This window comes from Nocardia brasiliensis (assembly GCF_042691675.1).
Classification (GTDB): domain Bacteria; phylum Actinomycetota; class Actinomycetes; order Mycobacteriales; family Mycobacteriaceae; genus Nocardia; species Nocardia brasiliensis_D.
Genome location: NZ_CP170507.1, coordinates 3,982,839 through 4,095,788 on the forward strand (window position 1 = coordinate 3,982,839; position 112,950 = coordinate 4,095,788).

Here is a 112,950-nt window from a genome sequence, read left to right on the forward strand (position 1 = left end):
CCCTATTTCGTGACCGATGACCGCGCCGATCCCACCGTAGTTGACAGCCCGCGCCGCGTCTTTATCGAAATACGGCCGTTGCAGAATGCCGGCGGGAAAGACGATCTGGTTCAGCGACAGGTCGTATCCGGCGTTGACCGATTGCGGGGTGAGGTACCACTCGCCGCTGTCGACAGGGTTGCCGAGTTGGTCGACTCTGCGCCCGGTCTCGGCGATGTTGACCGACAACAGGGATTTGATCAACTCGCCCTTGGTCACGGTCACTTTCGAGTAATCCCGCCACCTTTCGGGATAACCAATCAGTGTCTCCATCTTCTCGAGCTTCGCGACCGCGGCCGCACGAGTGGACGGCGACATCCAGTCGCTGCGTTCGAAACGAATGCGACAGGCTGCCTTCAGGTCGGACACCAACTCACGAACCTCTGCCTTGGCTTCCGGCGGGAAATATGCTGCCACCCAATGCTTTCCGAGCAGTTCGCCCAGATTCTGGTTGAGGACTTCGATCGCCCACTTCCACCGTGGCGGTTGCTGCTGCTGTCCCTCGACCGTGGTGCCGAAGAAGTCGAAGTGACGGTCTGCGATGTCCTTCGGCAGATAAGGAGCGAACGTGCGCACTACGCTGACTCGCAGGTACTCACGCCAGAGGTCGATGGGTAACTCCTCCCACAGTCGACCGATCGCGGTAACAAACGACGGCTGCCTGACAATGACCGTGCCGAACGAATCGGGCTGATCCGAAATCGGGGCCAGCCAACCGTCCCAATCGAATCCCGGTGCGACGCTGCGCAATTGTTCCCAACTATATGGATTGTAGGTTTCTACGGGGTCCCCGGCCCGCGCGTTTTCCCAGTGCTGCGCCGCGATTCGGTTTTCCAGATCCGCGACGCGCGCGGCGCTGCCGACCGGGTCCTCGAGACCTGCGTCGCGGGCGACCCACTCCAGATACATCCGGTATCGGGCGCGGATGTCGGCATACCGTGGCTCCCGGTAGTACGACTCGTTCGGCAGCCCGAGGCCCGACTGAGCGATGAACGGTCGATAGCGGGTGGCATCCCTACTGTCTGTCCCCACCGCCAGTTCTATCAGGCCTACTGAGGCAACCCCATGCATCAGCCCACGCGAGGCGACCGCATGCAGTTGCCCCATCACCCGTGCCAAATCCGGTTTCGTTGCCGCGCCGTCGATATCGCCGAGCAACCCGGCGACAGGGGTGATACCCAACTCCTCGATCGTTTCGCGGTCGAGCAGATTGTGGTACATATCGCGGAGTTTCTGTCCATCCGCGCCGGAGGCGCCAGCACCGATTGATTCCAAGATCTCCTTCAGCTGCGGTTCGATACGCTCACCCGGCTCGTCCCAGGCTCCGAACGACGCCCGCTCGGGAGGCAGCTGATACTCACGTAACCAGCGGCCGTTCACGTGACGATACAGATCGTCCTGCGGCCGCACCGCCGGGTCTGCGCCCGACATATCCGGTCCCGTCGGCGCGAGGTGATCTGTCGAACAGCCAATGGCCGCAGCCGAAATCGCACCGAGCGCTATGAGGAACCGTCGCCGATCGAAGCGAACGAATGAGGTGCCATCTACCGAATCAGCGTATGCTTGTTGGACTTTCGATGAACCCATTTCGCGTCCCGACTGTTGAATGTCCCGCACTCGACCACAACGCTCGGCCAGCTTGTCATCGAGCACTGACACAGTCGCCGGGTGACGCGAGAACGTTCGCGATATAGGCCAGCACCGACGGTATGTCATTCTCGAAAATCAATGACAGACAACAAGGCCTGAGAGGTCAACCGTCGCCGACTCTACCGAAACCGACCCAGGCGGCCAACCCAACAATTCCTTGGGTTGCACACTTTGAACCACCACGGTCAGCACTTTTGGTGGATGAAGTATTCCTTCATGCGGGCGGGCACGCCGTCGCCTGCGGCCTTGGCCCAGCAGACGTTGTGGGGGAAGCTGATGTAGGTGGTCCAGCCGTCGGCGTCGCGGCGGATGATGCGCGCATTGTCGCCGGGCGCGTCCCACACGGCGTGCGCCCATTGACCGTCGCACTCGCTCACCTCGGCGTTCGTGTTGCGGAGGTGGTCGTAAAGGTCATTGCGTCGGTCGAGTTCGAGTACGACCGTCTGGACAGCGCACGGCGGTTGTGGGCCGGGTTCTGCGAAACGGAGTTCGCCGGTGCGTGGGTGGGCGGCGTATTTCAGAAACAGGCCTTGCATTCCGTTCGGGAACGGTGTCCGACCGGCGGGCGGGTTGTCCGTGCCAAAGGAGTAGCAGCCGAGCGGCACGGTGAGGGTGACCGATCCGTCCCGGTCGGTGACCACGTCGCGGCGTAGCACCTCGGTGGTCCCGGGTGGAAGCGTGTTCGTCGCAGGGTCGCACGGCTGCTGCAGGCGCAGACTGACCGGCACGTTCGGCACCGGGGCCCCGTTGAGAGTGCGGGTGCGAATCGTCGCGGTGCCCTGCGGCTGATCACCGGGCGGCGGTTGGTCGTTCGGCGGCTGATTGCCGAGCGGCGGCGGACTACCCGGCGGCGGTGTGCCGGGCTCGGAGTTCGGCGCGGGTACCGAGGTTGTCTCGCTCGGCGACGGCGTCTGCGTCAGTCGCTCGACACTCCCGCCACAGGCCGACCCCACCAGCCCGACAGCGGCGAGCACGAGCATCCTCTGCACAATCCCGGGACCGACCATTGCCCCCACCTCCCACTCCAGTGCTCAGATACTCGGCATATCTTCCTCGATCAGATCACTGTTACCGCCGAACCTTTCATGACCCCCGACGCGAATCGATTGACGTGAAAGAACTTTCAAGCGGATCTTCCGGTGAGAAAGCCGAGCCGGTGTCAATCGCGCCGCGCGGATTGTGCGTTCTCGACCGCGTCCTTGTCGGCGTCGTCGAGTTTGCGGGTGTCGCGCGGTGCGGCGAAGGGCTCTACGTGCTCGGGAAGCCCCTGCGCGATGGCTTTGCCGTGGTCGAGTTCGGCGTTGATTTCGGCTCCCAGCAGGAGCGCGATGTTGGTCAGCCACAACCACACCAGGAAGATCACGACGCCTGCGAGTGAGCCGTAGGTCTTGTCGTAGGAGGAGAAGTTGGCGACGTAGACGGCGAACAACACCGAGACGATCAGCCAGATGAGGACCGCGATGACACCGCCGGGGCTGATCCATTTCACGCCACCCTGTTTGGCGTTCGGGCTGGCCCAGAACAGGATGGCGAGCAGCACCGACACGAGGACGAACAGCACCGGCCACTTGACGATATTCCAGATCAATACCGCGGTTCCGCCGACACCGAGGAACTCGCCGATCTGCTGGGCGACCGGTCCGCTCGCCACCACGATGACCGCGCTGATCACCAGCAGGATCACCGCGAGGACGGTGACACCGAGCCGGATCGGGGTGGTCTTCCAGATCGGGCGCCCCTCGCCGATGCCGTAGATGACGTTGGAGGCCCGCATGAACGCCGCCACATAGCCCGAGGCCGACCACAGTGCGACGGCGAGACCCAATATCGCGCCGAGCCCGGCACTGCTCTTGTTGGACTGAGCTTGGCTGATGAGCGTGTGCACGAACTCAGCACTCGAACCCGGCGCGATCTGCCGCGCCTGATTCATCAGCTCATCAGCGGTGTTCTGCCCTAACAAACCGAGCAACGACACCAGCACGATGAGCCCGGGAACAATCGACAGCACCGCGTAATAGGTGAGCGCAGCGGCCAAATCGGTCAAGTTGTCGCGCTGGAACTGCTTGGCCGCGCGTTTGACCACCGCCAACAGTGAGGGTTTCGACAATTCGGCCGGACTGCTCGGCTCGTTCGGATCCAGGTCGGGCCGGGCCCCGGTAGCGGTCACCCCTTCACCCAGCCCACCGTCATCACGGGCAGCCGAGGGCTCATTGGTCTTGCCACCGTACCGGTTTGGGCCGTCGCGATCTGTGGCCATTTCGGTTCGCCTCGCTCAGGTGCGTTTCTCGGTCACATGTGCAGTAGCAGTTAGCCCCGCACTGATCACGTTGTGCCCGAAGCGATGGCACGCAAACATCTCACTCGGCCCGGTACTCGGCCCGCGCGCCCTCGGTGCCCGGCACTACGAGAAGAGCACCGGCTCCCTTGTCGTGCTCACGGAAAGCCTCGATCACCGCCTTGGTCTGCTCGGCCGACGCGTCCCCGGTCAGCACAACCACCGTCGAGAAGTTCTCCTCGATCTCGGTCGAAACCCACCCGGCATCCGGCCCAGCGCAGCTTCCATGTCCTTCTGCTCCGGGGTCTCGACGCCGCAACCGATCTCGCCACGCGGACGCGCCGCATGCATCGATATCGTCCGTGCGGGGCACCTAGGCGGATACCTTGTTGGTGGCCAACGGATCTGACGAGCCATGCGCAGGTCGCCGGACGCCCGCGCAGCCGTCGATAGTGACGTAAGAATGTATTGGTGGACCTTCTGCCCTGTGCGCACCTCGCCGCCGCGAGCGATTCGCGGGTTTGTATTCATCTCGTTGCAGAAGAACCGCCGGACTATGTCCGCTGGTTGACCGGTATCGGGGTCCGCTACGACTTGCTGTGTGCGCAATGCGCCAACACTCCGGACCCACAATCGCTGCTGATCGAGGCATGCGTCGGCTGTGTCGAGCGAGTTGAGGAGCGAAGGGACCCCCTCGGGTGGCGCGGACAGCCGGAGATCCGCTATCACGATGGTGACTTGTCGGGTGCGTGGACCTACGTCGACTGCGCCTACGTCCCGATGAACGACCGGTGCCTGGCCGCACTGCCCGATGGTTGGCTTGCCGCCACGGGTGCGGGGCTCGTCGCGATCACTGACGACGGTGATCGCGTCATCGCACCGACGCCGACCGTCGTCGAACCGACTGACGAAACGTCCAGGCGGGCACCCCGACCTGCGCTATACACCTCGGCCGACGGGCGTTTTGCCGCAATGGTCAACGACTACGGGCGCCAGGGAGCCGTGGTAGATCTCCGCACCGGCTCTGTTGTCCTCCGAGTTGACCGAGGCGACTATCACTGTGATTTGACGCCGTTTCCGTTCGCATTCCTCGGTTCCGGTCCGCACACGGTCGTGATTGCGGGCACCGATTGGAATCGACTGGATGCGTTCGAGCCGAAGACGGGGCAGTTGCTGACCGACCGCGATTTCGATTGGGATCACGAACAACCGGGGTCGATCCGGGATGCGAACTACTTCCACGGCGCCTTGCTGTCCAGCCCGTCAGGTCGGTGGTTACTCGATGATGGATGGGTATGGAGCCCATTCGGTGTGCCGCGCGTCATCGACGCAGCAGGCTGGTTGAACGGTGAGGTCTACACCGCCGAGGAACACGGCATCACGCTCAGCCAGCGGGGCTACGCATGGGACCAGCCCATGGCGTGGATCGATGACCACAGGGTCGCGATCCAGCGGATCGGTGTCGATGACGAAGCGATGATCGACGGTGTGGAACTCTTCGCTGTGCCGAGCGGTCAGCGCACGGGCATGTTCGCCGGTCCAACAGGTCGGATGTGGGCGTACAACCGCCTTCTCTACGTCAGCGCCGTCGAAGGGCTCGAGGTCTGGGATCCCGTCGCCGGTGCACGAATCGGGCTACTGAAGGACTTCCGACCGACAGCCCACAATCCGCATACCGGCGCTTTCGCCGAACCGGCCGATCGCCGACTCGACATATGGCGACCTACTGGATAAGCCGAACGTAGCGTTCGACCTTTGAACCCTGAATCCGTCTCACGTCAGTCGGGCTGGGACCGGACTTCGTCGATGAGTTCCACCCATCGTTTGGTCACTTGGCGCCGGCGCGCCGAATCGTCGTTGAGCATGGCTGCCAGGCCGAGGCCGCGCGCGGCGTCCAGGAATGCCTGCACGGTCGTGCGCACCTTGGCTTTGCTGCCGTCGAGTTCGAGCAGGTCGATCAAAGCCCAGAATCCCCGGGCGCCGACCTCCAACTCCATGGCGGCGATGCGGTTGCGCAGCGTGTCGTCGTTCGCGGCCGCGACGCAGAGTTGCAGCGCGGCCGCGAACAGCGGACCGACGTGCATCTCGACCACGGTTTGCACAATGCGGTGCGTGCGGTCCTCGGCCGCGGTGTGTTCGATCGCGGCGAGGGCTTCGATCTGCTCGATCCGCAAATCGAGAATGTGCTGCACCGACGCGGCGAACAGGCCGTTCTTGTCCTTGAAGTGATGTTGGACGGCACCGCGCGTCGCACCGGCGCGCTTGGCTACCTCGTCGACGCTGGCGTTGCGCCAGCCGCGCTCGGCGAGTACCTCGAGGGCGGCCTCGACGATGCGCCGGTGGGTGGCGGCCCCATCCACCCGCCCCGCACGCGCGGCACCAGCCCGGGTCGCGCTCATGACATTCTCCGCGACATCACATGTCGACGGTCAAGCGACTCTCGGCGCGGGAAACACACGGGAGAAAGTATCCCTGTTCCGTTTCGGTGGGACTCAGCGAGGTGGACCGATGCGTCACCTCGCCGTCGAGCACCCGGACCGCGCAGGAGCGGCAGAAGCCCTGCTGGCAGGAATACGTGGCGTCGGGTCGCGCGGTCAGGATCGCCGACAGGGCGGTCTGGTCGGCCGCGACGGTGACGACTTCGCCGGTGCGGGCGAAGTGGATCTCGAACTCGCGTCCGTCCACGACGGGCGCGGGAGCGAAACGCTCGTAATGGCATTCGATATCAGGCCGACTCGCCAGCGCGGCGCACAGGGTGTCGATCATCGGCGCGGGACCGCAGGTGTACACGGCGGGTTTGCCGGACAGGTCGCCGAGCAGGATCTCCGGTGTGGCGACGCCGCGTTCGTCATCGGTGTGCACGAGAACCCGTTCGCCGTAGCGTTCGAGCTCGTCGAGGAAGGCCAGCGAGGCGCGCGAGCGACCGCAGTAGACCATCGACCAGTCGATCCCCGCCCGCTCGAGAATGTCGAGCATGGGCAGGATCGGGGTGATGCCGATCCCGCCGACGATGAACCGTATCGCCGACAGCTGCTGTGCCCATCCGCCGATTGCCAGCGGAAAAGCGTTGCGCGGCAGGCCTATCCGCACGACCGCGCCGACGGTGAGAGCGCGATGGACCTCGGCGGACCCGCCGCGTCCGTCGGCCAGGTGGCGCACGGCGATGCGATAGGTGGCGCGATCGGCCGGGTTCCCGCACAGCGAGTACTGGCGCACCAGCCCGGACGGTAGCCGCAGGTCCACATGTGAGCCGGCGAACCACGCGGGCAGCTCGGATCCGTTGGCGGCTTGCACCGTGAGCGCGATAACGCTGCCGTCCGCGGTGACGCCGCGACGCTCGATCACTCTCGCCTCGATGAACTCCGGAAACGGTCCATCGTTCGGCACGGGCAAATGGGTGTACTTCTCCGCCCACATCACAGCGTCGCGGCCGAGCCGCAGCAGCCGCAGTAACGGATCACGCCGGAATCGACCGTGCAGGTGCGGTGGAACCTTCGACTCAACCGGCATGCCGGGCCTCGATCTTCGCGAGGTAGGCCAGCGCTTGGGCCATGGATCCGGTGTCGTCGGGGGTGTAACCGGGTTTGAGGTAGTCGACGATGGACCCCAGCACGGTCGGCAGTGTCGGCAGGATGCCGCGCCTGCCATCGCGGACGACCTCGTACAGGGCGCGCAGCCGGGAGTTCGTTGCGCTGGCGTCGTTCTTGATCAGGTACCAGATGAAGCGGCACGAGATCCAGACCGTCAGCGGCCCGACGACCAGCATGGTGCGTAGACGGCGCCGGTACCGCGGGTCGAAGTACATGGCGACGTCGTGGGCTACCGTGCGGTGTTCCATTTCCTCGGCGCCGTGCCAGCGGAACAGCGCGGTCATGCCGGGGTCGGCGTGGTATTCGTCCCAGGCGCAGTTGAGGACGAAGTGGCCGAGGAACGCGGTGAAGTTCTCGAACGCGGCGATCACCGCCAAGCGGTTGATCAGGTACTGCCGCACCTGTTTCGGGTTGTCGTAGTGTCGCGGCCCGAGCAGCTTGCCCAACAGGAATTCGGCCTGCGCCAGCGGCGGCGCGGGGTCGATGCCGTTGCGCTGGAAGAAGTCACCTAGCGATTCGTCGTGCGCGTTGGCGTGCACGGTCTCCTGCCCGATGAAGCCGAGTACGTCCTCGCGCAGCCGTGGGTCGCGGATCTGCGGCAACGCCTCTTTGAACGCGGTGATGAAGAAGCGCTCGACCTCGGGGAACAGCAGGTGATATGCGCTGATCGTGTGCGAAGCCACCGCGTGACCCGGAATCCAGTGCAGGGGAGTCGCACTGAGGTCGAACGAAACATCGCGCGCCTTCAGTTGCAGCGGTCCGACCTCGACGGAGTCCAGCGGTACCGGGCGCTTTCTCGCTCGTAGTCTCATGCTCGCTCTCCTTGATCGATGAACTCGGTGATGTGCCGGACGACTTCGTCCGGCCGCTCCAAATGTGTGAAATGCCCGGCCTTTTCGATCACTACCCGGCGGCTACCCGGTGGCAGGTAGTCCAGGGCCCTGGCGCCGGTTCGCGCGAGCCCGCAGGTATCGTCGGCGCCCTGGAGGTACAGCGTGGGATTCCGCATGGCCGCGAACGCGAGTCGCTGCTGTGCCGCGTGCGCGTTCGTGCGCCGATACAGCGGATTCCATACCGCCCGGTAGTACGAGAACGCCGCGCGGAGCCGACGACGGTCCGCGAGGGCCGTCAGTCCGTGCGCGCGATATTCGGCAACCTCGGAGCGTGGCGCCCACAGTCGCCATAGCAGCGCGATCAGGCGGTGCCCGATCAGGTCGGACAGCACCGGTGTCGATACCACCGGCATGTACCAGCTGCGGGGCAGTTGTCGGGCCAACAACGGCAGATTCGACACCAGCCGGTGTGGTTGATCGATCAGACCCCGGATTGCGGCCAGTGGCGGTATGGCGATGACCACCGCACGTCGGAACAGCTCCGGGTGACTGCTCGACGTCGCGCTGACGATCGCCCCGCCCCAGTCGTGGCCGATGAGCACAGCCGCCGAGTCCGCGCCGACCGCGTGGTAGACCGCTAGGACGTCGTCGACGAGGGAACCGATCGAGTAGTCGTCGTCGGCCGCCAGTGAGGTCGGTGCGTAGCCGCGGGTGAACGGTGCGACGGCATACCAGCCCCGGGCGGCGAGCGCGGGCCCGATGCGGTCCCAGGTCCATGCCGAATCCGGGAAGCCGTGAACCAGAATCGCCACCGGGTCGGCGGGATCGCCCCAGGCCAAAGCCGTGATGTCCACCGCCGGGGTGGCCAGGCGCACCAGATCAGGTTCGGGCACTAGCGGCTTCCTTAGCTCGAGGTATACGACGGATCGACGCGGGCAGCATTCGCTTGCCAGGTCGTCGACATGCATTAGTGCATGGGTTAAAGCATCATGTCAACCTGCTGTCTTGCGGTAAGACATGCAATCATGCATGGTTATATCCGGCACGCGAGACGAGAGGCGGCGATGAGCCACTACGACTTGATCATCAAAGACGGCATCTGGTTCGATGGGGCCGGAACGGCCCCGCGGATCAGTGATATCGCCGTGCGCGACGGGCAGGTCGTCGCCGCGGGCGCCGCCCTCGATCCGGCCGACGCGACGGAGGTCATCGACGCCAGCGGCCGCTGGGTAATGCCGGGCTTCATCGACATTCACACGCACTACGACGTGGAGATGTTGGTCGCACCGGCGCTCACCGAATCGGTGCGCCACGGCGTCACCACCGCGGTCATCGGAAACTGCTCGCTCACCACGATTCTGGCGTCCAACGCCGAATGCGCCGACATCTTCAGCCGCGTCGAGGCGGTGCCGCGGGCTGCGGTAATGGACGCACTCGACAGGCACCGAACCTGGTCCAGCCCGACCGAGTACGCCAAAACCGTCGACCAACTCAACCTCGGCTTGAATATCGCCGGGTTCCTGGGTCTTTCAGATCTGCGCATCCACGTCCTCGGCATGGAGCGGGCCGTCGACGCGAACTATCGACCGGCTGCCGCCGAAATCGGCCGCATGCGAGAACTTCTCAGTGAGGCGCTCGACGCAGGTTTCCTCGGTCTGTCCGCGACCACCAACTGGATCGACAAGCTCGATGGCGACCTCTACCGCTCCCGCTCGCTACCGTCCACCTTCGTCAAGCGCCGCGAATTCCGGGCGCTGAACGAGGTATTGCGCGCCCGCAAGCGAATTCTGCAGAGCACCCCGAACATTTCCTTCAATCCCAACCTGCCACAGTTCTTTCTCGCGTCCAGTGGCCGTTTCGGCCGTGCGCCGCTGAAGGTTTCACTACTGGCGGCTGCCGATTCCAAGGCTTACCCGCCCATCGTCTACTTCATGATGTATGGCGCGCCGATCATCAACTGGTTACTGCGCGGCAATTTCCGTTGGCAGCACGTGCCGGTGCCCTTCACTGTGTACGCAGACGGCATCGACCTCGTCGTGTTCGAGGAATTCGGTTCCGGCGCGGCAGCATTGGACATCAAGGATCAGGTCGAGCGCAACGAATTGCTGCGGTCCGAGGAATACCGCCGCTGGTTCCGACGCGACGTGGAGAACAAACTCTCCCCGAAGATCTGGCACCGCAACCTGTTCGACGCCGTCATCGTCGAATGCCCGGATCCGACGCTGATCGCCAAGAGCTTCGGCCAGGTCGGTACCGAGCGTGGCATCCATCCGGTCGACGCTTTCCTGGACCTCGTGGTGGAATACGGACGCAGCATCCGCTGGCGCACCACCATCGCCAATCACCGGCCCAAGTATCTGGACAAACTCGCCGCGAACAAGCACGTGCACATGGGATTCGGTGACGCGGGTGCCCATCTGCGCAATATGGCCTTTTACAACTATCACCTGCGACTGCTCGAGCGCGTCAAGTCCGCGCAAGGCGCTCGAAAGCCCTTCCTGTCGGTCGAGCACGCGGTGCGTCGGCTCACCGGGGAGCTGGCCGACTGGTTCGGACTCGACGCGGGTCACCTTCGGGTCGGCGACCGCGCCGACATCGTCATCGTCGATCCCGACCAGCTCGACCACGCCGTGCATGGCCTGGCCGAGCAGGCCGTACCCGAGTACGGCGGCCTCAGGCGGATGGTCAATCGCAACGACAAAGCGGTCACCGCAACCATCGTCAACGGCCGAGTGGTTTACCGCGACGGGCAGTTCGCGCCGGGGCTCGGCACCGACTGGGGACCCGGGCGATTCCTGCCCGCCGACACCCGCGTGCGTACTCCAGCTTCGGCTCGGTGATATCGGAGGTGGTGTTCCCGCTACCCGGATAGATTCGCCCGCCGGGGAAGCGTCGAACGATCGGCATCGAACTGGGCCACCTTCTGATCGTCACGACGTCTGCCTGATTCGTCGTGAACGCGGCCATTGGCCGCGCTGACCAGATCGGCTGGGGAAATCCCCCATTTGACTGGAAATCCCCATTTGAGCTGGCGGCAAGCGCCGCCGCCGCCGAGCTTTTCGGCGCTGGCAGGGGTTGGACGGTCTGAGATGCACTGCCGAACATGCGGTGCCGCAGCGACGGGTAGCGGCGCTCGTCGCCGACGAACAGGAAGGCCGCCTTCGGGGTGGAAGCAGTTCGATCACGTATAGTGGAGCGTCTACGGGATCTTTCCGAAACGGTTCGCTAGCAACAGCATTCGATCAATCGATGCATAGAAGCTGGGACGGCAGCGTTGGTGCCGGCCGTGGTTCGATGCCGTGACGTGGCCCTGATTGTTGGCTTGATTGTCAGTCGAGCCGACCAGGCGTGCTCGACACGTCACTGTCGCTATATCGAGTGGTGGGTGTTTGCGACCCGGTTGCTTCAGTGGAGACATCGTGAGATTCATCGGTCGGTTGCGGCTCGGTTACTCCGCGCTGGCGCTTCTGGTGGCAGTAGCGCTCGCAGTGCCGATGCTCGACTGTGTACTGACCGAGGAGATCTTTCCTTCGCATGCGGAAGTCGTCGCGGTTGCCGACCAGGCCGCCGCTCCGGTAATCGGTGACTCGTCCCATCAGCTCGATGACCAGGGGGGCCGCGAGTGCTGGGGCCATCTGGCGCACTGCTTGCCGAAACTGGTGGCACCGAGTGCGGACAGGACGCCGATCGTCCCGCAATTGCTCGTTGCCCTCGGGTTGATAGTCATTGGGGTTCTTGCTGTTTCGAGGTCCGGCCGCCCCGGGGTGTGCGCGCCTCTGCTGAGCGCGCAACCGGCCGTGAGTGGCCGGGGTATCGCAACGCGTCTGTGTGTCGCTAGGCGCTGATCGGTCAGCGCCAGGCCGCCGTCGTTTCGTTGGATCGGCCGGTGTCCGCTGCCCGCTCGCATCTTCCGCCGCCCCTGGGCGGCCTCGATAGAGAAAACGACAGCCATGGACAAGATCGTGCTGGAAAGGCAAGACGAGATAACAACCGCTGTGGTCTGCGCGCCGACGGCGGCGCGAGGTCCCCGGGACCTGGTGGGCAACACGCCGGTGCTGTGGGTCGGGGCCTCGCTGGCGCCGTCAGGCCGAGGTTTCTGGGCCAAGCTCGAAGGTTTCAACCCAGGTGGCATGAAGGACCGCCCGGCCCTCCATATGGTGCGCTGCGCGCGACAGCGTGGCGAACTCGCCCACGGCGCCCGAATAATCGAATCTAGCAGTGGCACTTTGGGTTTGGGATTGGCTCTGGCAGGAATGGTATATCGGCACCCGGTCACGGTGGTGACCGATCCGGGGATGGAGCCGTTCGTCGCACGCATGCTGACGGCCTACGGCGCTCGAGTCGAGCTGGTGAGCGAACCGCATCCGAGCGGCGGCTGGCAGCAGTCACGGCGTGACAGGGTGACTGAACTGCTCGAGGAGGAACCGGACGCCTGGTGCCCGGATCAGTACCACAACCCGGACAACGTCGACGGCTACGAAACACTGGCACTCGAATTGATACAGCAGTTGGGTCGCATCGATGTGCTGGTGTGCTCGGTCGGCACCGGCGGCCACTCGGCCGGGGCGGCGCGGGTGCTGCGCCGATTCAACCCCGAACTGCGGCTGGTCGGGGTCGACACCGTGGCGTCGACGATCTTCGGCCAGCCCGCGGGACCGCGGCTGATGCGAGGGCTCGGCTCGAGTATCTATCCGCGCAATGTCGACTACCCGGCGTTCAACGAAATCCATTGGGTCGCACCATCGGAGGCGGTGTGGGCCTGCCGCAGACTGGCCGCGGCACACCACGCCACAGGCGGTTGGAGCGTGGGTGCCGTCGCTGTCGTGGCGGGATGGCTGGCGCGCACGAGCGATCTCGGAACTCGCATCGTGGCGGTGTTTCCCGACGGGCCCGGCCGCTACTTCGACACGATCTACAACGACGCATTCTGTGCCCGGAACGGCTTGCTCGACGCCGACCCGCCGGTCGAACCGGACACGACCGCGCACCCGGCCGAACGGGTTGTGCGCCGCTGGACGCGCTGCACCCGCATTATCGACCCGTGCCGCCGAGCCGATCGTGACAGCAAGGACCGGGCGCCGTGCTGACCGCGTTCCGTGCCGCGCGCTCGCTCCCGCCCACCGTGCAGTTGCTGCTGGTCAATCAGTTCGGCGTATATCTCGGCTTTTATATGCTGATTCCGTTTCTCGCCACGCACCTGCGCGATAACCTGCACCTGGCCACGGGGGTTGTGGGTGCGATCATCGGCGTCCGCAGTCTCAGCCAGCAAGGCTTGACCCTGCTGGGCGGTTCGGGCGCCGACCGGATCGGCTGCCGGCCCTTGATCATTGCCGGATGCCTGCTCCGCGCAGTGGGTTTCGGAGCCTTCGCGGTGGTGGACAGCGCCGTCGGGTTGGTCCTTGCCGCGATGGTGACCGGGGTGGCGGGCGCGATGTTCAGTCCAGCGGCCCGTGCTTATCTCGCACACGAGTCCGGAGCCCAACGGCTGCAAGCTTTTTCCCTGTTGAATGTCGCGGGCGAATCCGGCACGCTGATCGGCCCGCTCATCGGCAGCCTGCTGCTCGTGGTCGACTTTCGTTTGGTGGCGACGGTGGCGGCGCTGGTGTTCGCCGTCTTGACCATCGCGCAGATCCTGACGCTACCGCCGCGTCCGGTAGCTCCAGCCGAGCAGTCGGTGCTGGCCGACTGGCGGGAGGTCATCGGCAATCGTCGATTCCTGCTCTATGTGTGCGCCACTTCTGCGATCTTCGTGCTGTACAACCAGCTCTACCTGACATTGCCCCTGGAGGCCGCTCGCACTTCGGGTTTCGCGGGGTCTGCCGCGCTGCTGTTCATCGCGTCCACCCTCGTAACCCTCGGCCTGCAGGTACGGATCACCGAATGGTGCCGACAACGATGGGCCTCGCCGATCTCCGTCGGGATAGGGCTGACGCTGTGCGGACTGGCATTCGTACCGACAGCCGTCGGTAGTACTGCGCAATCGGCGACCGGCACGACGGGGCTGTGGGAAGCCTTCCCCCCGATGCTGCCCACGATCGCGGCCACGGTCGTGCTGACGCTCGGCGTTGCGGTGGCACAGCCCGTGGCGCTGGATCTGACATCCGAGTTCGCCCGCCCCGCTCTGATCGGTACCTACCTGGGTGTGTTCGCGACTGCCTCCGGAGTGGCGGCGGTGGTCAGCAACACCGTTGTCGGTTACGCCGTCGACGTCGGCGCCCGGATGCACGTGCCCTGGCTGCCGTGGCTGCTGCTGATCGGTTACGGGATCGGGGCCGCCGCCCTGATCGCCGTGATGCGTGCTCGCTCTCTCTTCCCACCCATCGAACCAGGAAATACCCGACAACAGAGGACGCAACGATGAAGTACGACAACATCATTGATGTCATCGGAGGCACTCCGCTCGTTCGGCTCAACCGGCTCACCCGAGCATCTGAGGCGACCGTATGGGTCAAACTCGAATGTCTCAACCCCAGCGGTAGCGTCAAGGCACGCCCGGCCGCCGCCATGGTGCGCGAAGCCCTGCACGCCGGCGAACTCAGCACGGACGGCGCGATTGTCGAGGCTACGTCCGGAAACCTGGGCATCGCGCTGGCCATGATCGGTGCCGCACTCGGAATCCGTACCGAGATCATGGTCGACCCGCGCACCCCACCGTTCAGCGTTCGCAGCATCGCCGCGTACGGGGCGCAACCCAAGCTCGTCGATGTAAGTGACGAACATGGCAAATACCAAATCCCCAGGATTCGTGCCGCCGAAGAGATCGTTCGCAGTACGACGGGCGCGTATATGCCCAACCAGTGGAACAACCCGAACAACCCGGCCGCGCACAGCACCACGACGGCACAGGAGATCCTCGCCGACCTCGATGGCGATGTGCATGCCGTGGTCTGTACCACGAGCAGTTGCGGCCAGGTCACCGGAATCGGACGAGCGCTCAGACAAGCCGGAAGCCATTGCCTCACCGTGGCGGTGGATGGTCGAGGGTCCACCGCCATCGGCGGGCCGATGGGACAGCATCTGCTGATCGGCTTGGGCTCTGGATTCACCCCTGGCAACTTCGACCGCAGTGTGATCGATCATGCGTACTGGTGCGGGGACGCCGAAGCATTCAGCACCTGCCGACTGCTGGCGAGTACCGAAGGCCTGCTACTGGGCGGATCCTCCGGCGCGGCCGTCTTTATCGCCTTGCGCGTCGGACAGTTGCTGGGCCCCGGGCACAATGTGGTTGCCATCGCCCCCGATGGCGGGGACCGGTACCTGGAGACGATCTACAACGACGGGTGGATTTCCACCAACAACGTCGCGCTCGCGACAACGATCGACGACCTCCGCACCCGCCTCGCCGACTACGCCCCGTTCCCCGGCGATCAACTCGAACCATGGCGACATTACTCGGCGGCGACCAGCACGTCTGGTCAATAACACTGCGGCCGCGGCGGGTCCCTAACGCTTCGGTATAACGACCCCCCAGACGCTGATGCCCGCACCCACTGTCCGGTTCAGGTGCTCAGGCCGAGGAGTTCGGTGTTGCCGTGCTTGGACGCCTCCATCTCGATGGTGGTGCCGCGCCGGAAGGGGTCGCCTGCGCCGGTGGTGATCAGGTTGTACAGGCTGGTCGTAACGTAAGCGCCCCACGCGTTCGAGCACACCTCGTAGCACTCGCCGGATGGCCGCAAACCGACATGGGTGAACCGGATTTCGGTGCGGCCGTCGCGCTCGGTGAGGTCGAAGACGACGTCGGTGCGCTCCCATTCGGCGGTGTCCGCGACGAAGGACAGGTACGAGTCGGTGACGTGCCAGACCAGGCGTTCGCCAGGGATCGACTCGGTGGTGGTCATCGTGCAGCGGTGCACGTCGGGCACCTCGAAAAGGTAGCTGTCGCCCACTGTTCCGGTGCTGCCCTCGATGGTTTCCGACCACCAGCCGTGCACATTGTTGATCGCGGCGAAGGCCTCCTGCGGAGCGGCGTCGACGGTGATGGTCGCGGTGAAATCGTTTGTGCTCATTGACTTTTCCTGTCTAGCTGTCCAAGTGTTTGCGTAGTGCGTCGAGCGGGCCGTCCCAGTCCCGAGCCAGTGCGGCCAGGAACTGTTGCGCCACTTGCATAGGTGCGGAATCGAGGCGGTAGCGGATGCGCCGCCGTTCCCCTGGTTCGGCGATCACCAGGCCCGCATCCGATAGCAGGGCAAGGTGTTTGGCGATCGCCTGCCGGGTGATGGGCAGTCGATCGGAGAGGTCGGTCGCGGTGGCCGGGCCGCCGGCGGCGAGCGCGGCCAGGAGCGAGCGTCGGCTCGGGTCGGCGAGCGCGACGAAGACCCGTTCGGCGGTGGCTTCCAGCTCAGGCCGCATCGAGGTATTCGACCAGCTCGCCGAGCTCGCTGCGCCAGCCGTCGGTATTGCCGCCGAACGCGATCCGGTGCGCGTCGTCGGGGAGCTGGGCGAAACCGGCCTCGACGACGGTGAGGCGCGTGCCCGCGCCGACGGGTTCGAGGGTGAACTCGACATAGGTGCGGCGCGGGTCGTCCTCGGGCAGCCCGTTGATGTGCCAGGTGAACCCGAAGACGCTGGGCTCCTCTACCCGCTCCACTCGCATATCCGCGGTGTGCCCGCCGTCGAACTTCATTTGTGCCGCGCCGCCGGGACGCAGATCGATCGTCGCGGTGTTGCCGAACCAGGAACCGAGCCCCTCGGCGGTGGTGATCGCCGCCCAGACCTTGGCGGGCGGGTGCGCTAGTTCGACGGTCCGAACGATCTGATCGGGAAATCCCATCATCTTCTCCTTTATCGCAATCAGTTGGTTGCGATAAGGCTATTGCAACCTGTTGGTTGCGTCAAGGGGTGGCGTAATCGCTCGCCTGGAGCGATTTCGCGATGCGACAGGACAACGATGGCACGCTACAAAGGGCAGGCCCGTGCGCGTGGCTCTGTCCGCGAACTGTGACATCGTTTGTGTCGAGATAGGTTGGCGGGCAACAGATCAGGCCGGTCCCGGCCCAGCCGATGCCGCGATGATCGGCGGGAAATAGGTCTTGGCGAACCAGCGGGCGTGTTCGTCGGTGTCGATGGGTAGCGATTCGCTGGGCATCATCAGCATCGACGCGGTCACTCGGATGAACATCTCTGCCGCACGCAGCGCGCCTTCAAGGGAGAGCGAGTCGCCGGCGATCGCCATCGCGACGGTCGCGCGAACAGGTTCCATCGCCGCGAGATGGTCGGTCAGGAAGGAGACCAGGGTGTCCGGTTCGTATTGCTGCAGCGCCGCGACCAGGGGGTGGCGGCGGGACTCGCGGACACCGAGTACGAATGCCTCCACCGCCTTGTCGGCCGGAGTCGCCTGGGTGAGTACTCGACCGCTGATGGAGAGGAAGAACGCCACCACATCACGCACCACCACTTGGCGCACGATGTCGTCCTTGTCGCCGAGCCGTCGGTAGACGGTGGGGCGCGATACTTTGGCCCGGCGGGCGATGTCACCGACGGAGGTGCGCCGGAATCCATGCTCGATGAACTCGGCGCGAGCCGCATCCAACAGCCGGTTCTGTTCGGCGTCGGTCGTCGGCTGCAGCCCCGATCCGAAAAGGTGCTCGACGTCGATGCCTGGGTTGGTCATGTCTGCGAGATTATCGTCCAGTGCGGGACTGCTCGTGGGGGAGGCTCGCGGAACAGTGAGAGATTTTTGTTGCATCGCTCGCATCTGTCCGGCCGACAGGTGATACTCGGCCGATGACAAAGATGTCGCGATCGAGGTCGGGCCGTGCCGCGCAGCTCGGTGGTCTGGTCGGATCGGAAACGGTGAAATTCGCCGCGCATCGGACCGCCGATCTCGTCCGTCCCGATGCCAAGGCTGCCGAGGCCGAGCAGGCCCGCAACGCCATGCTGGCGGAGCGGTTGGTCGCTGTCCTCGGCAGTATGCGCGGTGTCTCGATGAAGCTCGGGCAGATGCTCTCGCTGATCGATCCCGGGTTCGTGCCGCCCGAACATCGCGAGTTCTTCCAATCGAGCATGGCGCGCCTGCAGGACCACGCCACCCCGGTGCCGTGGAGTCGAATGCGCACGCAGTTGGTGGCCGGGCTCGGTGCGGAACTGAGCACGGTGTTCGCCGAGTTCGACCAGGAGCCGGTGGCGGCGGCGTCGATCGGCCAGGTCTACAAGGCGCGCACGACCGATGGTCGGGCGGTGGCGGTCAAGGTGCAGTATCCGGGAATCGAAGCGGCGGTGCTGGCGGATCTGAAGAACCTGCGTACCATGCTGTCGGCGTTCAGGCTGCTGCGGCCGAAGTTGGACACGGCGTCGCTCGCCGACGAATTCGGGGTCAGGGTGCGGGAAGAGCTGGACTACCGGATCGAGGCCAGGCATACCCGGTTGCTGGCGGACGCTTATCGCGGCCATCCGTTCATTCGGATTCCCGATGTCCTGCAACCCTTGTCGAGTCAGCGTGTGATCGTGACCGAGTGGCTCGATGGACAGCCGCTGGGTTCGGCATACACCGCGCCGCAGACCGAGCGTGATCGGATCGCCGAGATCGTCTTTCGCTTCTACGGCGGTGCGCCATATCTGTTGCGCCACTACAGCGGTGACCCGCACCCGGGCAATGTGCTGCTGCTTGCCGACGGATCGGTGGGCTTCCTGGACTTCGGCCTGTGCAAGTCGGTCGACGCGGACACCGCGGAAGCCGAACTGGCCGCGCTGCGCGCGGGCATCACCGGTGATATCGCAAGGGTGGTGGAGTTGATGGAGATGCGGGGATTCGCAAGGGAATCCGATGTGTCGGCGGAGGCGGCCTACGGCGCCTTCATGCGGGTGTTCGGGTGGTATCTGTGCGACGAACGGGCGCGGATCACCCCGGATATCGCCAATGATTTGGCCGCGATGATCGGCTTCGGCAGCAGCAACTCCGGAGTCTCGTTGCGTCCGTACAACTTGCCTGCCGCGCACGCGCTGCGCGGCCGTGCCGAACTGCAGTTGGCGGCGATTCTCGGTCAGTTGCGTCCGTGCGTCAATCTGCACAGGATCGCCAGGGAGTGGATCTTCGACGCCGAGCCAGCGACGGAACTCGGTCGTGTCCAACGGGATTGGCATGAGCGTCACCGTGCCGGGATGGCGCCGTCCAGGCCGCCGACATCGGTGACCTGCCAGCCGGAGTTCCGGTCGACGGTGATGTGATAGGTGACGGTCGTGCGGGTGCCGGTAGGGGCTTGGGCGCTGGTCGAGTTGACGTCCAGGAAGACGTCGACCTGATAGATACCAGCGGATTCGGATTTCACCGCCGCGGCGATCGGTGTGGCGGTGGATGTCCAGCGCAGCGGCGTCAGTAGTTGTTGCAGGGCGGGCCCGGTACTGTCGAACTTGGTTGCCAGCGGTGCGGCGGTGCCGGTCTTGAGTTTGGTGAGCCAAGCCGGGAAGTTCTGATAGTCGATAGTGGCTGCGCCGACGGCATAGTCGGTGGCGACCTGCTCGGCATGGCGATTGTCGGCCGCAGCCGCGTCGCGGTGTCCGGCGCTGCGGTCGGCAGACCACCACAGCACGCCGAAGGTGGTCGTCGCCGCGATGAGTGCAACGACGACCAGCCCGCGCAGGGCTGTGCTCAGTGAGATCGATACGGTCGCGGTGCGTGGTGCTGGCATGGTGTGCTCCTTGACGGGCTATCGGACGGCGATCCGCAGGCGCGCTGCGCCGTCGCCGGTGCTGTTGAGGGCTTGGGTGATGAGCGCGCTGAGGTCGAGGCCGCGCAGGGAGCCGTTGGCGGTGGCGGCCAGCGGCGCGAGCATCGGGACGAACGGCTGTAATTCCGGGCCGATGCTGTCGAGGCGGCTGGAGAACTGATGAAGGAAGGGAACAAGGCCGGTGTCGGTCAGGTAGTCGTCGGGGAATCCGTTGCTGCGCATCAGCTTTTCGAGTGCGTCGACGACCTCGCGAACCTTGCCGCCGAAGCGTCCCCACTGTGGGCCGCCCGCCTCCAGCGAGGGGCCGAGCCATGCCATGTCGGCGCCGATCGTCTGCAGATCGATGAGCATCGTGCGCAGCTGTGGCAGCCTGGCGAGCAAGGTGGCCGCCAGCAAGTCGGTTGACCTTTTCAGTTGCGGCAGTGCGGCTTCGGTGCTGGACATGCCCTCGCTGAAGGTGTGCACCAGGTCCTGGACGAGTTGAGGATCGAGCTGGCCGAGGAGATCGGTTGCCGCAGTGGCCATGTCGGGGATCGAAAGGGGCAGTGCGACCTGGCGGGTGTCGATCCGCGCGCCGTCGGTGAGGTACGGCCCGCCGGTTCCGGTCGGAGCGAACTGTAGATAGGGTTCGCCCAGCGCGGACAGGTTCTCGATCCGCACCATGCTGCTGATCGGGATACGGTAGTTGTCGTCGACTTGCAGCGCGACGCGCACGGCGTGGTCGACGGTTTCGACGGCGGTGATTCGGCCAACCCGCACACCGGACAGTAATACCGGCGAGTTCGGTTGGAGCCCTCCGGAATTCGGCACGGTCAGGGTGGCGTGTGTGTGGTGCCGGAACCACTCCACCCGTACCACGCCGAAGGTGAGATAACTCGCGCCGAACACGAAGACGGCGGCGATCGCGCCGAGTGACACTATCGAACGCCACGTCATCGGACCGCTCCGACCATCCTCAGTACGGCGAGAACCGCCGCTATGCGTTCGTCCGGCGACAGCCTGCTCGCCGTCGGAACGGTCTGAATGTCAGCAATATTCACCTTCGGGCCCTGTTCTATGAATGGCAGGATGCGGTCCCGCAGCAGTGTCACGAGCCGGTTCAGATTCGAGGGGGCCGACACGTCGAGTGGGCGGCCGGTGAACATCAGCGGCAGCAGTGCTTCGGCCGCAACGTCGCCGGAGCGGGCCAGCGGCGTGAGCCAGGCGATCGCGCGGGCGAAATCGGCAATGGCGGGGAAGACGTCGAACAGGTGCACCAGGGCGGTGGTGGCGTCGGTGACCTGGCGGGCGCCGTCGGCGGAGAACAGTTCCGCGAGTTCGGCCGCGTTGCCGCGGATGGCGTCGATGTCGGCGTGGGCCGCGGCGGCGAATTCGTGAACCCGGTCCAGGTGTGTGGCGACGTCGGTGAGGTCGCCTGCCACAATGCCTGCCATCCGCGCGGTATCGCCAGGATCCTCGGGCAGTGCGGCGTTGATCTGGTTGACGATGTCCTGCATCCGGGAGATCGCGCCGCCGCGCACGAAGGTCGCCAGCCCCGCCATGGTGTCTTCGACCTGCATGGCGGGCCGGGTCTGCGCGATCGGGATGGTGCCGCCGTCCGCGAGGTTCGGGCCGATGCCGCTGGTGAGCGCGATGTAGATATCACCGAGAACCGTGTTCTGCCGGAGCTGGGCGGTGGTACCGGCGGGCAGCCGCGTGGACGTCGCGACATCAATGTCGGCGACGACATAGCCTGCAACGCCAGGAACCGGATCGACCAGGGTCAAGGCGGCGAGATTGCCGACTCGGACGCCGTCGGCGACGACATTGGCACGGGCTGGAAGGTTCAGCGCGTTCGCGAATTGAATGTGTATTCGATAGGTGGGTCCGGCAACAGTGCTGCCGGGCACGGGGATCGAGGACGGGTCGAAGCCGCAACCGCCGAGGGCGATCACTGCCGCCGCGACGGTGCCGAGTGCCGGGATCAGTCGGTATCGCGTGGTGCTCATCGTGCTCCTGCCGTGGCGATGAGTTGGGCCAGATTCAGCGACGAGACCGCGTCCGGGCCTGCACAGCGGCCGGGCGCGATCGCGTTCATCGCCGCACAGAGTTCGTCGGTAACCGGCTGCGGCAGTGTGATCGTCGGCGGCGCCCAAGTGAGCACGGGTTGTCCGTCCGGCCCTGCCGCGCGGACGAACGCATCGGTCAGCGCGGGGATGCGGGCGATGATCTGCTGAGCCGTCGCGGCGCGGCCTGCGAGAACGCGCACATACGGCACAGCCGCGTCGAGACCGCCGAGGATCGCGCCGCCGTACTGGCGGGTGATCTCGTTGGCCATGGGCAGGATCATCCGCAGGCTGTCGACCAATTCGGCGACGTGGGCGAAGATTTCATTGTTGATCTGCTCGAATACCCCGGGGAAGCGGGTGAGCACGTGCTGCAACTCGGCCCAGTTGGCGGAGATGCTGGCCGACAGTGAACTCAGCGCATCGATCAACTGACCGACCTGGGTGACGGCGGCGTCGGGGGAGCGCAGGACCGACCCGAGCTTCGTGATGATCTGGTCGGCCTGCCTGCCGGTTCCGGTGGTGGCTGTACGCAGTGCGGCGAGGGTTCGGCGGATCAGCTGCGGGTCGTCGGCCGTGCTGAGCTGACGGGCCAGATCGTTGGTGGCCTGCAGAGTTTCGGTGATGCTCTTCGGCGTCAGTGTGCGGGTAACGCACTGTATCGGATCCCAGCGGGCGGCGGTGGACTTGCCGGGCAGTACGGCCAGGTCCCGATCTGCGGCCAGGTTCGCCGATACCGTCGCCGCTGAAACATCGCCGTGCAGTGGGTACTTCGCGTCGATCTCGAAATCGACTCGGACCGTCGCATTCCCGGGCCGGACACTGACGACGGTGCCGACGACCACGCCGCGGACCCGCACGTGGCTGCCCGGATACAGGCCGATCGCGTCGGGCAGTTGCGCGCAGTAGCGCTGCGCGGGCGCGAGCGGGTCGGTGACGACCACATAGCCGACCATCGAAGCGAGGGCCGCGAAGAGCACCGCGATCGCCGACATGAAACCGCGAGAAGCGAACAGCCGGTGCATCTTCAGCACCCCTTACCCGGCAGTGGGAGGCAGAATATGGTGCCCGACTGGTCGAGGGTAACCCCGTTCTGCGCGGCGAGATCGACTGTTCGCGCGCTGAGATCGTCGATGGTGCCGAGCAATTCGTCCAGTCGCTCACCGAGCCGTTGCATTTCCGGCATGGCCTTGGCGAATTCGTCGACCAGCGGCTGGAGGGTGGTTCGGTAGGCGGGTTCGAGCGCCGCGATCCGGGATAGCAGCCGGATGGTCAGCGGCAGGGCGGTATTGATCTCATCGCGCTTGTCGATGAGGATCGTCTCCACCGCCCCGATACGGTTGACGAGACGGCCGATGGTGGATTTCGCGGCATCGACGGTGCCCAGGTATTCCTCGGCGGCCGATAGCGCCGCGGCCACGTCGCCACGCTGCTGATCGAGTAGATCGGCGATCGTGCGTATGGCGTCGCCGAGGCGCCGGATGACATCGGGATTGTCGGTGAGTGCCTGCTCGAGCGCGACGAAATTGCGGCGCAGGATCTCGCCGTTCGCCGCTCGCACCGGTCCGGCGGCATCCTGGAACACCTGCATCAAGCTGTACGGCAATCGCACCCGGTCAGCCGGGATCGTTTGCTGCCCAAGGGGTTTGTCCCCAGCCGGCAGCATGGCGAGATAGTGACCGCCGACGGCGGTGAGCATGCGCACCTCGAGGCTCGTATCCGCGCCGACGAACACCTCCCGTTCGATGCTGAACCGCATGCGAACCTGGTCGGCCAACAGCTCGATCGCGGTGACCGTGCCCACTGGAATGCCTGCCACCCTGACGTCGTCGCCGACCTGCACCGAGCCCGCCTCGACGAGCAGCGCGGTGTAGGTCGTCTTCCCGAACGGGACTACGTAAAGCACGCCACTGATCACCAATAGCGCTGCGACGAACAGTGCTCCGGCGATTCCCCAGCGCAGCTCGCGTCCTGGCGCGTCGCTGCCGGGAAGCCGGAATCGGGCGAACATCAGCGATGGCATACCGTGATCCTTTGTCCGGCAATAAGAATCGCCAGTGGGGCGGGCACCTGTGCAGTCCCGTTGCTGCAGAGGCTGGTAGCCGGGCCTGCCGCCGTGGCGTCGAGTGTTTGCAGCAGCGCGGGTAGCCGGGCCAGCACCTCGCGCGCGGTGTCCGGATCCGGTAGTGCGCTACGCAGCAGCCGGTCGAAGTCCGGGTTCTCGCCGGGGGTGAGCCCGAGGCGGGCCGCGAGGTTGTCGAGTGGTTCCAGCAGTGGCGGAATGGTTTCCGCGTAGTCGACGACGCCCTGCAGCTTCTGCTCCAGTGCGGTGAAGACATCGGCCAATCCGCCGATGATGGTGACCATGTGCGGGGAACGCCCTGACAGCACCTCCGACATCTCCCGCAGATTGCGGATCAGCGTGGAGATGACGGTCTGGCGATCGCTGACATAGCCGGCGAGCTGCTCCACCGCGTCGAGGGCCTGCCCGATACCGGAACCGTCGCCGTCGAGTACGGCGAGCATGCTTTCGGCGAAGTGGTTGACGGCCTCGGGGGAGACCTCGCTCAGCAACGGTTGCAGTCCGTTGAACAAGGCGGTGATGTCGAAGGACGGGATCGTGTGGTCGGTGCTGATCGTGGTTTCGGCAGCGAGCGCGGCACCGACCTGTGCGGGCTGGCGGACGTCGAGGTAGCGCTGACCGGCGAGGGTTTGATAGCGGATGGCCAGGGTGACGCCCTGGTACATCGGGTGCGCGCGCTGCACGGTGAACCGGACTTTCGCTGTCGCGCCGTCCAGTGTCAGTGATTCGACCTTGCCGACGTGGATGCCGTACATGCGCACGTCGTCGCCGGTGTGCAAACCGCTCGCGTCGGTGAACGCCGCGGTGTAGGTGTCCATCGCGCCGGACACCGGGCGCCGGATCACCTGCACGATCAATACCAGCAGTACCGCCATCACAGCCGCGAAAAGCACGGTACGCCAGGCGAATCGGAGAGTGGATTTCATCGGCCGCCCGTCCCGCCCAACAGCGGTACGGCCACTGCGGGCACATCACGGAGTGCCACTTCGATATTCAACACCGGTCCGTTCGGGGTATCGGTGAACGAGTCATCGATGCGTTCGAACAGCTGACGCAGCTCGGCGCCGGACCGCTGCGGGGTGGGCACAGTGGCGGCGATGGCATGCAGCAGTGGGGCAAGCAGATCCGCGTAGGCGCCGAGTTGGCGTTGCGCGGCGGCACCGGCGCCGGTGGCGGTCGGGACGATGTCGTCGGTGATCACGTCCACCGAGGAATCGAACAGTGCACGGTCGTCGCGCAGCACCGGGATATGGGAAATGTTGTCGAGCAGCGTGGCGCTGCCGTCGATCAGCGAGGCCAACCCCTGTAGCGCCGACGCGTATTGCCCGATGAGAAAGGACGGCGCGTGCTGCTGGGTATCGGCCAACGTGCGGGTCAGTGCCACGATCGTCTGGAGTAGCGGTGCGACCGCGTTCAACTCGGTGCTCATGCGGGCCAGCGATTCCGTGAGCTCCGGTGTGAGGATCTGACCGGAGGTCGTCGCGAGTTGTTCCAGCAGTCGGCTCATGGTCGCGTCGGTGACCCGGCCCGCACCGGACAGGTCGATGACGGCGCCGTCGCGTAACGGTCGGCCGCCTGCCTTGGGCCGCAACATGACCTCGCTGATGCCGAAGAGATTGCCTGGCGCATAGTCCATTCCGAGCGTGTCGGTGAGATCGCCTGCCGCGGCGGCGTCCACTGCCATCGTGAGCCGCACTCGCCCGGGTGCGGTGCTGTCGATCCGTTCGACGTGACCGACCGGAACACCGTCGAGCCCGACCGGTGAGCCACTGCTGATGCCTGCGCCGATCTGCGCGGTCAGCACCTGGATGCGGACCCGGCCGTCGGAGCGGGTGTGCTGAAGGCACAGTGTTCCCGCGGCGACAACGGCCGCGACAACGAGTGTGGCGATGCCGCGACGATAGGCGGTGCGGCGATCGGTGGCCGCGCCCGGCATTCCGTATCTCGGCATCAGCTCACCCCGTGAATCGGATCGATGAGTCGGGGCCCCACAGCAGGATGGTCAGCACCATGTCCAGCGCGATGATCGTGACGAAGCTGGCGCGCACCGCACGTCCGGCGGCGACGCCGACTCCCTCGGGGCCGCCTGCGGCGAAAAACCCTTGGTAGCAGTGGATCAGGATGATCGCGATGACGAAGACCAACACCTTGACGACAGCGCCGATCATGTCCCAGCCCGCGACGAACTGGAAGAAGTAGTGGTAGTAGACGCCGCTGGATTGGCCGTGCACGACGACCACGACCGTCGCGCAGCTCAGATAAGCCAAGATCAGCGCCACCAAAAAGGTAGGCACGATCGCTACCGCCCCGGCGAGCACCCGGGTGGTCACGACGAACGGAATCGACCGCAGCCCTAGGGATTCGATCGCATCGATCTCTTCCGAGATGCGCATCGCGCCGATTTCGGCGGTCATCCGGCAACCGGCCTGCGCGGCGAACCCGATGCCTGCCGCGATCGGTGCTAGTTCCCTGGTGTTGGCGAAGGAGGAGATGATCCCGGTCAGCGGGCCCATCCCCAGCAGGTCGAGGATCGAGAACGCTTCGATGCCGGTGCCGGCACCCATGACGATGCCGAGCACCATGAGCATCGGCACGGTGCCGCCGCCGACGATGATCGACCCCTTCCCCCACGTCATGTCGGTGATCAGCCGCACGGTCTCGGCACGATAGTGGCGCAGCGTGAAAGGGATCGAGCCGAACACCTGCCAGCCGAAATCCATGACGAAGCCCAGGCTTTCGACCGAGCGCGGGATCCTCGCACCGATGCGTAGAGTGCGATGCACCCACCGCATCGGGGCCGGCCGGTAACCGGACGCGGTCATGCCAGCCGCACCGGTAGGAACATGGCGACCAACTGGGTGATCACCAAGTCGACTACCGCGATGGACACCACCGACAAGACGACCGCGGCGTTGACGCCGTCGGCGACGCCGCGCGGACCGCCACGGGCCTCCAGCCCGCGCTGACAGGCGACGATTACCACGAGGAACCCGAAAAGCACCGACTTGCCCAACGACACCCACACGTCCGTCACCACGGCGAACGATCCGAAGGTGAGCCAGTAGCTGCCCGATGTCACGCCCTGCGCGGTGATCGCCACGATGTATCCGGCCGCGACGCCGACGAAGATGATCAGAATGTTCAGCAGTGGCGCCACCACGACCATGGCGACCATGCGGGGGATCACCAGTCGATGCACCGGGCTGATTCCCATCACCCGCAACGCGTCGATCTCGTCGCGGATGGTACGGGCGCCCAGGTCAGCGGCGATCGCCGACGCGCCTGCTCCGCCGAGTAGCAGCCCGGTTGCCATGGGCGCGCCTTGTTTGATCACGCCGAGTCCGCCGGCGGCGCCGATCAGCGAGTCCGCGCCGAGCTGATGGATCAAGTTGCCGACCTGTACCGAAACGATCACGCCGAACGGCACCGCCATCAGCACTGCGGGCACCGCGGTGACAGTGATCAGATACCAACTCTGCTGCCAGGTCTCCTGCCATTGGAAACGGCGGCGGGCCAGATCGGTACCCACCCCGCGGACCGACTCGACCGCCAGTTGCACGGAGCGGCCGTAGGTGCGCAGGCTCGCGACCATCGTGTCGGAGAAGTTCTTCCGGAGGACTCCGGCAGTGGATGTCCGCAGTGGTGCGGTCGATGCGGGTGGAACCATGCGTCTATCTCTTCTCGTCGTGCCCGACCAAGAGGGAATCGGCGGTAGCCGCGGGTTTCGAAGGAAGCTGGGCGTCAGCTAGAACAGTGAGACTGTAAGGCATATTTGTCCACCGTGTCTCCGGATTCATGAGATTGCTCGGCGGAGCGGTTGTCGCGTCTACCGGCTATGACATCACTTTTGTCTGGTCTAACCGGTTTGCCAAGGGGTCACGGGTGGGACTATTCCATTCTGCACCTTGACTCCCAGTGTTACAAATATATAGATTTGATTCACTGTCACGGACGGCGCTACGACGGATCGGCTCGATTCGATCAGCGCCGTCTGTCTCTCGAAAGGTCACCGATGAGGACGCTGCACGATCTCGGTCCATCTCCTGAGCACGCCCGCTACCAGCCCCTGCTGCCTGAGTTCTGGAAGAAGGTCGAGCAACAGGAGGCCGAGGCGCTCGAGCGCGGATACCCGATCAAGGGTGCGCTGGAATTCGGTAAAGCCTGGTTCGACGCCTGGGCCAGTCAGAGCGTGCACAAGTTGCGCGAATGCATGGCCCCTGACTGCGATTTCATCGACAGTACGACCTTCCAGAACATCCGCATCGGCCGCGAGGAGACCCTCGCCAACTGTGCTGCTTGCTTCGAAGCCTTCCCCGACATGGCGTTCTACCCGCAGGACGACAGTCTGCGGTCACTGCCGTATGGCGACTATTCGCACGGTCAACTGCGCATGGCGATTCCGTGGCGTGGCATCGCGCGCTGGACCGGGCCGATGCGGTTGCCCGGCACCGACATCGTGTTCCCGCCGACCGGGCGTTGCCTCAACTTCATCGGCGTGGACCGCTACCTGCTCACCGACGATTTCAAGATCACGCACATCGACACCGACTGGGACCTGCTCTATATGGGAGTCCAATTGTCCCCGTTGGGTATTCGGACGCCACGGCTCGGTTATCTGAAGGCCGCGGCGCTGGCGGCGCAGGCATTCGTGCCGCTGGTGCGCCGCATCGGCAGTGCCGGGATCGACGCTCATCGCTGTTTCGATGTGCCCCTGCCCAGTATCACCCGCCTCGATGATCGGCGCGGTGGGCGCACCGGCACGGAGGTCTTCGAATGACGGCCGACGAGCACGCCGGTGCTGTCCCGGCGCACGCCGCCCGCACGCAGGAAAACACCCTATTCCCAGGGGTTGTCGGCAAGCCTGCCGCAGTGCTGCGCCGCCGGCGCAGGCTGAGTACGCTCGGTCGATCCATCGACCCCGCGCTCCCCGGGCCGAAAGGGCGTCCGGTGCTCGGGGTGTTGCCTGAATTCCGCAGGGACCCTTTCGAATCCGTACGGGGTTGGGCGCGCGAGTACGGTGACATCTTCCATGTGCCGCTGCCGCTGTGGAACCTGGTCATGGTCAACCATCCCGATCTGATCAACGAGGTAATGAACAACCGCGAGGGCCTGTACAGCATGATCGGGCCCGGCGAGCGGCCGGTGGCGGCAACCATCGGTGCGGCGCTGCCGATGATGGAGGGGGACCGGTTCCGCAAGCGGCGCCGAATGCTGACACCGATGTTCGGGCGTAAACACTTGGCGCGCATCGCCGACACCATCGTCGACGAGTTCACCCGCCGCATCGAACGCTGGGATCGGTACGCCGACACCGGCGAGATCGTCGATCTGCAGCACGAAATCGCGCAGGTGACGCTGCCAGCGTTCCTGCGGGCCATGTACTCCACTCACCTGACCGACGATCAACTCACCCAGGTCGATGCGGACATCCGATTTCTGATGCGGACCGTCGCCGCAGGCGCCCTGTTGTCGAATCCACCGAACCCGCTACCGATCCCGGGCACCGAGAACCTTCCGATGGCGGCCTGGCGGATCACTCGCCTGGTGAATCGGCTCATCGACGAACGTGCGGCACGTCCGACCGAGGAGACAGATCTGCTCGGACTGTTGATCGATAGTCGCTACGAAGACGGCACCGCGCTCAGTCGTCGCGATCTGCGGGCTGAATTGATCGTGCTGATGGGCGGCGGCTACGAGACCGTGGTCGCTTCGCTGTCCCATACGCTCGCCCATCTGTGTATCAATCCGGAACCGGCACAACGGCTCTACGATGAGATCGACGAACTCGACGGCGCGGTGCCGACCTTGACCGATCTCGGCAGGCTCGCCTGGGCGAGGGCCTGCTTCGACGAGGGGCAGCGTCTCCAAGGGCACCCGATGAACCCGCGGCTGACCATGCGCGACGCCGAACTCGGCGGATTCCAGATCCCGCGTGGCACTTTGGTCGGCACTCCGGTGTACACCGTGCATCGCGACGAACGCTGGTGGCGGGACCCCGACAGCTACGACCCGACCCGGTTCACCGACGCATCACATTCGCGGCCGAACAATGCGTTCATTCCCTTCGGTGCCGGACCACATCACTGCATCGGTTCCGGCATGGCCTATATGAATGCCCAGTTCCTCCTCACCTTGATCTTCCAGCGCTACCGGTTGCAGACCCGACCCGGATGGCGGCCCCGGCATGCGTCCACGTTCTCTATCACCCTCGATGGCGGGCTGCCGGTACGGATCCAGCGCGTCCGCGGCGCGACATGAAATCGCCTATGTCGAGGGAGATACCACTATGAGTCCGACCCGGGTCGACGTCGATCAAGAGATCTGTCAGTCGGCAGGCTATTGCGTGCGTAGTGCGCCGCAGATCTTCGCCATGGGTGACGACGGCATCGTCGCGCTCCGCGACGGTGCGCGGTTGACGGCGGGACCGGTCGACGTGCCCGACGATCAGGCCGAGTTGGCTGATCGTGCGGCGTGGGATTGTCCAGCCGCAGCTATCAACCTCACATCGTCCTCATGATTTCAACCGACACCGTTGAGTGGATACGGCATTCGCTCTTCTGATGGGATCTCATGTTCAACGCCCTGTTCCCGGAGGTTTTCCTCGCGCCACCGATCGCCGAGGTCGCCCAGCACCGCCTGGTCCCGCTTGTCCTTTCGGCACTCTTCGCGATACTCGCGTTGGTCGTCGGCGTGATCTACACGCGGACGACGAGGAGTCCATTGTTCCTCTGGGCTGCTGTCTCGGGTCTCGCACTGTATCCGTTCTTCGTCGAACCGATCGGTGACCATTTCGTCGCAGTCTGGTACCCGGACAACCACTACGTCGCCGCGACGATGTTCGACCGGCCGATGCCCTGGTTCGTCGTACTGTTCTACGCCGCCGGCATTCCGGTCGTGACGGTCGCCGCCTATGAGATAGCACGGCGTGGACTGCCCGCTCGAATGTTGCTCGGCCTGGTCCTTGTGGTAACCGTGCTGGAACTACCGGCGGAAGTGCTCGGCAATCACTTCCACTGGATGGTCTACTACGGCAACCACGCCACCATTCTGAACCTGCCGATCTACTGCATTCCGCAGAACGCCGGCATGTTCGCCGTGGTCGCTTGGGTATTGGCCTGGCTGCTACCCCACGTTCGCGGCTGGCGCTGGATTGTCGTGCCGTTCGCGCTTGCCGCGACACTGCCGATCTTCGCGCTGGTGGCCACCTTCCCGGCGTACATCGCCATCGCCGTGGGTGCGGGCCCGCTCGCCGGTTGGGCCGCCGGAATTCTGGCGACTGTGCTCAATGCCGCTGTCGTAGTCGCCTGCATCTATTCACCTGCGCTGCAACGACTTCGGCAGGCCGCCGCCGTACGCGGCCAGCTCGCGCAGTCCGGGTGAAGTCGTGGATCGAACTCCCTGTCCGTCAACCGAAATGAGATCACAATGAACCAGCTACTGGCAGGCAACTGGACGCCGCCACCGGTAACCGAAGCCGGTCCGCTGGCCGCATGGCTGTTGCTGGGTGTGGCCGTCGCGTCGATCATCGGCAGCCTTGTCTACGCGGCTGGGCTCGCACTGCTGCGCGACAAGGAGAACTCGCAACTGTTCTGGCTCACCACCTTCGGCGCCCTGTTCGTCTTCTCCTTCTACGTCGAGCCGTGGATGGACGTCATCGGCGCCACCACCTACATGACGAACGTTTTCGACCCGGTCGTCACGATCGTCGACCGCCCGATCCCGTGGCACGTGGTTACCGCCTATGTCGGCGGCATCGGAGTAGCGACAATGGGCGCCTATCTACTCATCAAGAACGGCCGCCCGGCCCGGGACCTATTTGCTTGGGCCGCTTTCATTTCCATCACCGAGTGCGTCGGCGAGATGATCAGCTGCCACTACGGCGTGATGCTCTACTACGACAACAAGGCCCTCGTCTTCGGCGTCCCACTCCCGAGCCTGGTCCAAAACGGTGGCATGTTCGTCCTCATCGGCTGGGCCATGATCAACATCCTGCCGTCTCTGAACGGCTGGCAACGTGTCCTCGTCGTTCCCTTCATCGCCCCGATGGTCTATCTCGCCTACACCCTCCTGTGCACGCTCCCCAGCTACTACGCCATCCACAACAACGCCTCCCCATCCCTGTCCTGGGCCTTGGCAGTCATCTCCACCGCCCTCAACCTCGGAGCGGTCCTCGCCGCCGCCTATGCCCCGAGCGTGAAACGTCTACGGGACAAGACATCTCAGGCCGCCGCACAACACCCGACCCGACCACCTGTCGAGGTCCGCGCCTGATACGGCGAAACGGCACTCCGCTGGTCCAATAAGGCCCAATCTGGAGCGATGTTCTCTGGCGCAGTAGGTGTGCGTGTTGGTCGTCGTCTCTATGAGCTGTTCGAACTCGGTGCGGGTCGGCTCGTCGATATGGCGGTCGGGCCAGCGACGCACCAGATGTTTCCAGTAGGACATGTACCCGTTGCGGGTGGTGGTGTCGGCCGCCAGGAACACCCGGTCTCCGGCTTCGAGGCGTGCTGCGTGTCGCAGGCCAGCCGGAAGCCACGGGTGGCCGCGCCCGGAAACATGAACGCCCCGCACCCCGGCGCGGGGGATGACAACGATCCCGTTGCGGACCCGCCAGCACGGCCGATCGCCGTTCTTCCATCCGAGTGCGTCGACGACGAAGCGGTCGAGTCCCGACCGTTCAGATCGAGCGAGCGAACACCGAATACCGAGGTCAACCCGCCCGACTGGCGGGACACCAGGATCGGTGCCAGGGGACGGCCTGCCGGGCCGACACCGGCCGACCTTGCCAGTCCCGGCAGTGTCGACGGGACAATCGCAGCGATATCAGCCATGACCACCGTCGGCGCTCCGGGCGCAGCTACTCCGACGACGGCCCAACGACCGTCGCACAAACACCGTAAAGCACACGTATACCAGCAAACTCGCTGGAGTAAGGTGTTTGGATGCCCGAAGAAGCGCATCCCACTTCTGCGGTGCGTGTCGATCCGGTCGTCATGCCCGGCACCACCGCAACCGCAGGGGACTCCGCCCTCGACCTGCTGTCGTTGGCGAACCAGTTGTGTTTCGCCCTGTATTCGACGTCGCGCTCGATGACCGCGGCCTATCGGCCCTATCTCGAGGCGATGCAGATCACGTATCCGCAGTACCTCGCCCTGCTCGCGCTGTGGGAACGGCCCGGGATGACGATGAAGGAGCTGGGCGAGCAACTGCGCCTGGACTACGGCACCGTCTCGCCGCTGATCCAACGGCTGCAGGCGCACGGTTTCGTGGAAAGCGTACGCAGCGCGCACGACCGGCGCTCGGTGGAACTCCGCGCGACCTCAGCGGGCATCGCCCTGCAACGTCAGGCCAGGGAGATGATCGAGTCGGTGCTGGCCGCGGTCGGCTGCCCGATCGATGACCTGGTCGCCCTACGCGATCAGGTCAATGCTCTCGGCGAGCGCCTGGACGCGATCGCGGGCGAGCGGCGGGAACGTTAGGCGTCGAGCACCTTGATCTGTCGCTGCACCACCGGCGGCTCGGTCGACCACGGGAAGTTGATCCAGCGATCGGTGTGCTTCCAGACGTATTCGCAGTCCACCTCCGAGCGCGGCTTCTGATAGATCACCGCACAGCGCACCTCGGCGACATGGTGCTCGCAGAAGTCGCGCACCAGCTCGAGAGTGGCACCGGTATCGGCGACATCGTCGGCGACCAGGACGGTGGCGCCTGCCAGGTCCACCTTCTGCGGCACCGGCGGCAACATCACCGGCATGTCGAGGCGCTGGTCGATGCCGGTGTAGAACTCGACATTCATCACGTGCAGGTTCTTCACGTCCAGCGCGTAACCGAGCGCGCCCGCCACGAACAACCCGCCGCGCGCGATCGACAGGATCAGATCGGGCTCGAACCCGTCGTCCGCGATCGTGGTCGCCAACTCCCGACTCGCCGATCCGAACAACTCCCAGCTCAGCACTTCCCGATCCGCCATGGACCCTCTCTCCCTCGATTGCGACTGCGCACAGAGCATACGAGCAGCCGGCGCTGTGCCCGCCCTCACGTGCCATGTCGACGCTGCGCGGCGAGCTCGTGGCCCGGTGAGCGCATATTCCCACAGGGAGCGGAATTAAACCTGAATAACCCGTGGGCGCGATTCGCCGGGATCACATTTGGGAGAGTTTCTTTCCGGCTTTTCGGTGTGGCCGCGACACCCGGTGTGAAATCGAACAAAGCGCCGCGCCATTCCGCTACGGTCGCGCTATCGCCTGTTACCTCGAACCATTTCGGCCGCGTCGAACCGCACCGCAACGGTGCCTGCGCGTACCGCGGCCAATGGACCGAAACCGTACAGAATGGGGATTGTCATGCGCATCAATCCGGCCCGGATCGCCGCCCTCGCAATCATCTTCGTTTCGGCGGCGGCCGGTCTCACCCTCGCCTCGGTCGCCAACGCCGACGAGCCGTGGACCTACGTCTGTGACGACATCGAGGAGCCCGAGGAGGTCGGCGCGAAAGGCGCGGGAAACTGTCAAGCGCAAAATGGCGCTCCCGAAGCCGGGCCGATAAAACAGAAATTCAAGCTCCACCAGCGGGGTGTCGAACCGAAGCCCGGGATTGTCGCCGTCTGTGAAGGCGAGTCCGATGACGCCTTCGGTGCGGCGAACCTTCCGGAAAAAGTCGATGGATTCGGTTGCTACGTCTATGAAATGAGCTGAGAGCCGAGGTTGCTCAGCGTTTCCATGAGTCCTTGAAGCTCCGTATCGCACCAATTCCGGAAGCAGACAGATCGGGCCACGGCGGTCGGCGGAAAATCGCGAGCGTGAAGATCACCGCCGCCGCCAACCCGATGAACTCGCCGAACAACGCCAAGCGGTTGGTGTCGACCGCGGCCTCCCAGTGCACCTTGCCGTCGTGGATAACGAAGATCCCCAACGGCGACGCCGCGAACGGCCCACCCCCTGCCCGGGTGACCGTAATGACGGTGGACCCATCAGCCGTCTCGAACGGTTCACCGAAGACGCGCAAGCTGCCCACGTCCGGCCCGATCCGCCGCACACCGCTACCGATAGTCATACTCCCCGCTCCCTCTACCCGCCCACTGGCCTACACCGTACCGCCGAAGCTCATCGAACGGGACATGGTTGCGGCGAACCGCGAGTAGCGCCACGGTGATGTCCCGTTCGACGAGTTTCAGGGCCGGAGGCGGTGGCTGTCTCGGGGGAAGAGGGTTGCGCGGCGGATGTTGTCGGCTTCGATCAAGCGGGCGACCCAGCGTTCCAGGCCGATGGCGAAGCCGCCGTGCGGTGGCATGCCGTGGCGCATGGCCTCGAGGTAGGGGGCGTATTCGGCGGGGTCTTCGCCGCGGGACGCCAGCGCCGCGAGGTAGTCGGCGTGGTTGTGCAGGCGCTGGCCGCCGGTGACGAGTTCGAGGCCGCGGAAGAGGAGATCGAAGGAGTTCGTCCACTGCGGGTCGCTCGGTTGCGGGTGGGTATAGAAGGGACGCTTCGCCGCCGGATAGCCCTCTACCGCAAGGAAATCCGAGTCGAACCGCGACTTCGCCCACTCGCCGAGGAAGCGTTCGTGCTCGGGTGCGAGGTCGGGTTCGGTCGGTGCCGCGCCGACGAGTTCGAGGGCTTCCCGAAAGTGGATGACCGGGATCTGCTCCGGTATCGACGGCAGCTGCGCGCCCACGATTTCCACTGCGGCTCCGGCGTTTTCGCTGATCGTGTCGACCATCGCGGCGAGCGTGGCACGCAGTTGCGCGAGCACGTCGCGATGGTCGCGGATGAAGCCGAATTCGACGTCCAGGGACACGTATTCGGCAAGGTGCCGGGCGGTGTCGTGGGGTTCGGCCCGAAAGACCGGGCCGACTTCGTAGACCCGCTCGAAAACGCCGGTGAGGATCTGCTTGTACAGCTGCGGTGATTGGGCGAGATACGCGGTCGCGCCGAAGTAATCCAGCGGGAACACGTTCGCGCCGGATTCGGTGGACTGGCCGACGATCTTGGGCGTCGTGACTTCGGTGAATCCCGCGCCGTCCAGGTGACGACGGAAGCCGGTCAGCGAGGCGGCGGCGATCTGCCACACCGCCTGGCGGGTGGGGTGGCGCCAGGTGATCGCGGCATGGTCGAGTGCGGTGGGCAGGGTGACGCCGAGCGCAGGACGCCACAGTTCGATGGGTGGTGGCTCGGTCGGTGCGGTCAGCGGCTGCACCGTCGGATCGACGATCTCGACGCCGCCGGGTGCCTTTTCGCTGCCGATCGGCGTACCGGTCACGCGGACGACGGTTTCCTCCGGCAGCGCCGAAACCTGTTCGCGCACCACGGGATCGGTCACCACTACCTGAGCAAGACCGGATCTGTCGCGGACCACGACGAACGTGACGGTCGCGAGTTGTCTGCGCCGGTGTATCCATCCCTCGACGGTCACCGATCCGGTCCGCGCGCGAGTCGCCGGTAGGGCCGAACACAGTGTGCGTGACATCAGCTTCACCTCCTGGTTGCTATCCCCGGGAGGTGTGGGCGATCGGGTCTGTCGCGGTGCCACCACACCTTCGCAGCGCGATGCTCGCTGCCTCTACTGGTCGATTTCTCAGTCGGTGACCGGCCGACGCGGCTCGGAGTTCGTCACGCTCGTCATCGCCACGTTCTTTATCGTAGTTGGTTGAATCGACGACGCCAGCGATTAAAGTCGCGCGCCCTACGGCCGGCTTTCCGCCCCGTGCGCCGACGACATGGCGGTGACGAGTCCGTTCTCGTCGAACGCGATAGCGACCTCGATACCCGGACCCGCGAGGAAGAGTTTCGAACTGTCCTCGTTGAAGGTCGGGTTCAGCCCGCGCTGCATCCCGTAGCTGTGTATCGCGCGCTTGTGATCGGGCAGGCCGAGCCGAAAGACGCCATTCAGCACGTGTGTTGTCCGCGGCAGATCGGGGGCCGGCGGGACGAGGTCGGGGTGTTCGATCAACGCCGCGAGCCGGGTACCACCCCCGACATCGCAGCTGTACCAAGTCCAGCTGCCGGACACCGCTTTGGCCAGCTCGCCCATCAGCCAAGTGACCCGATCGGGCTCGGTCGGTGCGCCCGGCAAGTCGGCGAACGCGACCTCAGCCGAGTGCAATGCCGAAATCCCATGCCGCAGGCCGTAATCCCGGACAGACCGGGCCAACTCGGTGACTTCGGGCGGATACCAATCATTGTTCGCCCAACTCCACAGCCAACTCTGCGGCCCTGGCGCGGCCGTCCCGAGAACATGGAACCTCGTGCACGACATCGGATGGTCCCCGAAGAACTCGAACCGCGGCGGCTCATAACTCACCTGCCACCGATGCTCACCCAACACCGCGATACTGTGCTCCTGATGTTCGAAAGACATTAATGCCGCATCGTCGAGCAACTGTTCAACCGTGGGTGATTCGTCGTGCAGATAACCGTTCACAAGCCCTAATCCTGGTCGATCCGCACACCTCCCACACCCCCCTAGAAATAAGGTCCATTGAGTTCGTGGGGATCGGGTAGAGCCCCCGTCTCAGACCACGTCGTTCCAGAGATGCAATTCGTCGGCGCGAGGGTTGAGGACGAGCTGGGAGCGCGGGGTGTTGAAGGTCATTACCGGTCGGCTGCCGAGGTCGTATGGAGCCCAGCATGGGGTGCGGCCGTGGGCGAAATCGACCCAGATGTGGTGCATTTCGGACGCGAGGGTTTGCGGTGGCGTATCCGTACCGGTCATCATCGACGTTCCCTTGGCGGTGAGTGTGTCGAAGACGAAGGGGAGTTCGAGGGCGTGGCAAGCGCGTAGGTCCAGATGTTTTGTGGGCCATGCGAATTCGTAGAAGTGGGCGGTGCCGCCGGTCGCTTCGGCCAAGCGGGTGGCCGGGACGCGGAAAGCCCAGTCGGTGAGGATGGCCGCGAAGATGTCACCGGGGGTGGCAGCGGGGCGGTTCGCCGCATAGGTGTCGGCGATCCCTGGGTCGAGCCCGCGGGCGGTGAGCTGCTCGGTGAGTGCTTCCGCGGTGAGGGCGGTGGTGAGTCCGGCGGGGGCGGTGAAGAGGCGGAACTCGTCCGCGGTGCTGCCGATGATGAGGGGGATTTCCCGGGCTGCGCCTCCGGCGATGGCGTCTATCGGGCGCTGGGTGAGGGTGTGTCCGTCGATGCTGGGCATGAACGGCATGAGGCCGAGGGCCGCGGCGATGATCGATCTGCCCCAGCGGTCCGGATTCTGTTGAAGGATGAAGTCGCGCACCAGGTTACGTTCCGCATCGAGTAGCGCGGGAATGGTGGCGGTATCGGGACTTGTCTCGAGTCGACTCGCGAAATCAGCGGCGACCAGGCGTGCGTCTTCCAGGTTGCAGGCGACGGTTCCGCTGCCGCTCTGGATGATTGCACGCCGGAACAAATCCGTCGCCAAAGGTGAAGCCAGCAAGGCGGCGACGCTCATCGCGCCCGCGGATTCACCGAAGAGGGTGACCTGATCGGGGTCGCCGCCGAAAAACGCGATGTTCTCGCGGACCCAATGCAGGGCGGCGATCTGGTCGAGGAGCCCGCGGTTGGGCCGGGTGTCGTCCAGGGCCGCGAATCCGATGGCGCCGAAGCGGTAATTGATGCTCACCAGAACGACGCCGTCGCGCGCGAAGGCATGGCCGTCGTAGACCGAGACGGCATTGGAGCCGACGCGGTATGCGCCGCCGTGGATCCAGACCATGACCGGTAGGCCCGACGCGCCGGGGTCGGGGGTCCATACGTTCAGGTTGAGGAATTCCGGGCCGTCGATGATGGGGTTGTGCAGGATCGACCGCAACGGTTCCGGATACCCCAGCTGTGGTGCGGTCGGGCCGTATCGGGTCGCATCACGCTCATCGTCCCAGCTGGGAGCCGGACCGGGAGCTCGGAACAGTGCCGCACCCGACGGTGCGGCCGCATACGGGATTCCGAGGAAGGCGCCCACCGAACCGGTGACGGTGCCGCGGACCTTGCCCTGCGGTAGGGCCACTACTGACGCGTGCATCCCGGCTCCTCACCTCGCTGACGACCCCTTGAACGTCTCACACCCGGGTAGCTCACTAAGGTGAAATGGTGCGGATCTTTCTGGCCGGGGCGACCGGCGTCATCGGAACACGATTGGTGCCGCTACTGGTCGCGGCGGGCCACGAGGTTGCGGGGATGACCCGTTCGGCGAGCAAAGCGGAGCGGGTGCGCGCCGCGGGCGCCGAACCGGTGGTCTGCGACGTGTACGACCTGGACGCGCTGACCGCCGCCGTCGTGGCTTTCCGCCCCGACCTGGTGATGCACCAGCTCACCGACCTCCCCGACGATGCCGCCCTGCTTCCGGAGCTGGCGAGCGCGAACGCGCGCATCCGCACCGAGGGCACCCGCAATCTAGTCGCCGCGGCCCGCGCCGCCGGTGCGAAACGCTTTCTCGCCCAGAGCATCGCCTGGGAACCGGCGGGCGGGCGCGGTCAGGTCATCCGGGACCATGAAGCCGCCGTCCTCGACATCGACGGCGTGGTCGTCAAGTACGGCCAGTTCTACGGCCCGGGAACCTATTACGAAGACGAACTTCCGACGCATCCGCGCGTCCACGTCGACGACGCTGCGGCCCAAACGATTCCGCTGCTGGAGGCATCGAGCGGTGTCGTGATCCTCGCCGACACGGCGTAAGGAACTCCGCCGTGGCGCAGGATCAGCCCTGCGCCTCAGCGGTTTTGGCGAACACCTCGAGAATGGTGCTGTAGCCGCCACCCTGCTCGACGATGGTGTCGTGCACGGCCTGGCCCGCCACGAGCCGATCCAAATGGCGGTGCTCGAGGGTAACGCTGGTCTGCTCCGGTCCGTCAGCGGTGAAGCGGAACTCGATCTCACTGGCGTGGGCCGGGTCCGGGTCGAACTGCCAGTAGCCATTGATCTGCCAGGTCACCAGAATTCGGTTCGGCGGCTCCCACTCCAGCACCCGCCCCCAATCGCATTCACTGCCGTCGACACCGACCTCATACCAGCGCCCGCCGACCTGGGGTTCGAGAATCGCATCGGCCATCTCGGCTTGCCCGATGTGATAGGCGGACGGCCACCAGCTGCCGAAGGATCCGGTGAAGAACGCGAACGCCTTCTCCACCGACATCGCCACGGTCGCTTTGCCTTGCAGTATTGGCAGGGGAGTGGGTGTGCTCATGAATGCTGCTCCTGTTCGGGATCGGTCGCCGCCACGTCGGCGGCCTTCTGAAAAGCGGTCAACGCGTCATCCCAGATTCGCTGGAAATACGCTTGAATCGCGGCGACACCGTCTGGATTCAGTCGGTAGATGCGCCGCGTGCCTTGGGCTGTGGCCACTACCAGCCCACCGTCGCGCAGCACCCGAAGATGCTGCGAGACCGCTTGCCGAGTGATCGGCAGCCGCTCGGCCAGCTCACCTACCGAGCAGGGTTCGCGGGCCAGCAGCTCGAAGATCGCTTGACGGGTCGGATCACCGAGAATCGTCAGATCGACATCTCTGAAAGCAGCCACGTACGTAAGTGTGCACTTTCATAAGGTGTTGTGCAAGGGCAGGCGACGGGTTCCGAGCGCCGCCAGATCAGGCGCGCCACCCCGCTACCCTGGCGGCATGCCGATAATGGGGGCGTGAAGAGCGATGACGCACCGACGGGTGGCGAAGGTCCAAGCCTCGGTGCGGCCCAGCGTGCGCATTGGCAAACCACCTACGACGCTCATCCGGGCATGTACGGCGAGCAGCCGTCGGCGCCCGCGATCCAGGCCGCTGCGCTCTTCCGGGCGACCGGGGTCCAGGACGTGCTCGAACTGGGGGCAGGCCACGGCCGGGATGCCCTGCACTTCGCTCGGTGCGGATTCACCGTCCACGCAACCGATTTCAGTAGCGCGGGCCTGCGACAGCTGCGGGAACGGGCCGACGCCGAAGGCTTACCCGGCGTCACCACCGGGATCGTCGATGTCCGAGACCGGCTGCCGCTGTCCGACGAATCCGTCGACGCGGTGTACGCCCACATGCTGCTGTGCATGGCGCTGTCCACCGAGGAGATCTTCGCTCTGGTCGGCGAGATCCGTCGGGTACTGCGCCAGGGCGGCACCTTGTTCTACACCGTGCGGCACATCGGCGACGCACACTACGGCTCCGGAATCGACTGCGGCGACGACATTTTCGAACACGGTGGCTTCGCGGTGCACTTCTTTTCCCGGCGCCTGGTCGACCAGCTCGCAAACGGCTGGAACCTGCGGCAGGTGGATGATTTCGAAGAAGGCGAGCTCCCGCGACGGCTGTGGAGCGTCGTCCAAACACGCCGCTGATCCGGCCCGAATGGATCGGACCGGATCAGCGGTGACGGGTTCGCGGACAGTCGTTACTTGATGAGTCCGCCGTGGTACATCTGATCCTTTCCGCGCTGCGTGGCAGCAGACTTCGTCGTCGCGCGACTGGGCGGGTCAGCGCTGAAGGCGTAGGTCGCGACCGAGTAGGCGATCGCACCGGTGTTCACGGCCAACGCCCGGTCACTGATGTTGGCGATCGTGTCGCAGGGCGAGTGGTAGCAGGGGTCGTAGGCCTTGCCTGCCTCGCCGCCGAACATCTGCTGCTCCTCCGGCGTCTTGATGCCCTCCGCGCCGGTGAACAGGCCGCCGGCCGGGATGCCGACCGCGATGAACGGGCCGTAGTCCGAGCGGCCGTCGAACGGTGTCGGAACGTGTGGGATGCGCAGCATGTCGAAGTAGCGTGCGAAGTTCTTCTCGATCTCCGCCGAGCCCTCCGGCCCGCCCTCGCTGCCGTCATAGATCTTGAACGCGTAGTTCGGTGACCCGATCATGTCGAAGTTGAGGTAGAGCCTGAGCTTGTTGCGATCCGCCTCGGGCAGGTTCGCCACGTAGTGCTCCGAGCCGAGCAAGCCGAGTTCCTCGGCGCCCCACCAGGCGAACCGGACCTTGTTCTGCGGCTGGAACGCGGCCATCCGCAGCGCCACCTCGAGGAGTCCCGCGCTGCCGGAACCGTTGTCATTGATACCGGGGCCACTGACCACGGAGTCGAGGTGCGCCCCCGCCATCACGACCTTGTCCGCGTTGCCACGCTTGGTCTCGGCCAGCACGTTGTGGGTGGTACGCGTCGTGCTCTCGGTGTCGGTCTTCAGCCGGACGACCGTGTTCGCCGGGGAGGCGAGGTCCTCGCCGACGGCGAAGCTGGTGCCGACCACCGGCACGGTGACGCCGGGCCCGCCGAGCGTCCCGGTGAAGGTGTCGGTGCGACCGGGCTGTCCCTCATTGAAGATGATCACGCCGGAGGCCCCTGCGGCCTGGGCGTTTCGGGCCTTGTCGGCGAAGGGGCAGGTACCGCGCTGGATCAGGGCGATGTTGCCGGATTTGAAGCCCGCGAAGTCCTGGGCCTCACAGCCGGAAGTCGAGGACGGTTCCGGCGAGGGTGGCAGGACGAGATCGACGCCCTGGACCGTCGCCGTCGGATTGCCCGAGCCCGAATAAGTCAACGTGGCGAAGTCGCCGAGCTGACTGCCACCGGGCGGGGTCGGCCGGTACGTCTTGGGCTCGGGGGAGATTTGCTCCATGGCCGCCGTCGACCGCTCCTGGAAGAACGGAAAATCGAACTTCTGCAGCGTCACTTGGTAGCCCGCGCGGCGCAGCTTTTCGGCCACGTAGTCGCGCGAGGCGTCATAACCTGGCGTGCCCGCGGCGCGGTTGCCGCCGTTGGCGTTGGCGATGTTCTGGAATGCCTCCAGGTGCCGTTTGATGTTGGGTGCCTGGACCGACTCGGCCAGTTGTCGCTCGGGTGGTGCGCCAGGGTCGGCGTAGGCCGCCCCTGCCAGCCCGAGCGATAAAACAAGGGGCACAGCGGCGGTGGCGGCGATAACACGGCCGGTTCTGACGCGGCGGAAGATACGGGGCATGTCGGCTCCTCCAAAGGACGGAAAACTCCCGATCGTCGGAGGTTAAGCCGGTATATCGCATTGGGGAAACCCCAGTTGAACTACTGGGGAAGCGAATTCGCTACTGTCAGCCAACGAAATTCGGCTTAATCAACGCACCGTCCGGTGTCCACGGCGTCATCGGATTCGTAGGCACGCTCGATGCGCGGGAGAATCTCGGGCAGGCTCGCGGCGAATCCGACGCCGCTGCCACCTCGGTCGATTCCGAACACCAAGCCGAGCGCTCGGCCCTGCGTATCGACGACCGGACCGCCCGAATTGCCCTCGTGGATCGAGCCGTTCAAGGTGTAGGTCGAGCGTTCGCTGGTCGAGCCGTGATAGATATCGGGAACCTGGCGCACGATGTGGTTCTCGACGCGTGCGGCGGCGGCCGTGTACAGCCCGCCGCTGGGATAGCCGAGGACGATCGCATCGGCTCCGGACGCGGCGGGTTCCGGCGCGACGGTGACCGCCGGAGCCGTGAGGCCGGGTACGGTGAGCACCGCTAGATCGAGGCTCGGGTCGAAGTGCACCACAATGGCTTTCATCGGACCACTGGGCGTATCGACCGATGTGCCCGTGGTGCCCGCGACAACATGGGCGTTCGTCAGCACCAGTTCGGGTGCGATGACGAAGCCGGTACCGAACTGCTGCCGTTTGCAGGCGGGAGCCGAACCCCGGATCCGCAACACACTCTTCTGGAGGTCGGTCGGGATGCGGCTGTCCAGAATGCCGGGATCCGGCGGCGCCAGCGGAAGGACCAGGCCCGCATCGACGAGCGGGGTGGCGAGCTTGCTCGGCAGTCCCGCCAACCAGTACGGCGCGACATCGTCCACCGTCCGCACGACCACCGAATCCCGCACTGCCGCCGCCAGCCCCGGTGACATGGTCAACGGCACCGCGAACATCCACACCGCGAGCGGCACCGCGACCGCGTGCACGCAGGAACCGCCCACGGCGTCCACCCGTTGGGCTGCCGCACCGCGCACCGCTCTGCGCGCTATACGCCCAAGCCGCTGACCGGCGGTTTCGCCGATCGCCACCAATCCGACGATGAGCAGTACAACGATCAGCAATCGGGTACGGCCGGGCGCGAGCTGAGCCAGCGTCACCGCGGCGATGCCCGCGCCGAGCGCGGCGCCCGCGACGATACCCAGAAAGCCGAGCACCGCGGTGATCGCACCACGACGCCAGCCGATATACGCGGCCCCCGCGGTCGCCGAAAGCGCGATGAGGTCGAGCCAGTTCGGCAAGGTCACGACTCCAATGTACTGAGGATGTCGGAGACGGCGACTGTCCGGTATGACTGGGCGATGTGGCCGGTGACGGCTCAGTGTTCCCGAGGGCCGTAGGTGTTGAGGAACAGCACCGGTCCTGCGCCGAATCCGGCCGCGGTGTCGAGGTGCAGTAGGGCGGCCAACGCCTTGGCGGTGTACACCGTTTCGAGTCGGAGCCCGTCCTGGGCTGCGAGGGACTCGGCTTCGCGAGCGGCGGGCGTCGGGTGGCCGTAGCCGGGGCCGAGCCAGTCCGTTGTGCTGGTCACCTCGTCCGGACGCAGGCCCGTCGGCTCGAATCGCGCACCCCGCGAACGCAGCAGCCGTTCGGCCCGCTGGGCCAGGCGGACGATGTGCGGGGCGTCGAGGGGGAGTGCGTCGTTGACGACGACACCGACGACGCGCGTCTTCAGCCCGGCCAGCCGCAGGCCCAGCGCCAAACCCGCTGCGGTGCCACCGGACCCGACGGCCGTGACGAGGTGGCTCGGTTCCGGCATCGCCCCCGCGGCGATCTGGTCGGCCAGCTCGAGCGCGCCTTCGACGTAGCCGAGCGCGCCGATCGGCGACGACCCGCCCACCGGCAGGAAGTACGGTCGAGTGCGGCCCCGCAGGTGCCGCAGGTACAGCCAGGGAGCGGCCAGGATGGTGCGCCGTGTGGTGTGCGTGAAATGCAGTGTCGCGCCGGACTTCTCCAGTCGTTTCAGCTGCGCGCGGACGTGGTCGTCCATCGGTTGGTCCAGCAGGGCGAGCACGGTCTCGATGCCTTGGTCGCGGCCGTACAGCGCGGTGGCGAGTCCCCAATTGGTGCCGGTGCCGCCGACGGTGAGAATGGTCCGGGCGCCGCGCCGATGTGCTTCGGGCAGTAGCCATTCCAGCTTGCGGACCTTGTTGCCACCCCAGCCGCCGTTGCCATAGCCGCTGTCGTCCTTGCACCACAGCGGAACTCCGGTGCCGACGTCGAGCGGTCGGATCGGCGTGGGTGCGGTGCCGAGTCGGACGTATGGCACGGTGTCGGCGAGGTCAGGAAAACGCTGGTGCAGCAATGAGTCCGACATGTCAGCTTCCCGTGGGAGGTCTGGTGATCGCCTCGGGGATGCCGAGCAGCGCGGCTTGCACCTCGTGCAGCCGGTCCACATCCCCTCGGATGCCTGCGACATTATCGTTGTAGAGGAATGCCTCGCCGAGGCGGACCAGTGCGTAGGCGAGCAGATCCGGCTCGACCGGTGGCCGGTAGCCGTCCTCGCGTTCGGCGCGGGCGATGAGCTCGCGCACCGTGGCCACCACCAGCGGCTGTACCGGGCCGTCGCTGGCGGTGAGAATCCGCAGTCCGGCCAGCGGCTCGTTCTCGAAGTAGCGCCGGAACGGCACGTTATCGGTCATCCAGCGGTTGACCCGGTAGAGCACGTCGAGGATGCGCCGAGCGCCGGTGGAGCGTCGCCGGGCGTCGGCGCGGGTGAGCAGCGCCGCGAACTCGCCGGCCAGCACCGTGCCGAGGACGCCCTCGCGCGAGCCGAACCAGCGATAGACCGAGGCGCGGCTGAGTCCGAGCTCCGCGGCGATCGCCTGGATATCCACCCGCTCACCGGCCAGGAAGGCGCGGCGTGCCAGGCCGATGACCTCTTCCCTGGTCGCGGACGCCGGTCGTCCGGGCGGGCGGGTGGTCCGCTGGCTGGGGGTGGTCATCGGAAAATGGTACATCCTTCGTGTATGTACCGAATCAGAACCAGCTGTCCCGCATCTCCAGCGTAGTGGTGTCGAGCCGGGCGAGCAGGTCCAATGCCGGTGCCGTCTTGGGCAATTCGAACCGGTAGAAGTATCGCGCCGCGTGCCGCTTACCGTCGTAGAAGTCTCCGGACCGATCGGCGGTGGCCAGTAGTTGCTCGAGCCAGATCCAGGCCAGGACGATGTGGCCGAACGCCTCGAGATAGACCGAACTGTTCGCCAGTGCGGCCTCGAAGTCGCCAGCGGCGAACAAGCCCGCGGTCACCTCTACCAGTCGCTGCCAGGCCGAATCCAGTTGTCCGGCAAGCTCGGCTGCCTCCCCACCGGCGGTGCGGGCGGCGGCCACCGTGTCCTGGATGCGGCCGCCGAGCGCGAGCAGGCTCGCCCCACCCTGCTGGGTTACCTTGCGCCCCAGCAGATCCAGGCCCTGGATGCCATGGGTGCCCTCGTGGATGGGGTTGAGGCGGTTGTCCCGGTAGTGCTGTTCGACGTTGTATTCGCGGGTGTAGCCGTAGCCGCCGAGCACCTGGATGGCGAGATTGTTGGCCTCCAGGCACCATTGCGACGGCCAGCTCTTGGCGATCGGGGTCAGGATGTCGAGTAGCAGGGTGAGCGCCCGCTTCTCGTCGGCCGAGTCGGCGGTGTGCTGTTCGTCGACCAGTCTGGCGCAGTAGAGCACCAGTGCCAGCGCGCCTTCGGCGTAGGACTTCTGCGCCAGCAGCATCCGCTTGACGTCGGCGTGCTCGATGATCGGCCGCTGCGGGGCGGACGGATCGGCGGGCAGCTTCGCGCGACCCTGGGCGCGAGTGCGGGCGTAGTCGAGGGATTCGAGGTAACCGGTGTAGCCGAGCGCCGTCGCGACCAGGCCGACGCCGATCCGCGCCTCGTTCATCATGTGGAACATGTAGCTGAGGCCGCGATGCGGCTCGCCGACCAGATAACCGACCGCACCCGCCGCGCCGCCCGGCGTCCAGCGGCCTTCGCCGAAGTTGAGCACCGTATTGACGGTGCCGCGGAAGCCCATCTTGTGATTGAGACCGGCCAGTGCGATGTCGTTGCGTTCGCCGAGCGCGCCGTCCTCGCCGACCAGGAACCTCGGCACGACGAACAGGGAGATGCCCTTGGTACCCGCCGGACCGCCGGGAATCTTCGCCAGCACCAGGTGCACGATGTTCTCGCCGAGTTCGTGATCGCCGCCGGAGATCCACATCTTCGTGCCGAACAGTCGGTAGGTGCCGTCGTCCTGCGGTTCGGCGCGGGTGACGATATCGGCCAGCGACGAACCCGCCTGCGGCTCGGACAGGCACATCGTGCCGAAGAACCGCCCGTCCAGCATCGGGCGGACGAATCGCTCGGTGAACTCCGGACCGGTATGGGCGACAAGAAGATTCGCGTTCGCCACGGTGAGAAACGAGTAGCCCGCGGTGCCGGGATTGGCCGCCTGGAACCACGCGTAGCTCGCCTGCGCTACGGTGGCGGGCAGCTGCGCCCCGCCGAGCTCGTAATCCATTGCCGCGGCGGGCAGCCCGGCCCTGGCGAAGGCCGCCAGCGCCGTACCCACCTCGGGTATGATGGTGACCCGCTCGCCGTCGAACGTCGGCTCGTTCGCATCATTGAGCTTGTTGTGCGGCGCAAAGTGTTTCGTGGCCAGTTGCTCGCTGAGCTGCAGCACGGCATCGAACGTCTCGCGCGAATGATCGGCGAACCGTTCACGTTTGGTGAGCCCCTCGACGTCCAACCACTCGTAGAGCAGGAAATCGAGATCGCGCCGGGAAAGCAGCGTAGACCGCATCAGCCGTCCTTTCGAGACATGTCCCACCCACTGTATCTTACAGCGGCACGGCGTCTCGACCTCCGACGCCGCCGCACAGAGCGTGCCCACGCCCCACAGTGGGTGTAACCGCTGTGGGACGTATCGAATCTCTGTGGTCCCCTTGGCGGGGGTAGCGAATCGGGGTGGGTCAGCTGGTGACGCGGTGGATCTGGTCGGGGTGGACGCCCCAGCCGGACAGCAACTTTCGGACCTGCTCCGGGTCCGAGGACAGCGGGGCGGGGGTGTCGACCGGGGTGCGGTCGAAGCGGGGTGCGGGGGCGGGCTGGCGGACGCCGTTCACCTCGATGAACGCGTTGCGGGCCTGGTTGTGTGGGTGTTCGTGGGCTTCCCACGGGCTCAGGACCGGGGCGACGCAGGCATCGGACCCGGCGAAGATCTCGGCCCATTCGTCGCGGGGGCGTTCCTTGAATTTGGCGCCGAGCACCTCCTTCAGCCGCGGCCAGCCGTTCTTGTCCAGCTGGAACGGCAGATCTGGATCATCGATGCCGAGGATCGTCAACATCTGGTTGTAGAACGGGATCTCGACGCAGCCGACCGCGAGGTACTGGCCGTCGGCACATTCGTAGGTGTCGTAGAAAGGAGCGCCGCCGTCGAGCATGTTCTCCCCGCGCGGGAAATTCCACAGGCCGAGGTGGTGCAGCCCGTGCATGGACGCGGTGAAAAGGGCGGAACCGTCCACCATGGCCGCGTCGACCACCTGCCCCTTGCCGGAACGTTCGCGTTCGTACAGGGCACCGAGCACGCCGAGCGCGAGCAGCAGGCCGCCACCGGCGAAGTCACCGAGCATGTTCGCGGGCGGCACCGGCGGTTCCCCGGCGCGGCCGACGAGCCCGAGCGCGCCGGAGACCGCGATGTAATCGATGTCGTGGCCCGCCGTGTGGGCCAGCGGGCCCTCCTGGCCCCAGCCGGTCATCCGGCCGTAGATCAGGCGTGGGTTGCGAGTGGCCAGGTCCGCGGGACCGATGCCCAGACGTTCGGCGACGCCGGGCCGGAACCCTTCGATCAGCACGTCGACGTGATCGGCCAGCTCGAGCAGGGTCTCCCGATCGGCGGCGTCCTTGAGATCCAGTGTGATGCTGTGCTTTCCGCGATCGAGCGGCCCCTCCGGCGAGACGATGCCCGCACCGGGTTTCCCGCCACGGTCGACGCGGAGCACTTCCGCGCCCAGATCCGCCAAGATCATCGCGCCGAACGGCCCAGGCGCGAGGCTGGCGATCTCGATGACTTTCACTCCGTGCAGTGGTCCCATGTCTCCGCTCTCTGTCACCCTCGACGACGGCATGCGGCCACGGCCGAACCCCGCCCGTCCGGATCGGTGCCCCGAGGCTAAACCCGGCGCGCGGCCCCGCCAATGACCGGCGCGCTCGAGAGATCGTGACCGCAGCGCTCACGACTCCGCCTCGCTAGCGCTCGGCTCCGTCGTGCGCTACCGGCGCGCTGTGTCTCACGATGCCCCGAGCAACTCCTCCAGCCGCGCGACGGTGACCGCGGACAGGTCGCCCATGCCGAGGTAGGTCGATATTCGCAGCAGCGCCACGGAGAGCAGGACCGCGCCGAGGATCTCGTTGAACCGCAGCTGCCGCACCGGCCAGCCGGTGGCTGCTTCGTAGCGCGCGATGGTTTCCGCGCGGCTCGGCGTGCCGGGCAGGCGCGGCTTGCCGAGGTATTCGCTGGACACCCAGTCGGTGAGGAGCAACCAGGCCAGATCGGATTCGTGGTCGCCGAGGTGGCCGACCTCCCAGTCCAGCGCGCCGAGCACCGCGTAGTCCTTGTCGTACAGCATGTTCGAGAGCCGGGAGTCGCCCCAGCAGAGCGTGATGTGCTCAGGGTCATAGCGATTGTCGCGGAGCCAGCTGAGTGCCCGTTCGATGGTGTCGGGTATCTGCGGTGCGGCCCAGTGCACGGCCCAGTCGAGATAGTTCACGGCCTGTTCGACCGGGTGTTCGCCGAATCGGTCCAGGCGCAGGAAGTCCAGGCGCAGTGCCGCCGGGTCGAGCAGGTGCAGCCGGGCCATGGTGTCGACGCATCCCCACCACATCATGGTCCGATCCTTCGGCGCCGCCTCGAGATACATGCCGGATTCGTGGTACGGCGGTACGTCGCTCGGAGTTCGCCCACCGTCGATGCGATCCATCAGCAGGTAGGGGCTGCCGAGGGTGGTGGCATCGGTGTCGATCCACCGCACCGTCGGAACCGGAATGTCGGTGGGGGCAAGACGTTTCATCAGGACGAACTGGCGCCGCAGATCGTAGTCGGGGAACAGCGGCACCTCGGGCGGCCTACGAAACACCAGGCCGAGGGGTTCGTCCGCGCCCTCGATGCCCTCGACGGTGAAAAGGTAAGTGTCGGAGGCAAAACCTTGCTCCGCCCGCTGCCACCCGGTGATGGTGGCTCGTCCGGCATTGGGCAATCGGTGCCGGATCACCCCTTCGAGCAGCGGTGGAATGTGTTCGGGGGCCGGGCGCTTGGTCCCTTCGGGCATTGCGCTCACCATCCTGTGTAGCCATAACGGGGGTAGCTGCCGACGAAGACCATCTCCAGCAGGCCGTGCCCCACCTGATCGCCCATCCGCACCGCGCACAGGGATTCACTGAGGAAGCTGACCGGCCTGATCTGCTCGAGATCGGTGGTGTCCACGGTGAATCCGTCGCTGAACGAGGTCCCGCGCCACATGCCAGAGGCGTAGCCGCGGTATTCGTCGTATCCGGCGAGGCCGGGCCAGAAGCGGCAGATCGGCTGCACCTCGATGGACGTCGTGCTGCGGTCGGCGTGGTGCACGGTGAACGTGCCGCCGGCGGCGACACGGAGATCCCGCTCGAAGCTGAGCTCGTGTTCGACATCGATGATCGGCGTCGGCGCGCGCCCGGTGGCGAGCGGGTACAGCACCTCGCCCTCGAACTGCCAGCGCTGCCCGGCGCTGGTCTCCCGCTGCGCGAAATGCACCAGCTGGTCGTCGAATTGGAAGATGCCCAGGTAGTAGAGGACGCCATCGGGCACCTCGGTGGGTTGCAGCCCCCGGCCTTCCTCCAAGGTGCCGCCGCCCGGACCGTGCCGCACGCCCCAGGAATGGTCACGGCCGAACCACCATCGGTCGGGATCGATCTCGATGCGCCTGCCGTCGATCTCGAGCCAGCCGGTGACGGTGCCGTTCTGGTAGTAGCGACGGGCGTCCTCGCGCACACGACCCCGGGAGCGGTGGAAGGCGGGGGTCTGCTCGTAGGCGGGGAATGTTCCGTGGAAGTCGAGCTCCATCCGCAAGCCGTGATCGTTGGCGCCCAATGTCGCTCGGGTGCCGAGCAGCGGTTCGGTGATCGCGTAGGTGTAGGGCCCGACCGTCCACGAGCCCAATGTGGCACGCGGCGCACCGTATTCGGTGGACAGGCGCACCACCCGCGCCTGCTTGCCGCCGATCGTGACCATCGCATAGGCGTCCATCACATTGCGATTGGGGTAGCGGGCGAGGCCGGTCATCACGCTCACCTCGCCGGAGGTGTCGAAGCCGTACATCACCACCCGCTCGGTCCAGCGCAGATCGCTCTGCGATACATGGTCGAACGTGGTCGGCAGTTGGTGACACAGCATTTCATCGTCGGGTACGAGCACGGGCCTTCCCTTCATCGAACTGCCCGCCAATAAATTGCGTTGTACATCACAACGTATTTGTTTTCGCCGATTCCGGCCCGGTACGCTGCGCGATGTGACGTCCACCGACCCCGCGAACTCTCGCTCCGCAGCAGGCCGCCCCCGTGACATCCAGATCGATCGCGCGGTCCTCGACGCCACCCGGGCGCTGCTTGCCGAGGTCGGCTACCAGGACGTCACCATCGCCGCCGTCGCCCGCCGCGCCGGGGTCGGCACCGCACCCATCTACCGCCGCTGGCCCGGCAAGGAAGCGTTGATCGAGGACGCGGTTTTCGGTTCCGAGAACCTCTGGCTCCCAGCGGAAAGCGATGACCTGCACGCCGACCTGACCGCGTGGGCCCGGCTGTTCCTCGAACGCATCGCCGAACCGGCCACTCGCGCAGCCGTTCCCGGGCTGATGTCGGCCTATCACGATGACCCGGCCCGGTATCGCGCCCTACACGACCGCGCCGACCTGCCCGCCCGCAAAGCTCTCGCCGAGCGGATCGGCCCGGCCATCCCCGAGGGTGCCGATCGTTGCGCCGCAACGGACCTGGTCTTCGAGATCCTCGTTGCGCGCACGCTGATCCGCGGCGTGACCCACGGCCTCGACGACGCCGAAACATTCTGTCGGCGGACGGCCGACGCCCTCACCGCGATAATTGACGCGTCCCGCTGATCTCGACACGCCTCGCGGAAATCGACTTCGTGACATAGTGATTCGATGAGTCGGCTTCGTGATATCGCCGCCCTCGCCAGTGTTCTCTGTGTCCTCGGCGCCACGGCATGTGGCGGTTCCTCGACTCCGGAGACATCGACGACTACTCAGCCTTCGTCGTCGCTCCCGGCGGCCATCCCGCCGATCGAGAATCCAGGTCAGGATCGAACCCTGCACCTCGAATTCGGCGGCAAGCAGCGCTCGTACGTGGTGCATACACCGCCGAGCTATGCCGACAGCACCTCGCTGCCGTTGGTCGTCGCGATGCATTCCTTTCCCGGCGACGCGGCACAGATCGCCACCACCACCGGGCTGAATGCCAAGGCGGACAAGGAGAACTTCCTCGTTGTCTATCCGGAGGGCTATTCCTCGGCCTACAACGCCTTGGTCTGTTGTGGCACGGAGGACGACGTCGGCTTCATCCGAACCGTCATCGCCGAAATGACCGCCCAGTGGAAGGCCGATCCCCGGCGCGTCTATGCCACCGGTATGTCCAATGGCGGCGACATGTCCTACAAGCTCGCCGTCGAACTGCCCGGCACCTTCGCCGCCATTGCTCCGGTCAGCGGTGGCTTCATCGGTGCGAAAGCGGCGGACGAATCCTACAAGCCATCGACCCCGGTTTCGGTGATCACCTTCCTCGGTGGCAAGGACCGCTATATCAGCCAGTTCGAAACGGGAATCACGCAGTGGCAGCGGCGACTTGCCTGCACGCCCACGGGCGCTCCCGCGTCATTGGCCCAGGGCATCACCTTGACGAAGGCGATGTGTGGCGACGGCAGCGAGGTCCACGTCTACCGTCTGCCGGAGATGGGTCACGGGTGGGCCGGTGCCGAGCAAGGCGTACTTTCCGAGCCGAACGCGGGGGTCGACGCGACCGATCTCCTGTGGGAGTTCTTCCAGACTCACCCGAAGTGATCACCGCTCGGTCTCCAGCAGGCGATGTGTGTGCGCGGCGGCCGCGGCTTCGGTTCGGGTGGCGACGCCGAGCTTGGTGAGAATGCGGGAGACATGGACGCCCGCGGTGTTGCCGCTGATGAAGAGTTCGGCGGCGATCTGACGGTTGCTCAATCCTTTGGCGACAAGGCGTAGCACGTCGAGCTCTCGCGGGGTGAGACCGAAAGTCGTCGGCCGCAAGGTGTTCGGTTCGGGTGTGACGCCGGAGAGGGAGAGTCCGGCTCGGTCGGCGATGCGGCGAACGGCCGCGGACAGGGGAGTGGCACCGAGCTCAGCTGCGATGTCGTCGGCTTCGCGCAGCGCCGTATGTGCCGCGGGTCGGTTGCCCACCGCCAGCTCGGTTTCGGCGCAGTAACGCAGGCTGAGCGCCAGCTCGTACGGTTGTCGCAGTGCACGCCACGCGGATACGGCGGCGTGCCAGCCAGCGGGATCGCCGGTCCGGCTAGCGGCGAAGGCGGCGTGCTGGGCCGTGTCGACAGCGGTGGTCACCGGCAGGGAAGCGGCGAGCTTGTCGAGGTCCACGGGTATTTCCGGGAGACGGGCAGCGAGGGCGAGCAGCGGCCAGACCTCGTGGTGGTGTGCGTCGAGATCGTCGGCGACCAGCGCCGTCACGGCAATGTCGGCCGCGCGCCGCGGTTGGTCCAGGGCGATGGCGCACTGCACGGCGCAGTTGGAGCTGGTACTGCCTCGCCCACGGCCCGTCGCTCAACAGCTCGGCCGCACTATCCGAACTGGTGCTCGCTGCCGTCGAATCACCCTGGGCCAGCACGATTCTGGCGTGCGTGAGCAGCAGGGCGGCCCTACTCAAGGGTGGCAGCTGCTCGGTGAGCGATTCATCGATGAGGTCGAGCGCTTCCGGCCACCGGCCGAGCGCGGTCAACGCCTGCGCCCATTTGACCAGCAGGATCGGGGCGGCTTCGACGAAGCGGAACGTTTCATGCGCCGCCCGTAGCCCCTGCTGTATCGCCGCGATCGCCGCGACATGATCACCCGCCGCGACGAGCACCGCCGACTCCCACAGCGCCACGGTGACCATCGTTTGCGGGTCGGCGGCGACCGTAGCGGCAGCGTGTGCCTTCTCGAAATGGGCTATGGCGGTAGCGGATCGGGCTGCGGTAGCCAGGCCGAGATAGGCGTAGGCGCGGGCGGCCAGGGACATGGCCCCGAGCTGCTCGGCCACCTCGACGGCGGCCAGCGCGTCGCGTTCGGCCGCGGCCGCGTCGCCGCCGAAGACGCGGGCGGCAGCGAGTTCGGCAAGCACCTCACCCCGCAACACGGTCGGCGGGTCCGCGGGCAGCAATGCCAACGCGTGCAGCAGATCGTCAGCACCCCCGCTGCTGCTGTGGTTCTTCAGCCCGGCTCGGTAGTGGAACAGACGCGCCGCGCGCTGCGGTGCGCTGCCGGTGTCGATCAGCAGCAGCGCCTCATTCGCCGCCGTGACGCCGCGCTCGACGATGCCGCTCTCGTAGCACGCCTCGACGACCTGCTCGAGCACATCGAGACGTTCGGTAGTTATCCGAGTCGCCGCATCCGGTACCCGATCCCAGAGTTCGAGCACGCGATCGAGATGCCGCAGTCGTTCACTGTGCGCTCCAACGGCTGCCGCGGTCGCGGCGGCGCTCCAGGATGCTTCCACAGCCAGCGGCAGATCGCCTGCGGCGTGCGCGTGATATGCCAGTTCGCCCGTGTGCTGGCCATCAGGCGTCGTGTGCAGTGCCTGGGAAAGCCTGGCGTGCAGTCGCTTCCGCTCGATCGGCAGCAGGTGGTCGTATACGGCGTCGCGAATCAGGCTGTGCCGGAACTCGTATCCGGTGTCGTGCACGACGAGCACCTGCCGATCGTTCAGCTGACGCAGTGCGTGGTGCAGCGTGTCCTCGTCGAGTTCACTGGCCGACTCGAGCAACGCGTGCCGCACCGGCGATCCCGCGACCGCGGCGAGCCGGAGCAGTGCCTTCGCCTCCGGCGGTATTCCCGCCAGATAACCGAGTAGCAGCTCGGACAGGTCGGCCGGGGTCTCGTCGGGCGAGCTGCTGAGCGCCTCGACGAACAGTGGAATCCCTCTGCTGCGTTCGAAGATTCGCGCGATCGTCCCTGGCTCGGGTTCGCGCCCGAACAGTGCGGCGAGTTGCCTGCCCACCTCGTGCCGGGTCAGCGGCCGCGGAACCACCAGTCGCACACCGGGGTCGCGGCGCAGGCCCGCGACGAGATTGCGCATCGCCTCGGAGTCGGCCGGGCGGTAGGTGCCGACCAGCAGCAAGTCGCGCTGTGCCGCGTTGGCCACCAGAAAGGCGAGCAGTTCGCGGCTCGAGTCATCGGCCCAGTGCAGGTCCTCCAGCGCCACGACCACCGGCTGTCGCACCGCGAGCTGTTCGAGCACGGTGAGGATCTCGCCGAACAACCGGATCCGATCGGTGTCCGGTTCCGCCGAACCCGCGTGTGCCGCCAACTCGGGCAGCCACCGCGACAACGCCGGACGGCTGACCGGAAGCAGGGTGGCCACCCTGTCCACGCCGAGCTGCCGGACCAGCGCCCGCAGGACCGAGACGAAGGGTGCGAACGGCACCCCGTCGTTGCCGAATTCGGGACACCGACCGACCAGGATCACCGTGTCCCCGCTGAGCCGCGTGGTGAACTCGGCGACGAGCCGGGACTTGCCGAGCCCGGCCTCACCGGCGATCAGCACCGTGTGCACGTCCGGATCCTGGTAGGCGTCCCGCAGCGCCGACACTTCCGCGGCCCGTCCGACAAAGGGACCGCAGACGGGAAGGCTCACCACTCCGCGATCATGCCCGGACCGGACGGTTCATGCCAGTCCATGCGTCGGGTACGTAAAGCACAGGCTCGTGCGTAAAGACACAGGTTCGTGCGTAAAGACGTAATCCTGCCCAAGATAACGACTTCTCGTGATTCGCCGACCCCCTCGTTACCCGAAGTATTACTGGCATGACGAACAACGAGATCCGCCCCTTCCGCATCGAGATTCCGCAGGCCGACCTGGACGACCTGCGCGACCGGCTGGCCCGCACGCGCTGGATCGACGACCTCCTCGGCGTCGGCTGGGAGCGCGGCGTGCCGACCGCGTACCTGAAGGAACTCGCCGGCTACTGGGCGGACAAATTCGACTGGCGCGCGGTCGAAGCGGAGCTCAACAAATACCCGCAGTTCACCACCACCATCGACGGCCAGAACATGCACTTCCTGCACATCCGCTCCGCCGAAGCCGATGCCACCCCGCTGCTCCTGCTGCACGGCTGGCCGAGTTCGGTGGTCGACTTCCTCGATGTGATCGGCCCGCTCACCGACCCCAAGGCGCACGGCGCCGCCGACGCACCCGCCTTCCACCTGGTGATTCCGTCGCTGCCCGGGCACGGTTTCGCCGGACCGGTCACCGAGACCGGCTGGCACGACGGCCGAGTCGCGGCCGCGCTGGCCGAGCTGATGGCGCGGCTCGACTACGACCGCTACGGCGTGCAGGGCGGCGACCACGGTGCGTTCATTGCCCCGCAACTCGGCCGGGCGGACAGCGACCATGTGCTCGGCGTGCACGTCAACGCGCTGGTCACCTTCCCGACCGGCGATCCGGCCGATATGGCCGCGCTGACCGACGCGGAAAAGCAGCGGCTCGGCCGGATGAAGCAGTTCCAGGACGACGGCGCGGCCTACATGAACCTGAAGGGGTCGCGGCCGAACACCATCGCGCAGTTGGTGGCCGATTCACCGGCCGGGCAGCTCGGCTGGATCGTGGAGAAGTACAAGGAGTGGGTCGACCAGGCGCACGAGCTCCCCGAGCAGGCGATCGACAAGGACCGGATCTTGGCCAACGTCAGCGTCTACTGGTTCACCGACACCGCGCGCAGCGTGGCGAACTACTACTACGAGCGCTTCCACGACGCGAGCATGTTCGCGCCGGAACCGAAGGGCACCGTGCCGACCGGCGTCGCGGTCTTCAAGGACGGCGACTACGCCATCCGCCGCTTCGCTGAAAAGGCGCACAACATCACCCACTGGTCGGAGTTCTACTCCGGCGGTCACTTCCCCGCCCTCGAGGTCCCCGACCTCCTGGTAGGCGACGTGCGCGAATTCTTCCGCACTCTGATCTGACACCGGTGCGTGGCACACCGTGGCGGTCCTTCTCGGAATGCCCGCCACCGTGTGCCACTCAGCTGGCTTAGTCCAGACCGATCAGTCGGGTGAGGATGGTTGCCGCCATGGCCGCTGGGTCGCCGTCGTCGGGACGTAGGACGAGCTCGGCCTCGGTGGGGGCCTCGTAGGGGTCGTCGATGCCGGTGAAACCGCGGATCTCTCCGGCGCGGGCCTTGGCGTACATGCCCTTCGGGTCGCGGGATTCGCAGAGTTCCAAGGGGGTGTCGACGAAGACCTCGACGAACGGGATGCCTGCCGCCGAATGGGCCGCACGGACCCGGTCGCGGTCGGCGCGGTACGGGCTGATCAGCGAAACCACCGCCACCACACCGGCTTCGGCGAACAGGCGGGCGACTTCGCCGACGCGGCGGACGTTCTCGACCCGGTCGGCGGCGCTGAAACCGAGGTCGGCGTTGAGTCCGTGGCGCAGATTGTCGCCGTCGAGCAGGAAAGCGGGACGGCCCGCGGCGACCAGGCGTCGTTCGAGTTCCACCGCGACGGTGGACTTTCCGGAACCGGAGAGTCCGGTCAGCCAGACGGTGAGGCCGCGGGTCGCCCGCTCGTCCCGGCCGACGGCGGTGGAATGCCAGACGACGCGTGACGAGGGGAGACTCGGACCGGTGATCATGCCCGCGCCGACGGTGTTGTTGGTGGTGTCGTCGACCAGGATGAAGCTGCCGGTGAATCGGTTCCGGCGGTACGGGTCGAACAGCAGTGGCTGGCGGGTGCGCAGTTGGACACGACCTATTTCGTTGAGCGACAACGATTCCGCGTGTTCGTCACGATGCAGCGTGTTGACATCCAGCCGGTAGTCCAGGGTCCGCACCTCGACCGTGGCGGTGCGGGTGGTGTGCCGGATGATGTAGGTGCTGCCGGGGGTGAGCTGTGACTCGTCGGCGAACCAGCAGACCATCGCGTCGAGATCACGCCCGGCGGTCGGGCGGTTGTTCGGGCGGCAGATCATGTCGCCGCGCGCGACGTCGAGGTCATCGGCGAGCTGGATGGTCACCGCCTGCGGCGGAAAGGCTTCCGCGACCGGAGTGCCGCCCGGACCCCAGATCGCCTCGACTGTTGTGGTGAATCCCGAAGGCAGCACCGCGACTTCGTCACCCGGCTTGAACACCCCGCCCGCCACCGTGCCCGCGTAGCCGCGGAAATCCTGTGCGTGCCTGCGGGTCACATATTGCACCGGGAACCGCGCGTCGATCAGGTTGCGGTCGGAGGCGATGTGCACCTCTTCGAGATGGTGCAGCAGGGGAGTGCCCTCGTACCACGGCATGCTCGCGCCGCGGTGCACAATGTTCTCACCGTCCAGCGCGGACATCGGGACGAAGGTCAGGTCATAGATGTCGAGTTTCGAGGCGAACTGCGCGAATTCCGTGCGGATCTCCTCGAACCTGGCCTGTGACCAGTCGACCAGATCCATCTTGTTGACGCACAGCACCAGGTGCGGAATGCCGAGCAGGCTGGCGAGGAACGCGTGCCTGCGGGTCTGCTCCACCACGCCCTTGCGCGCATCGACCAGGATCAGCGCGAGGTCGGCGGTGGACGCGCCGGTCACCATGTTCCTGGTGTACTGAATGTGGCCAGGAGTGTCGGCGATGATGAATTTCCGTCGGGGCGTGGCGAAATAGCGGTGCGCCACGTCGATGGTGATGCCCTGTTCGCGTTCGGCGCGCAGTCCGTCGGTGAGCAGGGCCAGGTTCGGATAGTCGTCGCCACGGTCGCGGCTGGTCCGCTCCACCGCGGCGAGCTGGTCGGTGAAGATCGTCTTGGAGTCGAAGAGCAGGCGGCCGATGAGGGTGGATTTGCCGTCGTCGACGCTGCCCGCGGTGGCGAGGCGCAGCAGAGTTGCGGTCATCAGAAGTAGCCCTCTCGTTTGCGATCTTCCATGCCCGCCTCGGAGATTCGATCGTCGGCGCGGGTGGCGCCACGCTCGGTCACCCGGGCCGCGGCCACCTCCAGGACCACTTCGGCGGGGGTGGCGGCGGTCGATTCGACGCAGCCGGTGCAGGTGGCGTCGCCGACCGTGCGGAACCGCACCGTCGTCTCCTGTGGTTGCTCGCCGTCGAGAAGCTGCAGGAAGCGCGTGTGCGCCAACAACATCCCGTCGCGCTGCACCACCGGACGGCGGTGCGCGTAGTAGAGCGGCGGCAGTTCGATGCCCTCGGCAGCGATATAGGTCCAGATGTCGAGCTCGGTCCAGTTCGACAGCGGGAAGACCCGAATGTGTTCGCCCGCACGGTGTCTGCCGTTGTAGAGATTCCACAGCTCGGGTCGCTGGCTACGCGGATCCCACTGGCCGTACTCGTCCCGGAAGCTGAACACCCGCTCCTTGGCGCGCGCCTTCTCCTCGTCGCGCCGCGCGCCGCCGAAGACCGCGTCGAACGAACCCTCCTGGATAGCGCGCAGCAGCGTGGTGGTCTGCAGCCGGTTGCGCGAGGCGCGCGGGCCGGTCTCCTCGACGACCCGTCCGGCGTCGATATCGTCCTGTACCTTGCCGACCACCAGCCGCAGCCCGAACCGTGCGACCGTCTCGTCGCGGTAGGCGATCACCTCGTCGAAGTTGTGCCCGGTATCGATGTGCAGCACCGGGAACGGCAGCGGCGCGGGCCAGAAGGCCTTGGCCGCCAGATGCAGCATCACCACCGAGTCCTTGCCGCCGGAGAACAGCAACACCGGGCGTTCGAATGTTGCGGCTACTTCACGGAATATGTGTACCGATTCGGCTTCGAGCGCGTCCAGATGAGGTAGCTCGTATGTACTACCCGTCGACTTCGCGTACTGGCTCACACGGCAAAACTAGAACACGTTTCGATTGTTGGCAATGGGTGTGCTTCACGGCTGTGGTCGCTGTCCACCCGACGCGGCCGTCACCGCATCCGCCGCGGCGACGAGCGCTGTTCCGCGCCTGTCGATTTCGGCGCCGGTGATGGACGCGCCGACGTACATGGTCAGCACCATGTTCTGCCTGCCGTCGCCGCCGTACGTCGGCGCGGCGAGCAGACTGACCGGGTGCTCCTTACGCGGCCGCAGATCCGTGCCGAGATACACCCGCTCGCCGAGGCTCGTGACCAGCTCACCGACCAGTTCACGCAGCTCGTCGGGCAAATCGCGGGCGGCGAAACCCGCCAGCATCGAGTACAGGCGCCGCCCGGCGGAGGTGAGGCTTTCCACGAGATAGCCGCGCTCGCGGCATTCGGCGACCACCTGCCGCAATCGCGCCTCGTCCTGCTGTAGTGGCACCGTCGGGGGCTTGGCCAGCCAGGCGTCGAACGCGGCGTCGGTGTCCCACAGCACGTACATCAGGCCGACGGGCGGCGCGAAGTGATAGGCCGCGCCGACCTTGACCATGCCCGGGCCGGTGCTTTCCAGCACCATGATCTGCTCGCCGACCACGGCGGACGCGGTGCAGGTGGTGCGGTATCGGGCGGTGAGTTTCTCCAGCTCGGTGCGGGCGAGCGCGGATATCGCGAAGCTGTCCTGGGCGACTCGGCCCGCCGCGATCAGTGCGGGTCCGAGGCCGTAGGTCAGCGTGTCGGCGTCGCGCACCAGGTAGCCGCCTGCGGTCAGCTCGGTCAGGATGCCGAGGCAGGTCGGTTTCGCCAGGTCGAGCGCCCGCGCGAGCTCGGACAGGCCGAACCGCTTGCCTCGCTGCTCGACGAAGTAATCCAGTACCTGCACCACCCGCACGGTGGGTGCGGATCGACGGTCGACCATTGACCACTCCTAGAACACGTTCTAATCTTGCCTCAGATGAAATGTACCAGAGTGGTACATATTTGGAACACTCAACGGAGAGCCTTTTGCTGACACAGCCGTTCGCGGACGCCATCGCCGCCGCCGAGCAGATCATCACCGGGGCCGCGCACATCCGCACCGAACAGGACCTCGTCGAGGGCTACGACTACCTGGCGGGCAGTATCCGGGCGGCCCTGCAGATGGCGTGGGCCTACGAGCGGGACTTCCCGTTCTTCGTTCAGTCCACAGGGCCGTACACGAAGATGGGCCTGGACAACCCGGATACGCTCTACTACCACTCGTATCTGCGCCCGGATGCCGAGTATGTGGTCACCGGAAAGCGCGGCACCACAAGGGATCTGAGCTTCCAGGTGCTGAACGGCAACTACTCGCCGGTGGAGGTGCCCGACAGCCTCACCGCCTTCGACGACCGCTCGCTGGAAGTAGGTCCGGACGGGTCTTATGAGCTCCGGCTCGGTCCCGGCGAAGCGCGCCCGGGGTACGTACACCTCGCCGCCGACTCGGCCATGCTGGTGGTCCGCGAGGTCTACAGCGACTGGGCCGCCGAAAAGCCGGGCACCATCCGGATCGCCCGGGTCGACGGGATCGGTGCCGCGCCACCGCCGCTGACGAAGGACCTGCTGACCAAGAGGTACGGCGTGGCCGGCAAGATGCTGATCTCCCGGCTGAAAACCTTCCTGGCGTTCCCGGAATGGTTCTATCTGAACCTGCCGGTGAACACGATGACCGAACCCAGGTCCACCCCGGGCGGTCTCACCACCCAGTTCTCCTCGGCGGGCCATTACGAGCTGGCCGACGATCAGGCGATGATCATCACGGTGCCGAAATCCGATGCGCCGTACCAGGGCTTCCAGCTCGGCAGCATGTGGTACCTGTCGCTGGACTACATCAACCACCAGACCAGCCTCACCGCCGACCAAGCGCGGGTGGACCCCGACGGCATGATCCGGCTGGTGGTCAGCGAGCGAAATCCCGGTCTGGCCAACTGGATCGAACGCACCGGGCATGCCCGCGGGTATCTCCAGTTCCGCTGGCAGCGGCTCTCCCGCGAGATGAAGCCCGAGGACGGGCCGACGGTCGAGGTGGTGCCGGTAGCCGAACTGCCGCACCGGCTTCCGTTCTACGACCAGGCCGGGGTCACGCCGGAAGAATGGCGCGCACGAATCGCGGTGCGGCAGGCCGCGGTCGCGGAGAGGATGCTCGGCTGATGTTGTTGCAGGACAAAGTCGTCGTGGTCTCCGGCGTGGGCCCCGGACTCGGCCGAGCCATCGCGGTGCGGAGCGCGCAGGCGGGCGCCGACGTGGTGCTCGCGTCGCGCACCGAATCGCGACTCACCGAGGTGGCCAAGGAAATCGCCGAGCTCGGCAGGCGCGCGGTGGTGGTGCCGACCGACATCAACGACGAGGCCGCCGCCGCGAATCTGGTCGAGACCGCGCAGCGCGCGTTCGGCCGGGTGGACACGCTGGTGAACAACGCGTTCGCGATCCCGCCGATCATGGACCTCGCCGACGTCGACCTGGACCAGGTGCGCGCCGGTTTCGAGACCAATGTGCTGGCAGCTCTGCGGTTGACGCGGCTGTTCATTCCCGCGCTCGCCGAGTCCAAGGGTTCGGTGGTGATGATCAACTCGGCGGTGCTGCGGCATTCCCGGCGCACCTTCGGGCCGTACAAGATGGCCAAGGCGAGCCTGCTCGCGCTGGCGCAGAGCTTGGCCACCGAGCTCGGACCGCGCGGCATCCGGGTCAATACCATTGCCCCCGGCTACATCTGGGCCGACAACTTGAAGTGGTACTTCAACTATCTGGCCGAGCAGCGCGGCATTACCGCCGACGAGGTCTATGCCGAGACGGCGAAGACCATCGACCTGCGCAAGCTGCCCGAACCCGACGAGATCGCCGACGCGGTCGTGTTCTTCGCGTCGTCCATGGCGCGCGCGATCACCGGGGCCTGCCTGGATGTCAACGGCGGCGAATACCACCACTGAACGGGTGCGGTTGTCGCGCACCACGATGGAGGAGATGAAGTGATCGGTAGGGACGATGTCGGGACCATCGACGACCTGCACGTGTCGGCGACCAAGGTCGTCGGGCTGGACGATTTCGGTGCCGACGACTACCGCACGGGGCTCGAGGTATTGCTCGAGTCCTATGCCAAGGACGCGGAGCTGACGCCGTTCGGCAACAAGGTGAACCGCGCGTTCCTGCGCGGGGCGCTGATCGCGCGGTTGCTGAGTGAGGCCGCGTGGCAACGCTTTCCGGAACACGCCGAAGTGGCGATCGAGCGGCCGATCTTCGTGACCGGGCTGCCGCGTTCGGGCACGACAGCGGTACACCGGCTGCTCAACGCCGACCCGGGGCACCAAGGCTTGGAGATGTGGCTGACCGAAATGCCACAGCCACGGCCGCCGCGGGAGACCTGGGCGAGCAACCCGGTGTACCAGCGGATCGAGGCCGCGTTCGAGAAGCATCACGTGGAGCATCCCGAATTCATGGGTGTGCACCATATTTCGGCCGACCAGGTGGAGGAGTGCTGGCAGTTGCTCCGGCAGTCGGCCATGTCGGTGTCCTACGAGTGCCTCGCCTATCTGCCCGGCTACTCCGAGTGGCTGCGCGAGCAGGACTGGACCGCCGCCTATCGCAGGCACCGGCGCAACCTCCAGCTGATCGGCCTGCCCGACGCGGGACGACGCTGGGTACTGAAGAACCCGAGCCATTTGTTCGCCCTCGACGCCATTTTCGAGGTCTATCCGGACGCGCTCGTCATCCAGATGCACCGCGACCCGCGCACCATCATCGCCTCGGTATGCAGTCTCAACGAGCAGGCCTCGGCGGGCTGGTCGGACAAGTTCCGTGGACCGGTGGTCGGCGCCAGCCAACTGGACCTGTGGGCCCGCGGCGCCGATCGTTTCCTGGCAGACCGCAAGCGCCACAATGCCGCCCAATTCTGCGACGTCGACTACGACGACTTCATCGCCGACCCGATCGGTACCGTCGCATCGATCTACCGGCACTTCGATCTGCCGTTGACCGAGGAGGCGACGTCGGCGATGACGTCACTGCACGCGGAAAGCACCTCCGGCGCAGCACGTCCCGCGCACCGGTACACCCTCGCCGACTTCGGTCTCACTGCCGAACAGGTCGACGAACGTTTCGAGGAATACCGGGAGGCATACTTTCCGGATCGGTGACCGGCATCGTCAGGGCAATGGCGGCAGCGTTTCCGATCACTCAGGAAGAACTCACGGCTGGCCGGGCTTCAGGACGATGAACAGGCCGTTGGCTTCGGCGCAGAGGCGGTCGCCGTCGTGCAGGGTGGCGCGGACGTAGACCTTGCGGCCCTCTTGGCGTTCGGCCCAGGCGCGGACCCGGAGTTCGGTGTTGAGCGGGGTGATGGAGCGGTAGTCGATGGTGAGCGACGCGGTCCTGGTCACCGCGCCCGCGTGCACTGCCGCGGCCATGCCGAGCAGGTCGTCGAAGCCGACGGCGATCTGGCCGCCGTGGGCGGCATTGTTGCCGCCGAGGTGGAAGGTGCGGAAAGTGATGCGGGCGTCGACACCGTCGCGGTCGGCGTGGTCGATCAGGAACGGTGGCAGCGTGATGTTGCCGCGGGCGGGCAGGTCGTGGCGGGTCCAGGTGGGCGTCGACCACTCGTCGACGATCGCGGCGTCCAATTTGTCGTTGAGCTGCTTGAGCAGGCCGATCGTCTCCACCGCGAGCTCGTCCGACGGGGAGGCGAGGCGGGCGCGATCCATCAGTCCGCGTACCTGCTCGACGAACTCGCCGTAATGCGGACCGCCGCGGGTGATGTCGACGTTCTGTTCTTGCGCGTTGATCAGCTCGCTCATCGGCCGGAACGCGCCCTCGTGATGCTCCTCGCTCGGCAGCGAGTCACCGGCCTGCTGTTCGTTCATGCGGAACACGTTATAGGTTGCCCACCGAATGCTCGCGGCGCGGGCCGACTTGGCGGGTCGGCGGGTCGGGTCGGAATCGTCCGGGTTGGCCTAGGGTGGTTCACGATCATCAATCGGGTATCCAGGGGGGAACGAGAAGGTGGGTGGCGTCGGCTCGATCGACGTCGGCCACGAACGCAATGACCGGTCCGGCTGGCGAAAGGCTTTGGGTAGATGGGTATTACGGCGGTTGTCTTCGACATGGACGGCGTACTGATCGACTCCGAGCCGGTATGGGAGCGGGTACGGCGGGACTATGTCGCCGAGCGCGGCGGTAAGTGGCTGCCCGATGCTCAGCAACGGTTGATGGGCATGAGTACCCGGGAATGGTCGGAGTACCTGAGCACCGATCTCGGTGTCGATGAACCGCCGGACACGGTGGCGCGCGAGGTGATCGACCGGATGGCCGCACACTACGACCGCGACGTCCCGCTGCTGCCGGGCGCGATCGACGCCGTGCAGCGGATGAGCGAGAAATGGCCGCTCGGCGTGGCCAGCTCGTCGCCGCGGGCACTGATCGACGTCGTCCTCGGCCGCACCGGACTGATCGAATTCTTCAACGTCACCTTCTCGACCGAAGAGGTCGACCGCGGCAAACCGGCTCCCGACGTCTACGTCGCCGTGGCCGCTTTCCTCCGCCAACGCCCCACCGAGTGTGCCGCGGTAGAGGATTCGAGCAACGGCCTCCGCTCCGCCCATGCCGCGGGCATGCGCGTCATCGCCGCCCCCCGCCCCGAATACCCACCCGCCCCCGACGCCCTGGCCCTCGCCGCCCACATCATCAACGACCTCCACGAACTAACCCCCACCCTCGTCACCGACCCCGCCTGACCCCATCGAACGGGACCTACCCGCGCCGAACCTCGGGTACCCACTCCGTCACGTCCCGCTCGGCGACGGCCCCAGGTCGGTCGGTGCGGCCAACGGGACCTGGCTGCGCCGAATCCCGAGTGACCGCTCCGTCATGTCCCGCTCGGCGACGGCCCTAGGTCGGGTGGTGAGGTGAACGGGGCGTGGCTGCGCCGAATCCCGAGTGACCGCTCCGTCATGTCCCGCTTGGTGACCGCCCTAGGTCGGGCGGTGCGGCGAACGGGACGTGGCTGCGTGGGGGTGTGAGCGGCCTGTTTGTCATGTCCCGTTCGGTGTGGGGTGGGGGTGGTAGGAGGTGAGGAGGGTTCGGGCGGCGGCGGGGAGGTCGGTGTCGAGCCAGTCGGGGAGGGTGGGGGCGTGGGCGTGGTGGCGGAGGGCGGCGTAGGGGAGGTCGACTACGGCTCGGCTGACGGCGTCGATTTCGCGCGCGTCCGCGCGGCCGAACAGGGCGGTGGCGATGCGGCGGAGGTGTTCGAAGACGGGGGCGTTCATGGTGGCGAGGCGGGCGCGGAAGTCCTCGTCGGGGCCGCCGTCGAGCAGGTCGCTGGGGCGCAGGTTGAGCAGAAGTCTTGCGTCGTCGGGTAATTCGCGGCCGAACGTCAGGGCGGCGCGCACCATCGCGACGCCGGCCTCGACCGGGTCGGGGTGCTCGGCGGCGGCCAGGGCGCCCGCCTGGAAACGTTCGAGTGCGCGCAGCCAGGCGGCGGTCAGCACGCCGTTGCGATTGCCGAAGCGGTGGTACAGCGTGCCGACCGGCGCGCCGCTGGCCTCGGCGATGGCCGCCACACTGGCGGCCCGCGGGCCGTCGGCGAGCACCAGGGTGCGCGCTGCGTCGAGGATCACGTCGGTGTCGTGCTTGCGGGGAGGCGCCATTTACTAGTACGTTCCTTCTATATGGAGCGTCTATCCTATATTGATGAGCATGCCAGATCCGTCGACGCGAATCGCGACCGGGCCTGGAAGGCAGTATTGAAAGTCGTCTGCAAGGACCCGGCGGATCCGTCCACCGTGCCGTCCGGCTTCGTGCTGGATTCCGCGGCGGCACCCGCCCGGTTGGCATTGAAAGGGCGACACTGGTTTTCGGAGTATGCGTTGATCTTCGAACTCGATGACGAAGGCCCGAGCCGAACCCGGGTCCGGGCCAAGTCCTTGGCGAATTTCCCTGGCCTGCACGGCAAGATCTACCGTGCCCTGGTCATCGGCACCGGCGCCCACAAGTTCGTGGTCCGCGGGATGCTGCGTCGTATCGCGGCCGCGGCATGATCCCCGGACTGGTCTGGGGCGCCACCGCCGCCGAGCGGGAAGACCCACTGCCGTGCGACGAGCTGCAACCCGAAGGCGTGCAGGCGGATCGAGCCATCAGCATCGACGCTCCGTACGGCCTGGTCTATGCCTGGCTGTGCCAACTGCGGGTGGCCCCATACAGTTACGACATCCTCGATCGCTGGGGTCGCCCCAGCCCACGGCATCGCGACCCCCAGCTCGCCGAACTCCAAGTCGGACAACGTTTCATGGGGCAGTTCGACCTGGTCTCCTTCGCGCTGAGCCAGCACATCACCCTGGTGGCCGGGAAGATCTGCGTCACCTATGCGGTGCGTCCCGAGGGAGCGGGTACGCGGCTGGTCGTCCGGGTGCGGATGGGCGGGCCGCGGATCCTCGGCCGTCTGCTGGCCCTCGGCGATCTCGTCATGATGCGCAAGCAACTGCTGACACTGAAGGAACTGGCCGAAGCCGAGGACCGCGCCGAGCCGCGAGACGAGTTCGAACTGCGGCAATAGGGTCGACGCGGCGAAGAACGTGTCGCGCGGCACCCCGCGCCGGGTCTGCCTCGTGTCTTCCCTCGGCGATCCAGCATGATCTGCGCATGGCGAAAGATGTTCAGCTCGGCGAGGTCCGGACTTGGTATGACGAAACGGGCGACGGCGATCCGGTGCTGTTGTTGCACGGCGGGTTCGTGGACTCACGGTCGTTCGAGCCGGCTGTCGCCGGACTGGCCGAGAATTTCCGCGTCTACCGCATGGACCGGCGTGGTCACGGCCGCACCCCTGATGTCGAAGGGCCGATCTCCTACGACCTGATGGCGCAGGACACCATCGCTTTTCTGGACAAGGTGGTCGGCGGTTCCGCGCACCTGGTCGGCTACAGCGACGGCGCGATCGTCGCCTTGCTGGTCGCGATTCGGCGGCCGGATCTGGTGCGCAAGCTCGTCTCGATCAGCGGCAACTTCCATCACGACGGCCTGTTGCCCGGCGTACTGGACGGCTTCACGCACGAGGAACCCATGCGGCGCTTGGCCGCCCGCTACGGCGAGGTGTCACCGGACGGTGCGGAGCACTTCGGTGTCGTCGCCGACAAGCTGATCCGGATGGCGCGGGCCGAACCGACGCTGACCGTCGAGGAACTCGGCGGTATCACCAGCCGGACCCTGGTCATCGCCGCCGACGACGACGCGATGAGCCTCGAACACACGATCGCCCTCTACCGAGCGATCCCGAATTCCGAGCTCGCCATCGTTCCGGGCACGTCCCACCTGCTGGTCGTGGAAAAGCCGGCCGAGGTGTACCGCCTCGTCGGGATCTTCCTCACCACCGACGCGACACAAACCTTTCAACCCATCCGCCGCGCCTGAGCCGAGCGTGTCCTGCCGCCGAATCGAACGTATCGGTCCGGTGGCAGGACTCGAGCCGCGCTTGCGCAGGCAAGACATTTCGGCAAACTATGTGCTAACGGCGGCTGTGTCGGTCAGGTGACCGGTCATGCTGAGGGGCATGGACTTCATGAAACCAGCCGAACAGCTGCTCGCGCAGGTCGCGGCTCGGTTCGGCTCTGCGGAAGCGTTCCTCGACAAGTTGGCCGAAGTCCGGGCGGCCGGTGAGGACGACACCATCGAGATGCCGCGAGTCACCGGAAGTTTGCCAACGATCTACTGAACCGTCTTATCCACCGTTGGATCGAATTTCACCAGCGACGGATGCCCTACGCGCGGATGTGGCCGCGCGATCGAGCAGCAGCGCCCGTTCGGCTTTATTGCCGGTCAATTCCGCGGCGCGGGTGAACTCGGCACGCGCCTCCGCGTAGCGATCCAGCTGGACGAGTAGATCCCCACGCACGGCGTAGCGCAGATGGTAGGTATCCAGCGCCCCCGCGGTCACCAGCGCGTCGACGAGGTCGAGACCCGCGGCGGGGCCGTGCACCTTGCTCACCGCCACCGCACGATTCAATTCGACGATCGGCGACGGAAAGCGTTCGGCGAGAACCGCGTACAGCCCGGCGATGCGCCGCCAATCGGTATCGCCCGGCGTCGCCGCCATGGCGTGCACGGCGGCGATCGCCGCCTGCAACGCGTAGCTGCCCGGTGGCAAAGAACGGTCCCGTGCGACGGCATTGGCGCGACCGAGCGCCGCCAATCCGCGCCGGATCAGCAACCGGTCCCATCGTGACCTGTTCTGGTCGGCAAGCAGCACAACATCATTCGCGGGCCCGGTCCGTGCGGGCAGCCGCGACGCCTGTAGTTCCAGCAGCGCGACCAGCCCGTGCACCTCGGGTTCGGTGGGCAGCAGTTCGGCGAGTATGCGGCCGAGCCGCAGTGCGTCCTGGCACAGCTCGAAGCGGATCCAATCGTGGCCCGTGGTCGCCGCGTATCCCTCGTTGAAGATCAGATAGACGACGGCGAGGACCGAGTTCAGCCGCTCGGGCAGTTCATCGCTGCCCGGGACCTCGTAGGGCACCCGCTTCGCGGCGATGGTTCGTTTGGCGCGGACGATGCGTTGCGCCACCGTCGATTCGGTGACAACGAAGGCACGGGCGATCTCCTCGGTGGTCAGGCCGCCGAGTAGCCGCAAGGTTAGCGCTACCCGCGCCTGCTCCGGCAACACCGGATGGCACGCGGTGAACATCATCCGCAGCAGATCGTCCTCGACGGCATTGTCCGGTTCCGGCGAGTCCGGTTGCTCGGTCACCAGTTCATGACCTAGTTCTGCCAGCTTGCGGGCGAACGTCTGATTGCGGCGGATCCGATCGATCGCCCGGTGCTTGGCGGTGAGCATCAGCCAGCCGCCGGGATTCGGCGGCACCCCGTCGCGCGGCCACTGTTCCAGCGCCGCGACCAACGCGTCCTGCGCCAGTTCCTCGGCGGCGTCGATATCGCCGACGACGCGGGTGAGCCCCGCGACCAGCCTGGGCCATTCCATCCGCCACACCGTCTCCACGGCGTGGCGGGCCTGCTCGGCCGACTGGTCCGGGCTCATCCGTCGTCCCCGATCAGGCCGGTTCGGCGATCTGCCGGATCTCGACCTCGATATTCCACTCCGGCCCGTGCACCGCGAGGAAGCGTGCGGACCATTCCACGGCTTCTTCCTTCGACTTCGTCTGCAGGATGCAGTATCCGCCGACGACCTCCTTGGACTCGGTGAACGGGCCGTCGATCACGGTTTGCTTGCCGCCGGTCTGGGTGATCTTGGTGGCCTCGGTGATCGGGCGCAGGCCGTTGGTGTCCAGCAGCACGCCCGCCTTGGTCATTTCCTCGATCACCTTGCCCACTTGCTCGATCAGTGCCGCGTCCGGCTCCGGCGCGGTGGCCGGGTCGACATGGATCAACATCAGGTAGCGCATCTGGCGTCCTTTGCTCGTCGTCGTGCGGATCGTCCGACCCTCACCTCACTGCATCGAACGGCCACCCGCCGAATCGACACCTCGGCCGAAATTTTCCCCGAAGACTTTCCGCGGGATACACGGCTAGGTGGGCCAGGCGGGGCGGGTGTGGGCGGCGCGGGCGGTCCAGCGGCCGTCGTAGCGGACTTCGACGGGGTGGGCGAAGGCGGTGGTGACGGTGTCGGTGGTGAGGGTTTCGCGGGCGGGGCCCGCGGCGACGGTGTGGCCGTCGGCGATGAGCAGGGCGTGAGTGGTGGTGCTCGGGAGTTCCTCGAGGTGGTGGGTGACCAGGACCGAGGCGACCTCGGGGTGGGTGTCGCCGAGGGTGTCGATGGTTTCCAGGAGTTGTTCGCGGGCGGCGAGGTCCAGGCCGGTGGAGGGTTCGTCGAACAGCAGCAGCCGGGGCTCGGCGATGAGGGCGCGGGCGATCAGGGTGCGACCGCGCTCGCCCTGGGACAGCGTCGGCCAGGTGTTGTCGGCCTTGCCGGTGAGGCCGACGGTGTCGATCATCGCGTCGGCGCGGGCGAGTTGGTCCGCCGTGGGGGACCAGCGCATCGGGGTATCGATGGTGGCGGTCAGGCCGGTCAGCACGACCTCGCGGATCGTCAAGGGATAACGCAGCGGATGGCGCGGGTTCACATGGCCGATGGAGCGGCGCAGGCGTTGCAGTTCGACCCGGCCGAGCTGTTCGCCGAGCACGCGCACCGTGCCCGAGGTGGGGAACGTGACGGCGCCGCAGAAGCCGAGCAGCGTGCTCTTGCCCGCGCCGTTCGGCCCGAGCAGCGCCCAGTGTTCGCCCGCGTGCACGGTCAGCGAGATGCCGTTGATGATCTTCTTGCCCTCGCGGCGGAACGTCACGTCCGTCAGTTCGAGTACCGGCGCGCCGGTCATGTGAATGCCTCCTGCAGGGTCGTCAGCTGGGAGCGGCTGAATTCGGCTGCGGCCGTGGCGTTTCGGGTGGCGATCGCGTCGACGAGTAGCTCGTGTGCGGCATGATCGGCGGCCTCGGACGGGACCGGTCGGATCTTGAGCATGTCGATCATCGCGAGCCGGAGCCGGGGGAGGAAGCTGTCGAAGAGTTGGGTCAGCACCTCGTTGTGCGCGGCGACGAGCACGGTGCGATGAAAGGCCATGTCCGCATCCACATGGTCGGCGATCGGTTCGCCGTGTGCCTCGCGTGCCGCCAGTGCGCGGCGCAGGGCACGCAGGTCGGCGGGGGTGCGGCGCCGCGCGGCCAGCGCGGCGGCCTCCGCCTCGATGGCGATACGGGCCTCGATCACCGAGGCGATGGTGGCCCGGCGCAGCACGACATCCCAGTCATCGGTCGTGTCCAGCGCCGTGACGAATACGCCCGCACCCTGGCGGCTGTCCAGCACGCCCTTGCCCGCCAGCTCGCGGATCGCCTCACGCAGCGTCGAACGGCCGACACCGAGCTGTGCGGCGAGCGTCGTCTCGCCCGGAAGGCGATGGCCCAGCGGCCATTCACCTGCCTTGATGCGGGCCAGCAGTAGCTCGGCCGCCTGCGCTGCCAACGGGTGGCGCCGTACCTGCGAAACCATCGCAACCTCTCTACTTGTCTGAGGAGTTGTGTATAGTCTAGCCATCATGCGCACCATGCTTCTGCTTAGCCGCCACGGCGGGGCCTGAACGACCGGCCCCCCGCCGTGGGGCTTTGCCGTGGCCGGTCACCGTTCTTTCGTGACGGCCGAACGGCCAGAAAGCAGACCCGAGCATGTCCTTCCCGACCATCAACACTCCCAAGGGCGAGATTCCCGGCAGCGCACCGGCGTGGAACCGGCAGCGGCACTCCCAGATGCCGTCGCACCGCTACCGTTCCGTCTACGACCGGGTGGAAGTGCCGCTCACCCAGCGCGATTGGCCCGCAGCACGGATCACCGAGGCGCCCCTGTGGGTGCCGGTCGACCTGCGCGACGGCAACCAGGCCCTCGCCGAACCCATGGACCCCGAGCGCAAGCGGCGCTTCTTCGAACTGATGGTGGCCATGGGCTACAAGGAGATCGAGGTCGGCTACCCGTCCGCCTCGCGCACCGACTACGACTTCGTCCGCCTTATCGCCGACACCGGCCTGGCGCCCGACGACGTGGCCATCGTCGTATTCACGCCCGCGCGAACGGATCTCATCGAGCGCACCGTCGAATCGGTCCGCGGTTTGCCCAACGTGGTCGTCCATATGTACGCCGCGACCGCCCCCACCTGGCGAAACACGGTGCTGGGCAAGGACAGGGCCGCACTGCGGGAACTGATCCTCGCCGGTGGCCACCGGCAACGTCGATATCGCCACCCTCGCGCTGAATCTGCATGCGCAGGGCGTGGATCCGATGATCGATTTCTCGGACATCGACGAGATCCGCCGGACCGTCGAATACTGCACCCGCATGCCGGTCCACGAACGCCACCCGTACGTGGGCGATCTGGTGCACACCGCGTTCTCCGGCACCCACCAGGACGCGATCAACAAGGGTATGACGGCGCATCGCGCCCGGGCCGCGCGAACGGGAATTCCCGAACGCCAGCTGGATTGGCAGGTGCCGTACCTGCCGATCGACCCGGCCGACATCGGCCGCGCCTACGATGCCGTCGTCCGGGTGAACTCGCAGTCGGGCAAGGGCGGCATCGCGTACCTGCTGAAGACGGAGTTCGGCATCGACCTGCCGCGACACCTGCAGATCGACTTCGCCAGGCACGTCCAAGCGCACACCGACGCCACCGGAAGGGAGATCACCGCCGCCGAACTGCGCACCCTGTTCGAGGCCGTCTACCCCGCCATCCGGACACCCTGACGAGCGCGGCATCTTCGGGCAAAACGCCCGGGGCCCCGGGCGTCCGTGCGAAGGTAAGCGGCGTGGCGCGGTACGTGACAGGAAACCTCCCCGCCGAAGTGACCAGCTTCGTCGGGCGGGACCGCGAAGTGGCCGCCGCCAGGAAACTGCTGTCCAGCACGCGATTGCTCACCCTCACCGGGCCGGGCGGGGTCGGCAAGACCCGGCTGGCCCGGCGGGTGGGCGACGCGGTGCGGCGGGCCTTTCCGGACGGTGTGTGGCTGGTCGAGGTGGCGCACGTCAACGACGGGGAGCTGGTGGCGCTGAGCGTCGCGCAGGCGCTCGGTCTGCGCGACGACACCAGCGCCCCGCTGGCGAGCCTCACCGATTACCTCGGCGGCAAACACCTGCTGCTGGTCCTCGACAATTGTGAGCACCTCGTCGACGCCTGCGCCGCCCTGGTCGACCGGCTGATCGCCAGCACACCCGACGTGCGAGTGCTGGCGACCAGCCGGGAGCCACTGGGCGTGCTGGGGGAGCAGGTCCTGCCGGTGGCGCCGCTGCCGGTACCCGAAAGCGACGAGGAATCGGGCACGCTCGACGTGACCGAGACCGCGGCGCTGCGGCTGCTGATCGACCGGGCCACCGCCGCGAACCCCGAATTCCAGGTCACCGCCGCCAATCTCGGCGCGCTCGCGGCAATTTGTCTTCGCTTGGAAGGCATTCCGCTGGCGCTGGAATTGGCGGCGCTGCGGCTGCGCGCCTTCACACCGGCCCAGGTGCTGGACCGGCTGGACGACACCATGCGCCTGCTCACCACCGGTCTGCGCACCGCACCGGAACGGCAGCAGACCCTGGAAGCAGCCATCCGCTGGAGTTATGACCTGTGCACGCAGGACGAACAGCACCTATGGGAACAACTGGCGGTGTTCGCGGGCGGGTTCGACCTGGCCGCCGCCGAGGCGGTGTGCGTGATCGATCCGCCCGGCGCGCTGGTCGACGCACTCACCGGTCTGGTGGACAAGTCGGTGCTCGGTCATCGCGCCGACAGCGACGGCGCAGGTCGCTACACCATGCTGGAGCCGTTGCGGCAGTTCGCGCTGGCCCGCCTCATCGCGCACGGCGACGAGCACGCGGTCCGACTCCGGCACCGCGACCACTACTATCGGGTCGCGCGGCGGGGGCGCACCGAGTACTGGGGCGACGCGGACGTCGCCTGGTTCCGCGACGTCACCCGCGAACACGCGAATCTTCGTGCGGCCCTGCAATTCGCGCTCGCCGACCCGGACGGCGCGCACCGGGGGCTGCAGATCGCCTCCGAACTGCGGCCGTTCTGGGAGCACTACCGTTTCCTGCTGGAGGGCTACCGCTGGCTGCTGGACGCGCTCAGTAAGGATCTCGCGCACACCACCGATCGGGCACGGGCGCTGGCGGCCGCCTCCGCCATTGCCGCGATGTTGTCGGACACCGTGTCGGCCAACGAGTACCTGCGCGAATGCGTGGCTATAGCAACAGAATTGGCCGCCGCGGAGGCACTGGTGGAGGCGACGCTGCTGGCGGCGGTGCTGGCGTTCGCCGAGTCCGATCCGGTGCGTGCGCTCGAGCTCGCCGAGGACGCCGCGCAGCAAGCTCGCGCGTGCGGGCACCACGGTGCGGAGATGGAAAGCCTCGCGTTCGCGTACGTGTGCGCGATGGTGCTCGCGGACCCTCGCGCGGGGACGCTGGCCGAGCAATTTCTGGTCAAATCCACCGAGCACGGTTCGCATCTGCTCGGTGGCCTCGCCTCCTGGGCGGTCGGGACCAACCATTGGCGAAACGGCGACGAGGACAAGGCAATCCGGGAGCTGCGCCGCGCGGTCGAGCTACTGGCGCTGTTCGATCGCTGCGTCTGGACGGCGTCGGCCTTCGACGGGCTCGCCTGGGCGGCGGCCGCCTGCGGCGAACACCACCGGGCCGCGCGGTTGATGGGAGCCGCGGCGACGGTGCGGCGCGGCAGTACCCAGCGGCTGGCGCACGCGATGACCGACGCGGTCGGCGAGAAGGTTCGGCTCCAGGTGCGCAACATCCTGGGAGACAATGAGTTTCGCGCCGCATCCGACGCCGGTGCCGCCCTCACCCTGGACGAGGCGGTGCGCTACGCCCTCGGCACCGAGCAGCCACCGCCGCCCACATCGAAATCTGTTGCCGAAGACCAGCTAACCCGCCGGGAGAAGGACGTGGCACGGTTGGTCGCGGCGGGCTATAGCAACAAACGGATCGCCGCCGAGTTGGTCATCTCGATCCGTACCGCGGAGAGCCACGTCGACCATATTCTGACCAAGCTCGGGTTCACCTCGCGCGCCCAGGTCGCGGCCTGGGTCAGCAAGCATCCGCTCTGAGCAGGTCAATCGCCGGTGGCACCGTCGATGCGTTCACGCAGCAGGTCGGCATGCCCGTTGTGCCTGGCGTATTCCTCGATCATGTGCAGGTAGACCCAGCGCAGGTTGAACTGCAGGTCCGGCCGTCTGGGGTGGACGAAGATGTGGTCGAGGGGCAGGTCGGCCACCGCGGCGTCGGCCAGTTCGATCTCGCGCCGGTATGCCGCGAAATCGGTTGCGGCGTCGGCGCCTTCGGTGTCGAAGTCGCCGTCCGGGTCGTCTTCGCTGCCGTAGACGTACGGCACGTCTTCGGCAGCGGCGGCAAGGCGGAACCAACCGCGCTCCACCTCGGTCATGTGCCGAACCAACCCGTGCAGCGACAGCGTCGACGGTTCGGCGGACGGCTTGCGCAGCCGCTCGGCGTCGAGGCCCGCGCATTTCACCAGCAGTGTGTCACGGTGAAAGTCGAGCCAGCCCTGCAACATCTGCCGCTCGGCGGCGATCATCGGCGGGTCGGTTCGGGTGAGGTCGGGCGCGATCCAGGTCACGATCCGACTGTAACTCGACAAGGTCATCGACGGCTCGGCATTATTGCCCGGCTGGTCAGCGGCGGGTGAAACGCTTCGCCTTGTCTCCGTGCAGCTTCCCGGCGGGCAGTTTTCGTCCGCACAACACCAGCAGCAAGTCCTGGGCGGCGCCGGAAAGGATGTCGCCGGAGCCGTAGCTCCAGTCCATGTCGTCGGCGCGCAGCTCGAGGCCCTTCAGGTCGACCCCGAAGAACTTGACGTGCTTCGGATCGATGTCGCCGAGCACCAGGCGCAACCGATCCTCCGGCACCTTTCGGTCGAGTCCGAGAGCGACGGTGATGTCCAAGCCGTGAATGACGTCGTGACTCAACGCGCCGGTGAAGCCGCCGCCCGGCGGTTTCCAGGGATGGTCGACGTTGTCCCAGGGCGATTTCAGCAGGTCCTCGGCCGTGAGCCGAGCCGCGTCGGTGCGGGCGCTGCGATCGGACATCCGATTGAAACTGCCGCCGGCCCGCAGCATTTCGAGCGCGAAGCGCGGCAGGGACAGCCGGAACGGCAGGGTGATGTGCGCGACGACCTCACGCACCCGCCACCCGCTGCACAGCGTCGGCGCGTCCCAGCTCTCGGCGTCGAGCCCCGCCAGTAGCTCGGCCAGGTCCGTCCGTTCCGCCGCGATCGCCTTGCGCACCTCGGTCTCGGTCATCGTCTCTCCTCGCCGTGGATCATTCCTCCCCACGACCTGAGACGCCACCCAACGCGGAAATTCATCGCCGGACGGATCCGGCTGTTCGCTCAACGGGACACGACTGAGCGGGCTTTCGGCAGTTGCCGCGGCCATGTCCCGTTTTGGGGGCTAGACGGGGGTGAGAAAGGTGCCCGCGTGGAGGGTGGTGCCGAAGCCGGGGGCGAAGGTGCCGTATTCGTAGACGAGGTGGCCTGCGACGAGGGTGGCGGCGACGGCGCGGTCGTTGCGGTTGACCATGCGGTTCAGCCCGGCGATACCGGGAAACGGGGCTTCGGCATAGGCGGCACTGGAAGCGTCGAAGCCAGCGGGGTCGATGACGGCGATATCGGCACGGGCGCCCTCGCGCAGGCGGCCGGCGTCCAGGCCGTACCAGTCGGCCAATTCGCCGGTCAACCGGTGCACTGCGGCTTCGATCGACATGAACTTGCGCTGATGCACCCGTTCCAGCATGCGAAGGCCGAAGTTGTAGAAGGCCATATTGCGCAGGTGCGCACCGGAATCGGCGAACCCGACCTGGACGTTCGGGGAGGTTTGGAGTCGATCGAGCACATCATCCCGGTCGTTGGCGATGACGGTGCGCCAGCGTAGCTTCGCGCCGTGCGCGACCGCCAGGTCGAGCAGCGCGTCGGCGGGATGGATGCCACGCTCGTCGGCCACCTCGCCGAACGACTTCCCGACCACCTCGGCTTCCGGGCAGGAAACGATCTGCGCGTCGTAGAGGTCCCGATGCCACACGCGAGGCCCGTACTTCTTGGCGAGGTCCTTTCGGAATTGTCTGCGATAGGACTCGTCGGCCAGCAGTTCGCCGCGCTTCATCACATCGCGGATGTTCAGCGCCGCGACGCCGGAACCGAACTCCTCGAAGACGACCAGATCGACACCGTCGGCATACACCTCGAACGGCACCGGCAGGTGCTGCCACCGGAATTCGGCCCCGCCCACCGTGTTCGCGATCCACGCCGCCGTGGTCGCGGCGCGCGCTGTCGTGCGATCGGCCTTCACGTCCATGCCCGCGATCAGCGTGGTCTTGAGCGGCTTACGGAAGCGGCCCGCGCTCTCCGCGAAGTAGCGCGCGATCTCCAGCCGCGAGGTGAGATTCGGCGTGCTCTGATGGATCCGATTCCGTTGCCGCAGAATCTTGTTCAGCGCCGCGTACTCGCGCCAGCTGGCATAGGTGGACGGCAGCTGCCTGGTCGGGAACCGGACGCCCTCCAACTTGGAGAACGAACTGCGGATGGTGGAAAGGCCGAGGAACCCGGCATCGAGTGCGTCGGTGAGCATCTGCCGCATCCGCTTCAGCTCGTCGCCGGTCGGTTGCACCTGCGGATCCACCGCGCGACCCAACCCCATCACCGCGACGCGAATATCCGAATGCCCCAGCAGCGCCGCCACATTCGCACCGAGCGGACGCGAAGCGAGGGCGTCGGCATAGGCGCGCGGGCCGTCCCAGTTCTTGTGCTCCTTGACGGCCGAGTGCACCGCATCCCAGGGCAGCGCCTCGACCCTGGCGAACATGTCCGCACAATCGTCGGCGTCGGCATACACCGTGGACAGCGAGCAATTACCGATCACCACGGAGGTGACGCCGTGCCGCACCGACTCACCGAGGCCGGGATTGCCGAGCACTTCCGCGTCATAGTGGGTGTGCACGTCCAGCATGCCCGGAATGACCCACTTGTCCGTCGCGTCGATGGTCCGCGCGCCGTCCGGCAGCGGCTCGGCGCTGATCGCCACTACCTTGCCGTCCTTGATGCCGACATCGGCCGTGCGCGGTGCGGATCCTGCCCCGTCGAACACCGATCCACGGCGAATCACCACGTCATACGGGTGCATCTGCGCCCCTTCCGACAACCCACCGGTATCCAGTACTACCGGTAATGAGTACATGGTCGCATGGTCGCCGCCGGGCGGCCAGACTCGGTCAGTCGTCCCCGCGTCGCCGCCGGCGTTTGCGCAGTGTCCGGGTCGGCATCCCGACCGTCGGGCGGGCGTAGAGGTCGCCTTTCGCCCGTTGGTATTCCGCGCGGATGCGGCGACCGGCCGCGGGGGCGTCCGGTGCGGGCACCTCGGCGGCGGTGTGGGCGGGCCAGTTCGGTGGTTCCGCCGCACCACTGAGCGCCCAGGCAGCCTGGCGAGCCGCACCGAGTGCGACGTATTCGTTCGGTTGCGGGACGGTGATCGGGACGCCGAAGATCTGGGCGGCGATCTCGGCGACCAGTGCCGACCGTGCCGCGCCGCCGATCAACAGGATGCGGCGCACGCCGGTGCCGCGCGCACGGAGATGGTCGAGCGCCTCGGCCATATTGCAGAGCATGCCCTCGAAGGCGGCGCGGGCAACGTGGCTGGGCCGCATGGTCTCCGGCCGCAGACCGTGCAGGCGGCCGGTGGCATGCGGCAGGTTCGGTGTGCGTTCGCCGGACATGTAGGGCAGCAGGACGAGTCCTTCGGCGCCCGGCGGGGCCTGTGCGGCAAGCGATTCGAGCGTGGCGAGGTCGACACCGAGCAAATCGGCGGTGTATTCGAGGACGCGCGCCGCATTGAGGGTGCACACGAGGGGGAGGAATGCTCCTGTCGCGTCGGCGAATCCGGCCACCGCGCCGGTGGCATCGGCGCTGGGCGCGAGCGTGCGAGCGAAGACGGTGCCGCTGGTGCCGAGCGAGACCACTACGTCGCCGTCCTCGATGCCGAGACCCAATGCGGCTCCGGCATTGTCGCCGGTGCCCGCGGCGACGAGCACACCGGAAGGAGTGCGCCCGGCGGCCTCGGACGGCGCGAGCACCCGGGGCAGTTCGGGTGTGCGGCCGCGGAAGCCAAGGGCGAGTAGATCTTTGCGGTATTCACAGTCCGCGGGTGACCAGTAGCCGGTGCCCGAAGCGTCACCGCGATCAGTGGTCGGCTCGGGAGCGGCGCCCGAGCCGCCGCGTAGCCGCCAGGTCAGATAGTCGTGCGGCAGCATGATCCGGGCGGTGCGGTCGGCGAGGTCCGGCTCGTGGTCGGCCAGCCAGCGCAGCTTGGCCACGGTGAACGCGGCGACCGGGACACTGCCTACGGCGTCCGCCCACGCCTGCGGGCCGCCGAGCTCGAGAATCAGCTCGTCGGCCGCCGCCGCGGAGCGGACGTCGTTCCACAGCAGCGCATCGCGGACCGGCTGTCCCTCGGCATCGAGTGCGACCAAGCCGTGCTGCTGACCGGCCACCGCTATCGCGTCGACCTGTTCGAGTAACCCGGCACCGGCCGCGCACAACGCATCCCACCAGGCTTGCGGCGCCACCTCGGTGCCGTCCGGGTGCGGTGCGTGCGCCTGGTGCAGGATCTTGCCGGTCGCCGCGTCGCAGACGAGCACTTTGCAGGACTGGGTGGAGCTGTCCACCCCGGCCACCGTCGCCGCACACATAGCTCCACCTTGCACCCGACGCGCCTCGGCAGGCCGCATTTCGGGTATTGGATGACCGGATCGGGCACACTGGCCCGGTGACCGACGACCTGGACCGAGCTGCCGAGGTGCACGTCCGGACCGGTGCCGGGACACCGGTGCCAGAGCTGACCGACGCCTTGCTCACCGAGTTGCTCGACGACCCGCCCGACCCGCAATGTCCGGCCATTCTGATCAACCGCGGCGACCACGCGTACATCCGGACGCGGCTGCTGCCCGACGGCGTCTACGAACTAGAACATCGCGCCGACGGTGCCGACGAGCAATTCCAGATGTACACCCCCGACGCCCGCTTGGTGCGCGATGTCATGTGGGCATGGGTGGACGAGAACCTTTGGTGGCGTGATGGCGTCGCCTGGTATCGGGTCGATCCGGCGGTCGCGGAGGTGCAGTCCGTGCTCCGCGAATTCGAGGATCTGCTGGGTGGCATGTCGGTGTTGGACGGCATCCAGGAAACCATGGACGACGCGATGGCCCGCGCCGACGAGCTGCTGGCGACGGATATCGCCGAGTCGGCGCCGGAGACCGACGAATCACCGTAACGGCACGCGCGCGTCATCCGGTCGCCGCTCGTCGGTCAAATGCCGGGCCAGCCGTATTGGTCGGAGGCGGACGCGTGTCCCGCTTGTCGCGGCGCCGGCTCGGGTGCGCTCGGTGCGTACGCGGGGGCCTGTTGTGCGTCGGCCTGTTTGCTCATTTCTCGCCGAAGCTGTTCCATGTCCAGCCATTTGATCTGCTGGATCAGTTCTTCGAGTGTTTCGGCGGCCGGGACGCCCGCCTCCGAATACACCAGCAAGCCCTCCCGGAACGCCATCAAGGTGGGTAGCCCGGTGATCTGGGCGGCGGCGCTGAGCTCCTGCTCGGCCTCGGTATCGACCTTCGCGTGCACGATATCGGGATGCCGTTCCGACGACGATTCGAAGATCGGCGCGAAATGTCGGCACGGACCACACCACGCGGCCCACCAGTCGATCAAGACGATGGGATTGCTGGTGATCACGGTGTCGAAGTTCCGCTGGGTCAGAGTCAGGGTCGGCATGGGGTCCTCGCATTGATATTCGACAGAGCAACCCTGAATCCTCGCATGGGCTCGGAGGATCAGGAAGGCACCCCCCGGCGGTGTTGTTCGCTCGCTAGGAAATGCGCGATAGCGGTGTTGCATTCGTACAGTTCGCGGTAGTGCCGGTAGTACGAATCGTATTCTGCGGTGCGCTCAGGATAGGGCTCGACGGTGCCGATGACCGGGTTCCAGCTCGCGGTGTCGATCCCGGCGGCCGTCGCCGCGAGCAACGCGTCGCCGAGGCACGCGCCGATCGTTTCGGCCGGAAGTTGTTGCGGCAGACCGGTCACGTCCGAGACGATCTGCGTCCACAACCCGCCCTTGGTGCCGCCGCCGACCGCGACCAGACGCCCGGCGCGACCCCCGGCCTCGGTCATCGCCGCGAGATTGTGCCGCACCCCGTACGCGATGCCCTCGAGTGCCGCCCGGTACAACTCGGCGCGTCCGTGCCCGAGGGTCAGGCCCGCGATGATGCCCCTGGCAGCCGGGTCGAACAGGGGAGTGCGCTCCCCGGCGAAATAGGGCAACATCAACAGTCCACGGCTGCCGACCGGTACCTCGGCGGCCGCCGGGACGAGGTCGGCGAATTCGCCGCCGACCAGAGTGCGCAGCCAGTCGGTCACCGCCCCCGAGGTGGCCATGCCCGCGGCGAGAGTGTATGCGCCCGGCCAGGTTCCGCAGGTGCCCCACAGGCCTGGATGCGGGCGTGGAGCGGTCAGCACCTGCACCAGGAACATGGTGGTGCCGTACATGATCATCGCGTCGCCCGGCGCGCGGACACCGACGCTGGCGGCCTCGGCCCAGGCATCGATGGTGCCGGTGGTGACCGGAAGACCCACGGGGAGACCGGTGCTCGCCGCCGCCGCTTCGGTGACCCGGCCGACCACTTCGGTCGGCCAGGTGAGTTCCGGCAGCGGCAAGCCGGGGGCTACCTGCTCGGCCCAGTCGGTGGCCCATTCGCGCCGCCGCAGGTCGTACATCGGGACGCACTGGCTGGCCGATTGGTGATCGAGCACGTAGCGGCCGGTGAGTCGGTGCACCAGAAAGGAACTCGCCATCAGCAGCATGGCGGTGTTCGCGGCGACCGACGGTTCGTGGCGGGCGAGCCAGCGCAGTTTCGGGCCGACGGCTTGACTGGTGAGTGGTGAACCGGCGCGCTCCAGCACGGCCTGCGCGCCGAATTCGGTGTCGAGTTCGGCGATTTCGGCGGTAGCTCTGGTGTCGACGCCGTACAGGATGGCCGGGCGCAGTGGGCGACCGGTGGCGTCGGCCGGGAGCAGGCACGGGCCGATCCCGGAGACCGCGAGCCCGTCCAGGGTAGCGCCGTCCGCCGCGGCCACCAGGTCGCGAATGATCGCGACGAAGTCGGCCCACCACACCTTTTCCGCGTCGTGTTCCACCCAACCCGGCCGAGGCGTCGAAATATTGTGCGGCCGTGATGATCTAGCCAGGATGGTGCCGTCCGCCCCGGTCAGCACGCCCTTGGAGCTGGCGGTGCCGATGTCGACGCCGAGAAACATGCTGGTGCGGGTCAAGCCGGTCCCTCCCTGCACGCGGGGCCAGACGGTTGGTTTCAAGAAATACCAGGCGGGCCGGAGCCCGATGGCGAGATCCGGAAATCCGCGCGACGAGCCGGGCCGGAGACGCGCTGCCCGACTGCCTCGCCACCGCCGTTGCCTGCGGCGCAGCGGCGACCACGGCCCTGGGATCCAGTGCCGCACCGGACTTGACGGAGCTGCCACGGTGGCTCGCCCGGGTACCGCCCGCGCGTCCGGTCTGAAAATTCCGCCCGAGTTCATCATGTGTCCCTGCTATCGTTGCGTAGATGGCAACCGGCGAGGGTTCCAAATCTGTTGAGCCGGAAGCCAGTTCACCCGGCAATCGATATTGCGGCAGCACCGCGGGTACCCCCGGCCGCGGCAAGATCCTGGTCACCGACCTGGACGGCACGCTGCTCGGCGGCAGCACCGCCGATCGGCTGCGGCTGCGCAACGCGCTGGCGCGTCATCCCGAGGTGACGGTGGTCTTCGCGACAGGTCGCGGCATCGAATCGATCCGCGGGGTACTGGGCGACCCCCTTGTGCCGCAGCCGCGTTGGATCATCGCCGACGTCGGAGCCAGCATCATCGACGGTACGGACCTCACTCACGTCGCCACGCTGGAAACGCGGCTGCGCGCGGGTTGGCCCGGCACCGCGCGAATCCGCGCTGCGCTACGGCGCTTTTCGGCACTGAGCTATCAGGACGGCGTACCCCAGGACGGCCGCTGCTCGTTCCACCTGCCGCCCACGGCACTGACTCGAGAGCTGACCGACGCGGTCCGGGCGCTCGGCTGCTCTTGGCAGTACTCGGCGAGCACTTATTTCGACGTGCTGCCCGCGCAGGCGAACAAAGGAAACGCACTCGTCACGCTCGCCGATGAGCTGCACTGGCAGCGTGATTCGATACTGGTCGCCGGCGATTCCGGCAACGACCGCTCGATGTTCGGGCACGGCACGCACGGCGTGATCGTCGGCAACGCCGAACCCGCCTTATCGGAAGCGGTACCCGAATCGGAAGCGGCGCATCGCCCAGACCTGCCGGGCGCGGCGGGTATCGTCTCGGCTCTTCAGGATCTCGGCTGGGTCGAACCCGACTACCCGCTGGTGGTCGGATACCACCGCGCACCGGTCACCTGGACCCCCGACGGCTGGCGGACACCATCGAGTCCCAACGGCATCCTGCCCACTTTGAACAGCCTGTTCACCGCGGACCTGCAAGCGGTGTGGGCGGCGGCCGTCGTCATCGAGCCCGACGAACCCCCGGTCCGCCTCGATGATCACGACACCGGCCTACCGCTCGCCTTCCTGCCGCTGACCTCCGCCGAATGGAGCGGATACTTCCACCGGGCGTGCAAGGAAGCGCTGTGGCCGGTCCTGATGTCCCAACCGCACCGGCTGCGTTTCGACCCCGCCGCCTGGGACGAATATCGGGCGGTGAATATCCGGTTCGCCGAGCACATCGGTGTCCGGGCCGCGCCGGGCGCGACCGTCTGGCTGCACGACTACAACCTGTGGCTCGTTCCTGGTCGACTGCGGGCGACGCGCCCCGACCTGCGGCTCGGCCTGTTCCACCACACTCCGTTTCCCGAGCCGGAGGTGTTCGCCGCGCTGCCGCCCGCCGCCGAGATCCGCGCGTCCCTCGGTTGCCTGGACTGGGCTGGCTTCCACACCCACGTCTTCGCCGAACGCTTCATCGGCTCCCTCGCTGAGCAGGACCCGGCACCCCAAGTGGGGGTGCATCCGCTCGGCGTCGACCGCGGCGCGATCGAAGCGCTGGCCCGTTCCCGTCCGGTTGACCGACGCGAAATGACTGGGCCCATTGTGCTTTCGGTCGAACGCCTGGACTACATCAAAGCCCCCGTGCAGAAGGTCGACGCCATCGCCGAGCTACTCACTCGCCATCCGGAATTACGCGGTGCGCTCCACTTCCGCCTCGTCTGCCCACCGCCCGAGCCCGGCGTCACCGCCTACGAGGCGACCAGGCAGGCACTGGAGCGCCGTATCGGCGAGGTCAACCACACCTGGTCGGTCGGCGGGTGGCAGCCCATCGAATACTTCCCGCAATTCCTGAGCTTCCCCGAGGTGATCGACCACTACCTGGCCGCGGACGTGTTCTGGGTGACCTCCCTGCAGGACGGCATGAACCTGACGGCGAAGGAATTCATCGCCGCGCAGGTGGCGGCGGGTCGGTCCGGCGTGCTGGTGCTCTCGCGGCACACCGGGGCCGCCGAGCAGCTCGGCGGCGGAGCCTTGCTGACGGAACCGAATTCACCGGCCGACCTCGTGGACACGCTGTACCGAGCGCTGCGGCTGCCCGCCGCGGAACGTCGAGCGCGGCTGGCTGAGCTGAGTGAGCTACTGGGGCGGCACAGTCCGGCAGCGTGGGCCGCCGAGATCATCGCCGCCATCCAGAACGCCCGGCCATCCCGGGTGCCAGCCGACTGGGCCGCATGAGTCCCGTCACGCGCCACTGAGCCGCGGAAATCGAATCAGCTACCGCGGCACGGTGTTCGCGGCACGCGGGTCACGTGGACGCGGGAAGCGTAGCGGCGCGATGTGTACACCGCCTTGACCCCAACCCGCGCTGGTGATCCACCAGCGGACGTCGTCGTGCACCAACTCGGCTGCGTGTGCGGCGATATGGCCCACCTTGTGGCCGATCCGGAAGCGAAAGGGGTTGTCGCTGCGGAACACATCGGTGCCGACGTAGCGCGGGCGCGGGCCGATGAACAGATACCACCAACCGTCCTGCTGAACGACGAAGGGGGACTCGGTATTTCCCGCTCCGGTGCCCTTGGTGGGGTCTGTGTAAGCGATGTGCCGGTGGCCCCAGTGCACCAGATCGGTGCTGGTGCGGTAGGCGACCACGTGGTGGCCGCCGGTTGGTGCACTGGTTGCGCAGTAGTACATCACCCACTGATCGCCGACCCGTGTCACCATCGGATCCCGTGCGTCGTACCCGTCACGGAACAGCGGACCGGATCGCCTGCGCACCCAATGGAACAAGTTGGTCGAGGTGGCCAGGTTGATTGCCGCGGCGGTCCGCTCCACACCCCCACCGGCATAGAACATGTAGTAGCGCCGATGCGCCGAGATCACGAACGGTGCCCAGAGATGCGTCTCGCCGTAGTCCCGGTCGATGTGCAGCGCAGGCGGCCGTTTCGTCCACGGTCCGAGTAGATCGTCTGCGGTCGCGTGCGCGAACTCGCGCTCGTTGTCCGGATCCGCGGGCTCCGGGTGCGTGATGCCGAACAGATGCCAGCGCCCGCTCACGTCCCGAACAATGGTGTGATCGTTGATGTACCAGTCCTCGGCCTCGCCGAGACCGGGATCGTAAATCCGCTTGAAGGCGCCCGCACTCACCACTTCGCGCATCGCCATGCGCACCATCATCCCGCCGTGCTCCGCGCACCGCCGCCGATCTCCCGCACCGATGCGGTTCCAGTATCGGGCCGTGGCCGAGTTCATCGCCGCGGTCGAAGCGCACCGGCACCCGCGGCGGCCAGCACAACGAACAGCACCGGAACGGCGAGTCCGACAATGAGACCGTAGCTTTGGGCCACGACGCCTATCAGGACGGGACCGGTGAAGAAGCCGAGGTAGCCGACGAACGAGACGTTGGCCCGAATCGGCCCCGCCTACACTGGTTTTGCGGGTTCGGCGCGGGAACAGGCCGGGCCCAGCAGAGAGTTTGATATGCATACCGATCTCACCCCACGCCGGTGGGTGGAGTTCGCCGAGATCGACAATGTGCGCGATCTCGGTGGCCTGCCCGTGAGCGGCGGCGGCACAACCCGTTTCGGGGTCGTCTATCGATCGAGCACACCGCAGCAGCTGTCCGAAACCGATCTGGCCCATTTGCTCGGCCCGGTGGGCTTGCGGACCCTCGTCGACCTGCGAATGCCCATGGAGGTGGCCCGGGAAGGGTACGGGCGACTCGCGAAAAGCACGGTGCGCCTGGTCAATCTCCCGGTCTGCGTCGCGGCGAGCACGGCCACCCCGGCCGAACTCGCACCGGACGCGCGCCGGTACGACCTGCGCAAGCTGTACCACGAACTGCTCAGTGGCAGTGCCGCATCGGTGGTGTCCGCGGCCCGACTGATCGCCGACACCAGCCGACATTCGGTAGTTTTCCATTGCGCCGCAGGCAAAGACCGGACGGGCGTCCTGGCCGCCATCCTGCTCGACGCGGTCGGTGTTCGGCCGGCAGCCATCGTCGCGGACTACGCACTCACCGCGGAACGCATCGAACGCATCCGTGCCCGGCTCGACGGCCTGCACTCCTATCACGGTCTGCCGCCGGTCCGGACCGGGATCCTCGCGGTCGACCCGGCAACCATGCTCCGGTTCGTGGACGATCTACACGCCGACTACGGCGGTGCCGCAGCCTGGTTGGGCGCGAACGGACTGACCGACGCGGAGCTGGCGGCCCTGCGCCGGGCTATGGTGGCTTGACTACTACGCGGCTTCCATGCTGCGCCGCAGATAGTCCGCGGTAATGGACTTTTCGTCGTCCAGCAGCGCCGAAGGTGTCCCGGTGAACACGATCTCACCGCCGTGCTTACCGCCGTCCGGGCCGAGATCGATCACCCAGTCCGCGCGTTTCACCACCTCCAGGTCGTGTTCGATGACGATCACCGTGTTGCCCGCGTCGACCAGTCGGTCCAGCAGCGCCAGCAAGGTGTCGACGTCGGCCATGTGCAGGCCGGTAGTGGGTTCGTCGAGGACGTAGATGCCGCCGCTGCGGTGCAGGTGGTCGGCCAGCTTGAGGCGCTGACGTTCACCGCCGGACAGCGAGCTGAGCGAGCGGCCCAGGGTGAGGTAGCCGAGGCCGACCTCGTTGAGCGACCACAGCGGCCTGCGAATCTTGCTGTCGGCGTGGCCGTCCCAGAAATCGAGGGCCTGCTCGGCGGTCATGTCCAGCACGTCGGCGATGGACGCGCCGCGCACCGTGTAGCCGAGCACCTCGGGCCGGTACCGCCTGCCGTGACAGGTCTGGCACACGGTGGTGATCGGGTCCATGTAGGCGAGGTCGGTGAAAATGACCCCCGCACCACCGCATTCGGGGCACGCCCCCGCGGAGTTGAAGCTGAACAGACCCGGCTTCACGCCGTGTTCCCGGGCGAACAGCTGCCGCAACGGATCCATGATGCCGATGTAGGTGGCCGGACTGGAGCGGCGGGACGTGTGTATTGCCGCCTGGTCCACCGCGATCGCGTCCGGGTGCGCGGCCAGGAACGCACCGGAGACCAGCGTGCTCTTACCCGAGCCCGCCACCCCCGTCACTGCGGTGAGCACACCGGTCGGGAACTCGGCCGTGACGTTCTTCAAGTTGTACAGATCGACGTCCTGCACGGTGAGCCAACCGGTCGGGGTGCGGGTCCGGTCCTTGACCGATTGCACCCGGCGCAGCCGCTCACCGGTCAGAGTTCCTGAGGCGCGCAGCTTTTCCACCGTGCCCTGGAACACGACCTGGCCGCCGTGCCCGCCCGCGCCGGGCCCCATGTCCACCACATGGTCGGCCACCGCGATGACATCGGGGGAGTGCTCGACCACCAGCACGGTATTTCCCTTGTCGCGCAACTGGACCAACAGGTGATTCAGCCTGCCGACGTCGCGCGGATGCATGCCGACGCTCGGTTCGTCGAAGATGTAGGTCATGCCGGTGAGGCTGGAACCGAGGTGCCGAACGACCTTGAGCCGCTGCGCCTCACCGCCGGATAGCGACGAAGTATCCCGGTCCAGGGAGAGGTAGCCGAGGCCGACCTCCTCGATCCGCCGCAACCGGGCCACCGCGGCGCGCGCGATCGGTTCCGCCAGCGGATCGCGGATCGCATCGAGCACCTCGATCAGCTCCGAAACCTCCAGCCTGCCGTAGTCCGCGATGCCGAGCCCGTCGATCCGGCTGGCCAGTGCCGCCGCGTTCAGCCGGGCGCCACCGCAGGTCGGGCAGATCTCCTCGGTGACCACCTCCCGCGCGGCCGCCTGATTCTTGTCCGACAGCGCGTCGAGATCCCGCTTGATGTAGAGGCGGTCGAACCGTTCGAGCAGACCTTCGTAGGCGTTGTGCCCCATCGAGCCGGTCCTGTTCAACCTGGGCACCCGAAAGCCGTTGCCGTGCAGGAACAGCTGCCACTCCTCGGCGGTGTAGTCGCGTAACGGCTTGTCCGGATCGAAAAGCCCGGACTCGGCGAAGAGCTGCCACTGGAAGGTGCCGATGGCGAACGGCCCGAAGGTGATAGCGCCCTCGTTGAGCGACTTGTCGGTGTCGAGCAGCTTGTCCAGGTTCGGCCGCACCACATGGCCGAGGCCGCCACATTCCGGACACATGCCGAGCGGGTCGTTGAACGAATAACGGGTCGCCTCCCCGGCGCTCGGCTCACTGTGCCGGGAGAACAGCACCCGGATGATCGAATGGATATCGGTCATGGTGCCGACCGTGGAGCGAGAGTTGCCGCCGATCGGCCGCTGGTCGACGACCACCGCGGGGGCCAGGTTGTCGATCGCGTCGGCTTCCGGTCGCTCGTACTTCGGCAGCCGGTTGCGAATGAACCAGGTGAAGGTCTCGTTGAGCTGGCGTTGTGACTCGACCGCGACGGTGCCGAAAACGACCGATGACTTGCCCGAACCGGACACCCCGGTGAAGACAACGATCTTGCCCTTGGGGATCTCCAGCGAGATGTTGCGCAGGTTGTTCTCGCGGGCTCCGACGATCTGGATGGTGTCTCGTTCTGTATTCACGGCGCCCACGGTATGCGGCAATGAGGTCAGGATCGGTCCTCATTCTGGGTGATACTGACATGGTGACCGAAACCGCCGCCCGACTGCTCCAATTGCTCTCGCTCCTGCAGACCCGACGCGAATGGACCGGTCCTGAGCTGGCCGAACGCCTCGGCGTGACGGTGCGCACGGTGCGTCGCGACATCGACCGATTGCGTGAGCTGGAGTACCCCGTGCACGCCAGCCTCGGCTCGGTCGGCGGCTACCGGCTGGAAGCGGGGACCGCGCTGCCGCCGCTGCTGCTCGACGACGAGGAGGCCGTGGCGATCACCCTGGGTTTGCGCAGCGCCGCTCAGGGCTCGGTGGCGGGTATCGAGGAGTCGGCCGCCCGGGCCCTGGTCAAACTTCAGCAGGTGCTGCCGTCCCGGCTGCGCGGACGGGTGGACGCGGTCGATTCGGCGACCGTCTCACTCGGCGGCCCGGCCGCCGGTCCGCGGGTCGATCCGGAGACGCTGGTCGTTCTGGCCGCAGCGGCCCGCGACGGTGAGCGAATACGCTTCCGCTATCGCGACAAGGGCGACGCGGAGAGCAAGCGATTCGCCGAGCCACACAGTCTCGTCTCCGCGGGCCGCCGTTGGTATCTGGTCGCCTGGGATGTGGACCGTGCGGACTGGCGGACCTTTCGGGTAGACCGGATCGAGGCACCCTACCCAACCGGAGTGCGGTGTGCGCCAAGGGATTTGCCCGCCGATGACGCCGCCGCGTTCGTCACCGCTCAGCTGGCTCGCTCCCGTCCCGCGCGCAGCGTGGTCTTCCTCGTGCACACCTCCGCCGAGCAACTGGCCGAAACCTTCCGAGTGCGACCGGAAGAGGTCGAGCCGATCGACGGCCGCAGCTGCCTGATCCGCACCAGCGCCGACTCACTGGAATGGACCGCTATCCGAATCGCCCATCTCGGCGTGGAGTTCGAGGTCCGTGAACCGCCGGAGATGCAACGCATGCTTGGCGACCTCGGCGCCAAACTTCTTCGTGCGGCGGGAAATCCGCAGCAGGCAGGGCCGGGTTGACGTGGGTTTGCCGGGGGCGAAGAAGACAGAACTGAAAAGCGACCGGTACCCCTCTTTTCATTACCGGTATACGACCGGTCGTGCGTTGCTATCGTTCCGCCATGTCGAACACGGGGGGCGCTCGGGTTGATGCCGAGGCGCCCGCGGAGGATCGGCCACCGATAGTGGAGGTCGATGACGAAGAGCGGCCCGCTCGGGAACTGAGCGGTTGGGCCGAACGGGTGGTGTCGGTGACTGCGTTCGCGGTCGCGATCCTGGTGGTATGGCAGGTGTTTCGGCCGTTGCCACAGGGCAGCCAGTACTATCTGGTGGTTTTCCTGGCGGCGACGTTGCCGCTGGTGTTCCTCGCGTATCGCTCGGGCTTACGGTTCCTGGATCGTGCGGACGGGCCAGGCGTGCTCGATTGGCTGCTGGCCGCTGTCTCGCTGGTGGTCTGTCTCTACCCGGTGCTGCCGTTGACGATCGGGTCGGGCGGCGGTGGGTACAACGCCTTCCTGGACAGGCAGGGTCTGCTGGATCCGGTCGATGTGGGCATGGGCGCGCTGCTGTTGTTGCTCGTGCTGGAGGCGTGCCGGCGGACCACCGGGTGGGTACTTCCGCTGGTCTGCCTGGTGTTCCTGGCCTACGGGTATTACGGAGGTTTCCTCCCGCAAGGATGGACGATCGCGCACGCGGGCTTGGACTTCGGGCAGATCGTCGACGCGCTGTACAACTCGGGCAGCGGGTTCTACGGCACACCGTTGGATGTCGCGGCCACCTACATCGTGCTGTTCACGCTGTACGGCGCCGTACTCGAATTCTCCGGTGCGGCACAGTTCTTCGTCGATTTGTCGGTGGCGGCGTTCCGTCGTTCGCGCGGTGCCGCCGGGCGGACCGCCGTCGCGTCGGGATTCCTGCTGGGCACGGTGTCCGGCTCGGGCACCGCGACCGCCGTGACCGTCGGCGCGGTCACCTGGCCGATCCTCAAGCGCGCGGGCTATCCGCCGGAGCAGGCGGGCGGCATGCTCGCCGCGGCCGGTGTCGGCGCGATCCTCTCGCCGCCGACGTTGGGTGTCGCGGCGTTCATCGTCGCCGAGTACCTCGAAGTGTCATATGTGACGGTGCTCGGCTGGGCCTTGATTCCGACGGTGCTCTACTACCTCGGCATCCTGCTGGCCGTGGAAATCGACGCACGCAGGCTCGACACCAAGCCGGTGGAGATCGGCGGCCCCTCGGCGTGGCGGCTGCTCCTGCGCTTCGGCTACCACTTCCTGTCGCTCATCGCGATCGTCGTGCTGCTGCTGATCGGCGTCACTGCCACCCGGGCCGTCGTATACGCCACGGTGCTGGCCTTCGTACTGTCCTTTCTCGACGCGCGGACCCGCGAGATCGCGCGTTCACCGCGCCGGGTCTTCTACTCGATCGGCAGCGGGGTGCGTGCCGCGCTGCCGGTGGTCGCGGTGTGTGCCTCGGCGGGCGTGATCACCGCGATGACGACCAAGACCGGCCTCGGCGCCCAGCTGGCCGCGTTGCTGGTGCGGGCGGCGAAATCGTTGTCGGACAATCACACTGTGGTGCTGGCTTGCACCGTCGTGCTCGCGGCGGGCGCGCTGGCCCTGCTCGGCCTCGCGGTACCGGTGACGGCCTCGTTCATCATCGGCTGGGCGATCATCGGCCCCGCCCTGCTCGCACTCGAAGTGCCCGCCCCGGCCGCGGCGATGTTCGTCTTCTACTACTCGGTGCTCTCCGAGGTGACGCCACCGACGGCGCTGGCGGCGGTGGGCGCCGCCGCGGTCACCGGCGCCAAAACGGTGCCGACGATGTGGCAGGCACTGAAATACGCACTGCCCGCGTTCCTGGTGCCTATCGTGTTCGTGCTCACCGAACCCGGTGAATACCTGCTCGGCCGCGGACCCTTCCTCGGCATCCTGTGGACCACGGCCGTTGCCTGTGTTGCTGTCGCCGCGCTCGCGGTGGCCACCGGTGGCTGGATTCTCGGGATCGGCCCCGCCCGGCCGGTCGCCCGGGCACTGGCCGCCGTCGGCGGTCTGTTGCTGCTGTACCTGGAGACCGGCGCGCTCATCGCCGGAACGGTCGTGCTCGCCGCGGCCATCGGGATCACTCTGCTCTCTCGAAGGAGGACGACATGAGAAGAGTCGCCATCATTTTCGCCGTCACCGCGGTATCGGCCGGACTGCTGACCGGATGTGGCGGGCGCCGGGACGCGCCGCACCACGATTCCGGTGCCGCCATCACCTGCGAGGTGAAGTCGGAGACCAGGGTCGGCATCGCGACCGGCAACGCGACCGGCGTGTACTTCGCGCTGGGCAACGCCTACGCCGACCAGGTCTCCCAGGCCACCGACGGCAAGGTGAAGGCGACCGCCGCCGAGACCGGCGCGTCCGTGCAGAACATCCAGCAGTTGGTCGCGGGCACTTACCAGGTGGCGTTCTCGCTCGCCGACACCGCCGCGGACGCCGTGCTGGGCACCGGCAGCTTCGACGGCAAAAAGCAACCGGTGCAGGCGCTTTCCCGGCTCTACCCGAACTACACCCAGGTGGTTGTCCGCACCGGCGCCAACATCAACTCGGTCGCCGACCTGCGCGGCAAGCGCGTGTCCACCGGCTCGCCCAAGTCGGGCACCGAAGTGATCGCGCAGCGCGTGCTGCAGGCTGCGGGCCTGAACCCGGACAGTGACATCTCCGCTCAGCGCCTGGATCTCACCAAGACCGTCGACGGTATGAAGGACGGCACCATCGACGCCATGTTCTTCTCCGGTGGCCTGCCGACCCCCGGCATCACCGACCTGTTCACCTCGGCCAAGGACAAGGTCCGCTTCCTCGACATCGCCGACCAACTCCCCGCCATGCGCAAGGTAAGCCCGGTCTATGAGGAGGGCACCATCCCCGCGGCCACCTACGGCCTGCCCGCCGACGCGAAAACCATTGTCGTGCCGAACGTCCTCCTGGTCCGCGACGACCTCGACGCCGACCTGGCCTGCGTCCTGTCCAAGACCCTCTTCGACCGCAAACCCCAACTCGAACAAGCCAACTCCGCCGCAAAGGGCATTTCGCGCGACACTGCCCGTGACACCGACCCGGTCCCGCTGCATCGCGGCGCCGAGCACGCACTGACCAAGTAGGAGCGACGTCAGCCCTGACCCACGAGCGCGCAGGCGGATCGCCGCGCCAGTGGGTCGGCCGACGGCTGCTGTCGATGACGCCGCGCAGGTGGGCGAGCTGGTTGTGGCGATCGCGGGCGCGCCGAGGAGGACGAGATGAGAAGAGTGGCGATCGTTTTCGCCGTGGTGTCGGTGTCGGCGGGGTTCGTCACCGGATGCGCGGAAGGCCAGGGCGGCACGCCCACCGATTCCGGTGCACCGGTTACCTGCGAGGTGAAACACGGGACGGAGGTCGACATCGCCACCGGGAACGCGACCGGCGTGTACGCGGCGCTCGGTAATGCTTTCGCCGACCAGATCTCGCTGGCCACCGACGGCAAGGTGACGGCGACCGCGTCGGAAACCCTCGCGTCCGTCCAGAACATCCAACAGCTGGTCGAGGGCAAGTACCAGGTGGCCTTCGCGCTGGCCGACGTCGCCGCCGACGCGGTGCTGGGTATCGGAACCTTCGACGGCGACAAGCAGCCGGTGCAAGCGCTGTCGCGGCTCTATCCGAGCTACACGGAGGTGATCGTGCGCGCCGACTCCGACATCACCACCATCGCCGACCTGCGCGGCAAGCGGGTATCGACCGGTTCGCCCAAGTCGGGCACCGAGGCGCTCGCCCGCCGCGTCCTGCGAGCAGGCGGGTTGAACCCGGACAGTGATATCGCGGTCGATCGCCTGGAGCTCACCAAGGCCGTCGCTCGGATGAAGGACGGCTCGCTCGACGCACTGTTCTTCTCCGGCGGTTTGCCGACGCCGGGTCTCACCGAGCTGTTCAGCTCGGGCCGGGGCAGGTACCGCCTGCTCGACACCTCCGAACAGCTGAGTGGGATGCGCATCCTGAGCCCGGTCTACGAATTGGGCACCATCCCCGCGGCCACCTATGGACTGTCCGAAGACGTGCCGTCCATCGTCGTCCCGAACGTCCTCCTCGTCCGCGACGACCTCGACGCCGACTTGGCCTGCGTGCTGACCAAGACGCTCTTCGATCGCAAACCTCAGCTGGAACAGGCGAACGCCGCCGCGAAAGGGATCGTTCGCGACGACGCACGCGACACCGGCCCGGTTCCGCTGCACCGCGGGGCGCGGCACGCACTGGCCAACTGACGGGGGCTGCGCGAAGGCGCTTCGGCGATGCTCGGATGAAGTTCCGGTGGCTTGAGTCACATTCGTGTGATTCAAGCGGGCCCAGGGCCGATGCCAGGGCCCTTGACCTGCGAAATCTCGGGCTGCGCAGGCGATTTGACGTGGCGTTCGCCGCCGCGTAACTTTATCCAAGTCAGAGCGACACGGACACCGACCCGGAGCCGAGAAGCTCAGCGAGATGCTGAGCGGATGGACCGGGACACGAGGTAGTACGAGGAGCGCCTGACGCTCACACTGGCTTGATCGAGACCCCGATTTGGATCTGGGGGAGCGGCTGAGCTAAGCTGGATAAGTTGCCTCACGGACGAACCGGTTAGCGCCGGGGGTGAAGTGTGTGCGTGTGTTCTTTGAGAACTCAATAGTGTGTCGATGAATGTCAGTGCCAATTGTTTAATTGGTTCCGGCCTCTCATACCCCCCGGTTGATGAGGTCGGACATTTAGTCAGCAAATTATTTTTGCTGGCGTTTTGTTTTGCTAGGTTTTCGGACTCTAGTTTAGATCTGATTGCACCCTTCGGGGTGTGGTTGTGAGTCTTCAACGGAGAGTTTGATCCTGGCTCAGGACGAACGCTGGCGGCGTGCTTAACACATGCAAGTCGAGCGGTAAGGCCCTTCGGGGTACACGAGCGGCGAACGGGTGAGTAACACGTGGGTGATCTGCCTCGCACTTCGGGATAAGCCTGGGAAACTGGGTCTAATACCGGATATGACCTTCCAGTGCATGCTGGTTGGTGGAAAGATTTATCGGTGCGAGATGGGCCCGCGGCCTATCAGCTTGTTGGCGGGGTAACGGCCCACCAAGGCGACGACGGGTAGCCGACCTGAGAGGGTGACCGGCCACACTGGGACTGAGACACGGCCCAGACTCCTACGGGAGGCAGCAGTGGGGAATATTGCACAATGGGCGAAAGCCTGATGCAGCGACGCCGCGTGAGGGATGACGGCCTTCGGGTTGTAAACCTCTTTCGACAGGGACGAAGCGAAAGTGACGGTACCTGTAGAAGAAGCACCGGCCAACTACGTGCCAGCAGCCGCGGTAATACGTAGGGTGCGAGCGTTGTCCGGAATTACTGGGCGTAAAGAGCTTGTAGGCGGTCTGTCGCGTCTTCTGTGAAAACTTGGGGCTCAACCTTAAGCTTGCAGGCGATACGGGCAGACTAGAGTACTTCAGGGGAGACTGGAATTCCTGGTGTAGCGGTGAAATGCGCAGATATCAGGAGGAACACCGGTGGCGAAGGCGGGTCTCTGGGAAGTAACTGACGCTGAGAAGCGAAAGCGTGGGTAGCGAACAGGATTAGATACCCTGGTAGTCCACGCCGTAAACGGTGGGTACTAGGTGTGGGTTTCCTTCCACGGGATCCGTGCCGTAGCTAACGCATTAAGTACCCCGCCTGGGGAGTACGGCCGCAAGGCTAAAACTCAAAGGAATTGACGGGGGCCCGCACAAGCGGCGGAGCATGTGGATTAATTCGATGCAACGCGAAGAACCTTACCTGGGTTTGACATACACCGGAAACCTGCAGAGATGTAGGCCCCCTTGTGGTCGGTGTACAGGTGGTGCATGGCTGTCGTCAGCTCGTGTCGTGAGATGTTGGGTTAAGTCCCGCAACGAGCGCAACCCTTGTCCTGTGTTGCCAGCGCGTAATGGCGGGGACTCGCAGGAGACTGCCGGGGTCAACTCGGAGGAAGGTGGGGACGACGTCAAGTCATCATGCCCCTTATGTCCAGGGCTTCACACATGCTACAATGGCCGGTACAGAGGGCTGCGATACCGTGAGGTGGAGCGAATCCCTTAAAGCCGGTCTCAGTTCGGATCGGGGTCTGCAACTCGACCCCGTGAAGTTGGAGTCGCTAGTAATCGCAGATCAGCAACGCTGCGGTGAATACGTTCCCGGGCCTTGTACACACCGCCCGTCACGTCATGAAAGTCGGTAACACCCGAAGCCGGTGGCCTAACCCCTTGTGGGAGGGAGCCGTCGAAGGTGGGATTGGCGATTGGGACGAAGTCGTAACAAGGTAGCCGTACCGGAAGGTGCGGCTGGATCACCTCCTTTCTAAGGAGCACTTCTCCGGACATGCCCACACAGGTGGGAGTGTTGTTCTGGCAGAGACCGTTTCGGATGCATACGTCATCCGGCGGACGCTCATGGGTGGAACACTGACAAGCTTTCTTGCCATCGACTCTTCCTCGGTGGAGAGTCGGCGAGGGATATATCGGCACACTGTTGGGTCCTGAGAGAACACGCGAGTGTTTCTCTGGGCAAGATAACGATCCACTCGGATCTCCTCGATACCGCAGGGTTTTTGCTTTGTTGGTCTGGGAATTGGGTTCGAGTGGGTGTGTTGTTTGAGAACTGCACAGTGGACGCGAGCATCTTTGTTAGTAAGTGTTTAAGAGCGTACGGTGGATGCCTTGGCACCAGGAGCCGATGAAGGACGTAGGAGGCTGCGATAAGCCTCGGGGAGCTGTCAACCGAGCTGAGATCCGAGGATTTCCGAATGGGGAAACCCAGCACGAGTGATGTCGTGTTACCCGCATCTGAATATATAGGGTGTGTGGAGGGAACGTGGGGAAGTGAAACATCTCAGTACCCACAGGAAGAGAAAACAATTGTGATTCCGTGAGTAGTGGCGAGCGAAAGCGGATGAGGCTAAACCATGTACATGTGATACCCGGCAGGGGTTGTGTATGTGGGGTAGTGGGGCTCATTTTCTTGGTTCTGCCGAGCCAAGCGGGAGTCAGAAACCGTTGGGTTAGTCGAAGTGGTCTGGAACGGCCTGTCGTAGAGGGTGAGAATCCCGTAGACGAAAACTCAGCGGCTCTTGTAGTGAGTACCCGAGTAGCAGCGGGCCCGTGAAATCTGCTGTGAATCTGCCGGGACCACCCGGTAAGCCTGAATACTCCCTGGTGACCGATAGCGGACTAGTACCGTGAGGGAAAGGTGAAAAGTACCCCGGGAGGGGAGTGAAATAGTACCTGAAACCGTGCGCTTACAATCCGTCAGAGCCTGCGAGTCGTTTGGTCGGCTGTGGGTGATGGCGTGCCTTTTGAAGAATGAGCCTGCGAGTTAGTGGCATGTGGCGAGGTTAACCCGTGTGGGGTAGCCGTAGCGAAAGCGAGTCCGAATAGGGCGTTTCGAGTCGCATGTTCTAGACCCGAAGCGGAGTGATCTACCCATGGCCAGGGTGAAGCGACGGTAAGACGTCGTGGAGGCCCGAACCCACTTAGGTTGAAAACTGAGGGGATGAGCTGTGGGTAGGGGTGAAAGGCCAATCAAACTCCGTGATAGCTGGTTCTCCCCGAAATGCATTTAGGTGCAGCGTCACGTGTTTCACGCCGGAGGTAGAGCTACTGGATGGTCTAGGGGGCCTACAAGCTTACCGAAATCAGCCAAACTCCGAATGCCGGTGTGTGAGAGCGTGGCAGTGAGACTGCGGGGGATAAGCTTCGTAGTCGAGAGGGAAACAGCCCAGATCGCCGGCTAAGGCCCCTAAGCGTGTACTAAGTGGAAAAGGATGTGAAGTCGCGAAGACAACCAGGAGGTTGGCTTAGAAGCAGCCACCCTTGAAAGAGTGCGTAATAGCTCACTGGTCAAGTGATTTTGCGCCGACAATGTAGCGGGGCTCAAGTACACCGCCGAAGCCGCGGCACTCCAACATTACATCCGCCACAGACTACGGTTTGTGGTGCAGTGGTTGGGGTGGGTAGGGGAGCGTCCTATAGCCATGGAAGCAGCAGGGTGACCTAGTTGTGGAGGCTATGGGAGTGAGAATGCAGGCATGAGTAGCGAAAGACGAGTGAGAAACTCGTCCGCCGAATGACCAAGGGTTCCTGGGCCAGGTTAATCCGCCCAGGGTGAGTCGGGACCTAAGGCGAGGCCGACAGGCGTAGTCGATGGACAACGGGTTGATATTCCCGTACCCGTGTATCCGCGCCCATGATGAATCAGTTGTGCTAAGTGTCCAAAAGCGGATGGACTCCCTTCGGGGAGCCGGATGTGGCTGCACACGACCCCGGCTGGTAGTAGTCAAGCGATGGGGTGACGCAGGAAGGTAGCTGGGCCAGTCAGTGGTTGTACTGGTGTAAGCCTGTAGGGCGAACGGTAGGCAAATCCGCCGTTCATACAGCCTGAGAGGTGATGCGTAGCCGATTGAGGCGAATTCAGTGATCCTATGCTGCCGAGAAAAGCCTCTAGTGAGTTGGTACACGGCCCGTACCCCAAACCGACACAGGTGGTCAGGTAGAGAATACTAAGGCGATCGAGAGAACTGTGGTTAAGGAACTCGGCAAAATGCCCCCGTAACTTCGGGAGAAGGGGGACCACAACCGGTGACGGGACTTGCTTCCTGAGCTGGGGGTGGTCGCAGAGACCAGAGAGAAGCGACTGTTTACTAAAAACACAGGTCCGTGCGAAGTCGTAAGACGATGTATACGGACTGACGCCTGCCCGGTGCCGGAAGGTTAAGAGGACCGGTTAGCCACTTCGGTGGCGAAGCTGAGAATTTAAGCCCCGGTAAACGGCGGTGGTAACTATAACCATCCTAAGGTAGCGAAATTCCTTGTCGGGTAAGTTCCGACCTGCACGAATGGCGTAACGACTTCTCTGCTGTCTCAACCACAGACTCGGCGAAATTGCATTACGAGTAAAGATGCTCGTTACGCGCGGCAGGACGAAAAGACCCCGGGACCTTCACTATAGCTTGGTATTGGTGTTCGGTACGGTTTGTGTAGGATAGGTGGGAGACTGTGAAGCGGGCACGCCAGTGTTCGTGGAGTCATCGTTGAAATACCACTCTGATCGTATTGGACTTCTAACCTCGGACCATGATCTGGTTCAGGGACAGTGCCTGGTGGGTAGTTTAACTGGGGCGGTTGCCTCCTAAAATGTAACGGAGGCGCCCAAAGGTTCCCTCAGCCTGGTTGGCAATCAGGTGTCGAGTGCAAGTGCACAAGGGAGCTTGACTGTGAGAGCGACAGCTCGAGCAGGGACGAAAGTCGGGACTAGTGATCCGGCACCGGCAAGTGGAAGCGGTGTCGCTCAACGGATAAAAGGTACCCCGGGGATAACAGGCTGATCTTCCCCAAGAGTCCATATCGACGGGATGGTTTGGCACCTCGATGTCGGCTCGTCGCATCCTGGGGCTGGAGTAGGTCCCAAGGGTTGGGCTGTTCGCCCATTAAAGCGGCACGCGAGCTGGGTTTAGAACGTCGTGAGACAGTTCGGTCTCTATCCGCCGCGCGCGTCAGAAACTTGAGGAAGGCTGTCCCTAGTACGAGAGGACCGGGACGGACGAACCTCTGGTGTGCCAGTTGTTCCGCCAGGAGCACCGCTGGTTAGCTACGTTCGGAAGGGATAACCGCTGAAAGCATCTAAGCGGGAAGCCTGTTCCAAGATGAGGTTTCTCACCACCTTCGAGTGGTTAAGGCCCCCCACAGACCATGGGGTTGATAGGCCAGAACTGGAAGCCCGGTAACGGGTGTAGGTGACTGGTACTAATCGGCCGAGGACTTACCAACAAAGAAGCTACGCGTCCACTGTGCAGTATCTGAAACAACACACACCTATCCGTGACCACGGGTTGAGAGTGAGGATTTCAGAGGCTCGCGCCCCTGAACTCATCCCGCTCACATCGGGTGGGGTTTCAGGGGCCGCAGGCCCCTGAGAATCTCTCTGGTGAACCTGGGACATGGAGTGTGGACAGTTTCATAGAGTTACGGCGGCCATAGCGGCAGGGAAACGCCCGGTCCCATTCCGAACCCGGAAGCTAAGCCTGCCAGCGCCGATGGTACTGCACTCGACAGGGTGTGGGAGAGTAGGACACCGCCGGAACATCCTTCACGAAAGCCCCCCAGCACCGCTGGGGGGCTTTCGTCGTCTCTACCGCCGAAAAACTTCGGCCTTCCAGACGCACCGCCGTGCCGAATGTCAGCCGACCATTCCGGATCTCCCGGCCGCCAACGCCGCGCTCAGTTCCCGGGCCGTGTCTAGTGTCGCCGAAATGTATTCGTCCCGTTCAGATTTGGCTGACTCCGCGCGCAGCGGACCGAGCTGCACTTCGAACGCGGCAGTACCTGTCGCGTCGAAAACCGGCGCGGCGAGGTAACTCAACGGAAGCGCATCGTCAGAATCCAGCTCATCTCTGCTGAACGGCCGGGACGTCAGCGTCGCGAGCTGGCGTAGGGCGCGCGTACGCAAATGGGGTTGCAGCAGTTCGGTTCCCACGGCGCCGAGCAGATCCGCCAGCAGATCGACCATGCCCGCATCATCGACGCGCGGACGGAACACCGCTACCCCCCGCTCTCGGACGAGGCTCAGCAGCGAGCCCGCCGTGCGGCGGTCCGCACCGGGGGCCGTGGCCGTCCAGGTGTTCTGTTCGCTGGCAGACCGCCAAGGCATGACGCTCGCTCCGGCCGGGAATTGCAACGGAATACGATGTCCGACCGGGATTCCCGGAACAACGCGGTCGGCGCCGTGCCGGACGTCGAGGACGGTGAGCCGGTCGGGCTCGATGCGGCTGAAGGTCGCCCCACATCCGGTGCGTTCGGCGAGTGCGGCGAGGATATCGCCGACACCGTGGGGGAGCGAGACGCCGTGCAGGCCGGCGAGGGCGGGGCCGATGGTGTACCCGCGGTTCGGATCCCGCCCGACCCAGCCCGCTGCATCCAGTTCGGTCAGTACCGCGGTCGCGGTGGCGCGGGCGATATCGAGGCGCTCGGCGATTCCCGCGACACTGATCGGTTCCGTCGACGCCGCCAGCAGGGAAACGATGTCGATGACGCGGCGCGTCGGCGGGGACGCGGATCGGTCCGGCATGGCGTAACCCCTTGTTTCTGCGCGGGCGGGCAACCTACTATGTGTCGAATATTAGAGCACAAGGTGTCGAATATTCGACGCACCCACCGTCACCCCGGTGAGCGGCAAACCGGAGGTGGGGCGGTCGCATATGGCGCGGATGGAGCGCGAATGATTCTGGATCGGTTTCGGATTGACGGGCAGGTCGCCGTGGTCACGGGCGCGGGTCGCGGCTTGGGCGCGGCCATCGCGGTGGCCTTCGCCGAGGCAGGCGCCGACGTCGTCCTCGCGGCACGCACCAAGAGCCAGCTGGACGAGGTTGCCGAGCGGGTGACCGCGGCAGGACGCCAGGCGCACGTGGTGCCCGCGGACCTCAGCGACATCGAGGCCACCGCGGCACTCGCCACCGCGGCCGTAGAGCGCTTCGGTCGGCTGGACATCGTGGTGAACAATGTCGGCGGTGCGCTGCCGTGCCCACTGCTCGACACCACACCTCAGGCCCTGGTGGACGCATTCAACTTCAACGTCACCAACGCGCACGCACTGGTCCGCGCCGCGGTGCCGCACATCCTCGAAACCGCCGGTGGCGGCTCCATTCTCAACATCACCTCGACCATGGGCCGACTCCCGGGCCGGGCCTTCGCGGCCTACGGCACCGCCAAGGCCGCGCTCGCGCACTACACCAAACTGGCCGCCCTCGACCTGAATCCGCGTATCCGGGTAAACGCCATCGCCCCGGGCTCGATCCTGACTTCCGCCTTGGAGATCGTCGCGGCCAATGACGCGATGCGCACGCAATTGGAAACCAAGACGCCACTGCACCGAATCGGCGACCCCGAGGACATCGCCGCGGCAGCGCTCTACCTGGTGTCTCCGGCGGGCAAATACCTCACCGGCAAGGTGCTCGAACCCGACGGCGGCTTGATCTCCCCGAACCTCGACCTCTCGATTCCGGATCTGTGACATGACTTATCGCGTAGTGCAATGGGGGACAGGCAATGTCGGCAGGCATGCGCTGGCGGGCATTATCGCCAACCCCGACCTGGAGCTGGCGGGTGTGTGGGTCTCGGGCTCGGCGAAGTCCGGACTGGATGCGGGAACCCTTGCCGGACTGGATCATCCAGTAGGCGTGACGGCGACGACCGATGCCGACGCGCTCCTGGCCGCTCGTCCTGATTGCGTCGTCTACTGCTCGATGACCGACAACCGCTTGATGGAAGCCGTGAGCGACCTACAGCGAATCCTCGGCGCCGGAATCAACGTCGTCGCCTGCGCGCCGGTGTTCTTCCAATACCCATACGGCGTCCTCCCCGACAACCTGCTGAAACCGGTGCAAGAGGCTGCGGCGCACGGCAATTCGTCGCTATGGGTCAACGGTATCGACCCTGGCTTCGCCAATGACCTACTGCCGCTGGCACTCGCGGGCACCTGCCTGCGCATCGATCAGCTCCGCTGTCTGGAGATCGTCGACTACGCCAGCTACGACAATCGCGAGGTCATGTTCGACATCATGGGATTCGGCAAGCCGCTCGACGATATCCCGATGCTGCTCCAGCCCGGCGTGCTGTCGCTCGCCTGGGGCGGCACCGTGCGCCAACTAGCCGCGGGCATCGGCGTCACCCTCGACGCGGTCACCGAAACCTACGAGCGGATCCCGGCGGCGCACGACTTCGACATCGCCACCGGCCACATCGCCGAGGGTACTGCGGCCGCACTGCGTTTCGAGGTGCGCGGCATGGTCGGCGACCGCCCCGTGACGGTCCTGGAACACGTCACCCGACTACATCCCGACCTCTGCCCGGACTGGCCCCAACCTGCCCACCAGGAAGGCTCCTACCGCGTCGAGATAACCGGAGAGCCCAGCTACGCAATGGATTTGGTGGCCTCGAGCCGCAACGGCGACCACAACCACGCCACCCTCCTCGCCACCGCCATGCGCATAGTCAACGCAGTCCCCGCCGTAGTCCGAGCGGACCCAGGCATATTGACGGCCTTGGACCTGCCCCTGATCGCGAACCCCGCTCAGCGGTAGACCTATTCGAGAGTTCGGTACCGCTCGAGCAGACGCACGTGGCGCGGTTCGAGTTCGTCGACCGTGCTGACTCCGAGCAGCTTCATGGTCCGCACGATCTGCGTGCGCAGGATGTCGATCGCGCGGTCGACACCGGCTTCGCCGCCGGCCATCAGCCCGTACAGGTAGGCCCGGCCGATGAGGGTGCAGCGCGCGCCGAGGGCGAGGGTGGCGACGATGTCGGCACCGTGCATGATGCCGGTGTCGAGGTGGATCTCCATGTCGTCGCCCACCTCGCGCACCACGGACGGCAGCAGGTGCAACGGTACGGGCGCGCGATCCAACTGCCGCCCACCATGGTTCGACAGGACGATGCCGTCGACGCCGAGCCCGGCCAGGCGCTTGGCGTCATCGACGGTCTGCACACCTTTCACCAAAATCTTTCCCTGCCAGTGCTGCCGGACCCAGGCCAGATCGTCGAAGCCGACGGTCGGGTCGAACATGGCGTCGAGCAGTGCGGCCACTGTGCCCGACCAACGGTCGAGCGAGGCGAAGGCCAGCGGCTCGGTGGTGAGGAAGTCCCACCACCACCATGGCCTGCGCAAGGCGTCGAGGGCACCGGACAGCGTGATGGACGGCGGCACCGTCATGCCGTTGCGCACGTCGCGCAGCCGGGCGCCCGCCACCGGCACGTCCACCGTCACCACGAGGGTGTCGAATCCCGAACGCTCGGCGCGTTCTACCAGCTCGAGGGAGCGATCGCGGTCGGTCCAGATGTAGAGCTGGAACCAGTTGCGGGCGTCGGCCCCGGTGCCCGACGCGACATCTTCGATGGCCGTGGTCCCCATCGTGGACAACGTGAACGGGATGCCCGCGCGTTCGGCGGCGCGCGCCCCCGCCAACTCGCCTGCCGTGTGCATCATCCGGGTGAACCCGGTGGGCGCGATCCCGAACGGCAGCGCGGCAGTCTTGCCGAGAACCCGGACGGTGGTGTCGGTGGTGGTGACGTCACGCAGGATCGAGGGACGGAACTCGATGTCGGCGAACGCGTCTCGGGCGCGCTTCAGGCTGATCTCGGCGTCGGCGGCGCCGTCGGTGTAGTCGAAGGCGACCTTGGGGGTGCGCCTGCGCGCCAACTCACGCAGGTCCCAGATCGTTTGGGCGCGAGCTAGTTTGCGTGTCCGCCCGCCGAATGGACGCTCGAACTTGACCAGGGGCGCGAGCTCGCGCGGCCGGGGGAGTCGGCGCGCGGTCATCGGGCCGCCCCGGCTGCCTGTGCGGTGCCGCGCAGCCGTAAGGAATGCATGCCGCCGTCGACTTCCAGCATCGTCGCGGTGATGGACGCCGCGGCGGGACCGGCCAGATAGGCCACCGCACTGGCGACTTCCTCGGCCGTGACCAGGCGTCCGTGCGGCTGGCGTGCGCGCAGCGCCGCTATTTCGGCGGCGGGATCGGCACTGCTCGCCAGCAGGCGCTGCACCCAGGGTGTGTCGACGGTGCCGGGGTTGACGCAGTTCACTCGGATGCCCTCGCCGACGTGATCGGCGGCCATGGCGCGGGTGAGTGAGAGTATCGCGCCCTTGCTCGCGCTGTACGCGGCGCGATCGGGTAGCCCGGTGGTGGCGGCGATCGAGCAGATGTTCACGATCGCGGCGGCCGGTGACCGGCGAAGATGGGGGAGTGCCGCGCGGGAGACGCGCACCGTGCCGAAAACATTCACCTCGAACAGCCGCCGCCATTCGTCGTCGGTGTTGTCCGCGATGGTCCCCTGCGCGCCGATGCCCGCGTTGTTGACGAGAATGTCGATGCGGCCGAAAGTCTCGACGACGTCCGCGACCGCGCGACGGACCGATTCGTCATCGGCGACGTCGCAGCGGAGCGCAACCCCTGCTATGCCGTCCGGGTTCAGATCGAGGACCGCCACCTGCGCGCCTGCGGCCGCGAGGGTTTCGGCAACCGCCTTCCCGATTCCGGACGCACCGCCGGTGACCACCGCCACCAGCCCGTCGAACGTGCCCTGCGACGACATACCGATCCACCCTCACCCGTCAGGTCCGGTACGCGAGTTCGCCGCCGGACAGATCCGATGTTTGACCTTGGCGAACATAACACCTATTCGCCCTGCACGGACCAGATTGCCACTGCGCAAGCAGGATTGACGGATTTGCCATCGACCATTGCGCACGCAGACATCCGATGTATAGTCGTGACCCAGATCACTATCTGGAACGAGGATCATCCCATGGCGCACCTTACGGCGCTGGACACGCTCGACGTCCGGTTCCCGACGTCGAGCGAACTCGACGGCTCGGACGCGATGAATCCCGACCCCGACTATTCGGCGGCCTACGTCATCCTGCGCACCGACGACCCGACTGGGCCCGAGGGCCACGGCTTCGCGTTCACCATCGGCCGCGGCAACGACGTGCAACGGGTCGCGATCCAGTCGCTCGAGCACTTGGTCGTCGGCCGTTCCGTCGCCGAAATCACCGGGAACTTCGGAGGATTCGCCCGCTCCCTCACCGCGGATTCTCAGCTGCGCTGGCTCGGCCCGGAGAAGGGCGTCATGCACATGGCGGTGGGCGCGGTGATCAATGCCGCGTGGGATCTCGCCGCAAAGCTGGCCGGAAAACCGGTGTGGCAGTTGGTCGCCGAGATGTCGCCTGAGCAGATCGTCGACCTGCTCGACTTCCGCTACCTCACCGACGCACTCACCCGCGACGAGGCACTGGAGATCCTGCGCCGCGCCGAACCGGGCAGGCGGCAGCGCACGGCCCACCTGCTCGCCGCCGGATATCCGGCGTACACGACGTCGCCGGGTTGGCTCGGCTACTCCGACGACAAGCTGGCCCGGCTGGCGCGGCAGGCGGTGGCCGACGGGTTCGGCATCATCAAGATCAAGGTCGGCCGCGACGTGGCGGAGGACGTGCGGCGGGTCAAGGTCGCCAGGGAGGCGATCGGACCCGATATCGGGCTGGCCGTCGACGCGAACCAGCGCTGGGATGTCGAGGCCGCCGTCGACTGGATTTCCCAACTGGCACAGGCGAACCCCGCCTGGGTCGAGGAGCCGACCAGCCCGGACGACATCCTCGGTCATGCCGAGATCCGCCGTCGCGTCGCGCCGGTGCGGATCTCGACCGGCGAGCACGGCCAGAACCGGATCCTGTTCAAGCAGTTGCTGCAGGTCGGTGCCGTCGACCTCCTCCAGATCGATGCGGCAAGGGTGGCCGGGGTCAACGAGAATCTGGCAATCCTGTTGCTGGCAGCCAAGTTCGGGGTTCCGGTCGTGCCACACGCGGGTGGCGTCGGGTTGTGCGAACTGGTCCAGCACCTGGCGATGATCGATTACGTCGCGATCTCCGGAACCATGCAGGACCGCGCGATCGAGTTCGTCGACCACCTGCACGAGCATTTCCGGCATCCGGTGCGGGTGCGCGGGGGGCGCTATCTCGCGCCGCGTACTCCCGGGTTCAGCGCCGAGATGTTGCCTGCCGCATTGCGGGACTACACGTATCCCAGCGGGGCCGCCTGGCGTGCGGACTCACCGGACGCAGGCCCGAATTCCAGGCCGGGAGTGGCCCTCCCACAACAGCAGGAGATCTCATGAAAACCGCCAGCATCATCGGCGTAGCCCTCGGCGCCACCCTGGTCATCGCCTCCAGCGCAGCCTGTTCCCGGGAGCCGATCGGCACCGGTGACAGTGTTCCGGCCGTCACGGTCGGCAGTGGCGCGGACAACGGCGTCCTGGTCGGGGCGGATCAGCCGCGCTCGGACTCCGATTTCTGGAGCGCCTACGCGGGCTACCTCGGCCCGAAGGCCGCCGCGGCGGGCGTCCGGCTGGAGAACACCTCCTCCGACAACGACGCCAACCGGCTCAAGTCCAACGTCGACACCCTGCTGTCGAAGGACGTCAAAGCGATCATCATGGCGCCGCAGGACACCGCCGCGGTCAAACCCGCCCTCGCCGCCGCGACCGCGAAGGGCGTTCCGGTGGTCAGCGTCGATACCCGCCCGGACACCGGCGGCGTGTATATGGTCGTGCGCGCGGACAATCGCGCCTACGGCACCAAGTCGTGCGTCTACCTCGGTGAAACCTTGCAGGGCACCGGCAAGGTCGTCGAGTTCCAAGGCGATCTGAGTTCGATCAACGGACGCGATCGGTCGGAGGCCTTCGCCGAGTGCATGAAGACCCGCTACCCCGGCATCAAGGTGATCGAGATCCCGACCGACTGGAAGGGTGATCGCGCCGTCTCTGGCCTACAGGACAAACTGCTGACCGACCCCGATATCAACGGCATTTACATGCAGGCGGGCGGGGTGTTCCTCCAGCCGACGATGGCACTGCTGCGACGCAGCGGCAAACTGGTGAAAGCCGGTGCGCCAGGGCACATCACGATCGTGTCGAACGACGGCATCAAGGCGGAGCTGGACGCGATCGAAGCGGGTGAGATCGATGCGACCATCTCCCAGCCCGCCGACCTCTACGCGCAGTACGCGGCCTTTTACGCCAAGGCCGCGATCGATGGTCGCAAGTTCACCCCGGGTCCCACCGATCACGGATCCACGATCATCGACACCGGCGTCGGCGGCACGCTCGAGGATCAACTGCCCGCTCCCGTCGTCACCCGAACCGGCGGCAAGGTAGGCGAACTCGATACTCTGCCCACCTCCGCACCGGGCCTGTGGGGGCACGGCGGATGACCGGCGAACCGATCGCCGAAGCCATCGACGTCTCGAAACGGTTCGGGCGCAACGTCGTCGCGCTCGACCGGGTCGGCCTGCGGGTGGCCGCAGGCCGGACCCACGCCCTGGTCGGTCGCAACGGCGCCGGAAAGTCGACCCTGGTGTCGATTCTGACCGGACTCGCAACTCCGGATGAGGGGGAGGTGCGGTTCAACGGACTCCCAGCGCCCTCGCTCGGCGACCGGGATGCGTGGCGGTCGCGGGTGGCCTGCGTGTATCAGAAGTCGACGATCATCCCCGATCTGTCGGTGGCGGAGAATCTGTTCGTCAACCGACAGAACGTCGGCGGCCGAGTCATCAACTGGCGCAAGGTGCGTAGCCGTGCCAGGGAACTGCTCGACACCTGGTCCGTGCCGGTCGATGTCGACACCGTCGCCCGTGATCTGTCCGTGGAGCATCGGCAGTTGGTGGAGATCGCGCGCTCGCTGTCGCACGGAGCGCGCTTCATCATCCTGGACGAGCCCACCGCGCAACTGGACGGACCCGCGATCAAGCGGCTGTTCAACAGGATCGGGGACCTACAGGCTCAGGGTGTCACCTTCCTGTTCATCTCCCATCACCTCGACGAGACCTACGAAATCTGCCGGGACATCACCGTTTTTCGTGATGCCAGGCAGGTAGTGACCGCCCCCGCCGCCGACCTCGGCAAGAAGGAACTGATTGCCGCGATGACCGGCGACTCGGTCGAACTCCAGGTACCGGCCGCGCGGCGCGACCCGGACGCCGAGGCGGCGCCGACGCTCCGGGTCGAAGGACTTACCCGGACCGGCGAATTCAGCGACGTGTCGCTCGAGGTCAAGCCTGGTGAGATCGTCGGCCTGGCCGGCGGCGGCAGCAGTGGCCGGATCGAGGTGGCCGAGACCATCGTCGGATTACGCAAGGCCGCAGCGGGTTCCATCCTCGTATCGGGCGCCCGCCCGCGCCGCGGTGGCGTGCGGGCGGCACTGGACGCGGGGATCGGCTTCGTGCCGCGCGACCGGCACGAGGAAGGGCTGATTCCGGAGATGAGCGTCGCCGACAATGCCACGCTGACCGTGCCACACCGGCTGGGACGACTGGGACTGCTGTCCCGGCGTACCCGGAACATGGTGGCGGGCAAGGCCATCGAGGATCTGGGTATCAAAACCGAAGGGCCGGAACAGAGCGTCGCCGAACTGTCGGGCGGCAATCAGCAGAAGGTGGTGTTCGCCCGCGCACTGGCCACCGATCCGGCGGTATTGGTGCTGATCACACCGACAGCGGGCGTCGATGTCCGGTCCAAGGAGACGTTGCGCGGTGTCGTGCGCGACGCCGCGGACCGGGGCACCGCCGTCCTGGTGGTGTCGGACGAGCTCGACGATCTGCGCGACTGCGATCGCGTCCTGGTGATGGTGCAGGGCCGGATCGCTCAGGAATTCGAGAAGGGCTGGGGCGACAAGGAACTCGTCGCCGCCATGGAAGGACTGTCATGACCCCGATCGCGACCGGACGCGAACCCGCGACCCGCGAGACCGCCGCGACCCGGCGTTCACTGGCCACCGTGCGCTGGGGTGCGCTGCGCGACTTCCTGCTCGTACCGCCGATCCTGCTGGTACTGGTGGTCGGTTACTTCATCAACAGCAATTTCGTCTCGTCCACCAACCTGACCAACGTGCTGACCTCGATGAGCGGCATCGCGCTCATCGTGCTGGCCGAAGTGCTGGTGCTGGTGGTCGGCCGAATGGATCTGTCGCTGGAGTCGACCTTCGGGCTCGCCCCCGGCGTCGCCATCTGGGCGACCATGGGCACCGCGAAAGTGGGTGCCTTCACCTGGACTTCGCCGTGGATGGCCATTCCGATCGCGCTGCTCGTCGGCTTCGCCGTCGGCGCGCTCAACGGCGTGCTGATCGTCCGGTTCGGGCTGAACGGTTTCATCGTCACCCTGGCGATGCTCATCGCCCTGCGCGGGCTGCTCACTTTCCTCACCGAGGGATTCACGCTCACCAAGATTCCGCCGTCGGTCGAATGGCTGGGCAACACCCGGATACTCGGCGTGCCGGTCGATGTCGCGCTCTGCCTGGCGTTGTTCGTCCTCGGCTACCTCGTGCTCACCTATACGACGGCGGGACGCTCGCTCTACGCCGTCGGCGGCAACGAGGCCGCCGCGCGGGCCGCGGGCATCCGCACCGATAACGTCGTTATCGCCGTGCTGGTGGTCGCCGGTGGACTCGCCGCGATCGGTGGGCTGATCTACTCGGGACAGTTCGCCAGCGTGCAGGTGAGCCAGGGCGACGGGATGATCTTCCAGGTGTTCGCCGCCTGCGTGATCGGCGGTGTGGCGCTCAACGGCGGACGCGGTTCGGTGCTCGGCGCGTTCTTCGGCGTCCTGATTCTCACCTTGATCCAGAAGCTGCTGTCCTACGGCGGGGTCAGCGCCGACTCGCTCAAGTTCATCAACGGCGCGCTGATCCTGGTCGCCTTGGTGATCACCCGCATCGCCAGCGGACGACGGCAGGAGTGAATATGCGAATCGCGTTGCATACCAAGCTGAAACCCGGTCCCGAGGCCGAGTACGAAGCCGTGCACCGTGCGGTGCCCGCCGAACTTGTCGCCGCTATCCGGGATGCCGGTGCGACGGACTGGACCATCTGGCGCAGCGGCCTCGACCTGTTCCACGTGATCGACTGTGCGGCATACGATGTGCTGCTAGCGCGGTTGGCTGAGCTGCCCGTCAACGTGGCGTGGCAGCTGCGGATCAACGAGCTTCTCGAGGCGTCGCACGACTATTCGGCGACCGGGGCCGACGCCGCGTTGCCGGTGGTGTGGGAATTGAATCCCGCGGCGGGTGCTGCGGATGCCTGACGTATCGGACATCATCCTCGGCGGTGCGGGCTACGCGGGGCTGTTCCGGGCCGTCGATGAGGACGTCGCTCAGGCGGGCATCGCGGCAGCCTGGGACGCGGGTATTCGGGCCTTCGACACCGCACCGCACTACGGCGCGGGCAGCGGCGAAGAACGGCTCGGCCGCTTCCTGCGCACCCAGCCACGTACGGGATACACATTGTCGACCAAGGTGGGCCGTCTGCTCTACGACGATCCGCAAGCGGCCGAGGGGGTGGACGGCTTTTTCGGGACGCCGAAACGCTCACGGCGACGCGACTATTCGGCAGCAGGCGTCCGGCGGTCGCTAGAGCATTCACTGACCCGATTGGGCTTGGACCGGGTGGACCTGCTGCTCATCCACGACCCGGACGATCACCAAGACGAAGCTCTCACCGCCGCGGCGCCCGAACTCGACCGCATGCGGGCCGAGGGCATCGTCTCCGGCATCGGTGTCGGCGTGAACGATGTCGATGTGGCATTGCGATTCGTCCGTGAATCGGCCATCGATCACGTGCTGATCGCGGGCCGGTACACCCTGCTGGACCAGCGGGCCGAAGCCGAGTTGCTTCCCGAATGTGCGCGACGCGGCATTCGAGTACTCGTGGGCGGTGTGCTGAACAGCGGAATTCTGGCCGACCCGCTGTACGCGGCGACCTTCGACTATCAGCCGGCGCAACGCGCCGTCGTCGAACGCGCCCTGACGATGGACCGGATCTGCGCGAGATACGATGTGCCCCTGCGGGCGGCGGCGTTGCAGTTCCCGCGCCGCAACGCGGCGGTCGATGCCATCGTCATCGGCGCGCGGACGGGCGCGGAAGTCGATGACACCGTCGCGATGCTGAACGTCGCTGTGCCGGAGGAACTCTGGCACGAGTTGGGGCGGTGCCGATGATCCGGCAGTCAGCCTGCGGCGCGGTGCAGCCATTCCATTACGCCTGCCACGTGGGCGAGGGCTCGGGCGTGCGCGAGTTCGGGATCGCGGGCGGCGATCGCGTCGCAGATGCCGCGGTGCTCGGCGACGGTGCGTTCGAACGCCCGCTCCTCGGTGATGCCGCGCCAGATCCGGGCCCGCATCGTCGGCAGCGACAGCGAATCCAGCAGCGAGGCAAGCACCTTGTTGCCGGAGGCGGCGGCGATGGCGGCGTGGAACTCGAGATCGAGCGCGACGAGCTCGGTCACCGAGGACGTTTCGGGCTCCACCAGGGTGCGCAGGTGGGCGATCCGGTCCTCGGTCATCGATTGCGCGGCGAGGGCGGTGGCGGCGGGCTCGAGGATGCGCCGGACCCCGAAAATGTCCAATACCGAGTCGTCCTGGTGGAATTCGAGCAGGAAGCTCATCGCGTCGAGCAGCGACTTCGGTTCCAGGCTCGCCACGTACGTGCCGTCGCCCTGGCGTACGTCCAGGATCCGGACCAGCGACAGCGCTCGCACCGCCTCGCGCAGCGAGTTGCGCGAGACCCCGAGCTCCGCGGCGAGA

General features: G+C 66.2%; 100 protein-coding genes, 3 rRNA genes and 2 pseudogenes (2 of these 105 running past the window's edge). 46 read left to right on the forward strand and 59 right to left on the reverse strand.

The features are described 5' to 3' along the window. From ACFK0J_RS18365 to ACFK0J_RS18380, 4 genes are all read right to left on the reverse strand, one after another. Positions 1-1,692, reverse strand: the 5' portion of a protein-coding gene (locus ACFK0J_RS18365) for a M13 family metallopeptidase (RefSeq protein WP_378741873.1). It extends 474 nt beyond the left edge of the window; the window shows 1,692 of its 2,166 coding nt (coding positions 1-1,692); its start codon is at positions 1,690-1,692; its stop codon lies off the left edge, out of view. A 182-nt stretch (positions 1,693-1,874) separates the two neighbouring features. Further along, entirely contained in the window at positions 1,875-2,696 is an 822-nt protein-coding gene (locus tag ACFK0J_RS18370; RefSeq protein ID WP_378741875.1) for a hypothetical protein, read from the reverse strand. Between the two features lie 152 nt (positions 2,697-2,848). After that, a complete protein-coding gene (locus tag ACFK0J_RS18375; RefSeq protein WP_378741877.1) occupies positions 2,849-3,946 on the reverse strand; it encodes a YihY/virulence factor BrkB family protein in 1,098 nt (365 codons plus the stop codon). Positions 3,947-4,046: 100 nt separating this feature from the next. Further along, positions 4,047-4,187, reverse strand: a complete 141-nt coding sequence (locus ACFK0J_RS18380) for a hypothetical protein (RefSeq protein WP_378741879.1) — start codon at positions 4,185-4,187, stop codon at positions 4,047-4,049. A 248-nt stretch (positions 4,188-4,435) separates the two neighbouring features. On the opposite strand from ACFK0J_RS18380, the gene ACFK0J_RS18385 reads away from it, so the two are divergent. Beyond that, positions 4,436-5,698 carry a YncE family protein gene (locus ACFK0J_RS18385; RefSeq protein WP_378741881.1) on the forward strand — a complete coding sequence of 421 codons (1,263 nt, stop codon included), beginning with the start codon at positions 4,436-4,438 and terminating at the stop codon, positions 5,696-5,698. 44 nt (positions 5,699-5,742) lie between these two features. Here ACFK0J_RS18385 and ACFK0J_RS18390 read toward each other — a convergent pair whose 3' ends face one another. Genes ACFK0J_RS18390 through ACFK0J_RS18405 form a run of 4 tightly spaced genes read right to left on the reverse strand, consistent with a single transcriptional unit; the run spans position 5,743 to position 9,280 of the window. After that, the gene (locus ACFK0J_RS18390) at positions 5,743-6,363 is read right to left on the reverse strand and encodes a TetR/AcrR family transcriptional regulator (protein WP_378741883.1); all 621 of its coding nucleotides are present in this window, start codon (positions 6,361-6,363) and stop codon (positions 5,743-5,745) included. Between the two features lie 16 nt (positions 6,364-6,379). Continuing rightward, the gene (locus tag ACFK0J_RS18395) at positions 6,380-7,474 is read right to left on the reverse strand and encodes a PDR/VanB family oxidoreductase (RefSeq protein ID WP_378741885.1); all 1,095 of its coding nucleotides are present in this window, start codon (positions 7,472-7,474) and stop codon (positions 6,380-6,382) included. Beyond that, complete coding sequence (locus ACFK0J_RS18400; protein ID WP_378741887.1) at positions 7,464-8,366, reverse strand: metal-dependent hydrolase; 903 nt, start codon at positions 8,364-8,366, stop codon at positions 7,464-7,466. The genes ACFK0J_RS18395 and ACFK0J_RS18400 overlap by 11 nt, the downstream gene beginning before the upstream one ends. Next, positions 8,363-9,280 (reverse strand): alpha/beta fold hydrolase, encoded by a 918-nt coding sequence (locus ACFK0J_RS18405; protein ID WP_378741889.1) that lies wholly within the window; start codon positions 9,278-9,280, stop codon positions 8,363-8,365. The genes ACFK0J_RS18400 and ACFK0J_RS18405 overlap by 4 nt, the downstream gene beginning before the upstream one ends. Positions 9,281-9,451: 171 nt before the next feature. On the opposite strand from ACFK0J_RS18405, the gene ACFK0J_RS18410 reads away from it, so the two are divergent. The 4 genes from ACFK0J_RS18410 (at position 9,452) to ACFK0J_RS18425 (ending at position 15,809) form a co-directional block, all read left to right on the forward strand. After that, a complete protein-coding gene (locus ACFK0J_RS18410; RefSeq protein WP_378741891.1) occupies positions 9,452-11,227 on the forward strand; it encodes an amidohydrolase family protein in 1,776 nt (591 codons plus the stop codon). Between the two features lie 1,110 nt (positions 11,228-12,337). Continuing rightward, the gene (locus ACFK0J_RS18415; protein WP_378741893.1) at positions 12,338-13,474 is read left to right on the forward strand and encodes a PLP-dependent cysteine synthase family protein; all 1,137 of its coding nucleotides are present in this window, start codon (positions 12,338-12,340) and stop codon (positions 13,472-13,474) included. Continuing rightward, positions 13,468-14,748, forward strand: coding sequence for an MFS transporter (locus ACFK0J_RS18420; RefSeq protein WP_378741896.1), 1,281 nt, complete (start codon positions 13,468-13,470; stop codon positions 14,746-14,748). Before ACFK0J_RS18415 ends, ACFK0J_RS18420 begins: the two co-directional genes overlap by 7 nt. Continuing rightward, on the forward strand, positions 14,745-15,809 hold the full coding sequence (locus ACFK0J_RS18425) for a PLP-dependent cysteine synthase family protein (RefSeq protein WP_378741898.1): 1,065 nt from the start codon (positions 14,745-14,747) through the stop codon (positions 15,807-15,809). The genes ACFK0J_RS18420 and ACFK0J_RS18425 overlap by 4 nt, the downstream gene beginning before the upstream one ends. 77 nt (positions 15,810-15,886) lie before the next feature. On the opposite strand, the gene ACFK0J_RS18430 is transcribed toward ACFK0J_RS18425, so the two are convergent. The 4 genes from ACFK0J_RS18430 to ACFK0J_RS18445 all read right to left on the reverse strand — a co-directional run bounded on the left by ACFK0J_RS18430 (position 15,887) and on the right by ACFK0J_RS18445 (position 17,997). Continuing rightward, positions 15,887-16,393, reverse strand: a complete 507-nt coding sequence (locus tag ACFK0J_RS18430; protein WP_378741900.1) for an SRPBCC domain-containing protein — start codon at positions 16,391-16,393, stop codon at positions 15,887-15,889. Positions 16,394-16,406: 13 nt separating this feature from the next. After that, positions 16,407-16,736 carry an ArsR/SmtB family transcription factor gene (locus tag ACFK0J_RS18435; protein WP_378741902.1) on the reverse strand — a complete coding sequence of 110 codons (330 nt, stop codon included), beginning with the start codon at positions 16,734-16,736 and terminating at the stop codon, positions 16,407-16,409. Next, the gene (locus ACFK0J_RS18440) at positions 16,726-17,157 is read right to left on the reverse strand and encodes an SRPBCC domain-containing protein (protein WP_378741904.1); all 432 of its coding nucleotides are present in this window, start codon (positions 17,155-17,157) and stop codon (positions 16,726-16,728) included. The genes ACFK0J_RS18435 and ACFK0J_RS18440 overlap by 11 nt, the downstream gene beginning before the upstream one ends. 207 nt (positions 17,158-17,364) lie before the next feature. Then, positions 17,365-17,997, reverse strand: coding sequence for a TetR/AcrR family transcriptional regulator (locus ACFK0J_RS18445; RefSeq protein WP_378741906.1), 633 nt, complete (start codon positions 17,995-17,997; stop codon positions 17,365-17,367). Positions 17,998-18,110: 113 nt separating this feature from the next. On the opposite strand from ACFK0J_RS18445, the gene ACFK0J_RS18450 reads away from it, so the two are divergent. Continuing rightward, positions 18,111-19,550, forward strand: a complete 1,440-nt coding sequence (locus ACFK0J_RS18450) for an ABC1 kinase family protein (protein WP_378741908.1) — start codon at positions 18,111-18,113, stop codon at positions 19,548-19,550. On the opposite strand, the gene ACFK0J_RS18455 is transcribed toward ACFK0J_RS18450, so the two are convergent. Genes ACFK0J_RS18455 through ACFK0J_RS18495 form a run of 9 tightly spaced genes read right to left on the reverse strand, consistent with a single transcriptional unit; the run spans position 19,472 to position 27,845 of the window. Continuing rightward, a complete protein-coding gene (locus ACFK0J_RS18455; protein ID WP_378741910.1) occupies positions 19,472-20,011 on the reverse strand; it encodes a hypothetical protein in 540 nt (179 codons plus the stop codon). The genes ACFK0J_RS18450 and ACFK0J_RS18455 overlap by 79 nt on opposite strands. Positions 20,012-20,029: 18 nt before the next feature. Beyond that, positions 20,030-20,986, reverse strand: a complete 957-nt coding sequence (locus tag ACFK0J_RS18460; protein WP_378741913.1) for an MlaD family protein — start codon at positions 20,984-20,986, stop codon at positions 20,030-20,032. Further along, the gene (locus tag ACFK0J_RS18465; protein WP_378741916.1) at positions 20,983-22,038 is read right to left on the reverse strand and encodes an MlaD family protein; all 1,056 of its coding nucleotides are present in this window, start codon (positions 22,036-22,038) and stop codon (positions 20,983-20,985) included. The genes ACFK0J_RS18460 and ACFK0J_RS18465 overlap by 4 nt, the downstream gene beginning before the upstream one ends. Then, positions 22,035-23,120, reverse strand: coding sequence for an MlaD family protein (locus ACFK0J_RS18470; protein ID WP_378741918.1), 1,086 nt, complete (start codon positions 23,118-23,120; stop codon positions 22,035-22,037). Before ACFK0J_RS18470 ends, ACFK0J_RS18465 begins: the two co-directional genes overlap by 4 nt. Before the next feature lie 2 nt (positions 23,121-23,122). After that, the gene (locus ACFK0J_RS18475) at positions 23,123-24,118 is read right to left on the reverse strand and encodes an MlaD family protein (RefSeq protein WP_378741921.1); all 996 of its coding nucleotides are present in this window, start codon (positions 24,116-24,118) and stop codon (positions 23,123-23,125) included. After that, on the reverse strand, positions 24,106-25,104 hold the full coding sequence (locus ACFK0J_RS18480) for an MlaD family protein (RefSeq protein ID WP_378741923.1): 999 nt from the start codon (positions 25,102-25,104) through the stop codon (positions 24,106-24,108). Before ACFK0J_RS18480 ends, ACFK0J_RS18475 begins: the two co-directional genes overlap by 13 nt. Continuing rightward, positions 25,101-26,129 carry an MlaD family protein gene (locus ACFK0J_RS18485; RefSeq protein ID WP_378741926.1) on the reverse strand — a complete coding sequence of 343 codons (1,029 nt, stop codon included), beginning with the start codon at positions 26,127-26,129 and terminating at the stop codon, positions 25,101-25,103. The genes ACFK0J_RS18480 and ACFK0J_RS18485 overlap by 4 nt, the downstream gene beginning before the upstream one ends. Positions 26,130-26,133: 4 nt before the next feature. Continuing rightward, entirely contained in the window at positions 26,134-27,000 is an 867-nt protein-coding gene (locus ACFK0J_RS18490) for an MlaE family ABC transporter permease (protein ID WP_378741928.1), read from the reverse strand. Next, positions 26,997-27,845 (reverse strand): MlaE family ABC transporter permease, encoded by an 849-nt coding sequence (locus ACFK0J_RS18495; protein ID WP_378741930.1) that lies wholly within the window; start codon positions 27,843-27,845, stop codon positions 26,997-26,999. Before ACFK0J_RS18495 ends, ACFK0J_RS18490 begins: the two co-directional genes overlap by 4 nt. 345 nt (positions 27,846-28,190) lie before the next feature. Between ACFK0J_RS18495 and ACFK0J_RS18500 the strand changes: the two genes are divergently transcribed. The 6 genes from ACFK0J_RS18500 to ACFK0J_RS18525 all read left to right on the forward strand — a co-directional run bounded on the left by ACFK0J_RS18500 (position 28,191) and on the right by ACFK0J_RS18525 (position 33,657). Next, on the forward strand, positions 28,191-28,955 hold the full coding sequence (locus tag ACFK0J_RS18500) for a nuclear transport factor 2 family protein (RefSeq protein ID WP_378741932.1): 765 nt from the start codon (positions 28,191-28,193) through the stop codon (positions 28,953-28,955). Continuing rightward, the gene (locus ACFK0J_RS18505; protein WP_378741934.1) at positions 28,952-30,436 is read left to right on the forward strand and encodes a cytochrome P450; all 1,485 of its coding nucleotides are present in this window, start codon (positions 28,952-28,954) and stop codon (positions 30,434-30,436) included. The genes ACFK0J_RS18500 and ACFK0J_RS18505 overlap by 4 nt, the downstream gene beginning before the upstream one ends. Positions 30,437-30,464: 28 nt before the next feature. After that, positions 30,465-30,695, forward strand: a complete 231-nt coding sequence (locus ACFK0J_RS18510) for a ferredoxin (RefSeq protein ID WP_378741936.1) — start codon at positions 30,465-30,467, stop codon at positions 30,693-30,695. 53 nt (positions 30,696-30,748) lie between these two features. Further along, a complete protein-coding gene (locus ACFK0J_RS18515) occupies positions 30,749-31,558 on the forward strand; it encodes a hypothetical protein (protein WP_378741938.1) in 810 nt (269 codons plus the stop codon). Positions 31,559-31,603: 45 nt separating this feature from the next. Further along, positions 31,604-32,449 carry a hypothetical protein gene (locus ACFK0J_RS18520; protein WP_378741940.1) on the forward strand — a complete coding sequence of 282 codons (846 nt, stop codon included), beginning with the start codon at positions 31,604-31,606 and terminating at the stop codon, positions 32,447-32,449. A gap of 671 nt (positions 32,450-33,120) precedes the next feature. Continuing rightward, positions 33,121-33,657, forward strand: coding sequence for a MarR family winged helix-turn-helix transcriptional regulator (locus tag ACFK0J_RS18525; protein ID WP_378741942.1), 537 nt, complete (start codon positions 33,121-33,123; stop codon positions 33,655-33,657). Here the strand turns inward: ACFK0J_RS18525 and ACFK0J_RS18530 are convergent. Then, positions 33,654-34,148 (reverse strand): phosphoribosyltransferase, encoded by a 495-nt coding sequence (locus tag ACFK0J_RS18530; protein ID WP_378741944.1) that lies wholly within the window; start codon positions 34,146-34,148, stop codon positions 33,654-33,656. The genes ACFK0J_RS18525 and ACFK0J_RS18530 overlap by 4 nt on opposite strands. A gap of 373 nt (positions 34,149-34,521) precedes the next feature. Here ACFK0J_RS18530 and ACFK0J_RS18535 point away from each other — a divergent pair, with 373 nt between their 5' ends. After that, complete coding sequence (locus tag ACFK0J_RS18535; protein WP_378741946.1) at positions 34,522-34,872, forward strand: hypothetical protein; 351 nt, start codon at positions 34,522-34,524, stop codon at positions 34,870-34,872. A gap of 13 nt (positions 34,873-34,885) precedes the next feature. Here ACFK0J_RS18535 and ACFK0J_RS18540 read toward each other — a convergent pair whose 3' ends face one another. The 4 genes from ACFK0J_RS18540 to ACFK0J_RS18555 form a co-directional block, all read right to left on the reverse strand. Beyond that, a complete protein-coding gene (locus ACFK0J_RS18540; RefSeq protein WP_378741948.1) occupies positions 34,886-35,230 on the reverse strand; it encodes a hypothetical protein in 345 nt (114 codons plus the stop codon). A gap of 117 nt (positions 35,231-35,347) precedes the next feature. Next, positions 35,348-36,640 carry an aspartate--tRNA(Asn) ligase gene (aspS, locus tag ACFK0J_RS18545; protein ID WP_378741950.1) on the reverse strand — a complete coding sequence of 431 codons (1,293 nt, stop codon included), beginning with the start codon at positions 36,638-36,640 and terminating at the stop codon, positions 35,348-35,350. Between the two features lie 216 nt (positions 36,641-36,856). Next, positions 36,857-37,594, reverse strand: coding sequence for a DUF6882 domain-containing protein (locus ACFK0J_RS18550; RefSeq protein WP_378741952.1), 738 nt, complete (start codon positions 37,592-37,594; stop codon positions 36,857-36,859). A 90-nt stretch (positions 37,595-37,684) separates the two neighbouring features. After that, complete coding sequence (locus ACFK0J_RS18555; RefSeq protein ID WP_378741954.1) at positions 37,685-39,160, reverse strand: carboxylesterase/lipase family protein; 1,476 nt, start codon at positions 39,158-39,160, stop codon at positions 37,685-37,687. A 65-nt stretch (positions 39,161-39,225) separates the two neighbouring features. On the opposite strand from ACFK0J_RS18555, the gene ACFK0J_RS18560 reads away from it, so the two are divergent. After that, a complete protein-coding gene (locus ACFK0J_RS18560) occupies positions 39,226-39,813 on the forward strand; it encodes an NAD-dependent epimerase/dehydratase family protein (protein ID WP_378741957.1) in 588 nt (195 codons plus the stop codon). Positions 39,814-39,835: 22 nt separating this feature from the next. Here ACFK0J_RS18560 and ACFK0J_RS18565 read toward each other — a convergent pair whose 3' ends face one another. Continuing rightward, positions 39,836-40,321: an SRPBCC family protein gene (locus ACFK0J_RS18565; RefSeq protein WP_378741959.1), complete on the reverse strand. Its 486-nt coding sequence runs from the start codon at positions 40,319-40,321 to the stop codon at positions 39,836-39,838. After that, positions 40,318-40,653 (reverse strand): ArsR/SmtB family transcription factor, encoded by a 336-nt coding sequence (locus tag ACFK0J_RS18570; protein WP_378741961.1) that lies wholly within the window; start codon positions 40,651-40,653, stop codon positions 40,318-40,320. Before ACFK0J_RS18570 ends, ACFK0J_RS18565 begins: the two co-directional genes overlap by 4 nt. A gap of 114 nt (positions 40,654-40,767) precedes the next feature. Between ACFK0J_RS18570 and ACFK0J_RS18575 the strand changes: the two genes are divergently transcribed. Continuing rightward, positions 40,768-41,448 (forward strand): class I SAM-dependent methyltransferase, encoded by a 681-nt coding sequence (locus tag ACFK0J_RS18575; protein ID WP_378741963.1) that lies wholly within the window; start codon positions 40,768-40,770, stop codon positions 41,446-41,448. Between the two features lie 53 nt (positions 41,449-41,501). Here ACFK0J_RS18575 and ACFK0J_RS18580 read toward each other — a convergent pair whose 3' ends face one another. The 8 genes from ACFK0J_RS18580 to ACFK0J_RS18615 form a co-directional block, all read right to left on the reverse strand. Then, positions 41,502-43,046 carry a M28 family metallopeptidase gene (locus tag ACFK0J_RS18580; protein WP_378741965.1) on the reverse strand — a complete coding sequence of 515 codons (1,545 nt, stop codon included), beginning with the start codon at positions 43,044-43,046 and terminating at the stop codon, positions 41,502-41,504. A gap of 125 nt (positions 43,047-43,171) precedes the next feature. Then, complete coding sequence (locus tag ACFK0J_RS18585) at positions 43,172-44,323, reverse strand: MarP family serine protease (RefSeq protein ID WP_378741967.1); 1,152 nt, start codon at positions 44,321-44,323, stop codon at positions 43,172-43,174. Between the two features lie 71 nt (positions 44,324-44,394). After that, entirely contained in the window at positions 44,395-45,393 is a 999-nt protein-coding gene (locus ACFK0J_RS18590) for a 1-aminocyclopropane-1-carboxylate deaminase/D-cysteine desulfhydrase (RefSeq protein WP_378741969.1), read from the reverse strand. Between the two features lies 1 nt (position 45,394). Then, positions 45,395-46,021 (reverse strand): QsdR family transcriptional regulator, encoded by a 627-nt coding sequence (locus ACFK0J_RS18595; protein WP_378741971.1) that lies wholly within the window; start codon positions 46,019-46,021, stop codon positions 45,395-45,397. A 34-nt stretch (positions 46,022-46,055) separates the two neighbouring features. Next, complete coding sequence (locus ACFK0J_RS18600; protein WP_378741973.1) at positions 46,056-47,852, reverse strand: acyl-CoA dehydrogenase; 1,797 nt, start codon at positions 47,850-47,852, stop codon at positions 46,056-46,058. A 169-nt stretch (positions 47,853-48,021) separates the two neighbouring features. After that, complete coding sequence (locus tag ACFK0J_RS18605; protein WP_378742897.1) at positions 48,022-49,143, reverse strand: CaiB/BaiF CoA transferase family protein; 1,122 nt, start codon at positions 49,141-49,143, stop codon at positions 48,022-48,024. Positions 49,144-49,338: 195 nt separating this feature from the next. Next, the gene (locus tag ACFK0J_RS18610; RefSeq protein ID WP_378741975.1) at positions 49,339-50,376 is read right to left on the reverse strand and encodes a phosphotransferase family protein; all 1,038 of its coding nucleotides are present in this window, start codon (positions 50,374-50,376) and stop codon (positions 49,339-49,341) included. A 5-nt stretch (positions 50,377-50,381) separates the two neighbouring features. Continuing rightward, positions 50,382-51,497 (reverse strand): hypothetical protein, encoded by a 1,116-nt coding sequence (locus ACFK0J_RS18615; protein WP_378741978.1) that lies wholly within the window; start codon positions 51,495-51,497, stop codon positions 50,382-50,384. Between the two features lie 94 nt (positions 51,498-51,591). Between ACFK0J_RS18615 and ACFK0J_RS18620 the strand changes: the two genes are divergently transcribed. Continuing rightward, the gene (locus tag ACFK0J_RS18620; RefSeq protein ID WP_378741980.1) at positions 51,592-52,194 is read left to right on the forward strand and encodes a TetR/AcrR family transcriptional regulator; all 603 of its coding nucleotides are present in this window, start codon (positions 51,592-51,594) and stop codon (positions 52,192-52,194) included. Between the two features lie 45 nt (positions 52,195-52,239). Then, a complete protein-coding gene (locus tag ACFK0J_RS18625) occupies positions 52,240-53,151 on the forward strand; it encodes an alpha/beta hydrolase family esterase (RefSeq protein WP_378741983.1) in 912 nt (303 codons plus the stop codon). On the opposite strand, the gene ACFK0J_RS18630 is transcribed toward ACFK0J_RS18625, so the two are convergent. After that, the gene (locus ACFK0J_RS18630) at positions 53,152-53,712 is read right to left on the reverse strand and encodes a response regulator transcription factor (protein WP_378741985.1); all 561 of its coding nucleotides are present in this window, start codon (positions 53,710-53,712) and stop codon (positions 53,152-53,154) included. It abuts the gene before it with no gap. Then, on the reverse strand, positions 53,633-55,966 hold the full coding sequence (locus tag ACFK0J_RS18635; protein WP_378741987.1) for an ATP-binding protein: 2,334 nt from the start codon (positions 55,964-55,966) through the stop codon (positions 53,633-53,635). Before ACFK0J_RS18635 ends, ACFK0J_RS18630 begins: the two co-directional genes overlap by 80 nt. A gap of 167 nt (positions 55,967-56,133) precedes the next feature. Here ACFK0J_RS18635 and ACFK0J_RS18640 point away from each other — a divergent pair, with 167 nt between their 5' ends. Further along, complete coding sequence (locus ACFK0J_RS18640) at positions 56,134-57,291, forward strand: epoxide hydrolase family protein (protein WP_378741989.1); 1,158 nt, start codon at positions 56,134-56,136, stop codon at positions 57,289-57,291. A gap of 67 nt (positions 57,292-57,358) precedes the next feature. On the opposite strand, the gene cysC is transcribed toward ACFK0J_RS18640, so the two are convergent. The 3 genes from cysC to ACFK0J_RS18655 are packed head-to-tail and all read right to left on the reverse strand — an operon-like array spanning position 57,359 to position 61,053. Beyond that, positions 57,359-59,194: an adenylyl-sulfate kinase gene (cysC, locus tag ACFK0J_RS18645; RefSeq protein ID WP_378741992.1), complete on the reverse strand. Its 1,836-nt coding sequence runs from the start codon at positions 59,192-59,194 to the stop codon at positions 57,359-57,361. Further along, positions 59,194-60,126 carry a sulfate adenylyltransferase subunit CysD gene (gene cysD / locus ACFK0J_RS18650; RefSeq protein ID WP_378741995.1) on the reverse strand — a complete coding sequence of 311 codons (933 nt, stop codon included), beginning with the start codon at positions 60,124-60,126 and terminating at the stop codon, positions 59,194-59,196. The genes cysC and cysD overlap by 1 nt, the downstream gene beginning before the upstream one ends. Positions 60,127-60,171: 45 nt before the next feature. Beyond that, entirely contained in the window at positions 60,172-61,053 is an 882-nt protein-coding gene (locus ACFK0J_RS18655) for a helix-turn-helix domain-containing protein (protein WP_378741998.1), read from the reverse strand. Positions 61,054-61,139: 86 nt separating this feature from the next. Here ACFK0J_RS18655 and ACFK0J_RS18660 point away from each other — a divergent pair, with 86 nt between their 5' ends. From ACFK0J_RS18660 to ACFK0J_RS18670, 3 genes are read left to right on the forward strand one after another with little or no spacing between them, the layout of a single operon-like run. Further along, positions 61,140-62,303, forward strand: a complete 1,164-nt coding sequence (locus ACFK0J_RS18660; RefSeq protein WP_378742000.1) for a hypothetical protein — start codon at positions 61,140-61,142, stop codon at positions 62,301-62,303. Further along, positions 62,303-63,079, forward strand: coding sequence for an SDR family oxidoreductase (locus tag ACFK0J_RS18665; RefSeq protein ID WP_378742002.1), 777 nt, complete (start codon positions 62,303-62,305; stop codon positions 63,077-63,079). Before ACFK0J_RS18660 ends, ACFK0J_RS18665 begins: the two co-directional genes overlap by 1 nt. A 39-nt stretch (positions 63,080-63,118) precedes the next feature. Continuing rightward, the gene (locus ACFK0J_RS18670) at positions 63,119-64,282 is read left to right on the forward strand and encodes a sulfotransferase family protein (RefSeq protein WP_378742005.1); all 1,164 of its coding nucleotides are present in this window, start codon (positions 63,119-63,121) and stop codon (positions 64,280-64,282) included. Between the two features lie 51 nt (positions 64,283-64,333). On the opposite strand, the gene ACFK0J_RS18675 is transcribed toward ACFK0J_RS18670, so the two are convergent. Next, positions 64,334-65,005, reverse strand: coding sequence for a PaaI family thioesterase (locus tag ACFK0J_RS18675; RefSeq protein ID WP_378742007.1), 672 nt, complete (start codon positions 65,003-65,005; stop codon positions 64,334-64,336). 213 nt (positions 65,006-65,218) lie between these two features. Between ACFK0J_RS18675 and ACFK0J_RS18680 the strand changes: the two genes are divergently transcribed. Further along, on the forward strand, positions 65,219-65,875 hold the full coding sequence (locus ACFK0J_RS18680; protein ID WP_378742009.1) for an HAD family hydrolase: 657 nt from the start codon (positions 65,219-65,221) through the stop codon (positions 65,873-65,875). Between the two features lie 297 nt (positions 65,876-66,172). On the opposite strand, the gene ACFK0J_RS18685 is transcribed toward ACFK0J_RS18680, so the two are convergent. Further along, positions 66,173-66,787, reverse strand: a complete 615-nt coding sequence (locus ACFK0J_RS18685) for a TetR/AcrR family transcriptional regulator (protein WP_378742011.1) — start codon at positions 66,785-66,787, stop codon at positions 66,173-66,175. Positions 66,788-66,808: 21 nt separating this feature from the next. Here ACFK0J_RS18685 and ACFK0J_RS18690 point away from each other — a divergent pair, with 21 nt between their 5' ends. The 4 genes from ACFK0J_RS18690 to ACFK0J_RS18705 all read left to right on the forward strand — a co-directional run bounded on the left by ACFK0J_RS18690 (position 66,809) and on the right by ACFK0J_RS18705 (position 68,844). After that, positions 66,809-67,177 carry a hypothetical protein gene (locus tag ACFK0J_RS18690; protein WP_378742013.1) on the forward strand — a complete coding sequence of 123 codons (369 nt, stop codon included), beginning with the start codon at positions 66,809-66,811 and terminating at the stop codon, positions 67,175-67,177. After that, on the forward strand, positions 67,174-67,692 hold the full coding sequence (locus ACFK0J_RS18695; RefSeq protein ID WP_378742015.1) for a hypothetical protein: 519 nt from the start codon (positions 67,174-67,176) through the stop codon (positions 67,690-67,692). The genes ACFK0J_RS18690 and ACFK0J_RS18695 overlap by 4 nt, the downstream gene beginning before the upstream one ends. 86 nt (positions 67,693-67,778) lie before the next feature. Continuing rightward, positions 67,779-68,543: an alpha/beta fold hydrolase gene (locus ACFK0J_RS18700; RefSeq protein ID WP_378742018.1), complete on the forward strand. Its 765-nt coding sequence runs from the start codon at positions 67,779-67,781 to the stop codon at positions 68,541-68,543. A 139-nt stretch (positions 68,544-68,682) separates the two neighbouring features. Continuing rightward, a complete protein-coding gene (locus tag ACFK0J_RS18705) occupies positions 68,683-68,844 on the forward strand; it encodes a hypothetical protein (RefSeq protein ID WP_378742020.1) in 162 nt (53 codons plus the stop codon). A 6-nt stretch (positions 68,845-68,850) separates the two neighbouring features. Here ACFK0J_RS18705 and ACFK0J_RS18710 read toward each other — a convergent pair whose 3' ends face one another. The 4 genes from ACFK0J_RS18710 to ACFK0J_RS18725 form a co-directional block, all read right to left on the reverse strand. Continuing rightward, the gene (locus tag ACFK0J_RS18710; RefSeq protein WP_378742022.1) at positions 68,851-70,161 is read right to left on the reverse strand and encodes an RNA polymerase sigma factor; all 1,311 of its coding nucleotides are present in this window, start codon (positions 70,159-70,161) and stop codon (positions 68,851-68,853) included. A gap of 13 nt (positions 70,162-70,174) precedes the next feature. Then, positions 70,175-70,525: a YciI family protein gene (locus ACFK0J_RS18715; protein WP_378742024.1), complete on the reverse strand. Its 351-nt coding sequence runs from the start codon at positions 70,523-70,525 to the stop codon at positions 70,175-70,177. A gap of 123 nt (positions 70,526-70,648) precedes the next feature. Continuing rightward, positions 70,649-71,455 (reverse strand): ABC transporter ATP-binding protein, encoded by an 807-nt coding sequence (locus tag ACFK0J_RS18720; protein WP_378742026.1) that lies wholly within the window; start codon positions 71,453-71,455, stop codon positions 70,649-70,651. Continuing rightward, positions 71,452-72,123 (reverse strand): FadR/GntR family transcriptional regulator, encoded by a 672-nt coding sequence (locus tag ACFK0J_RS18725; RefSeq protein WP_378742028.1) that lies wholly within the window; start codon positions 72,121-72,123, stop codon positions 71,452-71,454. Before ACFK0J_RS18725 ends, ACFK0J_RS18720 begins: the two co-directional genes overlap by 4 nt. Positions 72,124-72,377: 254 nt before the next feature. Here ACFK0J_RS18725 and ACFK0J_RS18730 point away from each other — a divergent pair. After that, positions 72,378-73,344: pseudogene (locus ACFK0J_RS18730) on the forward strand (hypothetical protein); the annotation flags it as partial. Between the two features lie 83 nt (positions 73,345-73,427). Then, complete coding sequence (locus ACFK0J_RS18735) at positions 73,428-75,722, forward strand: ATP-binding protein (RefSeq protein ID WP_378742030.1); 2,295 nt, start codon at positions 73,428-73,430, stop codon at positions 75,720-75,722. A gap of 5 nt (positions 75,723-75,727) precedes the next feature. On the opposite strand, the gene ACFK0J_RS18740 is transcribed toward ACFK0J_RS18735, so the two are convergent. From ACFK0J_RS18740 to xylB, 4 genes are all read right to left on the reverse strand, one after another. Then, positions 75,728-76,249 (reverse strand): DinB family protein, encoded by a 522-nt coding sequence (locus ACFK0J_RS18740; RefSeq protein ID WP_378742033.1) that lies wholly within the window; start codon positions 76,247-76,249, stop codon positions 75,728-75,730. A gap of 55 nt (positions 76,250-76,304) precedes the next feature. Continuing rightward, positions 76,305-76,931, reverse strand: a complete 627-nt coding sequence (locus ACFK0J_RS18745) for a maleylpyruvate isomerase family mycothiol-dependent enzyme (RefSeq protein WP_378742035.1) — start codon at positions 76,929-76,931, stop codon at positions 76,305-76,307. A gap of 150 nt (positions 76,932-77,081) precedes the next feature. Further along, positions 77,082-78,806: an amidohydrolase family protein gene (locus ACFK0J_RS18750; protein ID WP_378742899.1), complete on the reverse strand. Its 1,725-nt coding sequence runs from the start codon at positions 78,804-78,806 to the stop codon at positions 77,082-77,084. An 88-nt stretch (positions 78,807-78,894) separates the two neighbouring features. Next, positions 78,895-80,367 carry a xylulokinase gene (gene xylB, locus ACFK0J_RS18755; RefSeq protein ID WP_378742037.1) on the reverse strand — a complete coding sequence of 491 codons (1,473 nt, stop codon included), beginning with the start codon at positions 80,365-80,367 and terminating at the stop codon, positions 78,895-78,897. Positions 80,368-80,444: 77 nt separating this feature from the next. On the opposite strand from xylB, the gene ACFK0J_RS18760 reads away from it, so the two are divergent. Next, the gene (locus tag ACFK0J_RS18760) at positions 80,445-80,948 is read left to right on the forward strand and encodes a hypothetical protein (protein WP_378742039.1); all 504 of its coding nucleotides are present in this window, start codon (positions 80,445-80,447) and stop codon (positions 80,946-80,948) included. 131 nt (positions 80,949-81,079) lie between these two features. Here the strand turns inward: ACFK0J_RS18760 and ACFK0J_RS18765 are convergent. Together ACFK0J_RS18765 and ACFK0J_RS18770 are read right to left on the reverse strand one after the other, a co-directional pair. Next, a pseudogene (locus ACFK0J_RS18765) lies at positions 81,080-81,445 on the reverse strand (thioredoxin family protein); the annotation flags it as partial. Positions 81,446-81,504: 59 nt separating this feature from the next. Continuing rightward, the gene (locus ACFK0J_RS18770) at positions 81,505-83,001 is read right to left on the reverse strand and encodes an FGGY-family carbohydrate kinase (RefSeq protein ID WP_378742041.1); all 1,497 of its coding nucleotides are present in this window, start codon (positions 82,999-83,001) and stop codon (positions 81,505-81,507) included. A 290-nt stretch (positions 83,002-83,291) separates the two neighbouring features. On the opposite strand from ACFK0J_RS18770, the gene ACFK0J_RS18775 reads away from it, so the two are divergent. Then, positions 83,292-85,460, forward strand: a complete 2,169-nt coding sequence (locus tag ACFK0J_RS18775) for an HAD-IIB family hydrolase (protein ID WP_378742044.1) — start codon at positions 83,292-83,294, stop codon at positions 85,458-85,460. Positions 85,461-85,499: 39 nt separating this feature from the next. Here the strand turns inward: ACFK0J_RS18775 and ACFK0J_RS18780 are convergent, their stop codons facing one another. Then, positions 85,500-86,387: a glycosyl hydrolase family 32 gene (locus ACFK0J_RS18780; protein ID WP_378742046.1), complete on the reverse strand. Its 888-nt coding sequence runs from the start codon at positions 86,385-86,387 to the stop codon at positions 85,500-85,502. A 315-nt stretch (positions 86,388-86,702) separates the two neighbouring features. Here ACFK0J_RS18780 and ACFK0J_RS18785 point away from each other — a divergent pair, with 315 nt between their 5' ends. After that, a complete protein-coding gene (locus tag ACFK0J_RS18785) occupies positions 86,703-87,461 on the forward strand; it encodes a tyrosine-protein phosphatase (RefSeq protein WP_378742048.1) in 759 nt (252 codons plus the stop codon). A gap of 3 nt (positions 87,462-87,464) precedes the next feature. Here the strand turns inward: ACFK0J_RS18785 and ACFK0J_RS18790 are convergent, their stop codons facing one another. Further along, positions 87,465-89,747, reverse strand: a complete 2,283-nt coding sequence (locus ACFK0J_RS18790) for an ATP-binding cassette domain-containing protein (protein ID WP_378742051.1) — start codon at positions 89,745-89,747, stop codon at positions 87,465-87,467. A gap of 62 nt (positions 89,748-89,809) precedes the next feature. Here ACFK0J_RS18790 and ACFK0J_RS18795 point away from each other — a divergent pair, with 62 nt between their 5' ends. The 7 genes from ACFK0J_RS18795 to rrf all read left to right on the forward strand — a co-directional run bounded on the left by ACFK0J_RS18795 (position 89,810) and on the right by rrf (position 100,915). Further along, complete coding sequence (locus tag ACFK0J_RS18795; protein WP_378742901.1) at positions 89,810-90,793, forward strand: helix-turn-helix transcriptional regulator; 984 nt, start codon at positions 89,810-89,812, stop codon at positions 90,791-90,793. Positions 90,794-90,894: 101 nt separating this feature from the next. Continuing rightward, on the forward strand, positions 90,895-92,922 hold the full coding sequence (locus tag ACFK0J_RS18800) for a TRAP transporter permease (protein ID WP_378742053.1): 2,028 nt from the start codon (positions 90,895-90,897) through the stop codon (positions 92,920-92,922). Then, the gene (locus ACFK0J_RS18805; protein ID WP_378742056.1) at positions 92,919-93,914 is read left to right on the forward strand and encodes a TAXI family TRAP transporter solute-binding subunit; all 996 of its coding nucleotides are present in this window, start codon (positions 92,919-92,921) and stop codon (positions 93,912-93,914) included. The genes ACFK0J_RS18800 and ACFK0J_RS18805 overlap by 4 nt, the downstream gene beginning before the upstream one ends. A 135-nt stretch (positions 93,915-94,049) precedes the next feature. Then, the gene (locus tag ACFK0J_RS18810) at positions 94,050-95,045 is read left to right on the forward strand and encodes a TAXI family TRAP transporter solute-binding subunit (protein WP_378742058.1); all 996 of its coding nucleotides are present in this window, start codon (positions 94,050-94,052) and stop codon (positions 95,043-95,045) included. Between the two features lie 574 nt (positions 95,046-95,619). After that, positions 95,620-97,138, forward strand: a 16S ribosomal RNA gene (locus tag ACFK0J_RS18815). A 327-nt stretch (positions 97,139-97,465) separates the two neighbouring features. Further along, positions 97,466-100,602: ribosomal RNA gene (locus tag ACFK0J_RS18820) — 23S ribosomal RNA — on the forward strand. A gap of 196 nt (positions 100,603-100,798) precedes the next feature. Next, positions 100,799-100,915: ribosomal RNA gene (gene rrf / locus ACFK0J_RS18825) — 5S ribosomal RNA — on the forward strand. Together the 16S, 23S and 5S rRNA genes form the textbook arrangement of a ribosomal RNA operon. A gap of 96 nt (positions 100,916-101,011) precedes the next feature. Here rrf and ACFK0J_RS18830 read toward each other — a convergent pair. After that, positions 101,012-101,899, reverse strand: a complete 888-nt coding sequence (locus tag ACFK0J_RS18830) for a helix-turn-helix domain-containing protein (protein WP_378742060.1) — start codon at positions 101,897-101,899, stop codon at positions 101,012-101,014. Positions 101,900-102,049: 150 nt separating this feature from the next. Between ACFK0J_RS18830 and ACFK0J_RS18835 the strand changes: the two genes are divergently transcribed. Together ACFK0J_RS18835 and ACFK0J_RS18840 are read left to right on the forward strand one after the other, a co-directional pair. Continuing rightward, positions 102,050-102,841, forward strand: a complete 792-nt coding sequence (locus ACFK0J_RS18835; RefSeq protein WP_378742063.1) for an SDR family oxidoreductase — start codon at positions 102,050-102,052, stop codon at positions 102,839-102,841. Between the two features lies 1 nt (position 102,842). Next, the gene (locus ACFK0J_RS18840; RefSeq protein WP_378742066.1) at positions 102,843-103,910 is read left to right on the forward strand and encodes a diacylglycerol kinase; all 1,068 of its coding nucleotides are present in this window, start codon (positions 102,843-102,845) and stop codon (positions 103,908-103,910) included. A 2-nt stretch (positions 103,911-103,912) separates the two neighbouring features. Here ACFK0J_RS18840 and ACFK0J_RS18845 read toward each other — a convergent pair whose 3' ends face one another. Together ACFK0J_RS18845 and ACFK0J_RS18850 are read right to left on the reverse strand one after the other, a co-directional pair. After that, complete coding sequence (locus ACFK0J_RS18845; RefSeq protein ID WP_378742069.1) at positions 103,913-105,145, reverse strand: alpha-hydroxy acid oxidase; 1,233 nt, start codon at positions 105,143-105,145, stop codon at positions 103,913-103,915. Then, positions 105,142-105,918 (reverse strand): SDR family NAD(P)-dependent oxidoreductase, encoded by a 777-nt coding sequence (locus ACFK0J_RS18850; RefSeq protein ID WP_378742072.1) that lies wholly within the window; start codon positions 105,916-105,918, stop codon positions 105,142-105,144. Before ACFK0J_RS18850 ends, ACFK0J_RS18845 begins: the two co-directional genes overlap by 4 nt. Before the next feature lie 213 nt (positions 105,919-106,131). Here ACFK0J_RS18850 and ACFK0J_RS18855 point away from each other — a divergent pair, with 213 nt between their 5' ends. From ACFK0J_RS18855 to ACFK0J_RS18880, 6 genes are read left to right on the forward strand one after another with little or no spacing between them, the layout of a single operon-like run. Further along, entirely contained in the window at positions 106,132-107,496 is a 1,365-nt protein-coding gene (locus ACFK0J_RS18855; RefSeq protein WP_378742074.1) for an enolase C-terminal domain-like protein, read from the forward strand. Beyond that, positions 107,493-108,590 carry a sugar ABC transporter substrate-binding protein gene (locus tag ACFK0J_RS18860; protein ID WP_378742076.1) on the forward strand — a complete coding sequence of 366 codons (1,098 nt, stop codon included), beginning with the start codon at positions 107,493-107,495 and terminating at the stop codon, positions 108,588-108,590. Before ACFK0J_RS18855 ends, ACFK0J_RS18860 begins: the two co-directional genes overlap by 4 nt. Then, positions 108,587-110,083 (forward strand): sugar ABC transporter ATP-binding protein, encoded by a 1,497-nt coding sequence (locus tag ACFK0J_RS18865; protein ID WP_378742078.1) that lies wholly within the window; start codon positions 108,587-108,589, stop codon positions 110,081-110,083. The genes ACFK0J_RS18860 and ACFK0J_RS18865 overlap by 4 nt, the downstream gene beginning before the upstream one ends. Then, positions 110,080-111,111 (forward strand): ABC transporter permease, encoded by a 1,032-nt coding sequence (locus tag ACFK0J_RS18870; RefSeq protein ID WP_378742080.1) that lies wholly within the window; start codon positions 110,080-110,082, stop codon positions 111,109-111,111. Before ACFK0J_RS18865 ends, ACFK0J_RS18870 begins: the two co-directional genes overlap by 4 nt. Positions 111,112-111,113: 2 nt before the next feature. After that, the gene (locus ACFK0J_RS18875; RefSeq protein ID WP_378742081.1) at positions 111,114-111,452 is read left to right on the forward strand and encodes an L-rhamnose mutarotase; all 339 of its coding nucleotides are present in this window, start codon (positions 111,114-111,116) and stop codon (positions 111,450-111,452) included. Further along, positions 111,445-112,365: an aldo/keto reductase gene (locus tag ACFK0J_RS18880; RefSeq protein ID WP_378742082.1), complete on the forward strand. Its 921-nt coding sequence runs from the start codon at positions 111,445-111,447 to the stop codon at positions 112,363-112,365. Before ACFK0J_RS18875 ends, ACFK0J_RS18880 begins: the two co-directional genes overlap by 8 nt. A gap of 8 nt (positions 112,366-112,373) precedes the next feature. Here the strand turns inward: ACFK0J_RS18880 and ACFK0J_RS18885 are convergent, their stop codons facing one another. Continuing rightward, positions 112,374-112,950, reverse strand: partial view of a FadR/GntR family transcriptional regulator gene (locus ACFK0J_RS18885; RefSeq protein WP_378742083.1) — the 3' portion only. It continues 92 nt past the right edge of the window; only the last 577 of its 669 coding nucleotides appear in the window; its start codon lies beyond the right edge, outside the window — the gene reads right to left on this strand; it ends in the stop codon at positions 112,374-112,376.

Excerpts from the sequence above, each read along its gene's own strand:
- ACFK0J_RS18370 (WP_378741875.1), bottom strand. The coding sequence starts at position 2,696 with ATGGTCGGTCCCGGGATTGTGCAGAGGATGCTCGTGCTCGCCGCTGTC.
- ACFK0J_RS18375 (WP_378741877.1), bottom strand. The coding sequence starts at position 3,946 with ATGGCCACAGATCGCGACGGCCCAAACCGGTACGGTGGCAAGACCAAT.
- ACFK0J_RS18390 (WP_378741883.1), bottom strand. The coding sequence starts at position 6,363 with ATGAGCGCGACCCGGGCTGGTGCCGCGCGTGCGGGGCGGGTGGATGGG.
- ACFK0J_RS18395 (WP_378741885.1), bottom strand. The coding sequence starts at position 7,474 with ATGCCGGTTGAGTCGAAGGTTCCACCGCACCTGCACGGTCGATTCCGG.
- ACFK0J_RS18400 (WP_378741887.1), bottom strand. The coding sequence starts at position 8,366 with ATGAGACTACGAGCGAGAAAGCGCCCGGTACCGCTGGACTCCGTCGAG.
- ACFK0J_RS18410 (WP_378741891.1), top strand. The coding sequence starts at position 9,452 with ATGAGCCACTACGACTTGATCATCAAAGACGGCATCTGGTTCGATGGG.
- ACFK0J_RS18415 (WP_378741893.1), top strand. The coding sequence starts at position 12,338 with ATGGACAAGATCGTGCTGGAAAGGCAAGACGAGATAACAACCGCTGTG.
- ACFK0J_RS18425 (WP_378741898.1), top strand. The coding sequence starts at position 14,745 with ATGAAGTACGACAACATCATTGATGTCATCGGAGGCACTCCGCTCGTT.
- ACFK0J_RS18430 (WP_378741900.1), bottom strand. The coding sequence starts at position 16,393 with ATGAGCACAAACGATTTCACCGCGACCATCACCGTCGACGCCGCTCCG.
- ACFK0J_RS18435 (WP_378741902.1), bottom strand. The coding sequence starts at position 16,736 with ATGCGGCCTGAGCTGGAAGCCACCGCCGAACGGGTCTTCGTCGCGCTC.
- ACFK0J_RS18440 (WP_378741904.1), bottom strand. The coding sequence starts at position 17,157 with ATGGGATTTCCCGATCAGATCGTTCGGACCGTCGAACTAGCGCACCCG.
- ACFK0J_RS18445 (WP_378741906.1), bottom strand. The coding sequence starts at position 17,997 with ATGACCAACCCAGGCATCGACGTCGAGCACCTTTTCGGATCGGGGCTG.
- ACFK0J_RS18450 (WP_378741908.1), top strand. The coding sequence starts at position 18,111 with ATGACAAAGATGTCGCGATCGAGGTCGGGCCGTGCCGCGCAGCTCGGT.
- ACFK0J_RS18455 (WP_378741910.1), bottom strand. The coding sequence starts at position 20,011 with ATGCCAGCACCACGCACCGCGACCGTATCGATCTCACTGAGCACAGCC.
- ACFK0J_RS18460 (WP_378741913.1), bottom strand. The coding sequence starts at position 20,986 with ATGACGTGGCGTTCGATAGTGTCACTCGGCGCGATCGCCGCCGTCTTC.
- ACFK0J_RS18465 (WP_378741916.1), bottom strand. The coding sequence starts at position 22,038 with ATGAGCACCACGCGATACCGACTGATCCCGGCACTCGGCACCGTCGCG.
- ACFK0J_RS18470 (WP_378741918.1), bottom strand. The coding sequence starts at position 23,120 with ATGCACCGGCTGTTCGCTTCTCGCGGTTTCATGTCGGCGATCGCGGTG.
- ACFK0J_RS18475 (WP_378741921.1), bottom strand. The coding sequence starts at position 24,118 with ATGCCATCGCTGATGTTCGCCCGATTCCGGCTTCCCGGCAGCGACGCG.
- ACFK0J_RS18480 (WP_378741923.1), bottom strand. The coding sequence starts at position 25,104 with ATGAAATCCACTCTCCGATTCGCCTGGCGTACCGTGCTTTTCGCGGCT.
- ACFK0J_RS18485 (WP_378741926.1), bottom strand. The coding sequence starts at position 26,129 with ATGCCGAGATACGGAATGCCGGGCGCGGCCACCGATCGCCGCACCGCC.
- ACFK0J_RS18490 (WP_378741928.1), bottom strand. The coding sequence starts at position 27,000 with ATGACCGCGTCCGGTTACCGGCCGGCCCCGATGCGGTGGGTGCATCGC.
- ACFK0J_RS18495 (WP_378741930.1), bottom strand. The coding sequence starts at position 27,845 with ATGGTTCCACCCGCATCGACCGCACCACTGCGGACATCCACTGCCGGA.
- ACFK0J_RS18500 (WP_378741932.1), top strand. The coding sequence starts at position 28,191 with ATGAGGACGCTGCACGATCTCGGTCCATCTCCTGAGCACGCCCGCTAC.
- ACFK0J_RS18505 (WP_378741934.1), top strand. The coding sequence starts at position 28,952 with ATGACGGCCGACGAGCACGCCGGTGCTGTCCCGGCGCACGCCGCCCGC.
- ACFK0J_RS18510 (WP_378741936.1), top strand. The coding sequence starts at position 30,465 with ATGAGTCCGACCCGGGTCGACGTCGATCAAGAGATCTGTCAGTCGGCA.
- ACFK0J_RS18515 (WP_378741938.1), top strand. The coding sequence starts at position 30,749 with ATGTTCAACGCCCTGTTCCCGGAGGTTTTCCTCGCGCCACCGATCGCC.
- ACFK0J_RS18520 (WP_378741940.1), top strand. The coding sequence starts at position 31,604 with ATGAACCAGCTACTGGCAGGCAACTGGACGCCGCCACCGGTAACCGAA.
- ACFK0J_RS18525 (WP_378741942.1), top strand. The coding sequence starts at position 33,121 with ATGCCCGAAGAAGCGCATCCCACTTCTGCGGTGCGTGTCGATCCGGTC.
- ACFK0J_RS18530 (WP_378741944.1), bottom strand. The coding sequence starts at position 34,148 with ATGGCGGATCGGGAAGTGCTGAGCTGGGAGTTGTTCGGATCGGCGAGT.
- ACFK0J_RS18535 (WP_378741946.1), top strand. The coding sequence starts at position 34,522 with ATGCGCATCAATCCGGCCCGGATCGCCGCCCTCGCAATCATCTTCGTT.
- ACFK0J_RS18540 (WP_378741948.1), bottom strand. The coding sequence starts at position 35,230 with ATGACTATCGGTAGCGGTGTGCGGCGGATCGGGCCGGACGTGGGCAGC.
- aspS (WP_378741950.1), bottom strand. The coding sequence starts at position 36,640 with ATGTCACGCACACTGTGTTCGGCCCTACCGGCGACTCGCGCGCGGACC.
- ACFK0J_RS18555 (WP_378741954.1), bottom strand. The coding sequence starts at position 39,160 with ATGCACGCGTCAGTAGTGGCCCTACCGCAGGGCAAGGTCCGCGGCACC.
- ACFK0J_RS18560 (WP_378741957.1), top strand. The coding sequence starts at position 39,226 with ATGGTGCGGATCTTTCTGGCCGGGGCGACCGGCGTCATCGGAACACGA.
- ACFK0J_RS18565 (WP_378741959.1), bottom strand. The coding sequence starts at position 40,321 with ATGAGCACACCCACTCCCCTGCCAATACTGCAAGGCAAAGCGACCGTG.
- ACFK0J_RS18580 (WP_378741965.1), bottom strand. The coding sequence starts at position 43,046 with ATGCCCCGTATCTTCCGCCGCGTCAGAACCGGCCGTGTTATCGCCGCC.
- ACFK0J_RS18590 (WP_378741969.1), bottom strand. The coding sequence starts at position 45,393 with ATGTCGGACTCATTGCTGCACCAGCGTTTTCCTGACCTCGCCGACACC.
- ACFK0J_RS18595 (WP_378741971.1), bottom strand. The coding sequence starts at position 46,021 with ATGACCACCCCCAGCCAGCGGACCACCCGCCCGCCCGGACGACCGGCG.
- ACFK0J_RS18600 (WP_378741973.1), bottom strand. The coding sequence starts at position 47,852 with ATGCGGTCTACGCTGCTTTCCCGGCGCGATCTCGATTTCCTGCTCTAC.
- ACFK0J_RS18605 (WP_378742897.1), bottom strand. The coding sequence starts at position 49,143 with ATGGGACCACTGCACGGAGTGAAAGTCATCGAGATCGCCAGCCTCGCG.
- ACFK0J_RS18610 (WP_378741975.1), bottom strand. The coding sequence starts at position 50,376 with ATGCCCGAAGGGACCAAGCGCCCGGCCCCCGAACACATTCCACCGCTG.
- ACFK0J_RS18625 (WP_378741983.1), top strand. The coding sequence starts at position 52,240 with ATGAGTCGGCTTCGTGATATCGCCGCCCTCGCCAGTGTTCTCTGTGTC.
- ACFK0J_RS18640 (WP_378741989.1), top strand. The coding sequence starts at position 56,134 with ATGACGAACAACGAGATCCGCCCCTTCCGCATCGAGATTCCGCAGGCC.
- cysC (WP_378741992.1), bottom strand. The coding sequence starts at position 59,194 with ATGACCGCAACTCTGCTGCGCCTCGCCACCGCGGGCAGCGTCGACGAC.
- ACFK0J_RS18655 (WP_378741998.1), bottom strand. The coding sequence starts at position 61,053 with ATGGTCGACCGTCGATCCGCACCCACCGTGCGGGTGGTGCAGGTACTG.
- ACFK0J_RS18665 (WP_378742002.1), top strand. The coding sequence starts at position 62,303 with ATGTTGTTGCAGGACAAAGTCGTCGTGGTCTCCGGCGTGGGCCCCGGA.
- ACFK0J_RS18675 (WP_378742007.1), bottom strand. The coding sequence starts at position 65,005 with ATGAACGAACAGCAGGCCGGTGACTCGCTGCCGAGCGAGGAGCATCAC.
- ACFK0J_RS18680 (WP_378742009.1), top strand. The coding sequence starts at position 65,219 with ATGGGTATTACGGCGGTTGTCTTCGACATGGACGGCGTACTGATCGAC.
- ACFK0J_RS18685 (WP_378742011.1), bottom strand. The coding sequence starts at position 66,787 with ATGGCGCCTCCCCGCAAGCACGACACCGACGTGATCCTCGACGCAGCG.
- ACFK0J_RS18690 (WP_378742013.1), top strand. The coding sequence starts at position 66,809 with ATGGAGCGTCTATCCTATATTGATGAGCATGCCAGATCCGTCGACGCG.
- ACFK0J_RS18695 (WP_378742015.1), top strand. The coding sequence starts at position 67,174 with ATGATCCCCGGACTGGTCTGGGGCGCCACCGCCGCCGAGCGGGAAGAC.
- ACFK0J_RS18700 (WP_378742018.1), top strand. The coding sequence starts at position 67,779 with ATGGCGAAAGATGTTCAGCTCGGCGAGGTCCGGACTTGGTATGACGAA.
- ACFK0J_RS18705 (WP_378742020.1), top strand. The coding sequence starts at position 68,683 with ATGGACTTCATGAAACCAGCCGAACAGCTGCTCGCGCAGGTCGCGGCT.
- ACFK0J_RS18710 (WP_378742022.1), bottom strand. The coding sequence starts at position 70,161 with ATGAGCCCGGACCAGTCGGCCGAGCAGGCCCGCCACGCCGTGGAGACG.
- ACFK0J_RS18715 (WP_378742024.1), bottom strand. The coding sequence starts at position 70,525 with ATGCGCTACCTGATGTTGATCCATGTCGACCCGGCCACCGCGCCGGAG.
- ACFK0J_RS18720 (WP_378742026.1), bottom strand. The coding sequence starts at position 71,455 with ATGACCGGCGCGCCGGTACTCGAACTGACGGACGTGACGTTCCGCCGC.
- ACFK0J_RS18725 (WP_378742028.1), bottom strand. The coding sequence starts at position 72,123 with ATGGTTTCGCAGGTACGGCGCCACCCGTTGGCAGCGCAGGCGGCCGAG.
- ACFK0J_RS18745 (WP_378742035.1), bottom strand. The coding sequence starts at position 76,931 with ATGACCGAGACCGAGGTGCGCAAGGCGATCGCGGCGGAACGGACGGAC.
- ACFK0J_RS18750 (WP_378742899.1), bottom strand. The coding sequence starts at position 78,806 with ATGCACCCGTATGACGTGGTGATTCGCCGTGGATCGGTGTTCGACGGG.
- xylB (WP_378742037.1), bottom strand. The coding sequence starts at position 80,367 with ATGTGTGCGGCGACGGTGGCCGGGGTGGACAGCTCCACCCAGTCCTGC.
- ACFK0J_RS18775 (WP_378742044.1), top strand. The coding sequence starts at position 83,292 with ATGGCAACCGGCGAGGGTTCCAAATCTGTTGAGCCGGAAGCCAGTTCA.
- ACFK0J_RS18780 (WP_378742046.1), bottom strand. The coding sequence starts at position 86,387 with ATGGCGATGCGCGAAGTGGTGAGTGCGGGCGCCTTCAAGCGGATTTAC.
- ACFK0J_RS18785 (WP_378742048.1), top strand. The coding sequence starts at position 86,703 with ATGCATACCGATCTCACCCCACGCCGGTGGGTGGAGTTCGCCGAGATC.
- ACFK0J_RS18800 (WP_378742053.1), top strand. The coding sequence starts at position 90,895 with ATGTCGAACACGGGGGGCGCTCGGGTTGATGCCGAGGCGCCCGCGGAG.
- ACFK0J_RS18805 (WP_378742056.1), top strand. The coding sequence starts at position 92,919 with ATGAGAAGAGTCGCCATCATTTTCGCCGTCACCGCGGTATCGGCCGGA.
- ACFK0J_RS18810 (WP_378742058.1), top strand. The coding sequence starts at position 94,050 with ATGAGAAGAGTGGCGATCGTTTTCGCCGTGGTGTCGGTGTCGGCGGGG.
- ACFK0J_RS18830 (WP_378742060.1), bottom strand. The coding sequence starts at position 101,899 with ATGCCGGACCGATCCGCGTCCCCGCCGACGCGCCGCGTCATCGACATC.
- ACFK0J_RS18835 (WP_378742063.1), top strand. The coding sequence starts at position 102,050 with ATGATTCTGGATCGGTTTCGGATTGACGGGCAGGTCGCCGTGGTCACG.
- ACFK0J_RS18840 (WP_378742066.1), top strand. The coding sequence starts at position 102,843 with ATGACTTATCGCGTAGTGCAATGGGGGACAGGCAATGTCGGCAGGCAT.
- ACFK0J_RS18845 (WP_378742069.1), bottom strand. The coding sequence starts at position 105,145 with ATGACCGCGCGCCGACTCCCCCGGCCGCGCGAGCTCGCGCCCCTGGTC.
- ACFK0J_RS18850 (WP_378742072.1), bottom strand. The coding sequence starts at position 105,918 with ATGTCGTCGCAGGGCACGTTCGACGGGCTGGTGGCGGTGGTCACCGGC.
- ACFK0J_RS18855 (WP_378742074.1), top strand. The coding sequence starts at position 106,132 with ATGGCGCACCTTACGGCGCTGGACACGCTCGACGTCCGGTTCCCGACG.
- ACFK0J_RS18860 (WP_378742076.1), top strand. The coding sequence starts at position 107,493 with ATGAAAACCGCCAGCATCATCGGCGTAGCCCTCGGCGCCACCCTGGTC.
- ACFK0J_RS18865 (WP_378742078.1), top strand. The coding sequence starts at position 108,587 with ATGACCGGCGAACCGATCGCCGAAGCCATCGACGTCTCGAAACGGTTC.
- ACFK0J_RS18870 (WP_378742080.1), top strand. The coding sequence starts at position 110,080 with ATGACCCCGATCGCGACCGGACGCGAACCCGCGACCCGCGAGACCGCC.
- ACFK0J_RS18875 (WP_378742081.1), top strand. The coding sequence starts at position 111,114 with ATGCGAATCGCGTTGCATACCAAGCTGAAACCCGGTCCCGAGGCCGAG.
- ACFK0J_RS18880 (WP_378742082.1), top strand. The coding sequence starts at position 111,445 with ATGCCTGACGTATCGGACATCATCCTCGGCGGTGCGGGCTACGCGGGG.